Annotated in this window: 107 protein-coding genes, 1 tRNA gene and 1 pseudogene (2 of these 109 cut by a window edge); 46 read left to right on the top strand and 63 right to left on the bottom strand. The window is 57.9% G+C overall.

Annotation, left to right across the window (positions count from 1 at the left end):
* Nucleotides 1-1,624 carry the final stretch of a DUF3971 domain-containing protein gene (locus L53_RS11805; protein WP_034815579.1) on the top strand. It extends 1,757 nt beyond the left edge of the window, so only the last 1,624 of its 3,381 coding nucleotides appear in the window; the start codon falls outside the window, past its left edge; it ends in the stop codon at nt 1,622-1,624.
* On the opposite strand, the gene tyrS is transcribed toward L53_RS11805, so the two are convergent.
* Nucleotides 1,621-2,871, bottom strand: a complete 1,251-nt coding sequence (gene tyrS / locus L53_RS11800) for a tyrosine--tRNA ligase (RefSeq protein WP_034815578.1) — start codon at nt 2,869-2,871, stop codon at nt 1,621-1,623. The two genes, L53_RS11805 and tyrS, sit on opposite strands and share 4 nt — an antisense overlap.
* A 59-nt stretch (nt 2,872-2,930) precedes the next feature.
* Here tyrS and L53_RS11795 point away from each other — a divergent pair, with 59 nt between their 5' ends.
* Nucleotides 2,931-4,034: an anhydro-N-acetylmuramic acid kinase gene (locus L53_RS11795; RefSeq protein WP_233347793.1), complete on the top strand. Its 1,104-nt coding sequence runs from the start codon at nt 2,931-2,933 to the stop codon at nt 4,032-4,034.
* On the opposite strand, the gene L53_RS11790 is transcribed toward L53_RS11795, so the two are convergent.
* Nucleotides 4,031-4,708, bottom strand: a complete 678-nt coding sequence (locus tag L53_RS11790) for an alpha/beta hydrolase (RefSeq protein WP_034815576.1) — start codon at nt 4,706-4,708, stop codon at nt 4,031-4,033. The genes L53_RS11795 and L53_RS11790 overlap by 4 nt on opposite strands.
* A gap of 109 nt (nt 4,709-4,817) precedes the next feature.
* Between L53_RS11790 and L53_RS11785 the strand changes: the two genes are divergently transcribed.
* The 9 genes from L53_RS11785 (at nt 4,818) to L53_RS11745 (ending at nt 12,537) form a co-directional block, all read left to right on the top strand.
* Complete coding sequence (locus L53_RS11785; protein WP_034815572.1) at nt 4,818-5,963, top strand: cysteine desulfurase family protein; 1,146 nt, start codon at nt 4,818-4,820, stop codon at nt 5,961-5,963.
* On the top strand, nt 5,963-7,525 hold the full coding sequence (gene sufB, locus L53_RS11780; protein WP_198019804.1) for a Fe-S cluster assembly protein SufB: 1,563 nt from the start codon (nt 5,963-5,965) through the stop codon (nt 7,523-7,525). The genes L53_RS11785 and sufB overlap by 1 nt, the downstream gene beginning before the upstream one ends.
* Nucleotides 7,518-7,913, top strand: coding sequence for a nuclear transport factor 2 family protein (locus tag L53_RS11775; RefSeq protein WP_034815570.1), 396 nt, complete (start codon nt 7,518-7,520; stop codon nt 7,911-7,913). The genes sufB and L53_RS11775 overlap by 8 nt, the downstream gene beginning before the upstream one ends.
* 125 nt (nt 7,914-8,038) lie before the next feature.
* Complete coding sequence (sufC, locus tag L53_RS11770) at nt 8,039-8,800, top strand: Fe-S cluster assembly ATPase SufC (protein ID WP_034815776.1); 762 nt, start codon at nt 8,039-8,041, stop codon at nt 8,798-8,800.
* Nucleotides 8,797-10,023: a SufD family Fe-S cluster assembly protein gene (locus L53_RS11765; protein ID WP_051607886.1), complete on the top strand. Its 1,227-nt coding sequence runs from the start codon at nt 8,797-8,799 to the stop codon at nt 10,021-10,023. Before sufC ends, L53_RS11765 begins: the two co-directional genes overlap by 4 nt.
* A complete protein-coding gene (locus L53_RS11760; protein WP_034815568.1) occupies nt 10,020-11,243 on the top strand; it encodes an aminotransferase class V-fold PLP-dependent enzyme in 1,224 nt (407 codons plus the stop codon). The genes L53_RS11765 and L53_RS11760 overlap by 4 nt, the downstream gene beginning before the upstream one ends.
* Nucleotides 11,244-11,251: 8 nt before the next feature.
* The gene (locus L53_RS11755; RefSeq protein WP_198019803.1) at nt 11,252-11,635 is read left to right on the top strand and encodes an SUF system Fe-S cluster assembly protein; all 384 of its coding nucleotides are present in this window, start codon (nt 11,252-11,254) and stop codon (nt 11,633-11,635) included.
* 35 nt (nt 11,636-11,670) lie between these two features.
* Nucleotides 11,671-12,027 (top strand): iron-sulfur cluster assembly accessory protein, encoded by a 357-nt coding sequence (locus L53_RS11750; RefSeq protein WP_034815565.1) that lies wholly within the window; start codon nt 11,671-11,673, stop codon nt 12,025-12,027.
* Nucleotides 12,028-12,048: 21 nt separating this feature from the next.
* A complete protein-coding gene (locus L53_RS11745) occupies nt 12,049-12,537 on the top strand; it encodes a DNA-deoxyinosine glycosylase (protein WP_034815563.1) in 489 nt (162 codons plus the stop codon).
* A 22-nt stretch (nt 12,538-12,559) separates the two neighbouring features.
* Here the strand turns inward: L53_RS11745 and L53_RS11740 are convergent, their stop codons facing one another.
* From L53_RS11740 to purC, 7 genes are all read right to left on the bottom strand, one after another.
* Entirely contained in the window at nt 12,560-13,204 is a 645-nt protein-coding gene (locus tag L53_RS11740) for a hypothetical protein (RefSeq protein ID WP_156947910.1), read from the bottom strand.
* A gap of 59 nt (nt 13,205-13,263) precedes the next feature.
* Nucleotides 13,264-13,869, bottom strand: a complete 606-nt coding sequence (locus tag L53_RS11735; RefSeq protein WP_034815559.1) for a hypothetical protein — start codon at nt 13,867-13,869, stop codon at nt 13,264-13,266.
* 96 nt (nt 13,870-13,965) lie between these two features.
* On the bottom strand, nt 13,966-14,481 hold the full coding sequence (locus L53_RS11730; RefSeq protein WP_034815557.1) for a hypothetical protein: 516 nt from the start codon (nt 14,479-14,481) through the stop codon (nt 13,966-13,968).
* A 94-nt stretch (nt 14,482-14,575) separates the two neighbouring features.
* Nucleotides 14,576-15,382, bottom strand: coding sequence for a 1-acyl-sn-glycerol-3-phosphate acyltransferase (locus L53_RS11725; RefSeq protein WP_034815555.1), 807 nt, complete (start codon nt 15,380-15,382; stop codon nt 14,576-14,578).
* Between the two features lie 27 nt (nt 15,383-15,409).
* Nucleotides 15,410-16,012, bottom strand: a complete 603-nt coding sequence (locus tag L53_RS11720; protein WP_051607899.1) for a TetR/AcrR family transcriptional regulator — start codon at nt 16,010-16,012, stop codon at nt 15,410-15,412.
* Nucleotides 16,013-16,151: 139 nt separating this feature from the next.
* Complete coding sequence (gene purS, locus L53_RS11715; RefSeq protein ID WP_034815552.1) at nt 16,152-16,397, bottom strand: phosphoribosylformylglycinamidine synthase subunit PurS; 246 nt, start codon at nt 16,395-16,397, stop codon at nt 16,152-16,154.
* A gap of 214 nt (nt 16,398-16,611) precedes the next feature.
* The gene (gene purC / locus L53_RS11710; RefSeq protein WP_034815550.1) at nt 16,612-17,385 is read right to left on the bottom strand and encodes a phosphoribosylaminoimidazolesuccinocarboxamide synthase; all 774 of its coding nucleotides are present in this window, start codon (nt 17,383-17,385) and stop codon (nt 16,612-16,614) included.
* 169 nt (nt 17,386-17,554) lie between these two features.
* Here purC and L53_RS11705 point away from each other — a divergent pair, with 169 nt between their 5' ends.
* Nucleotides 17,555-17,881: a DUF1476 domain-containing protein gene (locus tag L53_RS11705; RefSeq protein ID WP_034815548.1), complete on the top strand. Its 327-nt coding sequence runs from the start codon at nt 17,555-17,557 to the stop codon at nt 17,879-17,881.
* On the opposite strand, the gene L53_RS16500 is transcribed toward L53_RS11705, so the two are convergent.
* From L53_RS16500 to L53_RS11690, 3 genes are all read right to left on the bottom strand, one after another.
* Nucleotides 17,865-18,881 carry a family 16 glycosylhydrolase gene (locus L53_RS16500; RefSeq protein WP_051607885.1) on the bottom strand — a complete coding sequence of 339 codons (1,017 nt, stop codon included), beginning with the start codon at nt 18,879-18,881 and terminating at the stop codon, nt 17,865-17,867. The genes L53_RS11705 and L53_RS16500 overlap by 17 nt on opposite strands.
* 52 nt (nt 18,882-18,933) lie before the next feature.
* Complete coding sequence (locus L53_RS11695) at nt 18,934-19,536, bottom strand: 5-formyltetrahydrofolate cyclo-ligase (protein ID WP_233347776.1); 603 nt, start codon at nt 19,534-19,536, stop codon at nt 18,934-18,936.
* Nucleotides 19,537-19,826: 290 nt separating this feature from the next.
* A complete protein-coding gene (locus tag L53_RS11690; RefSeq protein ID WP_051607884.1) occupies nt 19,827-20,924 on the bottom strand; it encodes an esterase-like activity of phytase family protein in 1,098 nt (365 codons plus the stop codon).
* A 106-nt stretch (nt 20,925-21,030) separates the two neighbouring features.
* On the opposite strand from L53_RS11690, the gene L53_RS11685 reads away from it, so the two are divergent.
* The 3 genes from L53_RS11685 to L53_RS11675 all read left to right on the top strand — a co-directional run bounded on the left by L53_RS11685 (nt 21,031) and on the right by L53_RS11675 (nt 22,523).
* Nucleotides 21,031-21,495 carry a helix-turn-helix domain-containing protein gene (locus L53_RS11685; RefSeq protein WP_034815543.1) on the top strand — a complete coding sequence of 155 codons (465 nt, stop codon included), beginning with the start codon at nt 21,031-21,033 and terminating at the stop codon, nt 21,493-21,495.
* A 129-nt stretch (nt 21,496-21,624) separates the two neighbouring features.
* Nucleotides 21,625-21,699: transfer RNA gene (locus tag L53_RS11680), tRNA-Gly, on the top strand.
* A 293-nt stretch (nt 21,700-21,992) separates the two neighbouring features.
* Nucleotides 21,993-22,523 carry a flavin reductase family protein gene (locus L53_RS11675; protein ID WP_051607883.1) on the top strand — a complete coding sequence of 177 codons (531 nt, stop codon included), beginning with the start codon at nt 21,993-21,995 and terminating at the stop codon, nt 22,521-22,523.
* Nucleotides 22,524-22,565: 42 nt separating this feature from the next.
* Here the strand turns inward: L53_RS11675 and L53_RS11670 are convergent, their stop codons facing one another.
* Nucleotides 22,566-23,384, bottom strand: coding sequence for an SDR family NAD(P)-dependent oxidoreductase (locus tag L53_RS11670; protein WP_034815541.1), 819 nt, complete (start codon nt 23,382-23,384; stop codon nt 22,566-22,568).
* A gap of 167 nt (nt 23,385-23,551) precedes the next feature.
* Here L53_RS11670 and rpsD point away from each other — a divergent pair, with 167 nt between their 5' ends.
* Together rpsD and L53_RS11660 are read left to right on the top strand one after the other, a co-directional pair.
* Entirely contained in the window at nt 23,552-24,169 is a 618-nt protein-coding gene (gene rpsD / locus L53_RS11665) for a 30S ribosomal protein S4 (RefSeq protein ID WP_034815539.1), read from the top strand.
* Between the two features lie 76 nt (nt 24,170-24,245).
* Nucleotides 24,246-25,073, top strand: coding sequence for a PPK2 family polyphosphate kinase (locus L53_RS11660; protein WP_034815537.1), 828 nt, complete (start codon nt 24,246-24,248; stop codon nt 25,071-25,073).
* Between the two features lie 38 nt (nt 25,074-25,111).
* On the opposite strand, the gene L53_RS16495 is transcribed toward L53_RS11660, so the two are convergent.
* From L53_RS16495 to rimO, 3 genes are all read right to left on the bottom strand, one after another.
* Nucleotides 25,112-25,762, bottom strand: coding sequence for a GIN domain-containing protein (locus L53_RS16495; protein ID WP_051607882.1), 651 nt, complete (start codon nt 25,760-25,762; stop codon nt 25,112-25,114).
* Nucleotides 25,763-25,787: 25 nt separating this feature from the next.
* On the bottom strand, nt 25,788-26,717 hold the full coding sequence (locus L53_RS11650) for a GIN domain-containing protein (RefSeq protein WP_034815535.1): 930 nt from the start codon (nt 26,715-26,717) through the stop codon (nt 25,788-25,790).
* A gap of 147 nt (nt 26,718-26,864) precedes the next feature.
* Nucleotides 26,865-28,232: a 30S ribosomal protein S12 methylthiotransferase RimO gene (gene rimO / locus L53_RS11645; protein ID WP_034815534.1), complete on the bottom strand. Its 1,368-nt coding sequence runs from the start codon at nt 28,230-28,232 to the stop codon at nt 26,865-26,867.
* A 124-nt stretch (nt 28,233-28,356) separates the two neighbouring features.
* On the opposite strand from rimO, the gene L53_RS11640 reads away from it, so the two are divergent.
* Nucleotides 28,357-28,752 carry a hypothetical protein gene (locus L53_RS11640; RefSeq protein WP_034815532.1) on the top strand — a complete coding sequence of 132 codons (396 nt, stop codon included), beginning with the start codon at nt 28,357-28,359 and terminating at the stop codon, nt 28,750-28,752.
* Nucleotides 28,753-28,895: 143 nt separating this feature from the next.
* On the top strand, nt 28,896-29,138 hold the full coding sequence (locus tag L53_RS11635) for a hypothetical protein (protein ID WP_034815530.1): 243 nt from the start codon (nt 28,896-28,898) through the stop codon (nt 29,136-29,138).
* 3 nt (nt 29,139-29,141) lie between these two features.
* On the opposite strand, the gene grxD is transcribed toward L53_RS11635, so the two are convergent.
* The 3 genes from grxD to L53_RS11620 form a co-directional block, all read right to left on the bottom strand.
* Nucleotides 29,142-29,480: a Grx4 family monothiol glutaredoxin gene (gene grxD, locus L53_RS11630; protein WP_034815529.1), complete on the bottom strand. Its 339-nt coding sequence runs from the start codon at nt 29,478-29,480 to the stop codon at nt 29,142-29,144.
* 566 nt (nt 29,481-30,046) lie between these two features.
* A complete protein-coding gene (locus tag L53_RS11625) occupies nt 30,047-31,906 on the bottom strand; it encodes a M2 family metallopeptidase (protein ID WP_034815528.1) in 1,860 nt (619 codons plus the stop codon).
* 70 nt (nt 31,907-31,976) lie between these two features.
* Nucleotides 31,977-32,213 (bottom strand): BolA/IbaG family iron-sulfur metabolism protein, encoded by a 237-nt coding sequence (locus L53_RS11620; RefSeq protein WP_034815527.1) that lies wholly within the window; start codon nt 32,211-32,213, stop codon nt 31,977-31,979.
* Between the two features lie 135 nt (nt 32,214-32,348).
* Here L53_RS11620 and L53_RS11615 point away from each other — a divergent pair, with 135 nt between their 5' ends.
* Together L53_RS11615 and L53_RS11610 are read left to right on the top strand one after the other, a co-directional pair.
* Nucleotides 32,349-33,347, top strand: a complete 999-nt coding sequence (locus L53_RS11615; protein ID WP_198019802.1) for a M28 family peptidase — start codon at nt 32,349-32,351, stop codon at nt 33,345-33,347.
* Between the two features lie 279 nt (nt 33,348-33,626).
* A complete protein-coding gene (locus L53_RS11610) occupies nt 33,627-34,244 on the top strand; it encodes a porin family protein (RefSeq protein WP_034815756.1) in 618 nt (205 codons plus the stop codon).
* Nucleotides 34,245-34,306: 62 nt separating this feature from the next.
* On the opposite strand, the gene purL is transcribed toward L53_RS11610, so the two are convergent.
* From purL to gltX, 7 genes are all read right to left on the bottom strand, one after another.
* On the bottom strand, nt 34,307-36,577 hold the full coding sequence (purL, locus tag L53_RS11605; protein ID WP_034815754.1) for a phosphoribosylformylglycinamidine synthase subunit PurL: 2,271 nt from the start codon (nt 36,575-36,577) through the stop codon (nt 34,307-34,309).
* A 48-nt stretch (nt 36,578-36,625) separates the two neighbouring features.
* The gene (locus L53_RS11600; protein WP_034815525.1) at nt 36,626-37,804 is read right to left on the bottom strand and encodes a DUF3089 domain-containing protein; all 1,179 of its coding nucleotides are present in this window, start codon (nt 37,802-37,804) and stop codon (nt 36,626-36,628) included.
* A gap of 43 nt (nt 37,805-37,847) precedes the next feature.
* Nucleotides 37,848-38,858: an adenosine deaminase gene (locus tag L53_RS11595; RefSeq protein WP_034815524.1), complete on the bottom strand. Its 1,011-nt coding sequence runs from the start codon at nt 38,856-38,858 to the stop codon at nt 37,848-37,850.
* Nucleotides 38,859-38,925: 67 nt separating this feature from the next.
* Nucleotides 38,926-40,122, bottom strand: a complete 1,197-nt coding sequence (locus L53_RS11590) for a DUF418 domain-containing protein (RefSeq protein WP_034815522.1) — start codon at nt 40,120-40,122, stop codon at nt 38,926-38,928.
* Nucleotides 40,123-40,226: 104 nt separating this feature from the next.
* The gene (gene purQ / locus L53_RS11585; RefSeq protein WP_034815521.1) at nt 40,227-40,895 is read right to left on the bottom strand and encodes a phosphoribosylformylglycinamidine synthase subunit PurQ; all 669 of its coding nucleotides are present in this window, start codon (nt 40,893-40,895) and stop codon (nt 40,227-40,229) included.
* 117 nt (nt 40,896-41,012) lie between these two features.
* A complete protein-coding gene (gene gltA / locus L53_RS11580) occupies nt 41,013-42,317 on the bottom strand; it encodes a citrate synthase (protein ID WP_034815520.1) in 1,305 nt (434 codons plus the stop codon).
* 49 nt (nt 42,318-42,366) lie between these two features.
* Nucleotides 42,367-43,836, bottom strand: a complete 1,470-nt coding sequence (gltX, locus tag L53_RS11575) for a glutamate--tRNA ligase (RefSeq protein WP_034815519.1) — start codon at nt 43,834-43,836, stop codon at nt 42,367-42,369.
* A gap of 21 nt (nt 43,837-43,857) precedes the next feature.
* Here gltX and L53_RS11570 point away from each other — a divergent pair, with 21 nt between their 5' ends.
* Nucleotides 43,858-45,978, top strand: a complete 2,121-nt coding sequence (locus L53_RS11570) for a ComEC/Rec2 family competence protein (protein ID WP_051607880.1) — start codon at nt 43,858-43,860, stop codon at nt 45,976-45,978.
* On the opposite strand, the gene lexA is transcribed toward L53_RS11570, so the two are convergent.
* From lexA to trpD, 3 genes are all read right to left on the bottom strand, one after another.
* A complete protein-coding gene (gene lexA / locus L53_RS11565; protein ID WP_034815518.1) occupies nt 45,975-46,655 on the bottom strand; it encodes a transcriptional repressor LexA in 681 nt (226 codons plus the stop codon). The genes L53_RS11570 and lexA overlap by 4 nt on opposite strands.
* A 61-nt stretch (nt 46,656-46,716) precedes the next feature.
* Complete coding sequence (trpC, locus tag L53_RS11560; protein ID WP_034815516.1) at nt 46,717-47,520, bottom strand: indole-3-glycerol phosphate synthase TrpC; 804 nt, start codon at nt 47,518-47,520, stop codon at nt 46,717-46,719.
* Nucleotides 47,517-48,560: an anthranilate phosphoribosyltransferase gene (gene trpD, locus L53_RS11555; RefSeq protein WP_034815515.1), complete on the bottom strand. Its 1,044-nt coding sequence runs from the start codon at nt 48,558-48,560 to the stop codon at nt 47,517-47,519. The genes trpC and trpD overlap by 4 nt, the downstream gene beginning before the upstream one ends.
* Before the next feature lie 202 nt (nt 48,561-48,762).
* On the opposite strand from trpD, the gene L53_RS11550 reads away from it, so the two are divergent.
* Complete coding sequence (locus L53_RS11550) at nt 48,763-49,770, top strand: class I SAM-dependent methyltransferase (RefSeq protein ID WP_034815513.1); 1,008 nt, start codon at nt 48,763-48,765, stop codon at nt 49,768-49,770.
* Between the two features lie 130 nt (nt 49,771-49,900).
* Entirely contained in the window at nt 49,901-50,377 is a 477-nt protein-coding gene (locus L53_RS11545) for a pyridoxamine 5'-phosphate oxidase family protein (RefSeq protein WP_034815510.1), read from the top strand.
* On the opposite strand, the gene L53_RS11540 is transcribed toward L53_RS11545, so the two are convergent.
* Genes L53_RS11540 through L53_RS11530 form a run of 3 tightly spaced genes read right to left on the bottom strand, consistent with a single transcriptional unit; the run spans nt 50,374 to nt 54,280 of the window.
* A complete protein-coding gene (locus L53_RS11540) occupies nt 50,374-50,958 on the bottom strand; it encodes an aminodeoxychorismate/anthranilate synthase component II (protein ID WP_034815508.1) in 585 nt (194 codons plus the stop codon). The two genes, L53_RS11545 and L53_RS11540, sit on opposite strands and share 4 nt — an antisense overlap.
* Entirely contained in the window at nt 50,955-52,382 is a 1,428-nt protein-coding gene (gene trpE / locus L53_RS11535) for an anthranilate synthase component I (protein ID WP_034815506.1), read from the bottom strand. The genes L53_RS11540 and trpE overlap by 4 nt, the downstream gene beginning before the upstream one ends.
* A complete protein-coding gene (locus L53_RS11530; protein WP_255342023.1) occupies nt 52,379-54,280 on the bottom strand; it encodes a peptidylprolyl isomerase in 1,902 nt (633 codons plus the stop codon). Before L53_RS11530 ends, trpE begins: the two co-directional genes overlap by 4 nt.
* Before the next feature lie 97 nt (nt 54,281-54,377).
* Between L53_RS11530 and tpiA the strand changes: the two genes are divergently transcribed.
* The 3 genes from tpiA to L53_RS11515 all read left to right on the top strand — a co-directional run bounded on the left by tpiA (nt 54,378) and on the right by L53_RS11515 (nt 57,367).
* Complete coding sequence (tpiA, locus tag L53_RS11525; protein ID WP_034815502.1) at nt 54,378-55,109, top strand: triose-phosphate isomerase; 732 nt, start codon at nt 54,378-54,380, stop codon at nt 55,107-55,109.
* Between the two features lie 83 nt (nt 55,110-55,192).
* Complete coding sequence (secG, locus tag L53_RS16490) at nt 55,193-55,666, top strand: preprotein translocase subunit SecG (protein ID WP_051607879.1); 474 nt, start codon at nt 55,193-55,195, stop codon at nt 55,664-55,666.
* A gap of 63 nt (nt 55,667-55,729) precedes the next feature.
* Nucleotides 55,730-57,367: a CTP synthase gene (locus tag L53_RS11515; protein WP_034815501.1), complete on the top strand. Its 1,638-nt coding sequence runs from the start codon at nt 55,730-55,732 to the stop codon at nt 57,365-57,367.
* A 205-nt stretch (nt 57,368-57,572) separates the two neighbouring features.
* Here the strand turns inward: L53_RS11515 and L53_RS11510 are convergent, their stop codons facing one another.
* The 5 genes and pseudogenes from L53_RS11510 to L53_RS17775 all read right to left on the bottom strand — a co-directional run bounded on the left by L53_RS11510 (nt 57,573) and on the right by L53_RS17775 (nt 63,211).
* A complete protein-coding gene (locus L53_RS11510; protein WP_034815500.1) occupies nt 57,573-58,229 on the bottom strand; it encodes a hypothetical protein in 657 nt (218 codons plus the stop codon).
* Nucleotides 58,230-58,419: 190 nt separating this feature from the next.
* A complete protein-coding gene (locus L53_RS11505) occupies nt 58,420-59,643 on the bottom strand; it encodes a cyclopropane-fatty-acyl-phospholipid synthase family protein (protein WP_034815499.1) in 1,224 nt (407 codons plus the stop codon).
* Nucleotides 59,640-60,461, bottom strand: coding sequence for a DUF1365 domain-containing protein (locus tag L53_RS11500; protein ID WP_051607878.1), 822 nt, complete (start codon nt 60,459-60,461; stop codon nt 59,640-59,642). The genes L53_RS11505 and L53_RS11500 overlap by 4 nt, the downstream gene beginning before the upstream one ends.
* Entirely contained in the window at nt 60,458-61,774 is a 1,317-nt protein-coding gene (locus L53_RS11495) for an NAD(P)/FAD-dependent oxidoreductase (protein ID WP_034815497.1), read from the bottom strand. Before L53_RS11495 ends, L53_RS11500 begins: the two co-directional genes overlap by 4 nt.
* Nucleotides 61,771-63,211 (bottom strand): annotated as a pseudogene (locus tag L53_RS17775) (deoxyribodipyrimidine photo-lyase). Before L53_RS17775 ends, L53_RS11495 begins: the two are co-directional and overlap by 4 nt.
* Before the next feature lie 160 nt (nt 63,212-63,371).
* Between L53_RS17775 and rfaE2 the strand changes: the two are divergent.
* Both rfaE2 and L53_RS11480 read left to right on the top strand, forming a co-directional pair.
* Nucleotides 63,372-64,838 carry a D-glycero-beta-D-manno-heptose 1-phosphate adenylyltransferase gene (gene rfaE2, locus L53_RS11485; protein WP_034815495.1) on the top strand — a complete coding sequence of 489 codons (1,467 nt, stop codon included), beginning with the start codon at nt 63,372-63,374 and terminating at the stop codon, nt 64,836-64,838.
* On the top strand, nt 64,835-65,014 hold the full coding sequence (locus tag L53_RS11480; RefSeq protein ID WP_034815493.1) for a hypothetical protein: 180 nt from the start codon (nt 64,835-64,837) through the stop codon (nt 65,012-65,014). The genes rfaE2 and L53_RS11480 overlap by 4 nt, the downstream gene beginning before the upstream one ends.
* Before the next feature lie 4 nt (nt 65,015-65,018).
* On the opposite strand, the gene hspQ is transcribed toward L53_RS11480, so the two are convergent.
* Nucleotides 65,019-65,348 (bottom strand): heat shock protein HspQ, encoded by a 330-nt coding sequence (gene hspQ, locus L53_RS11475; RefSeq protein WP_349677876.1) that lies wholly within the window; start codon nt 65,346-65,348, stop codon nt 65,019-65,021.
* 144 nt (nt 65,349-65,492) lie between these two features.
* Here hspQ and L53_RS11470 point away from each other — a divergent pair, with 144 nt between their 5' ends.
* Together L53_RS11470 and L53_RS11465 are read left to right on the top strand one after the other, a co-directional pair.
* Nucleotides 65,493-66,656 carry a Ppx/GppA phosphatase family protein gene (locus L53_RS11470; protein ID WP_339798088.1) on the top strand — a complete coding sequence of 388 codons (1,164 nt, stop codon included), beginning with the start codon at nt 65,493-65,495 and terminating at the stop codon, nt 66,654-66,656.
* Nucleotides 66,646-67,353: an RlmE family RNA methyltransferase gene (locus tag L53_RS11465; RefSeq protein ID WP_034815489.1), complete on the top strand. Its 708-nt coding sequence runs from the start codon at nt 66,646-66,648 to the stop codon at nt 67,351-67,353. Before L53_RS11470 ends, L53_RS11465 begins: the two co-directional genes overlap by 11 nt.
* A 13-nt stretch (nt 67,354-67,366) precedes the next feature.
* Here the strand turns inward: L53_RS11465 and L53_RS16485 are convergent, their stop codons facing one another.
* A complete protein-coding gene (locus tag L53_RS16485) occupies nt 67,367-67,663 on the bottom strand; it encodes a dodecin family protein (RefSeq protein ID WP_051607877.1) in 297 nt (98 codons plus the stop codon).
* A 140-nt stretch (nt 67,664-67,803) separates the two neighbouring features.
* Between L53_RS16485 and L53_RS11455 the strand changes: the two genes are divergently transcribed.
* The gene (locus L53_RS11455; RefSeq protein ID WP_034815487.1) at nt 67,804-68,214 is read left to right on the top strand and encodes a GFA family protein; all 411 of its coding nucleotides are present in this window, start codon (nt 67,804-67,806) and stop codon (nt 68,212-68,214) included.
* Nucleotides 68,211-68,627: a hypothetical protein gene (locus L53_RS16480; RefSeq protein ID WP_051607876.1), complete on the top strand. Its 417-nt coding sequence runs from the start codon at nt 68,211-68,213 to the stop codon at nt 68,625-68,627. Before L53_RS11455 ends, L53_RS16480 begins: the two co-directional genes overlap by 4 nt.
* A gap of 1 nt (nt 68,628) precedes the next feature.
* On the opposite strand, the gene L53_RS11445 is transcribed toward L53_RS16480, so the two are convergent.
* Complete coding sequence (locus tag L53_RS11445; protein WP_034815485.1) at nt 68,629-69,795, bottom strand: indoleamine 2,3-dioxygenase; 1,167 nt, start codon at nt 69,793-69,795, stop codon at nt 68,629-68,631.
* Between the two features lie 167 nt (nt 69,796-69,962).
* On the opposite strand from L53_RS11445, the gene guaB reads away from it, so the two are divergent.
* Both guaB and L53_RS11435 read left to right on the top strand, forming a co-directional pair.
* On the top strand, nt 69,963-71,417 hold the full coding sequence (guaB, locus tag L53_RS11440) for an IMP dehydrogenase (protein WP_034815483.1): 1,455 nt from the start codon (nt 69,963-69,965) through the stop codon (nt 71,415-71,417).
* A 13-nt stretch (nt 71,418-71,430) separates the two neighbouring features.
* Nucleotides 71,431-72,087, top strand: coding sequence for a hypothetical protein (locus tag L53_RS11435; protein ID WP_034815480.1), 657 nt, complete (start codon nt 71,431-71,433; stop codon nt 72,085-72,087).
* 79 nt (nt 72,088-72,166) lie between these two features.
* Here L53_RS11435 and L53_RS16475 read toward each other — a convergent pair whose 3' ends face one another.
* Nucleotides 72,167-72,775 carry an N-acetyltransferase gene (locus L53_RS16475; RefSeq protein WP_051607875.1) on the bottom strand — a complete coding sequence of 203 codons (609 nt, stop codon included), beginning with the start codon at nt 72,773-72,775 and terminating at the stop codon, nt 72,167-72,169.
* 94 nt (nt 72,776-72,869) lie between these two features.
* Here L53_RS16475 and L53_RS11425 point away from each other — a divergent pair, with 94 nt between their 5' ends.
* Both L53_RS11425 and L53_RS11420 read left to right on the top strand, forming a co-directional pair.
* A complete protein-coding gene (locus L53_RS11425; protein WP_034815478.1) occupies nt 72,870-73,772 on the top strand; it encodes an NAD(P)/FAD-dependent oxidoreductase in 903 nt (300 codons plus the stop codon).
* 72 nt (nt 73,773-73,844) lie between these two features.
* The gene (locus L53_RS11420) at nt 73,845-75,149 is read left to right on the top strand and encodes an RsmB/NOP family class I SAM-dependent RNA methyltransferase (protein WP_034815476.1); all 1,305 of its coding nucleotides are present in this window, start codon (nt 73,845-73,847) and stop codon (nt 75,147-75,149) included.
* A gap of 1 nt (nt 75,150) precedes the next feature.
* Here the strand turns inward: L53_RS11420 and L53_RS11415 are convergent, their stop codons facing one another.
* Nucleotides 75,151-76,197, bottom strand: a complete 1,047-nt coding sequence (locus tag L53_RS11415; RefSeq protein ID WP_156947906.1) for an aspartyl/asparaginyl beta-hydroxylase domain-containing protein — start codon at nt 76,195-76,197, stop codon at nt 75,151-75,153.
* Between the two features lie 98 nt (nt 76,198-76,295).
* On the opposite strand from L53_RS11415, the gene guaA reads away from it, so the two are divergent.
* The 4 genes from guaA to L53_RS11395 all read left to right on the top strand — a co-directional run bounded on the left by guaA (nt 76,296) and on the right by L53_RS11395 (nt 80,216).
* On the top strand, nt 76,296-77,858 hold the full coding sequence (gene guaA / locus L53_RS11410) for a glutamine-hydrolyzing GMP synthase (protein WP_034815473.1): 1,563 nt from the start codon (nt 76,296-76,298) through the stop codon (nt 77,856-77,858).
* 99 nt (nt 77,859-77,957) lie between these two features.
* The gene (locus tag L53_RS11405; protein WP_034815462.1) at nt 77,958-78,293 is read left to right on the top strand and encodes a helix-turn-helix transcriptional regulator; all 336 of its coding nucleotides are present in this window, start codon (nt 77,958-77,960) and stop codon (nt 78,291-78,293) included.
* Nucleotides 78,294-78,368: 75 nt separating this feature from the next.
* The gene (locus L53_RS11400; protein ID WP_156947905.1) at nt 78,369-78,779 is read left to right on the top strand and encodes a hypothetical protein; all 411 of its coding nucleotides are present in this window, start codon (nt 78,369-78,371) and stop codon (nt 78,777-78,779) included.
* Between the two features lie 45 nt (nt 78,780-78,824).
* A complete protein-coding gene (locus L53_RS11395) occupies nt 78,825-80,216 on the top strand; it encodes an alginate export family protein (RefSeq protein WP_051607873.1) in 1,392 nt (463 codons plus the stop codon).
* A 359-nt stretch (nt 80,217-80,575) separates the two neighbouring features.
* Here the strand turns inward: L53_RS11395 and L53_RS11390 are convergent, their stop codons facing one another.
* Nucleotides 80,576-81,085: an EF-hand domain-containing protein gene (locus L53_RS11390; protein ID WP_051607872.1), complete on the bottom strand. Its 510-nt coding sequence runs from the start codon at nt 81,083-81,085 to the stop codon at nt 80,576-80,578.
* A 30-nt stretch (nt 81,086-81,115) separates the two neighbouring features.
* On the bottom strand, nt 81,116-81,913 hold the full coding sequence (locus L53_RS11385) for a DUF4198 domain-containing protein (RefSeq protein ID WP_034815458.1): 798 nt from the start codon (nt 81,911-81,913) through the stop codon (nt 81,116-81,118).
* Between the two features lie 182 nt (nt 81,914-82,095).
* Here L53_RS11385 and L53_RS11380 point away from each other — a divergent pair, with 182 nt between their 5' ends.
* Nucleotides 82,096-83,559 (top strand): DUF2271 domain-containing protein, encoded by a 1,464-nt coding sequence (locus L53_RS11380; protein ID WP_034815456.1) that lies wholly within the window; start codon nt 82,096-82,098, stop codon nt 83,557-83,559.
* Between the two features lie 27 nt (nt 83,560-83,586).
* On the opposite strand, the gene L53_RS16470 is transcribed toward L53_RS11380, so the two are convergent.
* The 11 genes from L53_RS16470 to L53_RS11325 all read right to left on the bottom strand — a co-directional run bounded on the left by L53_RS16470 (nt 83,587) and on the right by L53_RS11325 (nt 96,874).
* Nucleotides 83,587-84,435 carry an energy transducer TonB gene (locus L53_RS16470; protein WP_051607871.1) on the bottom strand — a complete coding sequence of 283 codons (849 nt, stop codon included), beginning with the start codon at nt 84,433-84,435 and terminating at the stop codon, nt 83,587-83,589.
* Complete coding sequence (locus L53_RS11370; protein WP_034815454.1) at nt 84,432-84,812, bottom strand: biopolymer transporter ExbD; 381 nt, start codon at nt 84,810-84,812, stop codon at nt 84,432-84,434. The genes L53_RS16470 and L53_RS11370 overlap by 4 nt, the downstream gene beginning before the upstream one ends.
* On the bottom strand, nt 84,809-85,210 hold the full coding sequence (locus L53_RS11365; RefSeq protein ID WP_156947904.1) for a biopolymer transporter ExbD: 402 nt from the start codon (nt 85,208-85,210) through the stop codon (nt 84,809-84,811). Before L53_RS11365 ends, L53_RS11370 begins: the two co-directional genes overlap by 4 nt.
* Entirely contained in the window at nt 85,188-85,838 is a 651-nt protein-coding gene (locus L53_RS11360) for a MotA/TolQ/ExbB proton channel family protein (protein WP_034815732.1), read from the bottom strand. Before L53_RS11360 ends, L53_RS11365 begins: the two co-directional genes overlap by 23 nt.
* 122 nt (nt 85,839-85,960) lie before the next feature.
* Nucleotides 85,961-87,955 (bottom strand): TonB-dependent receptor domain-containing protein, encoded by a 1,995-nt coding sequence (locus tag L53_RS11355; protein ID WP_198019800.1) that lies wholly within the window; start codon nt 87,953-87,955, stop codon nt 85,961-85,963.
* A gap of 272 nt (nt 87,956-88,227) precedes the next feature.
* Entirely contained in the window at nt 88,228-90,537 is a 2,310-nt protein-coding gene (locus L53_RS11350) for a Tex family protein (protein WP_084333393.1), read from the bottom strand.
* A gap of 268 nt (nt 90,538-90,805) precedes the next feature.
* Nucleotides 90,806-91,897: an alanine dehydrogenase gene (gene ald, locus L53_RS11345; protein ID WP_034815452.1), complete on the bottom strand. Its 1,092-nt coding sequence runs from the start codon at nt 91,895-91,897 to the stop codon at nt 90,806-90,808.
* A gap of 44 nt (nt 91,898-91,941) precedes the next feature.
* Nucleotides 91,942-93,261 carry a putative porin gene (locus L53_RS11340; RefSeq protein WP_034815450.1) on the bottom strand — a complete coding sequence of 440 codons (1,320 nt, stop codon included), beginning with the start codon at nt 93,259-93,261 and terminating at the stop codon, nt 91,942-91,944.
* On the bottom strand, nt 93,261-94,733 hold the full coding sequence (locus L53_RS11335) for an NAD-dependent succinate-semialdehyde dehydrogenase (protein WP_198019799.1): 1,473 nt from the start codon (nt 94,731-94,733) through the stop codon (nt 93,261-93,263). The genes L53_RS11340 and L53_RS11335 overlap by 1 nt, the downstream gene beginning before the upstream one ends.
* A 1-nt stretch (nt 94,734) precedes the next feature.
* Complete coding sequence (locus L53_RS11330) at nt 94,735-96,108, bottom strand: aspartate aminotransferase family protein (protein ID WP_034815447.1); 1,374 nt, start codon at nt 96,106-96,108, stop codon at nt 94,735-94,737.
* Between the two features lie 121 nt (nt 96,109-96,229).
* Entirely contained in the window at nt 96,230-96,874 is a 645-nt protein-coding gene (locus L53_RS11325) for an FMN-binding negative transcriptional regulator (protein ID WP_034815445.1), read from the bottom strand.
* A 200-nt stretch (nt 96,875-97,074) separates the two neighbouring features.
* Between L53_RS11325 and L53_RS11320 the strand changes: the two genes are divergently transcribed.
* Nucleotides 97,075-98,223, top strand: coding sequence for a serine hydrolase (locus tag L53_RS11320; RefSeq protein ID WP_034815443.1), 1,149 nt, complete (start codon nt 97,075-97,077; stop codon nt 98,221-98,223).
* Here L53_RS11320 and L53_RS11315 read toward each other — a convergent pair.
* Entirely contained in the window at nt 98,220-99,206 is a 987-nt protein-coding gene (locus tag L53_RS11315; RefSeq protein WP_051607869.1) for a LysR substrate-binding domain-containing protein, read from the bottom strand. The genes L53_RS11320 and L53_RS11315 overlap by 4 nt on opposite strands.
* A gap of 123 nt (nt 99,207-99,329) precedes the next feature.
* Nucleotides 99,330-100,412, bottom strand: a complete 1,083-nt coding sequence (locus L53_RS11310; RefSeq protein WP_034815440.1) for a PepSY domain-containing protein — start codon at nt 100,410-100,412, stop codon at nt 99,330-99,332.
* A gap of 246 nt (nt 100,413-100,658) precedes the next feature.
* Here L53_RS11310 and L53_RS11305 point away from each other — a divergent pair, with 246 nt between their 5' ends.
* Genes L53_RS11305 through L53_RS11295 form a run of 3 tightly spaced genes read left to right on the top strand, consistent with a single transcriptional unit; the run spans nt 100,659 to nt 106,310 of the window.
* On the top strand, nt 100,659-103,913 hold the full coding sequence (locus L53_RS11305) for an amidohydrolase family protein (protein ID WP_084333391.1): 3,255 nt from the start codon (nt 100,659-100,661) through the stop codon (nt 103,911-103,913).
* Between the two features lie 37 nt (nt 103,914-103,950).
* Complete coding sequence (locus L53_RS11300; RefSeq protein WP_084333389.1) at nt 103,951-105,387, top strand: peptide MFS transporter; 1,437 nt, start codon at nt 103,951-103,953, stop codon at nt 105,385-105,387.
* The gene (locus tag L53_RS11295; RefSeq protein ID WP_034815435.1) at nt 105,387-106,310 is read left to right on the top strand and encodes a right-handed parallel beta-helix repeat-containing protein; all 924 of its coding nucleotides are present in this window, start codon (nt 105,387-105,389) and stop codon (nt 106,308-106,310) included. Before L53_RS11300 ends, L53_RS11295 begins: the two co-directional genes overlap by 1 nt.
* Nucleotides 106,311-106,516: 206 nt before the next feature.
* Here L53_RS11295 and L53_RS11290 read toward each other — a convergent pair whose 3' ends face one another.
* The 6 genes from L53_RS11290 to L53_RS11265 form a co-directional block, all read right to left on the bottom strand.
* Nucleotides 106,517-108,652, bottom strand: a complete 2,136-nt coding sequence (locus tag L53_RS11290) for a TonB-dependent receptor (protein ID WP_051607868.1) — start codon at nt 108,650-108,652, stop codon at nt 106,517-106,519.
* 192 nt (nt 108,653-108,844) lie between these two features.
* Entirely contained in the window at nt 108,845-110,095 is a 1,251-nt protein-coding gene (locus L53_RS11285) for a CaiB/BaiF CoA-transferase family protein (RefSeq protein WP_034815433.1), read from the bottom strand.
* Between the two features lies 1 nt (nt 110,096).
* Nucleotides 110,097-111,275, bottom strand: coding sequence for an acyl-CoA dehydrogenase (locus L53_RS11280; protein ID WP_034815431.1), 1,179 nt, complete (start codon nt 111,273-111,275; stop codon nt 110,097-110,099).
* Between the two features lie 32 nt (nt 111,276-111,307).
* Entirely contained in the window at nt 111,308-112,744 is a 1,437-nt protein-coding gene (locus tag L53_RS11275; RefSeq protein ID WP_051607867.1) for a P1 family peptidase, read from the bottom strand.
* Nucleotides 112,745-112,842: 98 nt separating this feature from the next.
* Nucleotides 112,843-113,703, bottom strand: a complete 861-nt coding sequence (locus tag L53_RS16465; protein WP_051607866.1) for an SUMF1/EgtB/PvdO family nonheme iron enzyme — start codon at nt 113,701-113,703, stop codon at nt 112,843-112,845.
* A 2-nt stretch (nt 113,704-113,705) separates the two neighbouring features.
* Nucleotides 113,706-114,959, bottom strand: partial view of an amidohydrolase family protein gene (locus L53_RS11265; RefSeq protein WP_084333385.1) — the 3' portion only. Its footprint extends 1,986 nt past the window's final position; only the last 1,254 of its 3,240 coding nucleotides appear in the window; the start codon falls outside the window, past its right edge; it ends in the stop codon at nt 113,706-113,708.

Below are 114,959 nucleotides of genomic sequence, written 5' to 3'. Positions count from 1 at the left end.
TCTTGGCTTTGATGAAGAGCGTTTGAGTGGCGATGCCGAGGCGACATTCGAATTGTTCCGGCCGGCACTCGACAATGTCCCGGACGAAGCGGTTCGCTACACGGCAATCGGTCGGCTGACCAATGGTGGCCTCAAGCGCGCCGCGCTCGGCCTGAATCTTGAAAACGCTACGGCCGACATCAAGGTCGACCAAGACGGTCTGACCATTACCGGCTTGGGTGATCTTGGTCCGTCACCTGTCCAGTTCAGCTGGCGCGACGGTTTCAAGGATGGTGAGGCTCCGTCGGCGCTGTCGGCACAGGCTGTCATCACGCCGGACGTGCTAAATCGGTTCGGCCTTCCGGGGAGGGCGTACTTGACTGGCGAAGTACCCACAGAAGTCCAGGCGACCGTTGAGGGTGAGGATGTGTCGGTTGCGAACGTCGTGATGGATCTGACCAATGCCCGTCTTGACCTGTCCGAAATCGGCTGGGTGAAGACTGCAGGCAAGGAGGGGAAGGTCACCGTCCTGTACGAGCGTGCCGAGGAGGGCTTTTCCTCTGACGTACTCTTTACCAGCGAAGAAGCCTATCTGGATGGAAAGTTTACACTGGGGGGAGATTCCCGGTTGGTCTCGGCGGATCTGAGACGGGCGTTTCTCGCAGACACCGCAGACGTGAACGGACAGATCTCGCGAGGACCGAATGGCAATCTGCAAGTTGCCTTGACCGGCAGCTATCTTGACCTGTCCGGAGCCGTACCTGGCATCGGCGCGCTGGGCGACGCGAATGATAGCAATGGTACGCCGCTGAGCGTTAGTGCTGACGTCGACACACTTACCCTTGGCGCTGGCCTTTATGTGCGGAACGCAGACGTTACGTGGCGGTCAACAGTGAACGGTATGCAGAAGCTCTCGGCGACCGGAAATACGGATGACGGATCAGCCTTCAATATCGATCTGGATGGCTCGTCTCCGGAGGGTACGGCGATCAAAGTGGTCAGCAGCGACGCTGGCTTTATTGCCAGCGCGTTTCTCGATCTCGACTTCATCGAAGGGGGGAGGCTGGACATAGATGGCACGCTTGCGCGTGACGGAGCGCCGTCTAGTTTCAACATTGTGGTGACGGATGGGCGATTGCACAATGCTCCGTTCCTCACTCAAATTCTCTCTCTGGCCTCTCTTCGCGGACTTGCGGATACGCTGGGAGGTGACGGTGTTCTATTCTCGCGGATCGACATTCCATTGACCGTAGCGGGGGACCGTTACGTGGTCACTGGCGGGAAAGCGCAGGGCCCGGCGCTCGGTCTGACAGTAAACGGCTATCTTGGCGCCGACAGCGAGATCAGTGTCGATGGCGTACTGGTACCAAGTTTTGGCATGAATTCAGCCCTCGGCGGTATTCCGATCATCGGGGATCTTGTGGTGGGCCGGGATGGCGAGGGTATTTTCTCGCTGACCTATAGCGTTCGTGGCAGCCTCGAAAAGGCGAACGTGTCGGTCAATCCTCTGTCCGCTCTCGCCCCGGGTGTCATCCGACGGATTTTCGAAAACCCGTCGGATACGGATATTCCGGAGGCTCAAGCTCGACCAGAAGATGAGCCTATCCCGTCCGAGCTTCCGCCGATCCCCGAAGAGGAATTCTAGATTGCTTTGACCAGCGCATGGCGCTTCTTGCCGGCGGATAATTTGATTGTCCCCTCTACAAGGTCGTCCGCTGACAGCGATGCATTCTGATCGGATACCGGAGAGTCATTCACCTTTGCTGCACCCTGCTTGATCAAGCGGCGCGCAGCACCATTCGATTCTGTGAGACCGGCTGCCGTGAATGCTGCGGCAACAAGCATACCGCCATCAAGTTCAGATGTTGCGATTTCAACGGTCGGCAGGGCGTCAGCTTGTCCGCCGGCAGCAAATACAGCGGATGCGGCGGCTTCAGACTCTTTTGCGGCAGCTTCGCCATGCAACAGCTTCGTGGCTTCGTTGGCCAGAACGACCTTCGCCGTATTGATCTCCGCGCCCTTGAGCGCTTCAAGGCGGGCAATCTCATCGAGCGGTAGCTCTGTGAACAGGCGCATGAAACGTCCGACATCGGCATCTTCTGTATTGCGCCAGAATTGCCAGTACTCGTAGGGGCTCTTGCGGTCCGCGTTCAGCCAGACTGCACCATCTGCGGTTTTGCCCATCTTGCCGCCGGACGCGGTTGTGATGAGGTGAGCCGTAATGCCAAATGCGTCGCCACTGGCGGCCTTGTGAACGAGGTCCACGCCACCAACGATATTGCCCCATTGGTCCGATCCACCAATCTGCATCCGGCAGTCCAGCCGCCGGTAGAGTTCGAGGAAGTCGTAGGATTGCATGAGGAGATAATTGAATTCGAGGAAGGTGTAGGGCTGCTCTGCCGTAAGGCGGCGCGCGACCGTATCCTGTTTCACCATTGTATTGATGGTGAAGTGCACGCCAACCTCGCGCAGCATTTCAAGGTAGCCAAGCTTGCCGAGCCAGTCGTCATTGTTGACCATGATCGCATCGGTCGGTCCATCGCCAAACGTCAGGAAGGGTTGAAACGCCTTCTTGATACCCTCCATGTTGGCCGCGATCTGTTCATCGGTCAGAAGCGGGCGGGACTTTTCCTTGTCGGTCGGGTCGCCCACCTTGGTTGTGCCGCCGCCCATCAGCACGATGGGTTTACCGCCACTTTTCTGAAGATGGCGTAGCATCATGATCTGAAGCAAGGAGCCCACATGCAGGCTGTCGGCGGTAGCATCAAAGCCGATATAGCCGGTCGGAATTCCCTTGGCGCAATAGGCGTCAACCTCGCCCGGATGGGTGACCTGTTTCAGGTAACCGCGCTCGGACAGGGTTTTCAGGAATTCCGACTTGTATTCGCTCATTTTCTCGTGTCTCCGTGAAGCTGCCGCGCGTAACATGGAAAATCGATATCTTGAACTCTGTGAGTGAAAAATCTGAACCGTATTGGGTCGCCGGTTTCATGTCGGGGACGTCTCTGGATGCGGTCGATGCAGCGCTGATCCTGACCGATGGCGAAAAGGTTCTGGAATTCGGAGCGACCGCGGAACGCAAATACGCACCTGAAGAGCGCGCCGCACTGCAGCGCGCCACCGATGCTGCACGCGAGTGGAATTGGGTAGGCCCTCAGCCGGACGGTGTCTTCAATGACGCACGTTCAGTTGTGACCCGCACCCACCTTGAGACATGGAAGCAGTTGCTCTCGACATGGGTGGGGCCTGCGCCCCGTCTTGCGGGTGTCCACGGTCAGACCGTGTTGCATCGTGCACCCAAAGGAGACGAGACCGGGGCGACACTCCAACTGATCGACGGTCCTGCCCTGCAGGCTGCGCTCGGAGTTGCGCTCGCTTACGACTTTCGGTCCGATGATGTGGCTGCAGGAGGACAGGGCGCACCACTTGCGCCTGTGTATCACGCCGCACTGCTAGAGCGCCTCGGCGACGACGCTGCATGCGTTCTCAATCTTGGCGGTGTTGCGAACATTACCGGTCGTATGGGTAATGGCTCTTTGGTGGCATTTGACACTGGCCCAGCGAACGGGCCGATCGATGAATGGGTTGAGGGGCATGGCCTGGGGACACATGATGAGGGCGGTCGCTTGGCCGGGGCTGGCCGCGTGCATGATGGCCTGCTCGTTCAGCTTCTGGATCATGATTGGTTTGACCAACCGCCGCCAAAATCTTTGGACCGATACGACTTCAACGCCAGTATGGTGCGCGGTCTATCCGTTGAGGATGGTGCGGCTACGCTGACAGAGTTTACGGCGTGCGCCGTTGTGACTGGTCTTTCCCAGCTGCCGGAATATCCAGCGCGCCTGATCGTGTGCGGTGGCGGCAGGCACAATCCCGTCCTTATGGCTGCATTGGCGCGCGCGGCGGGGTGCGAAGTGCAGTCGGCAGAGGCGGTTGGTTGGCGGGGGGATTCGATCGAAGCGGAGGCATTTGCCTTCCTGGCGGCGCGAACTGCGCGCGGATTGCCGATCAGTTGGCCATCGACCCCGATGCGGGGCGGGAAGCTGATTTTCTAGTCTTCCTCGGCTTCGAGGCGGAGCTTTTCTTCTGCGGCGGCAAGGCGCTGTAGCAGGTAATCTTCACAGAGCCCGATCAACTCGTCGCGTTTGTCCTGATAGAAGTGGTTCGCACCTTTTACCGTCGTGCGGTCGATCTGTTCGCCCTTCTGGACGCGCACCTTGGTCAGCGCACGCTCCACATCTTCAGGCGATGAGATCGAATCGGAATCGCCGGACACAATCAGGCCGGATGCCGGGCACGGCGCCAGGAAGGAAAGGTCATAATGATTGGCCGGGGGAGAGATGGCGAGGAAGCCGTCAATCTCCGGGCGGCGCATCAGCAGCTGTAGCGTGATCCATGCCCCGAAGCTGTAGCCGGCACACCAGACAAAGCGCGGGCTCTCTGCGAGGTTCTCAACATAGTCCAGAACGAAGGCAGCGTCTTCAAGTTCACCAATGCCCTGATCATATTGACCCTGGCTGCGGCCTACACCGCGCGAGTTGTAGCGCAGCACGCCGAAGCCATGACGCTCGAACATCTGATAAAGCATGATGGAGATAGGATCCTGCATCGTGCCGCCCGCTTTCGGGTGAGGATGGAGGATTAGCGCAATCGGCGCGCCGGGAAGCGGCGGCTCGGTGTAACGCGCTTCGATACGGCCCTGAGGGCCCGGAATGATGAGTTCTGCCATGTCATACTCGCTGGTCACGGGGGAAGGGCGCGGTCATAAGCCATTTGAGCTGTGAAAAGCAAATTTTTCTACACCTGCAAAAACGCGCGGAAGTTAGTATATCCCCCACATGATATATGCAGATCATAATGCAACCTCGCCTTTGAGGCCTGAAGCCCGCCAGGCCATGCTTGATGTCTGGGACATGGGCGCGACCAATCCGTCGTCCGTCCATACGTCCGGAAGGGCGGCGCGTGGCGTATTGGAGCGGGCCCGCTTGGCCATTGGGGGGGCGATCGGAAGCCGCGCGGAAGACATCATCCTGACAGGGGGCGGCACCGAAGCTGACAATCTGGCAATCCATGGCGTTGCAGTAGCGCTGGATGGAAATTGCACCTTCCTGGTTTCAGCGATTGAGCATGAGGCCGTCACCAAGGCTGCCGCGCATTCCGGGGCCAAGGTTCAGACGGCCTATGTGACCCCGGACGGAACCTTGGACCTGGACCAGCTGCAGGCTCAGGTGGCGGGTTGGGACCGCGACAAGTCCAGCACGCCTGTGCTCTGCCTGATGCTCGCCAATAATGAGACCGGCGTGATCCAGCCCGTGGCAGAAGCGGCCCGAATCGTGCGCGAGGCTGGTGGGCTTACGATTTGCGATGCAGTACAGGGGCTCGGCAAGCTCCCGGTCAATGTCGGCCTGCTGGGCGTCGATTATCTTAGCCTGTCGGCCCACAAGATTGGTGGGCCACAAGGCGCAGGTGCTCTCTGGCATCGGGCCGGGGCCCCTTTAAAGGCCGTTACGCATGGTGGCGGGCAGGAACGTGGCCTGCGGTCCGGTACAGAGAATGTGGCAGCGCAAGCCGGGTTTGGTGCAGCGGTGGAAGCCGCCGTGAGAGATTTGCCGAAATATGCTATGCTAGCTAAATATCGCGATGATATGGAAACACGTCTCGAACAGGAGGCGGGCGTGAAGATCATGGGCAAAGCCGCCGAGCGGCTGGCCGGGACATCGAATTTCGCCAAGTCTGGCTTTGCGGCGGAAACGCAGGTCATGGCGATGGATCTGGCGGGTGTGTGCATTTCTGCCGGGTCTGCGTGTTCGTCTGGCAAGGTGAAACGTTCGCTCGTATTGCTGGCGATGGGCGCATCTGACGCCCTTGCGAAATCCGCAATCCGCACCAGCTTTGGATGGAACAGTACGCCGGAAGATTTTACCGGTGTGGCAGATGCCTGGCTCGACGCAGCCCGGCGGACGGTATTGAAGGAAATGGCCTGATGGATTGCTGCGGCGGCATCGACGAACACGAAGACGACTGCACCGACGTGAAGGTGAAGGACAGCATTGACCAGAGCACAGTCGACGCCGCGAAGGCGCTCGAGTCGGAGAATTACTCCGCGGGGTTTGTCACAGACATCGAAATGGACATGGCGCCAAAAGGCCTGTCCGAAGATACGATCCGCTTCATTTCGGCCAAGAAGGAAGAGCCGGAATGGCTGCTCGAATGGCGCCTGGCGGCTTACAAGCGCTGGCTGACCATGGAAGAGCCAACTTGGGCGATGGTCAATTATCCGACCATCAATTATCAGGATTACTACTACTACGCTGCCCCCAAATCCGGCGCGAAGTATGAGTCGATTGACGACGTTCCGAAGGAAATTCTCGAAACCTACGAGAAGCTGGGCATCCCATTGCGCGAAGCTGAAGTTCTGCTCGGCGTCGAAGGCGCAGCAGAAACCGCAGCCACCGCGCGCGAAACGCCCCGCGTGGCCGTCGATGCGGTGTTTGATTCTGTTTCAGTTGCCACGACCTTCCGCAAGGAACTGGAAAAGGCCGGCGTGATCTTCATGTCGATTTCCGAGGCGGTTCACGAATATCCAAATCTTGTGAAGAAGTATCTCGGCACTGTCGTGCCCCAGTCGGACAATTTCTTTGCGACGCTGAATAGCGCCGTCTTTTCTGACGGGACATTTGTTTATGTGCCCAAGGGCGTGCGCTGCCCGATGGAGCTGTCGACCTATTTCCGCATGAACGCCGAGAATACCGGCCAGTTCGAGCGCACGCTCATCATCGCGGATGAGGGCGCCTACGTTTCTTATCTCGAAGGGTGCACCGCGCCGATGCGCGACGAGAACCAGCTTCACGCTGCCGTGGTTGAATTGGTCGCGCTGGAAGATGCTGAGATCAAATATTCAACGGTACAGAACTGGTGGCCGGGCGACGAGAACGGCAAGGGCGGTATCTACAATTTCGTGACGAAGCGCGGCGATTGCCGGGGTGATCGTTCCAAAATCAGTTGGACGCAGGTCGAGACTGGCTCTGCCGTGACTTGGAAATATCCGAGCTGCATCCTGCGCGGCGATGACAGCGTTGGCGAGTTCTACTCGATCGCCGTCACCAATGGCCGTCAGCAGGCCGATACCGGCACGAAGATGATTCATCTGGGCAAGCGTACGCGCAGCAGGATCATCTCCAAGGGCATCTCGGCCGGCAAGTCGAACAATACCTATCGCGGCCTCGTCTCGATCAACCGCAAGGCCGACAACGCGCGCAACTTCACCCAGTGCGACAGTTTGCTGATCGGGGATCGCTGCGGCGCGCACACTGTGCCCTACGTCGAGAACCGCCGGGCTGATGCCCAACTGGAGCACGAAGCGACGACGACCAAACTGTCGGACGACCAGATGTTCTATGTCCGCCAGCGTGGCATCGGGGAAGAAGAAGCGGTTGCGCTCCTGGTGAACGGTTTTGTCCGCGAAGTGCTGCAGGAATTGCCAATGGAGTTTGCGGTCGAGGCCCAGAGCCTGCTCAAGGTGAGCCTGGAGGGCAGCGTTGGCTGATCCGGACGCATTCGGAGACTGGCTCAATGCCTATGCACGGGTGCAGGAGGGCGGAGATGTCGCGCTTCTCAAGTCCCTGTTGAGTGAAGACGCAAAATTGTTCGAAACGCCGTTCAACGCTCCGATAACCGGCGTAGAGAAGATCGTTGCTGTATTCGCCGAGAATTGGTCGCGGATCGTGGACGTGTCGTTCAAGGTGGAAAAAATTGCGGATAACTGGGCCCACTGGACGGCCGGGGGACTGATTGAGGCCCTGGATGAACCGTACCGCACTGACGGTGTTCTCAAGGCCGACCTGAACGCCGCAGGTCTATGCACGTCACTGACGCTCTGGACCGAAACCCTTTCGGTCCGCGAATCTGACATGCTGTCCCAGCGTGACGCCTGAGAAACCCGAGGCCAGGTGCGGCAAAACCGAAGAATCGGACCGCCAGACCTGTTTCAAGCGGTTATACGGGCCATTTCCTGCATCCGGGGCTTTTCGCACCGGGCTAGGGAGCTTACATGCGCACCATGTTGAAGATTGAAAACCTGACCGCGACTGTCGGTGAAGACGATGACGCCAAGACGATCATCAATGGCTTGACGCTGGACGTGCCGAAAGGCGAGGTCCACGCAATCATGGGGCCGAATGGCGCCGGCAAATCGACCCTGTCCTATGTGCTGACCGGTCGCGACGGATATGAGGTGACGGGCGGAAGCGCGACGCTGAATGGCGAAGACATTCTGGATATGGATCCGGAAGAGCGGGCGGCCAAGGGCCTTTTCCTGTCTTTCCAGTATCCCGTCGAGATTCCCGGCGTCCCAGTCATGACCTTTGTGCGGGCGGCCATGAATTCACAGCGCAAGGCTCGTGGCGAAGACGAGATATCTGCGCCGGACTTCATCAAACAGTCCCGCGAAATCGGCAAGGCCTTGAAGCTGGATGCAGAAATGCTGAAGCGCTCGCTCAATGTCGGTTTCTCTGGCGGCGAGAAGAAGCGCCTGGAAATCTACCAGATGATGATGCTGGAACCGAACTTCCTGATCCTGGATGAAACGGATTCCGGGCTCGACATTGATGCGCTGAAGACGGTGGCTGACGGCGTGAATGCGATGCGCTCGCCAGATCGCGGCATGCTGGTCATCACGCACTACCAGCGCCTGCTGGACCACATCCAGCCGGACAAGGTGCACGTCCTCTCCAAAGGCCGTATCGTGGCAACCGGGGGCCCGGAACTGGCGCACCGGCTGGAAAAAGAAGGATATGAAGGCATCCTCGGGGAGGTGGCGTGACCACAGCCCTGCGGGACATGATTGCCAATCCGACGACGGCGGAGCTGGATCTGGTCGCGCGCTATGGCATGCAACCGGCAGATTCCCGCCGCGAGCGGCTGTTTGAGGCGTTTTCCAGGACGGGACTGCCGCATCGCCGGCTGGAAGCGTGGAAATGGACCGACTTCAAGGTAGCGCTGCAGGGGCTCGACCGTCCCTCCACGCCGCCCGCGCAAGATCCGATCCCGCATGCTGGCGCACTGGTCTTCCGGTTCTCGTCAAATGGCTATTTCCCGCCAGACCATATTCCGGACGGGCTGAACGTTTTCGAGAAAGACGAAGCTCAGGCCTTGGGAGCGGCCGAAGACGTGCCGCTCGGTGCGTTGGCAGCATCCCTGTCTGGCGGCAAGGCCAGACCCGCAACCCTGTTGCTGGAAGTGACCTCGAAAGAACTTCCGCGTCTCCATTTCCAGTTCAGCGGCGAAGGAGAAGCGAATTTCGCGCGTGTTGTTGTCGTGGTTCGCTCCGATATGGCGCTCACCGTATCGGAGAGCCATCTGGGCGGGGCGGGGCTGACATCCTCCGTGATCGAGTTTGGTCTCCAGAAAGGCAGCACGGTCAACCGGGCGGTCTATCAGCGCGGTACGTCAGAAGAGACGATTGCTTCAACGGCGCTCGTCCATCTCGATGCGGATTCGCACTATACACAGACCTCACTCGCCTTTGGCGCCAAGGTTGCGCGGCTCGAAACGCGCGTAACGCATCAAGAGCCAAGTGCAAAGGCGACGCTGAATGCCGCCTATCTTGTCGGAAAGGATCTGCATGCGGACTTTACCACCCATGTGCGTCACGGGGCCAACTCCTGTGTAACCCGGCAGCTGACAAAGGGCGCTGTCCTGAATGGCGGCACCGGCGTGTTCCAGGGGAAATTCTTTGTTCCCCGTACGGCAGGCCAGTACACGGACGCCGACATGCAGCACAAGGCGTTGTTGCTGGAAGACGGCGCGGTTGTCTTCGCGAAGCCCGAGCTTGAGATTTATGCGGACGATGTCGAGTGCGCGCATGGCAATACGAGCGGCGCGCTTGATGATGACCAATTGTTCTACATGCGCCAGCGCGGCTTGCCGGAGAAGACGGCCCGCGCCCTGCTGACACAAGCCTTCGTCGCCGAAGCATTTGCTGAAGCTGGCGCGCTAGAGGAAGTGCTGCGCGCGGAAGCGGAAGCCTGGCTGGCCGCTGTATGAGCCGTTCCTTCGACATCGATGCGATCCGCGCGGAATTCCCGATCCTGTCACGTGAAGTGAATGGCAAGCCGCTGGTGTATCTGGACAATGCCGCCAGTGCGCAAAAACCGAATGCGGTGATCGACAAGATCGCAAACCAGTCGCGCACGGCATATGCCAATGTGCATCGTGGTATTCACACCCTGTCGAACGAGACCACCGAGGCCTATGAGGCCGCGCGTGAGAAAGTCCGAGCATTCCTCAACGCGCCGTCGACAGAAAATATCGTATACACCAAGGGGTCGACGGAAGGCATCAACCTTGTCGCTTCTGCGCTCGGCGGCCGGATTGGGCCTGGCGACGAGATTGTCCTCTCCATCATGGAGCATCATTCCAATATCGTTCCGTGGCATTTCCTGCGGGAGCGCCATGGCGCTGTCCTGAAATGGGTGGGCCTGAACGAAGATGGTTCGCTGGACATGACAGACCTAGCGGAAGCAATTGGTCCGAAAACGCGTATGGTCGCGATTACCCATATGAGCAATGTGCTCGGCAGCGTGACGGACATGGCAGAGATTTGCCGCCTCGCGCATGAAGTTGGCGCGGAAGTGTTGGCTGATGGCAGCCAGGCTGCGGTTCATTTGCAGGTCGATGTTCAGGCGCTTGGGTGCGACTGGTATGTCATGACCGGGCACAAGCTCTATGGACCGACCGGTATCGGCGCGCTCTATGGGACAGCAGAAGCGCTGGATCGTGCGCGGCCCTATCAGGGGGGCGGCGAGATGATTGAAATCGTGTCCCGCGACCGGGTGACCTACAATACGGCGCCTCACAAATTCGAAGCCGGCACACCGCCCATCCTTGAGGCCATCGGCCTAGGGGCAGCGCTGGACTGGATGACGGCATTCGATCATGCAGATGTGAAGGCGCATGAAGATGCGCTGTACGCGCGCGCTTCTGACGGACTCAGGGGCGTAAATGGCCTGACCATTCATGGTGAGACGCCGCACAAGGGCGCCGTGCTGGCGTTTAGCCTCGAAGGGGCGCACCCTCATGATATTGCTCAAATTCTTGACCGGTACGGCATCGCTGTTCGCGCTGGCCATCATTGCGCCCAGCCCCTGATGGAGCATCTGGGTGTCAGCGCAACCGCGCGGGCGAGTTTCGCAGTTTACAACACCCTCGCCGAAGTGGACGCGTTCATTGAAGCGCTCGCCAAGGCGCGGGAAATGCTGGTATAGGTGACGGCATGGCAGACGATATGACATCTCGCGACATGGTTGATGTTTCCGCTGAGGAGACAGGGTCGAAGATTCCGCAAGATGAGCTGAATCGGATCACCGATGATCTGATCACAGCGTTCAAAACGGTGTTCGATCCGGAAATTCCAGTCGACATCTACGAACTCGGCCTGATCTACAAGGTCGACATAGATGACGACTACAAGGTCGATATCGACATGACATTGACGGCGCCGGGCTGTCCAGTTGCCGGCGATATGCCGGGCTGGATCGAAACTGCCGCGCGCACCGTTGATGGTGTGCAGGATGTGGAGGTTCGCCTTACCTTCGATCCGCCCTGGGACCCGTCGCGCATGTCGGACGAAGCCCGTCTTGCGCTAAACATGCTTTAATTGAACCGGAACGCTTTCGTTCCTATGTGATTGTCATGGCCAGAAGACCCAGACCCAAGCCCGTGAAGCTTTCCGACGCTGCTGCAATGCGCGTGAAGGAGATCATGCAGGAACGCGGCGCAGGATTCCTGCGCGTCGGCGTCAAGAATGGCGGCTGTGCGGGCATGGAATATGTCATGGACTATGCCATGGCGCCCGAGCCGCTGGACGAAGTGGTCGAGGATAATGGGGTCACCATCCTGATCGACGCCAAGGCTGTGCTGTTTTTGCTCGGCAGCGAAGTGGACTATGAAGTCACGCCGCTGCATGAGAAATTTGTTTTTCGTAACCCGAACCAGACCGATGCCTGTGGTTGTGGAGAGAGCGTGACGATCATCCCGGCGACGGCATAGCCTGCGGGGCAGGTAAGGCCGATGATTGTTCAGGGCTTTGATCCCATAGCCGATTCAGATGCGCGTATCCTGATCCTGGGCAGCATGCCAGGCATCGCCTCACTGGAAGCCAATCAGTATTACGGACACCCTAGGAACGCTTTCTGGCGGATCATGGGGGATGTCTATGGGGCTGGGTTAAAGCGGCCCTATGCCGAGCGCACGACGATCCTGAAAGAGCAGGGCGTGGCAGTCTGGGATGTCCTGAAGCTTTGCCATCGCGAAGGCAGCCTGGATTCAAACATAAAGGACGAGGTGCCAAACGACTTCGAGAGGTTCTTCGCGCATCATCCCCATATTCAGCGCGTGGTCCTTAATGGGGGAAAGGCGTCAAGCAGCTTTGAGAGATATGTCGCGCCAGTTTTCCAAGAACTAGTTGTCAGAAGCGCACCTTCTACCAGCCCGGCCTATGCGGCGATACGATACGAAGCGAAATGCGAACGCTGGAGAGATGCATTGACTGCAGTCTGAATGAAGGCCGCTCTGAAATGTACTATCGTGCTTGTAATTGAACCGGCGGTTTTTTGAGGAGTTCGCTGTTCCAACGCTCAACGTTTCCGCCGTTCGTGACAGGACAGGACGTTGCGAAATAAGTGAAGACATCATCCCTTGATGGTAGATTGATCATATAGGTTTTTGAACCCATGATCAGTGTCGCTTCAGCATCCTTCAAAACGGCATTGTATAATTTCGGTGCTGTGGAAGTGAGCGGACTAACATGAACCGTATTTGACCGACGGCGATAAATCAGCAACGTTGAAAACTGCTCACCATCGATTTCAATTTTCGCAAAGCGAGTGCGACCCTGCCCGAAACGTTTGACGTCCTTATGTATGGGATCTCCCGGATTCAGCTGAATTGATGCGTATAACCGAGACCGGCCATCCGAGAAAACCGCACATGAAAATACAATCGGCGAGTTTTCCGAGCCGGATGAGCGGATCGCCCGCGTAGTCATCGTGAAGTCAGGGGAGCGACCGGGATCTTTGCTATCATATTCAATACTAAGCGTAGATGCTGGCACCCATGAGGGTGTTGCCGAGGGTTCCGCAGTTCTTGGCTCATCAGCCATCACGGATCGTACCAACAAAACGTTCAGAAAAAGCAAGGCAAAAAGCCTGGGCAAAGACAGGGTCATGGAATCTATCTCGTCAGAAAGGAGCGTAGTAATGTGAGGCGCAGGTTACAGTTACACGCTCAGAGATTTGGACTCAGATCCATGCCCTTCAGGATTTCAAAGACCGAGACATCAAACTTGCCACCATTGGTGACCGGACAGAATTTGGCAAAGGCGACGAATACGTCGTTCTTTTCCGGCAAGGCAAGATCGCGCTTCTTGCCCTTTACCTTCAGCTGCACCTGGTCTCCGCGCACGACGGAATTGTAGATGCGCGAAGGCACTTCACGGCTAAGCGGGATCAGCTTGGTTGATTTTGCATGAAACGCGTATCGGTCCGGAAATTTCTCGTCGCGGATCTCCATTATGCCTGAGATATGATGGAAGCGTGGACTGCGATCAGCATCATCTTCATAGGTGTTTTCCGGATCGAGCTGGACGCTGAAATTCAGGGCTTTGTATCCACTCGTCGTAATCTGGCAGCTCAGCTGGATGGTCGGGTAGTCACCGCCTTCCGCCTTTATGATCCGAACCAGGCTTTTGAAGTTCGGGTCCTTGCCGGCGTCTGAACTGTCGACCCCGATCAACTGATCTTTTTCCTGGGTCCAGACCCGTGGTGCTGAGTCGGCGAGTGCAGGTGTAGCTGCCATCACCATGGCAGCTACAGTAATCAGGTATTTGAACATTGGGCTTTCCTTGAGGCGTGCTTCCCCAAGATTGGGCATGAGCCATGTTGGCTCGTCAACCCCTAACCGAACCGATACGCACTCTTTGAGAGAAACCTAGTTCGCACTCGCCGCGCGGGCGGCATTGCAGGTTTTTGCGAATGCTTTGAACGCATCATCCGGCTCTGGGTATTTCGTCTCAACTTTACCGGCATGTTCAACTGAGACACTGACAGTATCTCCCCGAATGACGGAGTTGTAGATCTTGGCAGCCGGGCTGTGCGATCCGATCTCGATTGTGCTGTTTGCCGGAGCGTATTGAACAACTGTTTCGACGCCGGGTGTGTCGCCCGCCATGATTGAAGCGGTCTCTCCTCGTCTGTATGTGGCATGCTTGTCGATTTGATCAGAAATATCGCCCGCCTCAAGCGATAGAATGGCGGACATCTGGCCGTTTGGCGCGCATACGAGCACTGCGCCAGCTTGATCGGCGGTGGTCGTCAGGATGGCGCGAGGCGCCTTTTCATTGTGTCCGTCCCAAACTTTCCATCCGGTCGCGGAGGCAGGCAGATAAGCGGTTGCAACAACGGCTACCAACAGGCCGATTGCTGTTTTCGATTTTGATTTCGTCATTTGTTCAATCCCGATATGGCCCCCGGGATAGCCTGAGCAATTATTGTTTATCAATAATTTTTGTGTGTGTAAAGCTTAAGGTGAGCGGTGAGTCTCACGGCTTTCCAAAAGCCGCCAGGTCGTCGGAGCTAGGGCTTGCTTCCATGCCCTTTGGAGGATCCGGAATGAGGATGCTCGGCTCTACCGGCGCACCAGTTGCCTCGGCCACGAGTCTTGCTGTGTGCAGCTCCACGGTCTCGGTCAGGGTCTGTAGGAATTCTGCTTTAGGCAGCTTCGGATCCAGAGGGGGCAGGAATTCAATGATCGCGGTGCCGGCAGTTTTGTCGCGTTCCTGCTGACGCCAGAACACGCCGATATTGGTTGCGACCGGAATGACCGGAACATTCATCGCCTGCGCCATGTGCCAGACCCCCGCCTTGTAGCGAAAATGGTACCCCACCGGCGCGAGGTGGCCTTCCGGGTAAATCAGCACCCGTTGGCCTTCGTCACGCGCGCGCGCCATGCCTGCCTTCAAGGAGGCCGCTTTACGATCCCCGCCGCCGCAAGTATCGATGACGATGGCACCCAGCTTTCGGAGAATTCCGCCGACCAGTGGAAATTTCTCCAGATGGTCACCTGTCACAAAGGCAAGGTTCTTCACTTCCGGATAAATGAGGTATCCGTCGCCCCAGCTTTGGTGTTTTGCCGCAAGGATAAAGGGGCCGTCCGGAAGATTGCTTCGTCCACGCACTTCCTTGCGAATTCCGGCGACGATGCGAAGGTTCAGATTCATCGCCCGTGTATAGCTGCGGATGATCATGCGGACGGGACCACGCCCCGGCAAGATCAGGAACGGCAGCGATACCAGCACGTAGAGTACGGAAAGAATGTAGTAGAAGAGTGTGAAGACGAGGCCGCGCATTGCCGGGGCTCCTTCGTTATCTGATCACTAGGAATTCAATACACACAGAACCGCGCGAGACATCGCATCCACATGCTGGGAAAATGGTCCGGGCAAGCGATTGTAGATTTTGTTTTGACCTGCCTGCATGACGACGCCAAGCGCCATGGCCGCTTTCAGCGCCGGGTCGCCCTTTGGAATATGTCCGTCCGCAATCAGGCCGGCAATTATCTTTTCAGTGATTGAGACCGGATCATCTTCGCGGCGCTTGTCATAGGGAAGGAAGCGATTGAGCGAGACGAGGTGAAACGAGAACAGCAGGAAATCTTCGTCCGCCAGCGCACAATAGGCTTCGACAGCTGCATGAACCTTTTCTTCGAGTGAGCCATCCGCCGAGAGGGCCTGCGCCATCATCGCGCCCAGGCGATTATGGGTTTCCATGAACAGGGACAGTGCAAGTTCGTCCTTGCCCTTGTAGTGGCGATAGAGTGCCCCTTCCGAAACGCCGGCCTTTTCGGCGATTTCGCGTGTCGTGGCAGCATCGATGCCTTCATGAATGAACAGTTTCAGCGCTGCGCGTTCGATCTTCGGCCGCGCATTCCGGGCGCGAGGCTTTGTCTTGGATTGATCTGTACGTGATGGTCTCGCCATCTGGCCCTCCATGTCTCTGATACCAATCTAGGCGCAGATCCATCTAGATGCAAGTGATTATTCGCTCACATGTGCGATCAGCATAACTGGATGTCGTAGTGCCTACGACCGGATGTGGCTCAGTAGTTGAACAGTCAGCCTAACTGACGAGATCGAAGCGGTAGCTTTCAATAACGGTGTTTGCCAGAAGCTTCTCGCACATTTCTCTGACGCGGGCTTCGGCCGCATCGGACGAAAGTCCATCCTCAAGGTCGAGTTCGATCACTTTGCCAATCCGGGCGGCCTCGACTTCCTTGTAGCCCATACGCGCGAGCGTATCTGCAACGGCCTTGCCCTGCGGGTCCAGAACACCATTCTTCAGCGCGACGTGGACGATGGCTTTCATGAGAGGTCTCCTGGGAAGTCTGAGTCGGGCCCCCATAGCCCGATTTCAGTCCTATTGAAACAAGCTTACCGCGTAAGCCATGCCGACAAGAACAAGGGCCGTGGCAAAGACCGGCTTTCGCCCGGTGGCACGAGGTAATTTCGCGCGATTCTTGGCTTTTGTTGCAAGGCTCATGGAGGGAAATCTCTCGTTTAGGGGCGGGCTTTCAAGTAGCCTACTTGCCGTTGGTAAAGCTCACCACATTGTCGCTCTCACCAGATTCTTTCAGGATGCCGAGGCGCCTTGCGACTTCCGCATAGGCTTCGGTCACGCCGCCAAGATCACGGCGGAACCGGTCCTTGTCGAGCTTGTCACCGGTCTCGAAATCCCAAAGCCGACAACTGTCTGGGCTGATCTCGTCAGCCAACAGGATGCGCGGCACATCACTATCGCCCTCATAGTGGCGGCCGAATTCCAGTTTGAAATCCACCAGCCGAATGCCGACCGCTGCGAACAGGCCCGACATGAAGTCGTTTACGCGCAGCGACATGGCGATCAGGTCGTCATATTCCTGAGCTGCGGCCCATCCGAAGGCGGCAATGTGTTCTTCGGTGACCAATGGATCACCTAGCGCGTCGTCCTTCAGGTAGAATTCCACCATGGGCCGGGGCAGGACCTGGCCTTCTTCGATGCCGAGACGCTTGGACAGCGTGCCAGCCGCCACGTTCCGCACGACCACTTCCAGCGGAATGATGTCGACCTTCTTGACCAACTGCTCGCGCATATTGAGGCGGCGGATGAAATGGGTAGGGATTCCGACGGCCGACAGGCGCGTCATCATGAATTCGCTGATGCGATTGTTCAGAACGCCTTTACCATCCAGAACCGCGCGTTTTTGCGCGTTGAAGGCGGTTGCATCATCCTTGAAATACTGGATGAGGGTGCCTGGCTCCGGCCCTTCATAAAGGATTTTCGCCTTGCCCTCATAGATAACGCGCTTCTTGCTCATGCGGACGGATCTCCTGACGGTACCGGATCGCTGTAACAGGAATCGTTTTCAGCCACCCCAGAAAGCGCGACTGTTACGCCAATCTGGGCAAAGAAACAATTATTGCGCACACCTTAACTCAACGACTATATGCACTGGTGAATTACCACCGTTCAGAAAGGCCTTTCTCATGAGCACATTTGACGATCGCGAACGCGCCGAGGAGGCTCGATACGCCTTTGATCAGGAAACCCAATTCAAGGTCATGGCGCGCCGAAACAAGCTGCTCGGTCTCTGGGCCGCCGATCTCATGGGTCTGACAGGTTCAGATGCTGAGGCTTATGCCAAGACGGTCGTACTGTCCGATCTTGAAGAAGCGGGCGATGACGACGTGTTCCGCAAGGTACGCGGTGACTTCGATACGGCTGGCATAGATCGCACCGATGCTCGTATTCGCGAGCAGATGGCAGAACTGCTGCCGGTTGCGCGCGAGCAGATTCTCAAGGACTCAAAGTAGCGTAGATGTGGTTTTCGGCCGTACCTGCGAGGGGTAGCCGGAAACTGTCCCCGCATGTCTGGGTGCTTTCATTGACTGGCGTGAATGACGTGCAGTTCACGATGGTGGCTTCACCGGATTTAAATTTGGGCTTTCCGTGCCATCCCTGCATCTTTGGTACGCCGGTCCAATGACTGAAATAGAGGCGTCCGGACGTGCGGGGAATGAACGCGTCATCTGGTTCGGTGGAGTAATAGGCAACCCCGTCGACATACCAGGTGATCCGATCAGGCAACCACTCGAATGCATAGAGGTGTGGCGCGGCTGACGCATCGAATGGCAAATCGAACTTGGCATTTTTTCCGTGCTTTCCATTCCGCCAGTAATTGAACTCCACTTTTGATGTGTCTTTGCCCAGAAACTCAATATCCACTTCGTCGTGAGGATCGCCTGCATAGGGTCCGGTATACGTGAAAAAGGCCGAGACCAGCCCTGACCCCTTACCGACCTGCATCACCGCCTCATAACGTCCATAACCGACGCGTTGCTTTGATCTTGCTTCGGCAATGGAAAACGGGATGTCCTTGCCCGGCTCGCGTTTGACTTGAAGTGCCAAACCTTGAGGTGTCGTGATGGCGTTTTCGGGAGCCCACCTGCCGCCATAAAAGGTGTCAATCGCATGCGTCTCAGACAACCAGAATTTGTCCTCAATGGATTCTGATCCAAATGTTGATCGGAATCCATGACCGGATTTGGCGAGCTGCTTGATTGTGGGATTGCTCTCGGTTGGCGCTGCGGGCTTGATGGCCACCGGTTCCTGGATCGCCGCGGCAGCGGGTTTTTCAACGGGATAGTAAATCTGCGCTTGTTGATATGAAGATGCGAGCGCGTCCTGGCCACCGGCTACACTCACGGCGAAACCTGTAACAAGTGCAGCAGATACGACGGCAAACATCATAACGTCCAGAACTGACACAGTCCGTCTGGCGGTGGTTACCGAAATGAGGCCGAAATGGGACATCGCTTTACCCTCCGTTTACCTTTAACGGAAAATTAGCAATACCCAAGCCGATTTAGCCGCTTTCTTGGGGGGGTGTCAGACTTTTCATGTTGCGCATCATGAATAGCGGAATTGAGCCAATTGGTGTGACGGCCCAGTCGAGCGGCTGATCATGTGGTTCGCTGGGGACGGAGTCGATCTGCTGGGCCGGGTAGGCCAATGCACAGGCAAATGCGCGGCCATGTGCCCGTAGCTTTTCAAACGCCTTGTCATAATGCCCTTTGCCATAGCCAAGCCGATTGCCCATGCCATCAAAGGCGAGCAGAGGCGTCAGAATCAACGTCGGATGAGCCAGCGGTGCATCTTCTGACGGTTCGGACAATCCAAATGGCCGGCGCTCCAGTGGTTCGCCGAAATGCCATGTGCGCCAGGTCAGTTCGCCAGTGTCCTCTATCCGGGGCAGACACAATTCCGCGCCAGCCTTTGCCAAACGCATCATCAGGGGCGCGGGATCGAGCTCTTCATTGATCGCCACATATCCAGCGACAACCGGCCCGTAGCGTTCAAGCAGCTTCATCGGAAATTTTTCAGCCACAGAGTCTGCGCCATCAGGATCGCGCGCGGCCGCTTCGGCCCGCAGGGTTCGCATCCGATGTCGCAGGTCGGTCTTGTCCATCAGAGTATCCATCGGGTTGGCTGTTCGGCGCCTGACTATGGCACACAGAAAAATAGCGCATGAGAACCACGAACGCCGCGGGGCATGTTCACTCCCGTCAACCTAGATACTAGGTGGGCGCCGGATGAGCCCGGACCACGGCCCAAGCCAGAATGCCAGCTCCCTGACGGAAATTAAGGTCGCCGGAGATCAGTCCGTCGCAAACGAAGCAGCCCTCATGCTGGTTGATGATGTAATTCGGTGACGCGCTGATTGTAAGGGGCCAGCATGCGGTCGCGTGTTGAATTGTCTCAGTGTGCTTCCCCGACAAGATCGAAGGCAAAAAGTAGCGTGCGCTGGCGATCCGAGAAATTGTCGTCAGAGACAATCCAGAGGCGGTGGACGCCGTCTGGCAGGGTTTCAACCGTGATGCCTTCGAAATTGTCGACATTCATGGGTCGGGACAGCGTAAACAGACCGCGTCGGCTTGACCCGCCAGCATCCTGATATTCGGCCTCCACGGCCAAACGGTTACCGAATACGGGATTATAGTTGCGGCGTAGACTGTAAACCACGGATCCGGCCATCGACTGATCGCCGAGCGCAATCCGGTTTGTCATGCCCACGAGCGGACTGTCAAAATCGGTATTGAGCGGTTCGAGAAGCGTAACAGCATTGCCGATCGGGACAAGCTCGACGATCGGCGACTTGCCATCAATGAGCTGTTCGTATCCTGCACGAAGTGATTTTCCGAAAGATAGCGCTTCTGCGCCGGAATTCTCGCGGATTTCCGTGCCTTCAATTTCGCTCGGCAGATCCGCGACCAGCGTGGCGCGTGCGGCGGCGCCACAAGTGCTCAGATCGAATGCCTCGATACGGTGCCGACGTTCGAAGCTGACATATGCAGCGCCATTCTTCAGGGCGAGCCCTTCGGAATCGCCCTCGGACTTGCCTTTGAGCAACTCGTTGTCCTGTCCCCGCATATACGCAATTCGACCCGTTCCGGTCAGCTCACCACCGTCACGATCAATCCAGACAAATGCGCCCATGTCGGAAACCGCCAGGAAGCCTCCGTCGGCAAGTAGCTCAATACCCGACAATCCGCCAAAGTTCTTATTGGGGGAAGTGAGCGCCCAGCCCTGCGCGAAGCGGACGCCTGGGAACAGTGAAATGTTGGCGCGTTCAGAAAGCGGCACGGATTCCGCAGCAATGGAGATCTCCGCCGGTGCTACATAAGATGTCCCGCTGCGGCAGGATAGCGCCTTCAGCGTATCCGGCGACAGTCCAGAATAGCCCCGGCCTTGGTTTGTGTCGGCCGTACCGATTGCCGGCGGACCGGCTGGAACCGCGCAGGCTACAAGCGCGGCTACGGCCAAGCCAAACAAGGGAGAGTAGATCGATTTCCGCATGATTTGTTTCGCCTTGTGGTGAGTCTCTGGGCATTTGCCTGAAAATATGAGGCAGGAATAGGGAAACCGGCTGGATTTCAAAAGCGAACTTATCCAGATATGAATTATGTCCCAGATTCCGCTCGTTCGCCGCTCGCCAGTCCCGCCAGACACCTGTAATTTGGCCAAAGCCATAGATCTGATTGGTGATCGGTGGACTTTGCTCATCCTTCGCGCAGCACTTTATGGTGTGCGGCGCTTCGATGACTTCCAGTCTGAGCTAGGATGCCCAAGAACCGTGTTGTCGGGGCGGTTGAAGAAACTGGTGGATGCCGGCCTGCTGGCCAAAAAGCCTTACAAGGCTCCTGGCAAGCGCGCCCGACCGGAATATGTCCTGTCCGCCACGGGCCTTTCGCTACGGCCGATCTTGATCGGCCTGACGCAATGGGGCGACGCGTGCCTCGGACAGGGCGAGGCGCCTCCGATCAGCTTTACAAAGGCGGGAACCAAGAGCGCCATTCGAGCGGCATTTGTCGATGTGGAAGGCCGGGAAGTGCGCCCCGACCAGATACGTCCGGTGTTGCGGGGATAGGTTTGCTCAGGTCTCCGCGCGACAGTTTGGAAATTGTGCAGTTTCGCAGAATTTCCGTCTTGCAAAGCCGGGGCTGATGCGCTTTATCACGCCTCTCGGCGGCAACGCCGTGAATACCCTAATAAGGATGCGGGCGTAGCTCAGGGGTAGAGCACAACCTTGCCAAGGTTGGGGTCGAGAGTTCGAATCTCTTCGCCCGCTCCAATTTTTCTCAAGACAGCCTGAGTTCAAGCGCGCCTCTTTGGGCGCAGCTTGTTGTTGGCGTTGTTGGTGTACCAAGCAAGCCTCGCCGGGCGTCGGGGCCTTACCTGCCTCCTCTTCTTCAGTCCGGGTTACGACGAATATTTTGTGCGTCTCGTGTAAAGAGTTTGGCTGCGGCTTGGTCTTCAACCATATCTTGCCGGTCGTATGCTGCGTCTTTGGTGCAATCAATGCGCCGCAACCTCTTGTCGGCGCCCATCAACGCCATACTACTGATGTGACCGAAAGTAATGACCATGACAGATGACTTGCAGCCCCTCACTGACCGCGCGCTTCTAAAGCAGCGTTTCCTGGAAGGGATGAGCCTGGTTGCAGCGACCGTGAATGTCATCACGACAGATGGCGCCGCAGGTCGGGCAGGCACGACAGCGACCGCAATGTCGTCGGTCAGCGCCGATACGCCCAAACCGACCCTGCTTGTCTGTATCAATGAATCCTCCTCACTGACGCCCGTGCTGCTGGGCAATGGCACGTTCTGTGTGAACGTCTTGAAGGATAATCAGGCGGATGTGGCCGATGTTTTTGCCAGCCGCATGACCCACAAGTTCAAGGATAAGTTTGATGGGGCAGACTGGACGCCAGGCAGGTCTGGTCAGCCTGTCATCTCAGGAGCGCTCGTGGCATTCGAGTGCAAACTGGTGTCGCACAATCAGGTCGGTACGCATCATGTCTGCATCGGTGAAGTTGTTGACGCTGTGCTCGGCGACAATGGCAACTCTCTGATCTATGCGAGCCGCGAATACCGCACCACAGTCAAGCCGGACTAAGCTTTTGGCGACAGTTTCGCGGCTGCGCATCAGTACAGACCGCTAGCGCGCCGTCATGGCGCCATCGACCACGTGTTCCTGCCCACTGATATAACTGGACGCATCCGAGGCAAGGAACAGGACCAATTCGGCGACTTCCTCTGGCCGTCCGGCTCGGCCCATTGGACTTGATTGGGTCGCAATTGCCTCAACGTCCATCTGGTTGGCGCCCGAATGCGCCGTAAGCGCGGCGATCCGTTCTTCATCCATGGCTTCGGTCATGCGGGTGATGGATTTCTGCCAGATCGGTGTGTCGATGATGCCTGGATGCACCGAGTTGACCCGGATGCCCGTGCCCATCTGGGCGCACTCGACCGCCGCTGCCTTTGAAAAGAGTCGAACGGCCCCTTTCGATGTGCAATAGGCGCTCGCCCCGGCTGCGCCGCGCAGGCCGGCCACCGATGAAATGTTGACTATCGAACCACCTTTGGACCCCATGTACCGCATCGCTGCACGCGTTCCGAGAAATACGCTGTCGACGTTCACGCTCATCTGTTTGCGCCAATCATCCAGCGTGAAGTCCGTGATCGCGCCTGCGATGGCGATGCCGGCATTGTTGATCAGCACAGATGGTGTCCCGAATGCGTTCTCGGTTTGGCTGAAGATTGCCTCCCACATGCTTTCATCGGTCACGTCCTGATGTGCGGTGACGATGCGCCCTCCGGCATCTGTGACGAGGCGCTCAGTGACCCTCAGACCTTCGTCATCAATGTCGGTCGCCATGATGGCGGCACCTTCCCGAGCAAGCACAAGTGCGCATGCGCGACCGATGCCGCTACCTGCACCCGTTATAATTGCGATTTTGCCGTCGATCTGGCCCATGGTTTCCTCTCGCTTTTTGCATTGTATGTAGCAGTGGAATGGCTTGACCTGCCAATGGTTTTGAGGTTTACCCCGCGTCTCTAAACGGGATGGTGCAGGGCCGCCGTTGAAATCGTGGGTGCGAATGAGCGCCGCCCACCGACCTGCGTCGACAATGAGGTACTACCATGTCACGTCGCCACAGCGCGAAGTACAAGATCGACCGTCGCGTCGGTGAAAATATCTGGGGCCGTCCGAAGTCCCCCGTCAACAAGCGTAATTACAAGCCTGGTCAGCACGGCCAGAACCGCCGCAACAAGGTCTCTGACTTTGGTCTGCAGCTGATGGCGAAGCAGAAGCTGAAAGGCTACTACGGCGACATCACGGAAAAGCAGTTCCTTCGCATCTACGAAGAAGCGAACCGCATGAAGGGCAACACGTCCGAGAACCTGATCGGCCTGCTGGAGTCGCGTCTCGATTCTATCGTCTACCGCGCGAAATTCGTGCCGACGATCTTCGCAGCCCGCCAGTTCGTGAACCACGGCCACGTCATGATTAATGGCCGCCGCTGTAACATCGGCTCCGCGCGCGTGAAGCCAGGTGACGTCGTTCAGATCCGTGAGAAGTCCCGCAACATGGCGCTCGTTCTGGAAGCTCTCGGCAGCGCCGAGCGCGACATCCCGGAATATGTGGACGTTGACCCGAAAGCCATGAGCGCGACCTATGTGCGCGTTCCTGAACTGTCTGACGTGCCGTATCCGGTCCAGATGGAACCAGCCCAGGTGGTCGAATTCTACTCCTCGTAAGAGGACTGAATTCCTTGAACATTCTAGAAGGCCGCGCCAGACTGGTGCGGCCTTTCTTATTGGAGTTACAGACCGAATGAACATCCCTGACATTGCGCATGTCCGCCAGCACCTGATTGCCAAGCCCGGCGAGCCTTTCTCTCTGGCGGCGCGGCCGACACGGGATCCGGATATCTTCGACGACAAGGAAGACGCCAAGACGAGCCTGAAAAAGGACGCGGCCGTCATCAATGAACTGAAGGACATGCTCTACGCCCACAAGAAGCAGTCCGTGCTTGTCGTGCTGCAGGGCATGGATACGGCAGGCAAGTCGGGCACCATTCGCAATGTCTTCGCCGACACCACGCCGCTCGGGATGGAAGTGAAAGCGTTCAAGGCACCGAGTAAGAACGAACTGGCCCGCGACTATCTCTGGCGCGTTCACAACGCCGTGCCCAAAAAGGGCAATGTCGGCATTTTTGATCGTTCGCACTATGAAGATGTGCTGGTCGTAAAAGTGCGCGGCTTCGCCAGCCCGGAAGACGTGGAACGGCGGTACGAGCAAATCAATGCGTTCGAAAAACACATGACGGAGAACGGCGTCGTCATCGTCAAATGCATGCTGAATGTCGGGTATGAGGAACAAGGTGTCCGGCTCGCAGAGCGCCTTGTCGAGCCTCACAAACTTTGGAAATTCAATCCGGCGGATCTGGATGATCGCAAGGACTGGGCAAAATTCATGTCTGCCTATGAGACCGCCGTAGAGCGATGCTCGACATCGCATGCGCCTTGGTATGTTGTGCCCGCAGACAGCCGGACTCGTCGAAATGCCATGATCGCCCGTCTCGTACGTGGCGCGCTGGAAGATTTGAACCTTGAATGGCCAAATCCTGGATTTAATCCGGAAGACTTCGACATCGGGTAGGATCGGAGGGACTTGTTTCCCTCCGATACTCAACTCGATCAGCCGCCATGGAACGCGGTAGATCCGCCGCTCATGGACTTGTTGGCCGAGCGCGACTCGGGATTGCCGTAGATATCGACGCTGCCACCGCTGGACGTCTTGCTCGATGCGGCGTCGCTGGCATATGCCTTGACTGATCCGCCGCTGCTGGCCTTGGCCTGCACAGTTTCACAGGTGAGCCCTTTTGCGTTGGCACTGCCGCCAGACGAAGCTTTTACCTCAAGGCGTGTGCATGCGCCGTGGACGGAAACCGCTGCGCCGCTGGAAACGTCTATCTCCATAGGGCCGGACTCCAATCCTTCCGCGAGCAGGGACGAGCCAGAGCTGGCTTCGATCTCGTTGAGCTCCGGGCCGGTCACCGTGAACTTGACGCGCACCTTGTTACCCCACCCCTTTGTGGATTTGCGGGACAGATACAGGCGGTCTCCATCGAGGCGCACTTTGACATCTTCCGGACCACCCCGTTCAAAGTCAGCGGTGATCGAATGCTGAGGTGCACGCACAAATTTGACGGAGACACCGGCGGAGATATCAAGTTCGTCAAATCCGGAAAGATTGTACACTTGGGTTGTGTCGGCGGACGCGCTGTAGAGTGACGCGGACAGAGCAAACGCAGCAATGCTGGATGCGATGATAACTGATTTTCTCATGGTCTGATTCCTATGATGCTCGGTGTCAGGATTTGATGGAAATGTCGCCGCCGCTCGACTCGGTGATATCGACCTGGGTCGGTGCGCCGTGAACGTTGATGTCGGCGCCACTGGACGCTTTGGCTTCCAGCGCCTCAGTCACGCTGACGGACACGTCCGCGCTACTGGATGCTTCGATCTCGGCGGACTTGCACAACAGATCCTTGGCTTCAACGTCGGCGGATGACGATGCATCCACCGTAATCTCGTCGCATGTGCCGGTGAGCACAACATCGGTGCTGGATGAGGCATCGACATCGATATCTGCTGTGCTTTCCAAAACCAGTTTAACGTCAGAGCTGGAGGAAGCGTCGATTCTGGCTCGACTATTGGTGACCGCATGGGCGATCACATCCGCGCTTGATGTTGCCTCGATCGATATTGCCCCGACAATGAAGTCGGATGCGTCGATACTGGAGGAAGACGATGCGTCCATGTCCGCTGAAGCGGCGCGACCGGAAACGATCAGTTTAGCGCTCGAAGAAGCGTCCAGTTCGATCTCTCCAGCGTCGATGCCGGAGGCTTCGAGAATAGAGGATTGCGCGACGTCCAGTTCGGAAATGCTCGGCGACGTCACACGTACCGTGTAGGACGGCATGCGCTTTCCGTTCACCTTCACGCGCAAGTCGCCTTCGACGAGATCCACGTGAAGATTGGCCCGCAAGGATTTCAGGAACCCGAGGCTTTCACGGCTGATTTGCAGCTCTCCATCATCAGTTTCGATTCTGATATCTGAAAAGTCGCCTTCGGCCTGTTCAACGACGACCGTGGTCTCAGCGCCGGTTTCGTAGAGCACCTTGATACCGCCATTCACATCAATGCTGGAGAATGAGTCGACCGAAAAGGCCTGTGTTTCGGCGAGTGCTGGAAAGGCGGCCAGAGAAAGTGCAGACAGGGAGAGAAATGTGCGTTTCATGAATGTCCTCCAATATGTTGAGAGGACTATGATGTATCGAATAACGATAAGTCAATATATTGTTTTTCAATAATATTGAAATTTAGGCGCGAGGGAGGACTGATCGTCCGCAGCGGCTACACAACACGACACACCCTTAAAGTCTGCTTATGTCTGTCCGCCCGCAACTTCTCCGAAGAGGTCGTAGTTGTCCGCCGCCGTGATTGACGCCGAAACGATATCGCCCGGCTTTAACTGGCTGGCATTTTCGAGGTATACGACGGCGTCGACTTCCGGCGCATCAGCCTTGGTGCGGCCTATCATTTCGCCCGGCGAGTCAGATGGTCCGTCAATGATGATGTCCTGAACCGTTCCGACTTGTGCAGCGGCGCGATCAGCAGACACCTTGGCCTGGACTTCCATAAAGCGGTGCCAGCGCTCTTCCTTCAGTGCGTCAGGCACATGACCGGGCAGGTCGCGGCTATCTGCATGGGCGACGTTTTCATACTTGAAGCACCCTGCGCGATCGATCTTCGCTTCGCGGATGAAGTCCAGCAAGATCTCGAAATCCTCTTCGGTCTCGCCCGGAAACCCAACGATGAAGGTCGAGCGGATGGCCAGATCAGGCACATCCCGGCGCCATTGCAGGATGCGTTCAAGCACGCGGTCCTGCTTGGCGGGCCGTTTCATGGCCTTCAGCACCGGCGCAGACGCATGCTGGAACGGAATATCGAGATAAGGCGTGATCAGGCCTTCGGCCATCAGCGGAATGACTTGGTCCACATGGGGATAGGGATAGACATAATGCATCCGCGTCCACACGCCGAGGCTGCCCAGGCCCTTGGCGAGATCGAGGAACCGGGTCTGGTACTCGGTGCCGCGCCAGACCTCCGGCTTGTAGCGTGTATCGAGCCCGTAGGCAGATGTGTCCTGGCTGATGACCAGCAGTTCCTTTACGCCGGCCCGGACCAATTGCTCCGCCTCGGTTAGGACATGATGAATGGGACGGGACGCGAGATCGCCGCGAAGTTTCGGGATAATGCAGAAACTGCACCGATTGTTGCAGCCCTCCGAAATCTTCAAATAAGCGTAATGGCGCGGTGTCAGGCGCAGGCCACTTTCAGGTACCAAGTCGGTGTGAGGATTGTGCGGCGGGGTCAGGTGCGTGTGGACCGCGTCCATCACGGCCTCATACTGGTGAGGCCCGGTGATCGCGAGCACTTTGGGATGCGCTTTCTCGATCACGTCCGGTTCTGCACCAAGACAGCCCGTAACGATGACCTTGCCATTCGCTTCAATCGCTTCGCCGATCGCCTCAAGGCTCTCATCACGTGCAGAATCGAGAAATCCGCACGTGTTCACCAGAACCAGGTCTGCGCCGGAATAGTCCGGGGCGATCTGGTAGCCTTCTGCGCGCAGGCGCGTGATGATCCGCTCAGAATCGACCAAAGCCTTCGGACAGCCGAGAGAGACAATGCCGACCTTTGGGGCTTTGGCAGGCCGGATCGGAGCAGGGGCAAGGGATGTTGTGGTCATGGGCGGTCAGCTACAGGAAAGCACCCTGTCTGCCTAGAAGGGAATGTTTCTCACAAAGGCTTGATTGGCAGTTGTTCCAGCCATCGAATAGCTGCGCGGTGATCGGACTAGAAGGACGTCTCTCATGCCAACCAACACCCAACGTGCCCTATTTGCCTTGCGTATCTCCATCGCAGTTTTCTGCTCAGTATGGGCCATTGAGAAATTCGTGAAGCCGGAAACTACGGCTGCCATCTGGTCCAAGTTCTACCTCGTAGACAGGCTGCCAACGGAAGTTGCCTATATAATTGGTGCGATCCAGCTGCTGGCCGTGGTCCTGTTCGCGCTTGGTCTGTTCAAACTGTGGACCTATGGCTTCTTCCTTACCATTCATGCTTTGGGAACACTTTCCACATGGCAAATCCTGATCACGCCTTACCAAGGTAGCAATCATTTGTTTGTCGCAGCCATTCCCTTGCTGGGGGCGCTGTTGGCACTCTTCCTTATGCGCCGCGACGATACCTGGCTTTCTCTGGGATAGGAGGTTCGTTGGCCGGAATGACTGCCCGGTGGCCGCGGTTACCAAATCCTTTCGTGCATTGGCGCAAATTTCCGGCGAATGTTTGACGCCCGGAAATGCAGGTCGCGTAATCTCGGAACCGGTAGTTAAGGGAGGGGAGACCCATGACGCACCTGATGATTCTTACCGCAGCCTGGGGGGCGGCCATGCTGGGCATCTATCTGGTCATATATACGCTGATTAAGTGGCGTCGAGCCGCGCGGGCCTGCCATCCGATGCCGTTCAGGCGTCGTAAGAGCTATTTGAGCGGGCTAGCCTTCAGCGTCATGTTTGTTGCGTCACCAGCGCTGGTGCATGCTGACGGACACATGATCCAGGCCAGCATCACAGGATTCTTTCAGGCCTGAGCCTCAGGCGTCTTCCAGCTCGACACCCTTGTCCTTCATGAAGTCGCGCAGTTCGCCGCTTTCAAACATCTCTTTGACGATGTCACAGCCGCCAACGAATTCGCCCTTTACATAGAGCTGTGGAATGGTCGGCCATTCCGAATAGGCCTTGATGCCTTCCCGCACGGCCTGATCTTCCAGAACGTTCGTCGAGACATAGTCCACGCCAAGATAGTCCAGAACCTGCACCACAACTGATGAGAACCCGCACTGCGGGAACGTCGGTGTACCTTTCATGAAAAGTACGACGTCATTGGCTTTGACGGCTTTGTCGATGGCGTCAAGGGTGGCTTGGTCGGTCATGGGGAAGTCTCCGGTGTTTCAGTAGATGTGAGTGGGGAGCTTGCTCAGGTCAAGGGACTGAATCCGGTTCGCGGTGCCAATAGGCGCGTTCCAGAGTGCAGGGTTCCCATGGTGCCTCTTGTGAAAAGGATCCGCCATTAAACCGGGTGTGTTCGCCCATGAATCCTCCTCCGAACGTCCAAATGTCCCGGCGTGCCTGACCGGCGTTCGGCGTGAGAAATTCAAGCCCCAAATTCGTTGTTCTGCCCGGGCAGTAGTCCTCGAACTTACGGCGCCAAATAGCTTCTCTGATGTCATCAAGTTCAGTGTCTGACAGGCTGGTCCTCAATTCCAATCGCGCCCGCCCGCTGGCGCAAGTGACGGTGTAGAGACAGGCGTATTCTACACCTTCACGACGTTCATGAAGATGCGAGTCTATCATCCGATCCAGCTTGTCTACGCTTAGGTTTCGCCAGAGCAGGTATCTGTTCAACGGATTGCTGGCAGCAAGGCCACCGATGACAAAAAAGACAGCGGCCACCCACAGGACTATTCGTCTGGGTGACCGCGTCAATTGGGAACGGTGTTTACCAGCCACAGCTCTCGGTGGCGTTCTGGTCTTTCATATAGAGCATCAGCGGATCGAAATACTCGATGATCGCGCTGCCATCCATTTCGCGAGTGCCGGTGAATTCTTCCAGCGTGTCCGGCCAAGGCTGTGACGCGCCAGCTTCCAGCATGGCATTGAAGCGTTTGCCCACTTCCTTGTTGTCATAGATCGAGCAGCGATGCAGCGGTCCTTCCCAGCCAGCCTGCTCACAAGCGGCCTTGTGGAACTGGAACTGCAGGATGTAGCTCAGGAAGTAGCGCAAATAGGGCGTGTTGCCCGGAATATGGTACTTCGCGCCGGGATCGAAGGCGTTTGCCGGGCGCGGGGCCGGTGGTACGAGGCCCTGATTTTTCAGGCGGAGATCCCACCATGACGTGTTGTAGGCCTCTGGCGCAGTTTCACCAGACAGGACATCCCAGCGCCAGCCATCAACGGTCAGCGCAAACGGCAGGAAGGCGATCTTGTCGAGCGCGGTCTGCATCAGAAGTGCCGTGTCGGCATCAGCGCCCGGCTTTTCCTCAGCGGTGATCAGATTGATCTGTTCGAGGTATTCCGGTGTGATCGACAGGCCGACAAAGTCGCCGATGGCCTCATGGAAGCCATCATGTGCGCCGGTTTTGTACAGATAGTCCTGGTCCTTGTAGGCGCGCTGGTAGAAATTGTGACCCAGTTCGTGATGCACCGTATAGAAGTCTTCCGAGTTCACTTCGGTACACATCTTGATGCGTACATCTTCCTCATCGTCCAGATCCCAGGCTGAGGCGTGGCAAACGACTTCGCGGCCCTCTGGGCGCACGATCATGGAACGCTCCCAGAAAGTTTCCGGCAGCGGCTCGAGGCCGAGGGAGGTGAAGAAGGTTTCGCCTGTCTCGACCATTTTGATGGCGTCATAGCCCTTTTCGTTGAGGCGTTCGGTCAGGTCGTAGCTTGGTCCCGGCACATCAGGCTTCACGACGTCATAGATGGATGACCATTGCTGGGCCCACATATTACCCAGCAGGTCAGCGCGGATCGGGCCGGTGCGCGGCTGCACATCGTCGCCGTATTCTTCATTCAGTTTGGCGCGGGTGAAGCAGTGCAGCTCTTCATAAAGCGGCTCCACCTGCGTCCACAGACGTTGCACTTCAGCTTCCATCTCTTCCGGTGCCATGTCGTAGCCGGACAGCCACATCTGATCGAGGCTTTCGAAGCCAAGCTCATTTGCGCCTTCATTGGCGATCTCGACCATGCGGGCATAATCGTCCTTCATCGGCACGGAGATCGTGCGCCAGCCTTCCCAGACAGCTTTGAGCTCTTCCGGGTCGCGGCTGGTTTCAATGATCGTCGACAATTGGTCGAGGTTCAGTGCCTCGCCCTTATAGGTGAATTTTCCGGTGCCATAGGTGGCGTCGAGATTGGTCGTGATCTGCGACAACTCCTCGGCGGCGCCCGGCGTCGACGGGGCAGGGATCGTGATGCCGGTACGCAACATGGTCATCTTGCGCGCCAAATCAGCTGGAAGGACGCTGACATCGAATTGTTTGGACTCATTCGCCAGTGAAACGGCGAGGATGGTCGATGCCGCACCAGCTTCGGCTGCGAGCGCATTGGTTTCGGGCGTGATGTCCGTGGCCTGGTTCCAATAGGCTTGCGCGGCAATACGGCTCTGCGCGGCGAGTTCAGCTTCGGCGCGCTCCAGGAAAGCGCGGGCCTCGGCGATTTCCACGGAATGATCGACTTCAGCGACCACTTCAGGCGCGGTGTCGAGAGTTGTTTCATCTGAAGCTTCAGGCGCGGCGCAGGCCGCAATCATGAAGCTCAGCGCGATGGCGCTGGTGGTTAAGGTCAGGCGTTTCATGGGGTCGTTTCCTCATCCTTGGTTGCGGATGAAACAATAACGAACCGACCGTATCGTCAATGCGTCAGATTCAGGAATCCGGTGCCCGCGTTTTCAGGGCCAGCGCATGAAGTTCGCCCCCCATCGTGCCTTTCAGGGCAGAATAGACCAATTGATGCTGTTTCACGCGGGGAATGCCTGCGAACTGGCTGCTGACGATTTCGGCCTGCCAGTGATTGTCGTCGCCCGCCAGGTCGGTCAGCGTTATCTCGGCTTCCGGGAAAGCGTCGGTGAGGTATCCGAGCAGCGTCTCGCGTGACATGGCCATGGGCAGTTCCTTCCAGTTGCGTGGCAGAACTGGCGTTTAGCACCTGCGACGTCAAGCATCCGGCTGAACCGATTGTGACATCAGGAGGGCAACTCTAAAGTGGTAATAACAGAAATCATGATTGGATTCGCCCCCATGACCAGAATGCGCGCCTTCATTCTCGCCGAAGTTCTTTTCATTGTGATGATTGTCGCGGGCGTCTTCTTCTACATGAACCGCGATGACGACGTGGCGGACCGTCTCACGGAGTATCGCGCGATGTATGTAGATGGCCCAGCCATGCTGAACCTGACGGAAACGCTTTCCTCGGATGCACTGGAAGGCCGCGCTGCGGGATCATCGGGCAATGCCGCAGCACGGGGATTCATCCTGAAGCGGTTCGAGACGATGGAGCTGCGCAGGTTCCACGGGACATACGAGTACGCCTTTCCAGTCCTGCCGGGGCCAATGGACGGGTTATCGGAACCGGCAGACGGTGTGAATATTGTTGGCTGGATCGCCGGGGAGACGCCGGGGCGGGGCCCCATGCTCGTGGTTACGGCCCATTACGACCATCTCGGCATCGTTGACGGAGAAATATATAATGGCGCTGATGACAACGCCTCTGGTGTGGCCGCGCTTGTCGGTGTCGCAGAGTATTTCGAGCGACATCCTCCCACACATGACATCGTCTTTGCCGCGCTGGACGCCGAAGAAATCGGCTATCAGGGCGCAAAGGCTCTGGTCGAATCTGGGCTGATTGATCTTGGGCGGGTCGCATTGAACATGAATTTCGACATGGTTGGGCGATCCGACGCGGGAGAACTCTATGTCGCTGGCACCACGCCTTACCCGCAGCTGAAGCCCATGATTGATGATTTGGCCACCCAAGTGCCGGTAACCCTGCTCACAGGACATGACTCGCCTGAACTCGGACAGGATGACTGGACCAACCAGTCCGATCATGCCGTCTTTCACAAGATCGACATTCCATTCCTGTATTTCGGGGTCGAAGACCACCCCGGATATCACCACCCCTCGGATGATTATGGCAATTTGACACATGATTTCTTTGTGCGGGCGGGCGACACGCTTGTTATGGCGGTGAAGGCGGCGGATGCCTGGCTCATCCCGACCGAGCGTCAGGAAAACTAATCCTTTCAAGGAGGAAAGGGCGTGAGAACGTCGGCACCGCGGGTTGGTTCCAAACCCACTGTGTGTCACCGATTTGCAGTGCTGCACGAAAGTCTCTGAGAACCGTATTTCAATAAATAAAACAACGGTAAGGGTGGTTAATCCGCATTAAGAACATGTGACTTTCCGGCAACTGCTGAGGGTTGCGGATTTGTCATGGGAACAGACACAGTTCAGACACGGTTTTCTTGTGGTCTCGCCGATCTGGCGGGAGCTGAACACGTCTTTAAAGGAGACCACATGTTTAAGTATTTTCTGATCGCATCTGCAGCCACGGGTCTGGCTGTGTCCGCTCAGGCGCAGTCCTATGAGAGCGACACGGGCTTCTATCTTGATGGCGGGTACCAGTACCTGGAAATCGAACCCGATGGTGCAGAGCAGGGTGTTGACACGAACGGCATCGCCGCGCGTCTCGGCTACAAGTTCAACAATGTCTTCAGCCTTGAAGGTGAACTGGCCTCGGGCATCGATGATGGCGAATTCGACTACAATGTTGACGAAGACGAGTTCAATCTCGACGACAACAATGATGGCGATTTCAACGATCTGATCGGCGCTTCCGGCGACATCGGCCTGAACTATCTGGTTGGTCTGTATGGCCGCGCAGATGTGCCGCTTACGGAGCGCCTGAGCGCTTTCGGTCGCGCCGGTTATGCATATATCGATCTTGATGCGTCGCTGGCCACGCCGGGCGGCACACCGATCACGGTTGAGGATTCTGAGGAAGGCCCGGCCATCGGCGCAGGTCTGACCTATGACCTGACCGAAAACTGGGAGCTTCGCGGCGACTACACCTACTATTCGTTCGAAGATACCGACACGAATGGCGTGATGCTGGGTGTTGGTTACAAGTTCTAATCGAACTGTAGCGGCCCACACCGAGCGCCCCTTCCGCAGAATGCGGGAGGGGCGTTTTTCGGTCAGTCGACGGAATTCATATAGGTGGGGAGCCATCCCTCATGCGCCTCGCGGAGGCGGGAGAGAGGGAGGTAATGCTCGGATGTGGCTCCCACGATTTTGAACGCGATGCCGTCACCGGTGAACACGCCGACTTGCGTGACTGGAATTCCAGACTGGGCCAGTTCGGTGCGCAATGCTTCTTCATGGGCCGGGGACACAGCCACGACATAGCGGTCATGGTCTTCGCCGAACAGGTAAGCTGTAGTGTTGTCGGCGGGGGCGAAGATTTCCGTGCCAAGGCCCGAAGCAAGTCCCATCTCCGTTACAGCGCAAGCCAACCCGCCTTCACTCGTGTCATGCACGGCGCGGACTACGTCCGACCCGACCAGTTTACGAACAGCGGAGGCGATGCTCACTGTGCGGTCGAGGTGCATGACCGGCGGCGTGCCAAGATCGTTCCCTTTCAAGGAAAGGATCTGGCGGGCGTAGAGGCTGGCACCGAGCTCGCTCCCATCCGACCCGATCATGAAGGCGAGATCGCCATCCTGCGCGCCCTTCAGCGTCGCGACCTTGGATAGGTCCTCGATCAGTCCGACACCGCCCACAACGGGCGTTGGCGGAATGGCAACGCCATCTGTCTCGTTATAGAGCGACACGTTGCCGGACACGACCGGGAAGTTGAGCTCGCGGCAGGCTTCCGCCATACCTTCGATGGCTTTCACGATGTATCCCATCGTGGCCGGCTTTTCCGGATTGCCGAAATTGAGATTGTCCGTGATCGCAATTGGCATTGCGCCGACGGCAGACAGGTTGCGATAGGCCTCGGCCACGGCGGCCTTGCCGCCCTCATACGGGTCTGCGGCCACATAATGCGGGTTGCAGTCGGAACAGATGGCGAGCGCCTTGTTTGTGCCGTGGATGCGCACAATCGCTGCGTCGCCTTGGCTCTGTGAGGAATCGACCGTATCGCCCATCACATGGCGGTCATACTGTTCCCAGATCCAGCGCTTGGAGGCCATGTCGGGGGAGGACATGAGCTTCAGCAGAACCTCGCCATAATCTTCAGGCTCGGGATATTTCGAAATGTCCAGCGGCGCGCGCTTTGGCGGCTCAGTCCAAGGGCGGTCATAGTTCGGGGCATCATCGGCCAGCGGGGCAACCGGGATGTCACACACCGTTTCGCCGAACTGTTTCAGCACAAGATGGCCATTGTCAGTCGTCTCGCCGATCACTTCTGCCGACAAGTCGTATTTGTCGAACACCGCTTTCGCGACATCGATCTTGTCGGGATAGAGCACCATGAGCATGCGCTCCTGGCTCTCGGACAGCATGATCTCGTAGGCTGTCATGCCTTCTTCGCGCTGGGGCACCTTGTCGAGGTCCATGACCACGCCGATGCCTTCGCCATTCTCGCCGCCGCTGGCGGCCATCTCGACCGAGGAGGAGGTCAGGCCAGCAGCGCCCATGTCCTGGATTGCCTGAATGGCGTCTGTCGCCATCAGTTCGAGACAGGCCTCGATCAGTAGCTTTTCGGTGAACGGGTCGCCGACCTGCACGGTCGGGCGTTTCTCTTCGTCGCCCTCAGAGAATTCGGCAGACGCCATGGTCGCGCCATGGATGCCGTCGCGCCCGGTCTTCGAGCCGACATAGAAGATCGGGTTTCCAGGCGTCGCGCCGCGCGCATAGAAAATTTTGTCCTGGTCGGCGAGGCCCACGGCCATCGCATTGACGAGGATGTTGCCATTATAGCCTTCGTCGAACTGGGTCTCGCCCGCCACGGTCGGCACGCCGACGCAGTTGCCGTATCCACCAATGCCGGCCACGACCCCGGCAACAAGGCTACGGGTCTTGGGATGGTCCGGGGAGCCGAAGCGCAATGCATTGACCAGCGCGATCGGGCGCGCGCCCATGGTGAAGACATCGCGCAGGATGCCGCCGACGCCGGTGGCCGCGCCCTGATAGGGCTCAATGTAAGACGGGTGGTTGTGGCTCTCCATCTTGAAGATCGCCGCCTGTCCGTCGCCTATGTCGATCACGCCCGCATTCTCGCCGGGGCCTTGGATAACGCGGGCATTCTTGGTCGGGAATTTCGAGAGATGACGACGCGAGGATTTATACGAGCAATGCTCTGACCACATCACCGAATAGATGCCGAGTTCGACGAGGTTCGGCTTGCGCCCGAGCCGCGTGACGAGGCGCTCCCATTCGTCGGCCTTGATGCCATGTTCCAGGCCGGCAGTGTCATCCTGCTCGGCGGTGAGGTGGGCGAGGATCGCAGTTTTGTCAGTCATGACCGGCGCTTTAGCGGCAATTGCCACGAGTCGCCAGCCTCATTGTGCTCACTCTGCGTTTTGGGCGTCCAGCCAGGCCTGTCCTTCCATTTTGGCGAGGTCCACCAGGTTGCCCATTGCGAGATTCATGTCGACAAGATGCAGGCCCCAATCGGGGACCACTTTGCCGTTGAAAACAAGATCGCCCGGAATGTCATCGGCGCGCGGATCTGCCGGATCAGCATGTATGCCAATTGCCAGCCAGTCATGGGTATTGTTGGCGAGACACTCGGCTGAAAGCAGGCCGGGGAGTGCCACGAAAGGTGTGTCGACCGCGACGCCGTAATCATTGGGAGTAAGTTTCCCAAGGCTCTGGCGGGGCATGTAAGCTTTCAAATCACCGTTGCCACCGCCGAGCGCCGCCGGATTCGTACAGACCGCGCGTTTGCCGTCCTGAATCTTGCCGAAGAATGAGTCCTCGGGCGGCGGCGAAGATTCGCGGAAACTTGCAAAGCTGACAAGGCATCCGGTTTGGGACGGGGAGGAACATACCGGCAGACCAGAGGCGAGTCCGGTCGAAGGATCGATAGCCGTTTCATACCCAATGGCGTGGACTGCGATGAGCTTTTCCTCAGCAGGAGAGCCGACGATGTCATTCTCCAGCATCTGGTAGATCATGCTGGCACCTTGGGAGTGGCCGATCAGGACGACACCGCGTCCATTGTTCTCGTTGCCCAGGTAGGTGTTCCAGCTGCCGATCACATCAGCGTAGCGCATCGCGTCGTCCGCCCCTGTTTGACCGCTGGTCATCTGCTTTTGCAGTTCCAGCAATGTGGTCTGTCGGTAGATCGGGGCAAAGAGCCGACACGTTTCGCCGTATCGGGCGAACTGATTGGCAACAACGTTCAACTCTTCAGGCCCGGCAATCATGTCGCTGTTTGGCGTCACGTCGAAAGAGACTGTTGGGTAGATGTAGAAGCAGTCGAAGGCGGGCTCAGCCGCCGGGGTATAGGGCAATCGGGTCGTGGTGCCGTCCGCCAGTATTTCGGTGGCTGTCAGGTCGATGGAGCAGGCATCGTCACTCTTGTCCGGATGACAAAGCCAGTTCGCTGTATCGGAATAGTCATTCACCGCGAAGGCAGGCGGCTCGATAGGCGGGTCGGCCGGGGCGTCAGTCACTGAGCCGGCATCGTTTCCGCAGGCGGAAATCGCAAGCGCGGCCGAACCGAGAATGAATTTCTTGAGCATTGCGAATTCTCCTGAGTGTTGGAAAGGATTCGTTGAGCGTGCGTCAGTGACCCAGCACCCGGTCGATTTCTGACAGGTGGCGGCTCTTGTCGGCGTCGCTCAGGAACGAGCCGGTGAAGCTATTGCGGGCCAGCTGGACGATCTGATCGGCCGACAGGTCCAGCGCCTCGGTGATGGCCTCGTAATTCTGGCCGATATAGCCGCCGAAATAGGCCGGATCGTCAGAGTTCACGCACACCAGCAAGCCTTCTTCCAGCTGGCGTTTCACCGGGCTCTTGCGCAGGTCGTCGAGCACGCAGAGCGATAGGTTTGACAGGGGGCAATTGGTGAGCGGCGTCTGGGTGTCGCGCAATACGGCGATCAGAGCGGGATCTTCCATCGCGCGGTTACCATGATCAATCCGGTCGGCACCTATGTCCAGAAGGGCCTCTCGCACATATTCCGGAGGGCCTTCCTCGCCGGCATGCAGGCAGAGTTTGAAGCCAAGCTCGCGGCAACGCGCAAACAGTTTCTGGAACTTTGACGGCGGATGCCCGACCTCGGAACTGTCGAGGCCCACGCCGACAAAATGGTCGTGCCAGGGTACGGATTCTTCCAGCAGGGCAAACCCATCCTCTTCGCTGAGATGGCGCAGGAAGCTCATGATGAGTTCGGATGTGATGCCCAGCTCTTCCTCGCCGCGCTTCAGCGCCGAGATTATACCATCAGCGACAGTTCCAAACGCCACGCCGCGCTCTGTATGCGCCTGCGGATCGAAGAACATCTCGACATGGACGACATTGTCTTCCTTGGCGCGCTTCAGATACGCGAAAGTCATGTCATGGAAGTCCTGCTCGGTGCGCAGCACATTCATGCCCTGATAATAAAGGTCTAGGAATTCCTGAAGATTGTTGAAGTCATAGGCCGCCTTGGCCTCTTCCAGCGTTTTGAACGGAATATCGATCTGATTGCGCTCGGCCAGCGCCATCATCATCTCCGGTTCGAAACTGCCCTCGATGTGCAGGTGAAGCTCAGCCTTGGGCAAGCGCGCGATGAGATCTTTATGGGCGGTCATGGAAGCCTCCTGTCGGGTCAGTCCCATAGAACCGGATCGGACGCGAAGGGCAACCGGTCGAACGCGGCTAACGTGCGCCGAGATAGGTCCAGTTGCGCAGGATGGTCTCCATGGGGCCGCGCTGGAACTTCACCCGCCAGAGGCTGACAAAGGCGACGCTGAAGAGTGCGGTGAGGAAGGCAACGCCAATGGTCTGTGCCGCGGTCAGGCTCGCGAAGTAACCAAAGCCATACGCGGTGAACAGCAACGAGAAGATCAGGCCCTGCATCAGGTAGGCGGTGAGCGAGGACGTGCCGCCCCGTGCGAAGAAAACCGTGACGGGCCCCGGTGTACCTTCGGCCCATTTCGCGATCACGCCGAGATATCCAAAAGTCGAGAACGGACTGCCGATCGTGACCAGGACAAGGCCGAGCAGCATTCTCGGATCGGTCATGCCGTGGCTGTCGACCAGCAACCAGCCGCCTCCGCTGCTGAGCAGCAAACCGACAGGCAGTGCGAAACGGCGCGCAGGTTTCCAGATAGGGGCCGAGGCACGGGCGATGATGCCGCTGCGTACGGCCGCCAGGCCGAACAGGAAGAAGGCGAACGCACCAAATCCCTGGAACATGATCATGAAAGGGAAGCCTGAGAGATATTCAGACACGCGATAGGCCGCTGTTTCGGCAAAACCGGCCGACCCGAAGATTTCGAGCGCCTTGGCGTCTGCCACGGCGAACTCTTCCGTCACCGCCACCATTTCCTCTGGTGCAAAGGTGACCCCTAGATACATCATGAGCGCGATCGCTGAGACGAGCAGGATCTGGATTGCGTAGATGATGCAGCCCCAGACGATCAGCGTCTTCTGGGACGCATTGCGGAACAGGAACAGGATCGAGCCGAGCACCGCATAGATCACGAGAATGTCGCCGATGAAGAAGCAGGCAATGTTCAGCGCGCCAAAGGCCAGCAAGCCCACGATGCGACGCCAGTACCGCCCTGCGAACCCGACCCCGCGCCGTTCAGCGGACTGCATCTGATAGGCGAAGCCGACCCCGAACATGAAGGAGAACAGTGAGTAGGACTTCATCAGAAACAGGGCGTTGACGCCGAACCAGGCCGCGTCATCGATGCCGCTCACCGTTGCACCATCGGCATGATAGCTGCTCATCATGGGCCAGGACAGGACGCCGACATTGACCAGCGCGATGCCGAACAGTGCCCATGCGCGCGCAAGGTCAGGAAAGATTTCGCGGCCAGCAGCCTGGCTTTCTTCAAGATATGTCATGGTGTTGCCCGCAGCCCCAAAATTATTGATTATCGATATATTCAAGCGCCTGTCGCGTCAAGAATAATCTTGTGTGGGCGCGGGCCATTAAGGAGGCCCGGAGGTCAAGCCGCGCTGAGCAGGCTTTCGAATACGCCGAGACCGTCGGTGCCGCCTTCATGCCCGCCAATGGCGCGCTCTGGATGCGGCATCATGCCGAGGATGCGGCCATTTTCGCTGAGAATGCCGGCGATGTCCCGCGCAGAGCCGTTCGGGTTCTGGCCGCTGGCATAGCGGAAGGCCACGCGGCCTTCGCCTTCCAGCGTATTGAGCGTGGTGTCGTCAGCAAAATAATTGCCGTCATGGTGGGCGACGGGGATCACTACGTCCGATGTGTCGGAATAGGCGCTTGTATAGGCCGTGTTTGTCGACTCGATCTTCAGGGCCTGAGGGCGGCAGACAAAGTGGAGCGACGCATTGCGCATAAGCGCGCCGGGCAGGAGACCCGTTTCGCAGAGGATCTGGAAGCCGTTGCAGACGCCGAGCACATAGCCGCCGCGCGCGGCATGGTCGTGCAATTGCGAGATCACGGGTGAATTGCCTGCCATCGCGCCGCAACGCAGGTAGTCGCCATAGGAGAAGCCACCGGGAACCATGACGAGGTCAGTGCCCTCCGGGATCGTGCCATCCTTGTGCCAGACCATGGCCGGCGCCTGGCCTGTTACCTTGGCGAGGGCGTCATGCGCATCGCGGTCGCAGTTCGATCCGGGGAAGACAATCACAGCGGTTTTCATGCGCAGGCCTTTAGCAGGGAGTCGGGTGAAAAGGGAACAGGCATTTGCGGTATTGCCTGTCCCGAAACCAAAAAAGCCCCGGACGCTGCCGGGGCTTTCTGAATCGTGGATGGCGGATTAACGCTGATCCATTGGTACATAATCGCGCTGGGCAGCGCCGGTATAGATCTGGCGCGGGCGACCAATGCGCTGTGTCGGGTCGACCAGCATCTCGTTGAGCTGGGCAATCCAGCCAACCGTACGGGCCAGCGAGAACAGGACGGTGAACATCTGCTTCGGGAATCCGATCGCGTCGAGAATGATGCCGGAATAGAAGTCGACATTCGGGTAGAGTTTCTTCTCGGCGAAGTACTCATCTTCCAGGGCAATCCGTTCTAGCTCCATGGCGACTTTCAGAATCGGCTGATCCTTCAGACCCAGCAGGTCGAGCACTTCGTGCGCGGACTCACGCATCACGGTCGCGCGGGGATCGTAGTTCTTGTAGACGCGGTGCCCGAAGCCCATCAGGCGGAACGGGTCAGATTTGTCTTTGGCCTTTTCAATGAATTCCGGAATGCGGTCCACTGTGCCGATTTCGTGCAGCATGTTGAGGCAGGCTTCGTTTGCGCCGCCATGGCTCGGGCCCCAGAGACAGGCCACGCCAGCGGCCACAGCCGCGAATGGGTGCGCGCCCGACGAGCCTGCAAGACGCACGGTCGAGGTCGAGGCATTCTGCTCGTGATCGGCGTGCAGGATGAAGAAGCGGTCCATTGCTTTCGCAATCTTCGGATCGACCTTGTAGTCTTCAGCGGAGACCGAGAAGCACATGCTGAGGAAGTTCTCCGCATAAGACAGCTCGTTGCGCGGATCGACGAATTTCTGGCCCATATTGTACTTCAGGATGCGAGCGCAGAGCGTTGGCATCTTCGCGATCAGGCGGATCGAGGCGAGGCGACGCTCTTCCGGATCTTCGCTGTCCATGGCGCCAGGATAAAATGACGCCATCGCGCCAACCGTTCCGGTCAGCATGGCCATTGGGTGGCTGTCACGACGGAACCCTTCGAAGAAGCGGTCCATCTGGGTGTGCAGCAATGTGTGCTGCTTGATTTCGTCATTGAAGCTGTCGAGTTCGGCCTTGGAAGGCAGTTCGCCGTTCAGGATCAGGTGGCAAACTTCCGGGAAAGTCGCCTGCGCAGCCAGCTGGCCAATCGGATAGCCGCGGTGCAACAGGATGCCTTCTTCGCCGTCGATGAAGGTGATCTGGCTTTCACAGCTCGCCGTGGAGGTGAAGCCCGGGTCAAAGGTGAACTGGCCGGATTGCGCGTAGAATTTGCGTACATCCATGACGTTCGGCCCATGCGTACCGGACAGGACGGGCATGTCATACGATTTGCCGTCAATTTCGATCTTCGCTGTACCAGCGTCTTTGGTCTTGTTTTCCATCAGCTTTAGCCCTTCCAAATCATGTTTTTGTCCAGCGCGGCGTGGGAGTTTAATCCCTTGCCTTCGCCGTTTGATCTTCAATACGTCCCAGCGCCTCATCCTGTCCGAGCCATTCAAGGACCGGTGCAATGTCTGGCGCGGGCAAGCCGCCTGTCAGCGCAGCCCGTAGCGGTTGACCCACCTGTCCCATGGAGAGGTCGTGGTCAGCGCAATAGGAACTTATGACGTGCGATATAGTTTCTGCTGTCCATTGGCGCAATTGCTGCAGTTCGTCGCGCAGACCGGCGAGCCGGTCAAGTCCTTCTTCTGACAGGGACTTTCGCGCCTTCTTGTTCATTTGGATCGGACGGATGTCCCGTAGGAACGCGAACGCCTCAGCCAGTTCGGGGAGCGTCGTGCCGCGATCCTTCAGGCCGGCCATCGCAGCGCGGATGCGAACGGTCTCGGCGTCGCTCACTGGGGCATTGGATTCAAGATAGGGCAACAGAAGATCGAAAAGGCGCGCGTCATCGGTCGCACGAATGAAATGGGAGTTGATCTGGCCCAGCTTTTCGAGGTCCAGCCGCGCGGGTGCCTTGTTGATACCTTCGATATCGAACAGCGCCGTCGCTTCGGCTTCGGTGAAGATTTCCTGATCACCATGGCTCCAGCCAAGGCGGAGCAGGTAGGCTTTCATGGCTTCCGGCAGATAACCCATCTCGCGATAGGCCAGCGTCGAAAGGGCGCCGTGGCGCTTGGACAGTTTCGCCCCGTCCGGTCCATGGATCAGGGAGACGTGAGCGAATTTGGGGATATCCCAGCCCATCGCCTCATAGATCGGGATCTGGCGGAAAGCATTCCTCAGATGGTCATCGCCCCGGATCACATGGGTCACGCCCATATCGTGGTCATCCACCACCACGGCCAGCATGTAGGTCGGGGTGCCGTCGGCGCGCAGCAGGATCATGTCGTCCAACTCGCTCGCTTGAATGGTCACGCGGCCCTGAACGCCATCCTCCAGCATCCGGTCGCCGCCATCCGGTGCGCGCAGCCGCACGGTATAGGGCGCATCCCTGGAAGGCGCCGGCGCGCCATCGCGCCACGGAGAGCGATAGGGGGCGAGCAATGCATTGGCCTCGGCCAGCAGCGCAGCTTTCGCATCATCTGAAATACCGTCTGCCTTGGCAGCCTGGCGTTTTTCCTCACCGAGGTCGCGGCGCGCTTGCAGTTCTTCGGGCGTCGCATAGCAACGGAAGGCGGTGCCGCGCGCGATCATGTCGAGGGCAACTTCCGTGTGGCGAGCGGCTTGGTCAAACTGCATGACCGCTGGCGCGTCCGGCGTCAGGCCAAGCCAGTCCATGCCTTCCAGAATGGCGGCCGTGGCCTCGTCAGATGAACGGGCGCGGTCGGTATCCTCGATCCGCAGAAGAAACTTCCCGTTGTGCCGTTTCGCGAAGAGGTAGTTGAAAAGTGCCGTCCTTGCCCCTCCAATGTGCAGCATGCCAGTGGGAGAGGGGGCAAAACGCGTGATGACGCTCATGGGACAGGCGGGCTCCGATTGATGGACGCGGGTGAGGCTCTTGCGCCGCAGAAACACAACTCCCCTGCCAAAGGCAAGGGGCGCGCCGCGCAGGATGCAGCGCAGCCACGTCAGATATGGTCAATTGCGACCGTCGATGCACTGCCCCTGTTGCTCGCCTTTGCCATGGCAAGCGGCGCTGCGGCGTATTTTCTGGCTCCCGCTGAACCAGACTTTGAACCGGTATTGCTGGCGCCGCTTGCCATGGCGATCCTGATCGCGCTGGGGCGACGATTCCTGTTGCCATCCCTGCTTCAACTTTGCGTGTGGCTTGCCTTCGGCGCGGCGCTTGGGATGAGTTCAGCCTCGTTGCGGGCGCGGCTGGTCGCAGCACCCGTAATTGTTGCAGAGACCGGGCCGGTCATGGTCGAAGGCTGGCTGTCGGAAATCGAGACAGGCGCCAAGGGACCGCGTTTGCGCATTGATGTGCATGCCATCGCCGGGCTCACGCCGGAAACGACACCCAAGACCGTGCGCCTGACGCATCGCTCCCGGCTGGAGGTTTCGTCCGGACGCTTTGTACGATGCTGGGGTGTGCTGAGGCCGCCGCCTGCCCCGAGCATGGAGGGGGAATATGATTTCCGGCGGCAGGCATGGTTTGAGCAACTTGGCGGCGTTGGCTATGTGCAGGGCCGCTGCCGGGGTGGCACGCTTGGCGCGCCGGATGGAATACTGCCCGATATCCGGATGAAGGTCGCAGCCTTCCGCAGGCAATTGGCGGCACATGTGAACATTGCCGCGGGTGATCGGGCGGGTGGCTTCGCGGCTGCGCTCGTTTCGGGCGACCGCAGCTATATGCGCGTGGAGGATCAGGTCGCCCTGCGTAATTCCGGCCTGGCGCACCTTCTGGCAATCTCCGGTCTCCATATGGCGATTGTGGGCGGGCTGGTTTTCTACCTCATGCGGCGGTTGCTCGCCTGTATCGAGCCATTGGCGCTGCGCGTGGCGGTGCAGAAACCTGCAGCGATCATCGCACTCGGTGCGAGTTTGGCCTATCTGGTCCTTTCCGGCGCGGGCGTTTCCACCCAGCGGGCGTTTATCATGTTGGCGGTCGTGTTCGGCGCGGTTCTGTTCGACCGGGCAGCACTCAGCCTGCGTTCCTTTGCAATTGCGATGATCCTGGTAATCCTATTGCAGCCGGAAAGCGTCATGACGCCCGGCTTCCAGATGTCGTTCGCAGCGTCAGGTGCCCTGATCGCCACCTACGAGGCCTGGACAGCGCGCCGATCCGCTTCCGACCAGGTGCTGGGCAGCTTCAGCTATAGCTGGGCCTCGCTCGCGGTCACGTCTCTCGTCGCCGGCACGGCAACAGCCCCCTACGCACTCTACCATTTTGACCGGCTCGCGGGGCTGGGCCTGCTGGCCAATCTTGCAGCCATGCCGGTGATTACGTTCGTGAGCGCCCCCGCCGCAGCGGCCGCGTTGATCCTCACGCCATTTGGATATGGAGATCTGGGCCTGCGTGTCTTTGGCTACTCGCTGGAGGCCATTCTCTGGATCGCCCAGACGTGTACCGATCAGGCACCAAGCGGGTTATCTCCCGGCAAGCAGATGCCGGGTGTCTCACTCGTCCTGTTCAGTGCGGCGTTGGGACTGGCCGTGATTGCAAGGGGCGTATGGCGCTGGCTGTTTGTGGTTGCCCTCAGCGGGCCGGCAATCTGGCTGTGGATCTCGGCTCCGGCCATGGCGCTGCATTGGTCGGCCTCGGGTGACGTGTTCGTGCGGCTGGCTGGTGGAGAGGTTCACAAGATCAGCTATATTGATGGGGATGGTTTGTCGCCGATGCGGTTCAGCACGTTGGAGCCGTCAGGACTGTGTACAGACTGGCCGTGCATTCTGGATACCGAGATCGGCCGGGTAGCGCTGCCGCGCCCCGATGCCGACGCCACAGCCTGTCATCCTCGCGCCGATGCCGCGTATGAACTTGTCCCACACGCCCTGACGGATACGGGCGAACGATCCGTCAATTGCGCTGAGCCTGTCTTGTGGTCTGACGTAGTCCGGACAGGTGCGATCACCCTCAACACGAAAGGTGCGTCATCGAAAAAGGCCGCGCCTTGTAAAGCGCGGCCCTGGAAACCTTGCAGTGTGGAAACCGATTAGTCGTAGCGACGGATCAGAGCGACGAGGCGGCCCTGTACCTGCACCCTGTCTGGTCCGAAAATACGTGTTTCGAACGCCGGATTGGCGGCTTCAAGCGCCACGGAGGCGCCTTTGCGGCGAAGGCGCTTCAGTGTGGCTTCCTCACCGTCGACCAGCGCGACGACGATGTCGCCGGTATTGGCTGTATCCGTACGACGGCAGACCACGATGTCACCCTCAAGGATACCCGCGTCGATCATTGAGTCGCCCTGAACTTCCAAGGCGAAGTGTTCTTCTCCATCGGTCAGGCCATCTGGCGCGTTGACGTGACCATTGTCCTGCTGGATCGCAGAAATCGGCAGACCGGCGGCAATGCGGCCGATCAGCGGCACGGTATGTGCGCTCTGTGTCGGGGCAGGCTGACCGGAGGATACGAGCGCCGGCTTGAACTCCTTGCGGCCGCGAGGGGCACCGGGCGAAACCGACTCCGGTAGTTTCAGCACTTCAAGAGCGCGGGCCCGATGCGCAAGACGCCGGATGAACCCGCGCTCTTCAAGCGCTGTGATAAGACGGTGGATGCCGGATTTGGACGCCAGGTTCAGCGCATCCTTCATCTCGTCAAAGGATGGCGAAACGCCGGTTTCCTGAATGCGCTCATTGATGAAGAGCAGCAATTCCTTTTGTTTACTAGTCAGCACGGGTGACTCCCTTCGGGCGAATCTATGTTCACTTATGTTCTACATGTGTTCATGCTTCGGGTCAATTCGTGCCACCTACCCTCATTTGTGTAACGCTTTTGTGGCGGTTTATGCCCATTTTCATAAGGCTTTCCCCGATAAGAAAGCGCCGGGCGCCTGTTTCGCGCAATCTTTTGATATGTTCGGGCGATGAGACGCCACTTTCGGAAATCAGCACCTTCTCAGCCGGGACCAGCGGCGCGAGGCGCTCGGTTGTGGCCAGATCGGTGACCATGCGCTTCAAGTCCCGATTGTTGATGCCAATGAGCGGAGACGGCAGGTCGAGTGCACGTGCCAACTCTTCCTCATTGTGGGTCTCGAGCAGGACATCCATGCCGAGGTCGAGTGCCGTATCCGTCATCTCGCTGGCCTGAGCGTCGCTGAGGCAGGCCATGATGACCAAGACGCAATCGGCGCCATGCACGCGGGATTCGATCACCTGATAGGGATCGATCATGAAATCCTTGCGCAGCATGGGTAGGCCCACAGCGGAGCGAATTTGAGCGAAATCCTCCAGATTGCCGCCAAAGCTCGGCCCGTCCGTCAGGACGGAGAGACAGGCCGCGCCACCGGATTCATATTCGCGGGCAATCTGGACAGGATCCGCGCCCGGCAGGATGTCCCCGGCGGACGGGCTCTTGCGCTTCAGCTCGCAGATCAGCGCGTTCTCGTCGAGGCCGGCAATCATGGACATGGATTGAGCGAAGCCGCGCGGCGGGCTGGCCTCGGGCAGGCGTGACTCCAGCGCGGCCAGCGGGGTCTCGCGCTTGGCGGCGGCGACTTCATCGACCTTGTAGGCGATGATGCGATCAAGGGCGGTGCTCATTCCGGGTCCTGCCCGTTGGAGAGGGCGGCCAGTGCTCGCAGGGTTTGCCGGGCCTTGCCGCTATCGATGGCCTCGGCGGCCATGACGGCACCCTGTCTGAGCGTGTCAGCCTTTCCATAAACATGAAGGCCGGCGGCCGCGTTGAGCAGCACGACATCGCGGAACGGGCCTTCCTGGCCCTCCAGCAATTCGGTGATGGCGAGCGCATTGTCTTCCACGCCTCCACCTTCGAGGGTCGAAAGCGGGCTGGTTTCCAGCCCGGCATCGGCAGGCGTCAGTTCAAATTCGTGCAGGTCATCGCCCGCGACTTCACAGACTTTCGTCGTGCCGGCGATGGAGATCTCGTCAATGCCGTCCAGGCCGTGCACGACCCAGGCGCGCTTGGTGCCGAGACGCGACAGGGTCTCGGCCATCGGGCGCACCCATTCGGGCGCGAATACGCCCAACACCTGGTATTCGGCGCCAGCCGGATTGCTGAGCGGGCCAAGCAGGTTGAAGATGGTGCGGATGCCAAGTTTTGCGCGCACCGGCGCGACATGGCGCATGGCGCTGTGATGGCTGCGCGCGAACATGAAGGCGACGCCGCAGCCATTCAGGCATTCAAGAAAGGTCTCTTCGTCCATGTCGAGATTGACGCCGAGCGCTTCGAGGACGTCGGCTGAGCCGGTCTTGGGCGGCACCGAACGATTGCCATGCTTGGCGACGCGTCCGCCTGCCGCCGCGATGACAATCGCGCTGGCTGTGGACGTGTTCAGGCTTTTCCATGGCAGGCCGCCTGTTCCGCATGTATCGAGGACAGGTCCTTGCACATGCACCTTCCGGGCATGTCGGCGCATGATGCGCGCCCCGGCCGCGAGCTCATCGGCTGTCTCGCCACGCACGGTCAGGCCCATGAGAAACGCGCCGATCTCTTCGGGGGCCGCTTCGCCGGACAAGAGCTTGTCGAAAGCCCCCTCAAGCGTAGCGACGTCCAACGGCTGGCGGCGGGCAAGGGCCAGCAGGGCGGTGGTGAGACTGTCTGATGGCATAAGGAAGGTCATCCGGGTCTGGTTCGCGCCTGCATAGGGCGTGTGAGGGCGTCAGATCAAGTCTGACGACGCCGCAGGGCGAGGTTTCGGTACCTCCGCCACAAAGGCTTCAAGCAGGATACACGAACACGTGATCGCGTTTTCAGGAAGATTGGGTTAGGTTCGCCGAACAGGGGAAATTCAAGAGAAAACAAACCTGATTGAGGAGGACATTATGAAACCCAATTTGTTGCTCGCGGGCGTAGCCGGCATGGCCTTGCTGGCCGCCTGTCAGACCGCACCAGCAGACGATATGTCAGACAACCTGACCGCCGAAGAGACAATCGAAGTCGAAACCGTGATGGACGCGGAAGAAGACGTGGAAGTGGAGGCTGCGGTCGAAGCGGAAATGGCCGAAGCGGCCGAGACGGTAGATGATGCCATGAACGTCTCCAACTCCGTGGCGCTCGCCGCCGCGCTGGCCATGCAGCCGGAAGAGGTGCAGGCCCGCTACGATGCGCGCAATCCGGGCGCAACGCTGGAATTTTTCGGCATCGAGCCGGGCATGACGGTTGTCGAGGCCCTGCCGGGCGGTGGCTGGTATTCCAAGATCCTGCTTCCTTATCTCGGTCCTGAGGGCAAACTGATCGGCGCGCACTATCCGGACGAGATGTGGATTCGCATCCTTCCAGGCGCCGACGAGGAACGCGTCGCGGGCATCCTGGCCCAGCTTGAAGGCTGGACTGAGACCGCAGAAGGCTGGGCCGGCGAGAATGGCGCGAAAGTCTATGACTACAAGCTGACAACCCTGCCGGACGACAAGGCAGAGAAGGCCGATGCTGCATTGTTCATTCGGGCATTGCACAATCTCTACCGGACTGAAGCAGAGCTTGGCACGTTCACAGCTACCATTGCCGAGACCTATCGTATTCTGAAGCCGGGCGGCGTGGTCGGAGTGGTCCAGCACCGCGCGTCGGAAGACACGCCGGACGAGTGGGCCGATGGAAATGCAGGATATCTGAAGACCAGCATCGTGGTCGATGCTTTCGAGGCTGCCGGGTTCGAACTGGAAGAATCGAGTGAGGTCAATTCCAACCCCGCCGACGATGCCGGTCCGGGCGACATCGTGTGGCGCCTGTCACCGAGCCTTGCCACGACCGAGGAAGGCAGCGCTGAGCGCGAGGCGATGGCTGCCATCGGCGAGTCAGACCGCATGACGCTGCGCTTCCGCAAGCCGAAATAGGCAGCCGGATCATCCGTATCGGGAGAGGGCCCTGCGGGGCCCTTTTTCTTTGGGGCACACAAGTCCCTTCCGGAACCGGCAGCGTGCAAAGGCGTTGAGATGGAAACACTCAAAAAGGAACTTCTCTCCCATGACCCAACTCGCCGACAAGGACCTCACCGAAACTTTCTGGGACCGTCTTGAAGACTGTCGTACAGGCATGCTCGTGATCGATGGCCGGGCTGTGCCCATGTCCCACTATGTTGATGAGAACAAGCGCGAGCTGTGGTTCATCACCGCCAAGGGTACGTTCATGGCCGAACATGCCAACGGAACGAACGCGCACTATGTTCTGTGCAATGACAAGGAAGGGCTTTATGCCAGCCTGTCCGGTCGCCTCACGCCAGAAATCAACAAGGAGAAGCTTGATGAATATTGGAGCTTCATCGCGGCCAGCTGGTACGAAGACGGCAAACAGGATCCTGACGTCCTACTGCTGAAACTGTCGCTTGATGCCGGTGAAGTCTGGACGTCAAAAGGGGGTGCGAAGTTCTTCTACGAAATTGCCAAAGCCAATCTCACCGACGACAAGCCGGACATTGGCGAGCATTTCGAAATCAGCTTCTAAAGCTTGTCGAGCCAGTTCTTGAGCAACGCGTGGCCGTGTTCGGTCAGGATGCTTTCCGGGTGGAATTGCACGCCGTAGAGCGGCCGTGTCTTGTGGTGCAGGGCCATGACTTCGCCGTCCTCGGTAAAGGCGTCAGCTACCAGCACTTCCGGCAGGTCTTCAGGCTTCACCGCGAGTGAATGGTATCGCACCACTTGATAGGTTTCGGGCAAACCTTCGAAAAGGTCGCCGCCGGTCTGGCGGATTTCTGACAGCTTGCCATGCCGGATTTCCCTGGCGGTGATGACCTCGCCGCCAAAGGCTTGCCCGATGGACTGATGGCCGAGGCAGACGCCGAGGATCGGCAGGTCTTCAGGTGCCTTCTGGATGAGCGCCACGCAGATCCCTGCTTCATTTGGAGAGCAGGGGCCGGGCGACAGCAACACGCCGTCCGCACCGGTGGCGAGGGCTTCCTCGACCGTCATTTCATCATTGCGGACCACGCGCGTTTCCGCGCCCAGCTCTTCCAGGTAGTGGACGAGATTCCAGGTGAAGCTGTCATAATTGTCGATGACGAGGATCTGCTTCTTTGGCGCGCTCATTGGTCATGCTCATATGCGGCGGCCAGTTCGGCAGCGCGGCGAAGTGCGCCTGCCTTGTGGACGGTTTCATCATATTCGTATTGCGGCACGGAATCGAGCACGACGCCGCCGCCAGCCTGGATGTGCAATTGGCCATCCTTCAGCACCGCGGTGCGCAGCGCGATACAGGTGTCGAGATCGCCATTCCAGCCGAAATAGCCGACTGCGCCGCCATAGATGCCGCGGCGATGGCTTTCCATCTCGTTGATGATCTGCATGGCACGGATCTTCGGCGCGCCCGAGACGGTGCCCGCGGGGAAGCCTGCGAAGAGCGCATCCACGCTGTCGAGCCCCTCGCGCAGGTCGCCTTCGACATGGCTGACGATGTGCATGACGTGGCTGTAGCGCTCGACGATGAACTGCTCGGTGACCGTCACGCTGCCATAGGCGGCGACGCGGCCGACATCGTTGCGGCCAAGGTCCAGCAACATGAGGTGCTCGGCGATCTCTTTCGGATCGTTGAGCAAGCCCTCGGCGCGGCGGGCGTCTTCCTCATCATCCCCGCTGCGCGGCCGTGTGCCGGCGATCGGGCGGATGGCGACGCGGCCATCGCGGACGCGAACGAGAATTTCCGGGCTGGAGCCGACCAGGCTGACCGCGCCGAGATTCATGTGGAACATGAAGGCCGACGGGTTCAGGCGGCGAAGCGCGCGATAATAGCTGATCGATTGGCGCGGGAAGGGTGTGGAGAAACGCTGGCTCGGTACGACCTGGAAGATGTCCCCGGCGCGGATATAGTCCTTGCACGCTTCGACAATCTCGAAATAGCGCGCCTTGGACGTATTGGACTGAAGCTCCACTGGTGCGGGCGCCTGATCCTTGGGTGGCATCTGGGGCAGGCGTTCCAGCCGTGCCTCGACATCGTCGAGCAGGGCGTTGATCTCGGATTCGTTGTCGGCTTCGACGCGGCCGATCAGCAGGATTTCCTGATAGATGTGATCGAACACGATGACCACGCGCGGGATGACCAGCAGGGCTTCCGGCACGTTCAGCATGTCCGGCTTTGTAATCTCCACCGGCTCGACATATTGGATCATGTCATAGCCGACATAGCCAAAGGCCCCTGAGGCCATAGGTGGCAGGTCTTCGTCGGCGCTGGCGCGGGCATCGCGGGCAAAGGCTTTCAGGGCCGCAACAGGCTCGGCATCAAGCGTCTTGGCGTCCGAGAAGTCAGCATCGCTAGCCGTCTCGGCTTTGCCATTGAGAATGCGAAACCAGCGGTCAGGTTCAAGCCCGATGAAGGAATATCGCCCGAGGCGTTCGCCACCTGCAATCGACTCGAACAGGAAGCTGCCGGGCGTTTCCGCGCCCAGCTTCAGCATGGCGGCAACCGGGGTTTCTATGTCCCCGATTCGCCGACGGACAATCAGTCTGGCATTGCTCATTGGTCTGACGTGATAGTGGCCTTGTAGGCTCTGAGCGTGCCCTGATTGGTGCGTAGCTTCATGGTGGCCGCAATCTCGGCTTCCATCGCCTGATCAAGATCGGTCTGCAGAGAGGTCAGCAGGCTGGAATTGGCCAATGGGGCCAGTTCCGACATGTCCGCCTCGCTCGGTGGTGTGATGTCGGTGATCTGCATCACCATGACTGCATCACCCGTCCGGCTCGGGAAGGTGAAGACATCGCCTTCCTTGCCGCTGAAGACGGAAGTGACTGCCGCATTTGGCAGGCCGGAATCGGCAGCCGTGCGCCGTGTGATCGGCGCGAGGGGTGTTTCGACCACTTCGTTGGCAGCGCGCGCTTCAGCTTCCAGTGTGCTCTCACCAGATTTGATCCGGTCGGTCAGATCATCCAGCGCGGCCTGTACGCCGTTGGCTTCACGCTGGCGAACAAGACCGGTGCGCACATCCTCACGCAATTCCTCAAATTCCGGCGTGTAGCTTTCAAGCACTTTGCGGGGGGATGTGAGATAGGTGGCTTCGCCAATATCGATGCGGTTGCTGTTTTCACCGACCGGGATTTCGAACGCCTGCTGGAAAGCTTCTCCGGCGCTGATCAAGCCCATGAGTGCCACGCCTTCACGGGTGCGGCCAGACTGGTCAACGGGCGCGAATGTGATGAGCGGCACGCCGACTTCCTCGGCGATCTGACCGATCGGGTAGCCAGCGCCAATTGCGCGATCCAGCGCTTCCATTTTCTCAAACAGGAGGACGGCTGCGCGTTCGCGGGAGAGTTGGTCGCGGATCTCGCCTTCAACCTGTTCCAGGGGAAAGACTGCGCCGGGCTGGACCGAGACGAGCCGCGCCACGAGCCATTGGTCGCCGCGCTCAGCCGGGCCAAACAGGGCGCCGCTTTGCTTGCCGGCCCCGAACATGGCTTCTGCGAGCAGAGGATCGGACACGCTTTCACGGCGGCCGGTCCGGGTTTCGCGCGAGGCGACGCCTTCTACGCTTGCCGGGTCTGCGCCTGCGGCGAGCAGGCCAAAGGCCGTGCGGGCCGCTTCGCGGCTGGAGAACATGAGCTCGACATAGGTGCGGGTGTCAGGCTCTGAGTACCGCTCCGACTTGCTGGCTTCATAGACGGTGGCCACTTCCTGATCAGTCACGGTGACCTCTGACAGGAAGTCTTCGGCAGACATGCGCAGCACATCAATCATCCGACGCTCAGGCTGTTTGAGCGCTTCGAGATTTTCATCATAATAGGCGCGAATGTCTTCTTCGGTGGGCGCGTCAGGCTCAGGCAGGCTGCTGGTGTCGAGAATGAACCAGCCGACATTGCGGGCCTCGCCAATATAGCGTGCTTGCAATCCGGAAAGCGTTTTCGGCGGATAGATCGCGGCACCGGCTGCGTCGCGCAGCGCTTTCATCGTGAGATCGTCAGACAATTGCTGTTCATAATCCGCCTGGCTGATGCGGCTGCGATAGAGGACATCGCGATAGGTATCGAGGTCGAGCGCGCCGGTCAGCGGGTTCTTGAAGGCGTCGATGTTCTTCAGTTCTTCCACAACGGCATCGGTGGAGGGATGGACGCCGATGGAGTCGGCATAGCCGAGCAAGGTGAGCTTGGCGGCTTCGAGCTGGAAGACCTGGTCAATGACGCCCTGTTCCAGCAATTCCGGCTTGGTAACAGGCTCTTCGGAGTCCGCATTGATGTTCCGGATGACGCTCTCGACGCGGCGGTCGAAGGTGGTGGCATCAAAGCCCCGGCTGCCTGCGGCGGCCATGTTGGAGCCGATTCCGCCCCGCAGCTGGGCGAACATCTGGTCAACACCCCAGAATGCCATCCCCGCAATGATGATCATGACAATAATCTTCCCGACGAAGGAATTCATCAGGCTTTTCATCAAGGCTAGCATATCGGCAGCGTCTTTCTGGCAGGTTGAGCGGTGGTCCAGTGCTTGCTAGGCGACCCCGTTAGGTCTTTCAAGATAGGGATAGCTTATGACCAGAACACTTATCGCCGGGAATTGGAAGATGAACGGCCTCAAGTCCAGCCTTGGGGAAATCCGAGATGCGGCTGCAGGCGTGGGGCAGGGCAAGGCCGGGGTCGAGGCGCTGTTGTGCGTACCGGCGACCCTTTTGACCCTTGCGGCAGAGGCTGCACATGGCTCAGCGCTGCGGGTCGGTGGCGAGACCTGCCATGCGGCTGAAAGCGGCGCGCATACTGGTGATGTGTCTGCAGAAATGCTGGCGGACGCGGGCGCTACCCATGTGATTGTCGGCCATTCAGAGCGCCGGACAGACCATGCCGAGAGCAATGAAACAGCCGCCCTGCGCGCGGGTATGACGCCGATCATTTGCATTGGCGAAAGCCTCGACCAGCGCAAGGCGGGTGAGACGCTGGAGTTCGTGGCCAGCCAGATCGCCGGCTCGATTCCGGACGGGGCCGCGGCTGAACAGATTGTGATTGCATATGAGCCAATCTGGGCCATCGGTACGGGCGAAGTCGCCACGCCAGATCAGATTGATGAAGTTCATACCGCGATCCGCACGCGCCTTGCAGAACGATTCGGCGCTGACGCCGCAGACCTCATTCCGCTGCTTTATGGCGGCAGCATGAAGCCAGGAAATGCGGCTGAAATCCTTGCGGTCAAGGATGTGAATGGCGGTCTAATTGGGGGGGCAAGCTTGAAGGCGGCGGATTTCCTCGCCATTTACGGTCAAGCAAAGTAATCAAAGACTGAACCCGAAGGCTTGGCGTCTGTCCCCAATGGGGATATGCGGGCCGCTTGAATTTTACTGGAAACGCACCAGCCATGCAGAACGTCATCCTTGTAGTCCACATCCTCGCCTGTCTTATCGTGACAGGACTGGTCCTGATCCAGAAATCCGAAGGCGGCGGCCTCGGTATTGGTGGTGGCGGCGGGGGCGGCGCGGGATCGCTCATGTCCGGACGTGGCGCTGCAGGCGCACTGGTGCGTTCCACCATCATGTTTGCCGGTATTTTCTTCGTGACCAGCCTGGCGCTGACCACACTGGCCAACCGCAACACGGATACACGCACCAATGTCGAGCGCGCACTTGGCGCTGACGAAGATGGCGCAACCGGCCCGGTTGACCTGCTGGATCCAACCGCGCCGCTGCTGGAGGGCCAGGACGGCCTGTCCACGCCAGCGCCGGAAGCGGCTGAGCCGGGTGTCCTGATCGATCCTACGGCAGACATGCCACCCGCCGATATCGAGGCTGATCCTGTGCCGGAAACCGAGCCGGAAACAGGTAATCCCCAGTAATTGCGCCGCGCAGGTGTTTTCCCTGCGTCCCATTTGTCCGAATCACGGCATCAGGGTGATCCCATGATCCGCTATATTTTCATTACAGGCGGCGTGGTGTCCTCCCTTGGCAAGGGTATCGCTTCCGCCGCACTCGGTGCGTTGCTTCAGGCGCGTGGCTACAAGGTCCGTCTGCGCAAGCTCGATCCGTATCTCAATGTCGATCCCGGCACGATGAGCCCCCGCCAACATGGCGAGGTCTATGTCACCGATGACGGCGCAGAGACCGATCTGGACCTTGGCCATTATGAGCGCTTCACCGGCGTCTCGGCACGCCAGTCCGACAATATCACGACGGGGCGGATCTATAGCCGCATCATCGAGAAGGAACGGCGCGGGGATTATCTCGGCGCGACAATTCAGGTGATTCCGCACGTCACAAACGAGATCAAGGATTTCGTCCTGTCCGATCCGGGCGAGGATGTGGAATTCGTGCTCTGCGAAATCGGCGGCACGGTCGGCGATATTGAGGGCCTGCCATTTTTCGAGGCGATCCGTCAGCTCGGCCAGGAGCTCGGGCCAGAGCGCGCATGCTTCATCCATCTGACACTGCTGCCCTATATTCCGGCGGCGGGCGAGATGAAGACCAAGCCGACCCAGCACTCGGTGAAGGAGCTGCGCTCGATCGGTATTCAGCCTGACGTGCTGCTCTGCCGGTGTGACCGGCCGATTCCGGAGACCGAAAAGGGCAAGATTGCCAGCTTCTGTAATGTGCGCCTCTCCAGCGTGATCGAAGCGCGCGATGTGGGCCACATCTATGATGTGCCGGGCGCTTATCATGCCGAGGGGCTCGACAAGGAAGTCCTGTCGCATTTCCGCATCGAAGATGCCCCGGAGCCGGACCTGTCCGGCTGGAGCGAGATTGCGCACACGACGCATCATCCGGACGGCAATGTCTGTATCGGCCTCGTCGGAAAATACACCGATGTGCCGGACGCCTACAAATCCGTTGCCGAGGCGCTGACGCATGGCGGCCTTGCCAACAAGGTGAAGGTCGACATCCGCCTGATCAATTCCGAAGAATTCGATGATGAGCATCGGCCGCTGGACATTTTGGAAGGCGTGCACGGCATTATCCTGCCGGGCGGCTTCGGCGAGCGCGGCGCACATGGGAAGATGCGCGCGGCAAGGTTTGCCCGCGAGCGCAATGTGCCGTGCTTCGGTATTTGCTATGGCATGCAGATGTCGGTGATCGAGGCGGCCCGCAACATGGCCGGCATCGAGGACGCGAACACGACCGAGAATGACCCGGACACGTCTGCGCCGCTGGTCGGCCTGATGGAAGAGTGGACCAAGGGCAACGAAAAGGTCCAGCGCGACGCCAATACCGACAAGGGCGGCACGATGCGCCTCGGCGCGTATCCGGCCCGCCTGACGCCGGGCAGCAAGGTCGCCGAAATCTATGGCACGCTCGATATCTCCGAACGCCACCGTCACCGCTATGAGGTGAATGCCGGTTACATCAAGGCGCTGGAAAAGGCCGGCGGGCTATTCTCCGGCCTGTCGCCAGACGGCAAGCTGCCGGAGATTTTCGAGCTTCCGGAGCACCCCTGGTTCATCGGCGTGCAGTATCACCCAGAGCTGAAGTCCCGTCCGTTCGAGCCGCACCCGCTGTTTGCAAGCTTCATCGGCGCGGCGGTCAAGCAGAGCCGGCTGGTTTAGGATCCTTCCGTCAAGATCCGTCACCCTCGACCGCGAAGCGGTCTGAGGGCCCATCTCTGGTTTTGCCGCATGCACTAGCGGCCCGGTTCCGAGATGGGCACCCAGATGAGCTGCGCTCATCGGGTGTGACGCGGAGGGGGCGACCAGCACTTTTATCCGGCGCGGAAGATTCCGTCCGGGTGCGTGTCTCCAAAAACAATCCGCCTCAGGACGAATTGAAGTGGGGTTGCACGGCGTGCGTTTCAGCCTCGATCAGTTGGGCTGTCTCGCATTGCAGGCGCGTCAGGGGCCCGTGCCGGAAGAGGCGCTTGCCGGTTTTGGCGATCAGTTGTCTGGCTTCGCCAAGGCTGCGGCGGATCTTTTCGATATAGAGATCGCGATGATCCATCGCATAGTCGAGGGCCATCAGCCGGCGGACGAGGCGTTTGGCGGGCAGGATGTCGCTCGGGAGTTTATCGTATTCATGGATGTCTGGGACGTCGTCCGCATCAAGGAAGCGGATGCGTGGGCCTGTCTTGAATGTCGGCCTGGGCGGCTTTGCATCCGGGTGTTGAGCGCGGGTTTCGAACAGACGGAAAGCTGGCTGGGATGCGCGGGCGATGTGCGGCTTTGCCGGGCGCGAGCGTGGCGGCGATGAACCCGTTGACACATGAACTGGCGCAGGCAACGCACCCAGTTCGGCAGCGCAGAGATAGAGACAGCGGCGCAGCGCCGGTTCGGCCTGGGCAAGGAAGCGCGACAGGTTGGAAAGCGTCAGGCCAAGCCGCTCGCGTAATTGGATCACGCCGAGGCTGATGACATTCAGCATCAGCCAGACGGCGGAGCGGATTTCCTGTGGAGGTGAATAGCGCATGTCGGACATGGGCTGAGGATGCGGGTGGCCGACGACTGGCGGATTGGGATTTGAGAGGGATTTGTTTTTGTTGAGGGTATTTCGGCTAAGTGCGGGATAATATAGTCCGTATCCCCGGCGGAGGCCGGGGTCTCAAGCGGGCGCGGCGCGGAGCCAGCCGAGGGAGACTCCGACATGCGCCGGAGAGACGGAACTTGTTCTAGGTCTTCGAGACCTGGAACTGGCCGACATTGATGCGGCCGTCAGTGAAGCCGGCGTCGCAATAGGACAGGTAGAAATTCCACATCCGGCGGAAGGGCTCATCAAAGTCCAGCTTGGCGATCGTGTCCCAGTTGGCATTGAAATCGCGCGCCCATTCGCGGCAGGTGCGGGCATAGTCCTGACCGAAATAGGTGACGCCGTCATGGCGCAGGCCCGCCGTGTGGAACTGTTCCTTCAGAGCAGTCTCGCTGGGCAGCATGCCGCCCGGAAATATGTGGCGCTGGATGAAGTCGACGCGCTTGCGGTAGCGCGGGAACAGCTCGTCATCGATGGTGATGATCTGGAGCGCGGCGCGGCCGCCCTGTTTCAGGCTTTCGAAGATTTTTGCGAAATAGCTCGGCCAGTAGGATTCCCCGACGGCTTCGAACATCTCGATGGAGGCGACCCCGTCATATTGGCCCTGATGGTCGCGATAGTCTTCGAGACGGATTTCGACGCGTTCATTCAGGCCTTGTTTCTGCATGCGCTGCATGGCGAAATCACGCTGGGATGGCGAGATGGTCAGGCAGGTCACTTTGGCACCGCGCTGCTTGGCAGCATATTCGGCGAAGCCGCCCCAGCCGCAGCCGATCTCGAGGATTTTCGAAGAGGGCCCGGCATTGATCCGGTCACAGATGTTCCGGTACTTGTTGTGCTGGCCCTGTTCGAGGCTCATGTTCGGGCTGTCGAAGATGGCTGAGGAATAGGTCATCGAAGGGTCGAGCCAGAGACTGTAGAAATCATTGCCCAGATCATAATGGGCCATGATGTTCTTCTTCGCACCTTCGCGGGAATTGCGGTTGAAGATGTGGCGGACCATGTTAACCCAGCGCACCACTGCGCCGCCCACGGCAAGTTTGCCGATATTGTCGAAATTGGCAGAGAAGAAGCGCAGCACTTCGGTCAGGTCAGGCGTTGACCATTCGCCATCCATATAAGCCTCGGCAAAGCCGACATCGCCGCCAGCCATGGCGCGTTTCACGAAATTATACTCGTGGACAATGATGGTGGCATGAGGACCGGTATCGTCATGCCTGTATTCGAGCACGCGGTCGCCGGGCAAGACAAAGGACACGCTGCCATTCTGGGTATTGAGCAGCGCGAAGGCGGCCAGACGAAAGCTTGTCGGAACGCCTTTCAGGTTCCGAATGGTCTGGGTGCTGGCTTTGATGACCTCGGTCATGCGGCATCCTTCCGCGTATCAGCATTACGTATTTGTTGGGATAACGCAATTGTTGTGCCGGTTTCCGGAGGGGCGGGCTTTGGGCGATAGGCGGCACCGCGTATCCACACTTTGAGGGCCTGCCAGTGGATTCCGAGGGTCACGCCGAGCGTGGAGAGCGGATTGGTGACTGCGAGTTTCAGCAGGTTTGCGCTGGTGGCAGGCATCCGCCGGGCGGTGATGTTTGCCATATGAAGGCGCTTTTCATGTCTCAGGCTTTCCACGACCACTCCCAATTTGTGTTCCGGCGAACGCAGGGTGAAGCGGTAGGTTCCGGTGACGTCGAAGAAGGGGGATACGTGAAAAGACTTTGGCGCACTGTGCGCGTTGCGGCCCGAATTGACGGCGGCGACGTAGCAATGAGTCTCGCCGAATGTGTTGTTCACTTCATAGATGATCCCGCGCAGGTCGCCGTCCGGGCCATAGCCGTACCAGAGCGAGAGGGGCGCAAATTTGTAGAACAGGTGGCGCGGGAAGGTGACGAGGCGGATGGCGCCGCCGTCCAGTGTAATGCCTGCCTTGGCAAGTTCGGATTCGGCCCAGGGACGTAGCGGCGCGTCTTTCTGCTTGGGGCCGTGGTCTTCGGTGCGGAAGGCGAACAGGCCGGGCGCGTTGACGCTAAACAGGGCTGAGCTGGCCGCGGCCTCGTCCAACCGGTCGATGTCGAGATCAATCAGGACGAGGTCATACGCAAAGCGTCGCTCGAATGGCTGGTAGCGCACATGGACAGTCTGGCCTTTCCAGAGGCTCAGTGCGGGCTGGGGATGCGCATTGGTCAAACAGACACCTCGGCAGCGACTTCCACGGGGCGAAGTTTGCGTGCTGGCTGTACAATGTCCACACCTTCGGCCGTCCACGGCACGGATCCGCCAAGGGAAAGGGCGGCTGAGAGGCCGGATTTCAGGCCGTCCTCATGAAAGCCGCGGCCCATCCATGCGCCGGCGATCCAGAGACCGTTCTGACCCTGAATACGCTTCAGGCTGCGCACGGCTGCTTCGGCGGCGGCATCGAACTGCGGATGGTCGAAATCATATTCGAGAAAGGTCAGCTCGTCGCGAGGGGGCGTGTCGGGGTTGAGTGTGATGAAGAGCGGACGCTCATCGGGCAGGCCCTGCAGCCGGTTCATCCAATAGGTGAGGCAGATGTCGCCGCTTTCCTGTTTCAGCACGTTCCAGCTGGCCCAGGCGGCCTTGCGCGATGGCATCAGCGCCGGGTCGCGGTGGAGATAGATGCGGTTTGGCCGATAGCGAACCGAGCGGAGCAGGAAGGCCTGATCGTCGAAATGTTCCTCGGTCAGGCGCAGGGCCTGGTCGGAATGGGTGGCGAGAATGACATCATCGAATATTTCGCGACGGCCATCGGTCGTCACGACCGCGATATGGTCACCAAAGGGAAAAATGCGCTCGACGCCCGAGTTGAGGCGAACCCGGTCGCCGAGCGCGTCCGCAACTGTGCGGACATAGTTTTCACTGCCACCGGTGACGGTACGCCATTTCGGGCGCTCTTTGTGCATGAGGCGGTGATTGTCGAAGAACTGGAAGAAGCTCATGGCGGGGTAGTCGAGCATCTTGTCTTCGCAGGTGGACCAGATGGCGGCCCCCATGGGCAAGATATAGTTCGTACGGAAATCTGCATCGAACTCATGGCGGTCGAGCCAAGCGCCCAGAGTTGTATCCGTAATCGTGCCATCGGCGAGTTCGGCGCGCGCAATGTCGTTGAAGCGGAGGATGGTGCGCCAGAAGCGATGGAATTTCGGGCTCAGGAGATTGCGACGCTGAGCAAAGATGCCTTTCAGTGTAGACGCCCACTCCCAGCCTTTCGGATCAGAGACCGCAAAGCTCATGTCGGACGCTTGTGTTTCAACACCAAGTGCGTCGAAGAAGCCGATAAGGTTCGGATAGTTCAATGCGTTGTAAACGATGAAGCCGAGATCGACTTTCGTTTCGTGACCGTCATAGTCGAACGCATGCGTGCATGCGTGCCCCCCGGCCCGGCCAGATTGTTCGTAAAGTGTTACGTGTGCGGAATTGCGCAGCGCCCATGCAGCACCGAGGCCGGATATTCCAGATCCAATAATGGCGATGCGTTTCATGCGGCGTCTCGCTTTTCTTTCAGTGTATCATATGCGTCGAGTGCGCGCTGGCGAGCGCCGGAATGGTCGACTATGGGTTTCGGATAGGTCTTGCCGAGCTTGATGCCAGCCTCGCTCAGGATCTCTTCGCTGGCTTCCCAAGGGGCGTGCAGGTACTTGTCTGGCAGGTCCTTCAGTTCCGGGCAGAAGCGCCGCACATAGGCGCCGGTCTCGTCGAACTTGCTGCCCTGGCTGATCGGGTTGAATACCCGGAAATAGGGCGCCGCATCGGCGCCGGAGCCTGCAGTCCATTGCCAGCTGGCGGCATTGTTGGCCGGGTCAGCATCAACCAGCGTGTCCCAGAACCATGCTTCGCCATCCTGCCAGGGCAGGAGAAGGTGCTTGGTCAGGAACGATGCAACGATCATCCGCACCCGGTTGTGCATCCAACCTGTCTGCCAGAGCTGGCGCATGCCGGCGTCAACCATAGGGTAGCCGGTCTGGCCTTTGGTCCAGGCGTCAAAGGCTTTCTTGTCTTTTCGCCATGGCATGAACTCAAACGAGTCGTTGTAGTTTTCGGAGGCGAGCGCCGGATTGTAGAACAGGAGTGTATGTGAAAATTCCCGCCAGCCAATTTCCGACAGGAAGGTGTGGCCATCCTTTTCAGGGATCGTACCAGCTTCCATGCCGGCATGAACTGCGCGCCATATCTGGAGCGGGCCGATCTCGCCGAAACGGAGATGCGGGGAGAGACTCGACGTGGACATGTCCAGGTCCGGCCGGTTGCGATCTTCCTTGTAGCCATTGATTGGCCCATCAAGGAAGTCGGTCAGGCGGGCAATCGCGCCGTCCTCGCCGGGGGTCCAGTCGTCAAAACCTGTGGACCAGTCGGGGCTCGAAGGGTGGAGGCCCCAATCGTCGAGGGATTCGCTTTCGGGTTTGGGGCCACTCAGCTTTTTGTGGCGACCATACGTGTCGCGGGCGTGGAAGTTGTTGCGGGCGGCGCGCCAATAAGGGGTGAACACCTTGTAGTAACCACCCCTGCCACGGCTCGTTCAGCAGCCGAGCATTGTAGCTTGAGACATCAAGGCCTCGCTGGGTGAGGTCTTCCTTGATCGCGGCATCCAGATCGCGTTCGGGCTGGTCATAGCGGCGATTCCAGAAAATGGCTGCCGCGCCGGTCTCTTCGATAACGGTATCCAGCATATCGGCGGATTGTCCGGAGCGAAGGGTCAGCTGGGCGCCCGCCTGTTTGATATCAGCGGCAAGCGCGCGCAGGGATTTGTCCAGCCACCATTTCGAGGCGCCGCCGAGGGGCCGCAGGCCTTTGGTCTGCTCGTCCAGTATGTAGAGCAAGACGAGGGGCCTGCCGGACGAGACGGCGGCATGCAGGGCCGGATTGTCGGTAAGGCGCAGGTCTTCGCGGAACCAGATGATGGCAGGCGCAGATTGTGACACAAGACCTCCGGGCAGGGTTGAACAGTTTACAAAGCCTCTACGCGCGAGTTCGCGGAATGGATCATGCGGGGCTGAGCCTTGGTCTTCCGCGCCTGCAATTGGGGCGGTATACCCTTTCGATGTTCAAAAGAATCATACACCCCAGCGGAGTGTAACCGAAATGTCAGGCACACATCTTCCGGGTCTCATCCACGCCGCTGCGGGCAAGCGTGTCGTCTGTGTTGGCGATGTCATGCTGGACCGGTTTATCTATGGCGGCGTCACCCGCATATCCCCCGAAGCGCCTGTGCCGATCATGCGGCGCACCCGCGAAGCGGCGATGCCGGGCGGTGCGGGCAATGTGGCACGAAACCTTGCTTCGCTCGGCTTGTCGGTCTCGCTTATCGGGGTTGTCGGCGATGATGGCGAAGGCCGGGAACTGGCCGCGCTGCTGGGAGACATTGAGGGCGTTGATGCCGATTTGATCGCGATGCGCGACCGGTCAACCACGCTGAAGACGCGCTTTGTCGCCGGGGGACAGCAATTGCTGCGCGTGGACGCGGAAGATACCAGCCCCATCGGGCCGAGCCCGGAAGCGGAGCTGATTGCCTCCATTGCTGACGAGGCGAATGAAGCCAGCGTGATCATCCTGTCCGATTATGCCAAAGGCGCGGTGACGGATGGCGTTATTGCGGCCGCGCTGGCGGCGGGCGACCAATACGGCATTCCGGTGATCGCCGATCCGAAAGGCCGCGATTTTACACGCTATGGCGCGGTGGACTTGCTCAAGCCGAATGCCAGCGAGTTGGCCGCAGCCATGGGGCTGAGGGTTGAAACGGATCAGGATGTCGATGAGGCCCTGACGGCTGCGCAGACTTTGCTGATGGCCAAATCCATTGTCGTGACGCGGGCCGCAAAGGGCATGTCCTATGCCATCGAGGGCGAGCGAGCCGTGCATCTGAGCGGGCAGGCGCGCGAAGTATATGACGTGTCTGGCGCGGGCGATACGAGCATTGCAGCGCTGGCGCTAGGGCTCGCCGGAGGCGGCACGGTAGCCGATGCGGTGAGTCTGGCCATTGCGGCGTCCGGCATTGCGGTCGGCAAGGCGGGCACGGCCACGGTTTCTGCGGAGGAAATGATCACTGCGCTACAAATGGGCCTGCGCAATGGCGGCGTCAGCTATCTGACGCTCGACGCAGCGAGGGCGCAGGTCGCTTCCTGGCGCGATTCCGGGCTGACCGTCGGCTTCACCAATGGCTGTTTCGACATCCTTCATCCGGGGCATTTACGGGTTCTGGAAGAGGCCAAGTCGCGCTGTGGCCGTCTGGTGGTTGGCCTGAACTCGGATGCGTCCGTATCGCGCCTGAAAGGACCGACGCGGCCGGTCAATGACGCTGACTCCCGCGCGCGGGTCCTGTCGGGCCTGATGGCCGTGGATGCGGTCGTTGTTTTCGAGGAAGACACGCCGGGCGCGCTGATCGAGGCGCTGCAGCCGGACTTGCTGGTCAAGGGCGGGGATTACTCCATCGATACGATCGTCGGCGCTGACACGGTGCAGGCACGGGGCGGGACGGTTCATATCGTGCCCCTGGTAGATGGACAGTCGACCACTGCGGCGATTGCACGGGCACAGTCCAAGACAGAATGAGCCCGGCTGCGCACACAGCTGCCCAATTGTTCAAACAATATGGCGAAGACGCGGAAGTGATTGCCACGCTGCGTGCTGCTGAAGTGGCGGCGCAGGGCGATGTCGAAGCATTGGCGCATTGGGACGAGGTGATCGCCTGCCTGACGGGTGAAGCTCCTGAAGGGCTGCCGAACTAGCGCGTCAGTTGGCGACGCCCTTTTTGAGCTCATAGCGCCCGCGTCCGGTTTCGTTGAACCATTCCTGAATGTCCGGATGGCTGAGCGGTGTGTCGGAATCGTCAATCACGAGGTTCTGTTCCGAGACATAGGCGACGTAATGCGTGCGCTCATTCTCGGCGAACAAGTGATAGAAGGGCTGGTCTTTTGACGGGCGCACTTCTTCCGGAATGGATTCATACCATTCATCGGTGTTGGCGAAGACGGGGTCGACATCGAAAATGATGCCGCGAAAGGGGAAGTGGCGGTGGCGCACAACCTGGCCGATCTGGAACTTTGCGAGCAGGGGGGTGATGTCATTGTAGCGCTGGTCACGGTCGAGGGGTTTGTCGAGCAGCAGTGCGTCATCGGCAACCTTACGGCGACCGATTCCCACGCTGCCTAACAGCCTTCCCAAGAGCGATGCGCGTCTGGTCATTTCCCACTCCTGTGATACACCATGCATCAACTGAAAAACTTGGGCCACACTATGGCTGAAAAAAAATCAGCGGTACGGCGCGGAAAACGCGGCCGACCGCGCCCAGCCAGGGCCTCGGACCTCTATGCGGCCGTGGACCTTGGAACCAATAACTGCCGTCTTCTGGTGGCCACTCCACACGGAAAAACTTTCCGTGTGGTTGATTCGCACTCCCAAATTGCCCGTTTGGGCGAAGGATTGCACGAAACCGGACGGCTGTCGGAAGCTTCGATAGAGCGCGCCATGGATGCGCTGAATGCGATCCGCGGGAAGCTCAAGACGCATGGAGTCGGCAAGGTTCGCTGCATCGCGACCGAGGCTTGCCGAAAGGCAGAGAATGGTCCGGATTTCATCCAGAGGGTGCACGACGAGACCGGCCTGACCTTCAAGATCATTGGCGCGAAGGAAGAGGCGCGCCTTGCCAGTATCGGGTGTCATGACCTGATTGGCGATGATGCGCCGTCGGTACTGGTGGTGGATATTGGCGGCGGGTCGACGGAATTGTCGTGGCTGAATGCCGAACTGGCGCGGGCCAATGGCCTGAACGGCCTGATCCAGCGTGCCCCTATCCAGAACTGGACCAGCCTGCCGCTGGGCGTCGTGACCCTGACCGAAGCCTTTGCTCATCTGCCGGACGCAGAAGCCTATCAGGCAATGCTGGATCATGCCGGAGAAGTTATTGAAGCCTGGCAAGGCACACAGGCGATCCGATCGGCGATGGGGCTGAGAGGGGCGCACCTGATCGGTACGTCCGGGACAGTGACCTGCCTGGCGGGCGTACATCTGAAACTCGACCGCTATCGCCGTGACAAGGTGGACGGGACGTGGATGAGCCGGACCTCGGGCGAAAAAGTGCTGAACATGCTGCGCGAAGCCGGACCGGACGGGCGGGCGGCCTTGCCGACGATTGGTGAAGAGCGCGCAGGACTGATGCTGGCGGGCTGTGCTATTCTGGACGCGCTTTGGCGGGCCTATCCGGCGGGGCGTTTGCGGGTTGGCGACCGTGGCCTGAGGGAGGGCCTGCTGCTCAGCATGATGTATGGCCAGAAGCCCGCGCGTCGTCGTCGCAGAGGCGGGCGCAAACGGCGCGAAGGCGGCAACACGCCTCAAACCCATTCGGCAGCGGAGGCCGGCAATGACGGATGATGGAAAGCGCCGCTGGAAAGGTCCCGGCAAGGAAAGCAAGAACACGTCCGGTCGCCAGATGACCGAGCGCAAGGTCACGGCGCATCGTGCGAAAAATGAAAGTTCCAAACGCTGGATCGAACGCCAGCTACAGGATCCCTATGTGCGCAAGGCCAAGGAAGAGGGCTATCGGGCCCGCGCGGCCTACAAACTGCTTGAGATAAATGAAAAGCTGGACCTGCTGCGCAAGGGTCAGCGCGTTGTTGACCTGGGCTGTGCGCCCGGCGGCTGGATGCAGGTCGCGCTGAAGAAGGGCGCGCTGGAAGTGGCGGGTATCGACCTCTTGCCGGTCGAGCCGATTGAAGGCGCGCATATCATTGAAGGCGATGTGAATGAGCCGGAAGATGTTGCGGCCTTGCTGGAAGGGCTGAGTGGACCGGTTGACCTTGTCCTGTCCGACATGGCGGCGAACACGACGGGGCACAAGCAGACCGATCATTTGCGGACCGTCGCTTTGGTCGAGATGGCGGTCGCGTTCGCCATTGAACATCTCGCGCCGGGCGGCACATTCTGTTCGAAAGTGTTTCAGGGTGGCGCGACGAAGGATGTGCTGGACACGTTGAAGGCGCATTTCAAGACGGTGCGCCACATCAAACCGCCATCAAGCCGGGCCGGAAGTCCCGAAATTTTCGTGGTGGCAAAGGGATTCAAGGGTTAATTCAAGGGCGCTATCAGAGCCGCCAATCAATTGTATTCCGTACGCGGCGGTTGGGGCGTCTGGAGAGAACGGAATTCAAATAGGCGTCATTTTCGGATTTCTTGGGCTTGGATTCATAGCCCAATTCGACCGACACTTCGTAATGGGTGACTTGTCCCTTGCTGATGAAGCCACGGGCGGTCGAGACTTCGAACCAGTCTGGTTCCCCAAAGAGATCGCGCGCTTGAACCAGGGCCCGATCAATCGCGTCGTCCACCGAAATCGGTGACAGGCCGACGATGCGGCGAAGAGGAGGGTGGGCGCTTGCCATAAGTTAATAGGTTGCTTCTGCGTATTGTGGGTTCTCTTGCAAGTACTATGCAAGACCAGAGTATTTGTTCCAAAAAAACCTTATATTGCTTTAGATTTGTGTCCGCTCCACTATCCGGCAGCGAGTCAGGGAGAAAGTTAATGGCCATCAAAGGTGGATGTTATTGCGGCGCGATCCGGTATGAGGCGGGAGGCGATGCGATCATGAAGGCAAGTTGCCATTGTCGGGAATGCCAATACTTCACGGGTGGGCAGGCCAATACGATCATGGCGATGCCAACTGCGGAGTTCCGTTACACGCTCGGCAAGCCAAAAGGATATCGCCGGGGAGATCTGGAACGTGGAGCGCTACGCGAATTTTGCTCCGATTGCGGAACGCATATCGCAACGCGATCCCCCTCACTGCCGCAGGCGGTGATCCTGAAAGTCGGCACACTGGATGATCCCTCCGTGTTCGGTGCGGCCCAAATGGCCATGCAGATTGCGGATGCGCAAAGCTTCCATCATGTTCCAGACGATATCGCCAGATTTGAAAGGTTTCCGGGCCAATGATCAGGATAATTTCCATCATACTCGCAGGTGCAGTAGTGTCGGGCTGTGCCTATCTGCAGGACGTCTATTCCAGCGACGGCGTGTATGGGTCGGGGGCGGACCCTTATGAAAAGATCCAGTTCGCGGGAGAAAAGGCCACAGGGGCCGAACGTGCCGCGTGTGAATCCGCAGGCGGTCGCGTTGCGCGTGACGGCATGCGGGGGTGGGAACAGTGCATTCAGCCCTTCGAAGACGCCGGAAAGGCGTGTGCGGATAATGCCGATTGCATTGGCCAGTGCCGTCTCAGCCTCGGCGACGATATGCCAGAAGCCGGCAAGCCTGTTACGGGCAAGTGCCAAGCGACTGACAACCCCTTCGGATGCTATGCCACCGTCGAAAATGGACGCGCGACACCGGCGCTCTGCGTAGACTAGATTACACGGGAAGAAGGTGCGCCTGCGCTTCGTCGCGGTGCTTCTTGAGATATTTCATGAAAGGTGTGCCGCCGGTGCCCACATCCGGATCATTGCCGGCGCCGCCCTTTGATTGCTTGTTGATATAGCTGGCCGCATATTCCAGATGGCGCGTGCGGAACCGTGCGAGTTTCATCACACTCTCATTGTAGAGTTCGGTCAGGGCCTTGTTGCCTGCGCCCTCGATGAAGGCGCGCAGCGAACTGTTCGCGCGCAAATCCTCGATGAAGCGGCGATGAGTGGGCGGACGATAGGCATGCAACTCGTCAAGGAATGTGCGCAATGGGTCTGCCGCGTGTCCGACGCTGAGCAGCGCATCCATGGCCGGCACAATGGAGGATTGAGAGCCGGTCTGCCCGCGGAAGGCCTGCGGCGCGCCAAGGGTTTCAGCAACGCCTTCATAGACAAGGCCATCGCCAAGGGCGGGATTGTCCTTCCAGCCATGAATCCAGGGGCGGACGCGGTGGAAATAGACATAGGGGTCACACTGGTCCGGCATGCGGTCGAAGATGGCATTGATATCGTCCCATGCCGTGGACATCGCTCTGAGGCTTAATTCGATGCGGGCTTGGTCGGCTGCCTGCAAATGGCCGATCAGCTGGGTCGCCTCTTCAAGCAATTCGCCCGCCCGCGCCTCGATCGCGACATGGACAAGAATGAACCAGGCTTCGTCGAGGCCGCCGTCGAAATGCTGGATTGTATAGATATTGGAAAGATCAATCGGGCCAGCCGGGTCGAACCGGCCCCAGTTTTCCAACGTATAGCTGGAATAGGGCAACAGGGGCGGCTGGCCGATGGCTTTTCCGATCTGCCAGATCGGCACGGCAAGACAGGCGGGCAGGGATTTCGGTGCCTCCGGTTCGCCCCAGACATAGGACTGGACCATGAAGCTGTAATGCAGCATGGCGATACGCTGTTCGGCGTCAGTCGCGGTGGCGAGAAAGTCGGTCAGGTCGAGTTGGGGCAGGGATTCAAGATGGGCGCGGACGCGACCTGTCGGCAGAATGCGCGGCAAGGCCAGCGCGACATCGCGAACCGGATGAAGAAATTCCGGCAGGGTCACATTGGCTGGATCGAAAGATGACAGGAAACCCCGGTCGCGGCTGAGGCCATAATCTGCAAGCTTCATGATGTGCTTCCTCCCAAAAGCATTTTATTTCATTTGAAACTAACTCTGCTTTCGCGGGATTGGCCAGACCATATTCTGCGAAAAGCTCGCACATTGCAGGGATTTTCAGGAGGGGACTTCACAAAGGCTCGCGACTCCCTTATTGGGCCAAAAAGGGAGCTCCCCACATGAAAATCCGGCAAGCCATTACCTTCGACGACGTGCTGCTCCAGCCCGGGGCCAGCGAGGTCATGCCCGCTGACGTCAACGTCTCCACCTTCCTGACCAAAGCCATTCCGCTGAACATTCCGCTGATCTCGGCGGCGATGGACACGGTGACCGAGGCACGCCTGGCGATTGCCATGGCGCAGTCCGGCGGTATCGGCGTGATCCACCGCAATCTCTCAATCGAACAGCAGGCCGGTGAAGTGGCCATGGTGAAGAAATATGAGAGCGGCGTGGTGATGAATCCCGTCACGATCTCGCCGAGTGCGAGCCTTGGTGATCTGGTCGAGCTTAAACAGCGCACGGGCTTTTCCGGCGTGCCGGTCGTGGACAAGAGCGGCAAGGTGGTCGGCATCATCACCAATCGCGATACGCGCTTTGCCGATGACGTCTCGGAATCGGTGGCAAACCTGATGACGAAAGAGGTCGTGACCGTGAAAATGGACACGCCGAACGAGGAAGCCCGGCGCCTGTTGCACAAGCATCGGATCGAGCGGCTGGTCATCGTGGATGACGATAATCGCTGCGTCGGCCTGCTGACCGTGAAGGACATGGACAAGGCAGCCGTGAACCCCAATGCCGCCAAGGACGCCGCCGGTCGCTTGCGCGTCGCGGCGGCCTCGACCGTAGGCGATGCCGGGTTCGAGCGCACCGAAGCTCTGATCGCGGCGGGCGTGGATTGTGTCATCATTGACACCGCGCATGGCCATTCGATCTCTGTCGCGCAGGCGGTTGAGCGGGCGAAGAAGATATCCAATTCCGTCCAGATCATTGCTGGGAACGTGGCGACGGCCGAGGCGACCAAGGCGCTGATCGATGCGGGCGCGGACGCGGTGAAGGTCGGCATCGGACCGGGCTCCATCTGTACGACGCGGATTGTCGCTGGTGTGGGCGTGCCGCAGCTGACCGCCATCGAGGCGTGCGCAGAAGCCGCCCAGTCAAGCGGCGTTCCGGTGATCGCCGATGGCGGCATCAAATTCTCTGGTGACTTTGCCAAGGCGCTGGCCGCCGGGGCATCGACCGCCATGATGGGCTCCATGTTCGCGGGCACGGAAGAGGCGCCGGGCGAGGTGTTCCTGTATCAGGGCCGTTCGTACAAGGCCTATCGCGGCATGGGAAGCCTCGGCGCGATGGCGCGCGGCTCGGCCGACCGCTATTTCCAGAAGGACGCCGCACAGGAGAAGCTGGTGCCGGAAGGCATTGAAGGCCAGGTGCCGTTCAAGGGCCCGCTCGGCCCGATCATCCACCAGATGGTGGGTGGCTTGCGTGCCGCCATGGGGTATGTCGGTGCCAAGACGATCACCGAGCTGCACGAGAAAGCCGAATTCGTCCAGATCACCGGCGCAGGCCTTCAGGAAAGCCACGTGCACGACGTGCAGATGACACGGGAAAGCCCGAATTATTCGCTGACGCGGTAGGAAGGTGGGGCGATTGGAAAAGGCCAAGCGACTACTGTCGGAACACCCACTCATAGTAGCGGGTACTTCGTTGTTGGCAGTTTTAGGCCTAATTGTTGCGATCATCCAAATCTTTCTTGCGCATGATGCAAACAAGTTCGTGAAGAGAGATAATGCGAACCGGAATTTGACTACGCAAGTTCAGAGCTTGGGGCGCGAGAACGATGAGCTCTCTGATGAAGTGAAGAATCTCCAGAATCAGATATCGATACTAAGGCAAGAGTATCAGGTAGAAGCAGACGACTACGTTAGAAAGATTAGCGAGTCTGAAGCCCAGAAGATGCTTTTTCATTCGAGGCTGACCGAATATAGTCAGTTCCTAGATGCTTTGTTGCTGGATGAGTATTCAGCGCCGGAAGTTTCTGGAAATATACAATTGCAGAATGATGATCACAGGCAACTCACCCCGTATTTAGAGGTCGGGTTAATGCTTGTGGATCGCGAATTCTTAGTGACTGTAAACGAGGACACTATACCAGCATCAGTTGGGGAAGTCGGAGTTTTTCTGACTAGTCGGTATCTATGTGAACTTGCAGTCGTGAATGACGATACGACATTCCCGCAACCTAGTCGTACGCAAGTGCCTGCTATTCGAGTCGAGTTGGATTGGAAATGTTGGAGGCGTCAATAAGCCTTCCGCCGCATCGCGACCTAGGGCGGGCTTGATGCGAGTCGGGCCTCGTCCTTCGACTTCGCTCAGGATGAGACCCTCATTGAACCAATGGGTCCCGCCACATAGCTTCCATCTGCGGTGAGCCTTCTCCGACCTCGAACAGTTTCATGCGTTCGAAGCCGTGGCTCATATAGAAGCCGGAATTGGCGGGGTTCGAGTTTTCCAGATAGCAGGGCAGGCCCGCGCGGTCGGCGGCGTCCAGCATGGGGCGCAATATCGTCTTGCCGAGGCCTTTGCCACGCGCAGCCTTCCGTGTGCCGATTGTGAAGAGGTAGAGGTGGCGTTCGGTCGGATGATATTGCTGCATGATCTCGCCGGCCGTCAGCGCCCGTTTCACGGTGCCTTTTGATCCTTTGCTGAGAAGTGAAAGGACCAGCCGGAAGGTCTGGAGTGATGTCAGGCCATGCCGCGTTTCGGACAAGGCCCACATCGTGGCGGCATCATCGCCAATCTGGTGGCAGATACCCTCAGGAAGATACATGTCTCGCGCCAGTTGTCGGAAGGTCGCCCGGATGGCGGCGTCGGTGCCGAATATCCAGCGATTGATGGGATCTTCGGAAAACGCGTCAGCCGTGATGTCGCCGATCTGTTGCCAGTCAGCCGGGCTTGCAGTCGTCACCTGCGGTGGCAGGTCCAGTTTGAGCATCGATTACCTCTCCAGCCACGCTATCCAGCCACTATTTACGGGACTTGGCCAGACCGCGCCCTAGCTTGAACTGTAATTGATACAGGGAATCAGCATGACGGACAGGATCGCAATCATCGGGGCAGGACTGGCTGGGCTCGCCGTCGGACGGGCATTGACGGAGACGGGTATGACACCGGTCATATTCGAGAAGAGCCGCGGACTGGGCGGTCGTCTGGCGACGCGTCGCACGGATTTCGGGCCGATCGACCATGGTGCACCTGGGGTTCCGGCCTGCGTGCCGGGTGGCGGCGAGGTTTGGCGCAGCGCGCCGGACGAGATGCGCCAGACAGGGCTGCCCGGCATGAGCGCACTCGCCCGTGCAATATCTGGCGGACTGGATATTCGCAAATCAGTGGAAGTTCAGCCGCTGATCCGCGCGGAACATGGCTGGAGGCTGAGCGACCAGCAGGGCGTGGGTCTGGGTGTCTTCGACCGGGTGATCGTGACGGCTCCGCCCATACAGGCTGCAACGCTCACTGCGGCGGATGCCACGCTGTCAGCGCAGATCACCAAAGCAGACGTGTCGCCGCTCTGGACGCTGTTGATGGCCTTCGCAGACCCGACCGGGCTGGAGCAGGAGGCTCTCACGCTGGACGGTGCGCTTGCAAAAGCGATCCCCATGCTGGCGAAGCCCGGCCAGACGGGCCTAGAACGCTGGACAGTGCATGCGAGCGCGGATTGGAGCGCGGAGAATCTGGAACTGGAAAAGGATGACGCAGCGGCGCGGTTGCTGGAAGCCGTCCGGGAGCAGGTGGATTTGCCTGGCGAACCTGACTACCTGGCCGCCCATCGCTGGCGGTATGCACGCGTGCGCACGCCGCTCGGGATGCCTTTTGCCGCGAGTGCCGATGGACGGCTGATCGCCGGCGGAGATTGGGCGCTCGGACGGCTCGCGAGTGATGCGGTCGAGAGCGGCCGCGCCATGGCGGCGCATGTGATTCAGACCGCCGGTTAAGCTATTGCCGGTTTCCCTTGCCCATTTTGCGGGGTAACAGGGCGGTTTGCAGAGACTTGAGGGGCAAATCCCATGCGCAATGGCGGACGCATCGCAGCGGCAATAGACGTGCTGAACGACGTGCTGACCCGGCACCAGCCGGTGAAATCGGCTGCGCGGGACTGGGGCAAGCGCGCGCGTTATGCCGGTTCGAAAGACCGGGCATGGGTCAGCGGCCTCGTGCTGGACGCGCTGCGCAAGCGCAATTCGATTGCGCATGCGATGGGCGATGACAGTCCGCGCGGCCTGATCCTCGGCGCGTTGGCACATGCCTGGAGCTGGAATATCAAGGAAATCGACTCGGCCATGGATGAAGACCATGCGCCCTCCAAGCTGACCCTGCAGGAGCGCGAACGCCTCGTCATGGCCCCGGACCCGGTCGCGCCGCCGCATGTACAAGGCGACTATCCCGAATGGATGGCGCCCATGATGGCGCGTGTGTTCGGCGAGGAAGCCGCTGTCGAGGCACAGGCAATGGCCGTGCGCGCCGATGTGGACCTTCGCGTCAACACGCTGAAAGTGGATGCCGAGAAAGCGTCCCAGCCGCTGCGCAGCGCGAAAGCCGAAGCATCGCCGCTATTGCTCAACGCGTTCAATATTCCCGCCCGCGACCCGAGCGAGCGCGAAGCCTCTCTGGAGAGCATTCCGGCCTATTCCAAGGGCTGGGTCGAAGTGCAGGATGCGGGCAGCCAGATCGCGTCTGCAGCGGCGAATGCCCAGCCGGGCGAGCAAGTCATGGATTATTGCGCAGGGGGTGGCGGCAAGACGCTGGCCATGGCCGCGCAGATGCAGGGCAAAGGCCAGATATTTGCCTATGACATTGACGGGCGGCGCCTGTCGGCGCTGATCCCGCGCCTCAAACGTTCCGGCGCACACAATGTGCAACTGGTGCATCCGAGCGAGCCGACTCAGCTGGAAGACCTATCCGACCAGATGGACCTCGTTTTCGTGGACGCGCCCTGCACGGGGACCGGCACATGGCGTCGGCGTCCGGACGCCAAGTGGCGGCTGAAAGAACGCCAGCTGGAAAAGCGCATGGGCGAGCAGGACGAGATTCTCGCCGCCGCCAGCGCCTATGTGAAACCGGGCGGGCGTCTGCTCTATGCGACTTGCTCCTTCCTTATGGAAGAAGACGAGGACCGCGTGGCGAAGTTCCTGGCGGCGCATCCGGAATTTTCCGAGGAAGATGCGGCCGAGTCCGCGATCGCCTCCGGCCTGCTCACCGAAGAGGGCGCGGCCCTGGTGCGCAAATATCGCGGCCCCACCGGCAGTGTGCGCCTGACGCCGCGCCGGGCCGGCACGGATGGCTTCTTCTTTGCGGTCTTGCGGCGGGCCTAGGTCAGCTCTCGCTGAAACTGTCGATCGCCCCCAGCAGGGTGGCAACTTCGCGCCGTTCCTGGTCGCTCAGTTCGGGTCGCCAGACATCGAACAGGAGTACGATGCGGGTCTCGTCCGCTTCGTTCTTCGCTTCATGTTCGATCGTGTCATCGAAGATCACGATCTTGCCTTCCTGCCAGTGATGCGTCTCACTGCCGACGCGTAGCCAGGCCGGGCCGGGCACGATCAGCGGCAGGTGACAGATCAGCCGCGTGTTCACCATGCCATTGTGCGGCGGGATGTGTGCGCCGGGCTTCAGGACCGAAAACAAGACGGATGGGCACTTGCCGTCTGCAAAATCAAGCGGGACGCGTTCAAGCGCGGCCGTGGTGATCGGGCAACGGGCGCAGTTGGCTTCGATCTTCTGCCCGTCTTTCCAGAGATAGAAGGCGCTCCAGTCTGTATTGTCGAGCAGGTGATGGTCCTGTCCGCCAAGATGGCCTGCACCGCGCTCGATATAGGGACGGAAGCTCGCCTGGTCCTCGGCGAGGACGGTGCGGAGTTCGGCCTGTATGTCAGGGGTTCTGTCTTCCATATCCTGTACCCAGTCGAACTGAGCCGTGTCGTAGAACTGGATCTGGGGCAGGCCGGGGAAATAATAGCGGCGCGGTTCCTGGAGATAGACGGGCTGGCGTCCAAGCAGGATGTCGAGGGACTGGTTGAATCGGGCCGAGCGCTCGGAAGGCGGGATCAGACCGTCCAGCCGGGCGGCATAGTCCGAGGCATAAACGGCGAGCCGGGTCTGGGCGCGCTGCAGGCCGGCCTGAACCGTAGCGGGAAGGTTCGGCATCTGGCCGGCGAGGGCGAGTGCGGCGCGATACCCGTCACTGGCGGCCTGGATATTGCCGCCCGAATGGCTGACATCGCCGAGCAAGAGCAGGCTGCCAAGATCGTTCGGGGATTGTGCCAGCACGGTGTGCAGCGTGTCGGCGGCCCCGTTCCAGTCTCCGGCGCGGGCCCGGTCGAGGGCAGCCTGTTTCAATTGGCTGAGTGAAGTCGTGTCAGTCATGACCTGATCGTCGTCCAGTTTCGGGCGCAGCGTCAATAGTGACGCGGGAACCGCCCGTAGCCTGTGGACGAATCCCTCAAGCTCGGCTATCGGGCGCCATGACTGAGCAGAGACACGAACGCGCCCTCATCGTCGATTTCGGCAGCCAGGTGACGCAACTGATCGCACGACGCCTGCGCGAGAGCGGCGTCTATTGTGAAATCCATCCTTTCAACAAGGTCGATGCGGCGTTTCTCGGTGAGTATGACCCGCAGGCCGTGATCCTGTCGGGCGGACCTTCCAGCGTGACATGGGACGACAGCCCGCGCGCCGATGATGCGATCTTCGACCTCGGCGTGCCGGTGCTCGGCATCTGCTATGGCCAACAGGTCATGATGCAGCAACTGGGTGGCAAGGTCGAAAGCGGCACGAGCCGTGAATTCGGCCGGGCTTTCATCGAGAAGGTCGTCGATGACCCGATCCTGTCAGACCTGTTCCATTCAGGTGATAGCGAGCAAGTCTGGATGAGCCATGGCGACCATGTCGCCGATATGGCGCCGGGCTTTGGCGTGATCGCGAAATCACCGGGCGCGCCCTATGCCATCATTTCGGACCCCGAGCGCAAATTCTATGGTACGCAATTCCATCCGGAAGTTGTTCATACAGTGCATGGGCGCGAATTGCTGCGCAATTTCACGCATGGCGTGGCGGGCCTGAAGGGCGACTGGACAATGGCGGCCTACCGGGCCGAAGCCATTGAGAAAATCCGCGAGCAGGTCGGCAAGGGCCGGGTCATCTGTGGCCTGTCGGGCGGGGTGGATTCCTCGGTCGCCGCTGTGTTGATCCATGAAGCCATCGGCGACCAGCTGACCTGTGTTTACGTCGATCACGGACTGATGCGCCAGGGCGAAAGCGAGCAGGTGGTGAGCCTGTTCCGCGAACATTACAACATCCCGCTCGTGCATGTGGATGCATCGGACCTGTTCCTCGGCAAGCTGGAAGGCGTGTCCGACCCTGAACGCAAGCGCAAGATCATCGGCGGCCTGTTCATCGATGTGTTCGATGAGGAAGCCAAGAAGATCGGCGGCGCGGATTTCCTCGCGCAGGGTACGCTCTATCCGGACGTGATCGAGAGCGTCTCGGCCATTGGCGGGCCAAGCGTGACGATCAAGAGCCACCACAATGTTGGCGGCCTGCCGGAACGCATGAACATGAAACTGGTCGAGCCGCTCCGCGAGTTGTTCAAGGATGAAGTGCGCGCGCTGGGCCGTGAGCTTGGCCTGCCGGAGAGCTTTATCGGGCGGCACCCATTCCCCGGACCGGGCCTTGCGATCCGCATTCCCGGCGAGATCACGCGCGAGAAGGCCGACACGCTGCGCAAGGCGGACGCGATCTATATCGACGAGATCCGCAAGGCGGGACTGTACGACGAAATCTGGCAGGCCTTCAGCGTTTTGCTGCCGGTCAATACGGTTGGCGTGATGGGGGACGAGCGTACCTATGAGGCCGTGCTGGCCCTGCGCGCGGTCACATCAACAGATGGTATGACGGCGGACTATTATCCGTATGAGCATGATTTCCTCGGCCGCGTCGCGACCCGCATCATCAATGAGGTGAAGGGGGTCAACCGTGTCGTCTATGACGTGACCAGCAAGCCGCCCGGCACGATCGAGTGGGAATAGTGACTTTGCCCTGGGTGACGGTTATTCTCGGCTTGTTGTCCTGAGAGTCCATTTCTCGCCGCTCTGTACACGCGGCCCAAACGCGGTAGAATCGCCCGTATGACTGATCTGACCGACACGCTGAAACAGCTCTCCGCGCTTGGGCAGGAGACCCGGCTGCTGACGTTCCGGGCCCTCATGGAGGCGGGGCCGGAAGGTTTGCAGGCAGGCGCCATTGCCGAACATCTGGACGTCGCGCCTAACAAGCTGTCGGGACATCTCAACATATTGGTGAATTCCGGGCTGGTCAGCGTCGCGCGTGACGGGCGCCGGATGATCTATACGGCCAGGATTGATGGCGTGAACCAGTTGCTCTCGGTGCTTGTCGACAATTGCTGTCACGGTCATCCGGAAGTGTGTGATCCGCTCGCCAGGAAATCGAAGATAAATTGTTAAATCAATATTCGGCAGAATATTGAAATAAAGTCTGTATCGCGCTAAGGTCTTCCCAAAGTCGCACGGGAGGATGATATGCGAACTGGACTGAGGACGTACGCGATAATCGCTTTGACCGGTATGGGACTGGCGGCCTGCGCGGGCGCGCTGGACTCGGTCCGGGCGCCGGCCGAAACTTCTGCCACAACCGGTGACCTGGAGCTGCGCGCAAGCGGCTCTGGAAACTGGGATATCGACTGTGTCGCGGTCACCGGACGGGGTGAGGCGGATGCCAGCGTGAAGGGGCGGGGCTCAAACAGTACGGACATGTTGTTTGTGCGCGATGTCTCAACCGCCGCCTGCACCTATCAGACCGGGGCTTCGCCGGTCACCTTGAAATTGATGGAGGAAGGCCTGACATGCCCGTTCGGCGCGTTTGAAAGCGGGATTTGCCAGACAATTCTTACAGCTGAGACCAGCGGAACACTTCAATTATCGGTCAAATAATGTTTTAGAACCGCAACGTGACACGGGCGCGAAGCGGGAGAGAATATGCGACGAATTTTGTGGGCCTTCGCGCTGATGGCGCACATATGCTCTGTTGCCGAGGCGGAGGAGGCTTTTCGGCTCAGGGATGCCGTAGACACTCCGGCCTGGCTGACGCTCAAGGGTGAGACCCGCGTCCGCTATGAGACGCTGCAGGGGCAGTTTCGGGCCGGCGGTGAGGGCGGCGAACAATTGCTCCTGTTCCGCAGCCTATTGCTGGCTGAAGCAGACACCGGGCCGATCTCTTTCGGGGTCGAGATACAGGACAGCCGGACCTATCTGGCCGATACCGGCACGCCGCTTTCCAGCAGCATCGCCAATCCGCTGGACCTTCTCCAGCTCTATGCCCGTATCGACGAGTTGCCGGGCGTCTTCGGGGAGGGCTCGTCCAGCAAGTTGACCCTTGGGCGGCAGACGGTCTCCATCGGCTCGAAACGCCAGATCGAGCGCGTTGATTTTGCCAATGTCATCAAGAGCTATACCGGTGCGTATTTCGTCTCCACGGCTGAGCGCGGGGACGAACTCCATCTGGTCTATGTCGTGCCGACCGCGCGCTATCCGGATGCGCGGCCTGCGCTGGATGACAATGAACTGTCAGGGGATGAGGAACAGTGGGAGCGGCGCATCTGGGGCGTGCATTATCGCCGCGCGGATATCTTGCCGGCTTTGGCGCCGGGCCTCTGGGGCGAAGTGTTCGCCTACGGACTGGAAGAGCGGGATTCCGGCGACTTCCCGACGCCTGACAGGTCCTATTTCGCGCCGGGCTTTCGTCTGTACCGGAAGCCTGTTCCCGGACAGTGGGACATTGACCTAGAAGGCGCCCTTAGACGCGGCAGCCGCTACGCCTCAAACGATCCAATGGACACGCAAAGCCTTCAGGTGGAGGCCTCCATGCTGTTTGCCGCGGTCGGGTATACATTCGATACGCCATGGCAGCCACGCTTTGCGTTGGAATACTATCATGCCAGCGGCGACGAGGACCCGTTTGACCTCAATTACCACCAGCATGAGCGCCTGTTCGGGTCCCGGCGGACCGATCTCAATAATACCAGCATTCACGGGCCTCTGACTCCCGCCAATCTGAATGCGCCGGGCTTTCGGGTGGAAGTGAAACCGAATGCCCGATGGGACGCCCGATTCTACTATCATGCGGCGCATCTGGCGTCGAAGACTGACAGCTGGGTCATTGCCAAGCTGCGGGATCCGTCCGGCCAATCCGGCGATTTCATCGGACACACGCTGGACGGGCGGGCACGCTACTGGGTGCTGCCGGATAGTCTCCGCCTGGAACTCGGTGCCTCCGCCCTGATCTATGGCGAATTTGCCAAAGACGTGCCGGGTGGTCCAGATGGGGACGGGACACTGTTCGGATACGCACAACTTACCTTTACCTTCTAGGGAGCCATCCTGGACAGATTTGAACGCTATCTCGTCCTCCGGGAAGCGCTCCCATCGGGTCAGCATGCATGTAAATGTCTTCGGTATTTTTTTATTCGAGGACTTCAAGCTCGCGGGGATGTTTGCGTCTGGCGGGTACCGAGTGTGCAGAAGTTGGTCGCAATACATTCCTCGGTGTGGATTTGTGTCAATTTCAACGGCGGATCGACCCGGTTACGATTCAGACGATGGCGAAGTCAAGCGATTGCGGGTCTCGAAATCGGAAATCGTCAGGATGCCGTCCAATGGAAGGGGGCAGGCGCCTCCTTCCATTGGACTCCAGTGAGAGGATTGGTTGTTTTTGTTCAGCACTGTCTGGACTAGTAATTATCTTTGTTGTCCAGATCGTCGACCGATCCGTCCTTGTTCGTGTCGAGGGTCGAGAACATCCGCTTGCCGGACGCATGAAATTCGTCGAGGGAAAGATTCCCATCCTCGTCCTTGTCAAGCACGGTAAACCGGAAATCTGCCTGGTCGATTTGGCGTTTGCGCTGAGCCTCAAGTTGCTCGAGCAAGCGGGTTTCATATTCGGAAACATATTCTTCAGACTGGACATTTCCGTCTCCGTTGGCATCGCGTCTGAGATAGCCGTTCGCGCGCTCTGACATGAATTCGGCTTCGGTGACTTGCCCATCTCCATCGCGGTCATACTTTTGGAAGAATGCATCCTTGCTATGTCCGTCAGCTGAGCGACGTGGGGTTTCGGACTCAGGCGTGACTGTGGCCGCGCTTGCGGTCTCGGCTTCAGCCGACGCTTTGGTGTCATGGGTGGCACACGCGGCGAGAGGCGCGAGCGCCAGGGTCAACAAGACCGAGTAAATGGATTTCATGTTTGGGTTTCCGTTCTGGTGTAAGGGTTTTTACCGAGCAACTTCGAAAGTCAGGGAGGTTGTGTAGCTGCGTTCGTCAGTCTCCGCGCCTTCTGGCGCGTCCACCGCGTGACGGGTCATGAGGAGGTATTTGCCTGGCTTGTCGAAAGACAGGCTCACGGTTCCGGAGTCATCTGCATCTACATGGCGTTCGTATTTCGGCGTTTCATAAGTTCCGCCCTGCCGTTTGATTTCCACAGATTGGCCAGCAAGCGGCTGGCCATCGAAGAGGAGCTTGAATTCAAATCCCTCTCCTAGATAAATCTCGTTCGGGTGGGTGACGGGCGTGATAAGCAAGCGGCCGATTGGCAAGTTGACCGCCTCCCACGTGGAAGCTCCTTTCGTTACATAGACGTCAGCAACCGTTTCGGTCTGACTGGTGATGACCTCGGTTGCATTTTGAGGAACTTCCGCATCGGGTCCGAAAACCGCCTGCCATTCACCATCAACAAGGGCCTTCTTGCTTTTTCGACCCAAGCGGACACCGGTGGTAAATCGATAGGTTCCCTCGGTGTCCAGATCACTTTCCAGAACAACCAACTGGCGCAATTGGGTTAGGGTCTTGAAGTCTTCCCGCGCGCCATCCGGAAGAATGACATGATAGTCCTCCGAAAGAACGGCGATCTCTGGCATGAAGGGGTCTTCACTAAAGGATGCCTGCACAGTGACGTGATCGCCTTCCGTCGTGACGAATGCATTGGGATACATAAAAGATGTATGAGCGTAAGCGGCTGCGCAAAGCGTGGTAGCCGTCAAGATTCCGGCTGCGCCAAATTTCAGAATTGTCATAAAGACCCCTCAGTCACATTATTGAGAATAATTATCACTTGCATGTACTGAGAATGCGATTTAGTTGCAAGTAGAGATTTTTGATTTTTGCGGCGGCCGTCGTGCTCAGCGCCTTTTAAGTGCAGACAGCGCGTCTGCACGCTCAATCCACGGAGATTTTGATGCGAAAGACCTTGTCAGGCATGGCTTTGACATCCGTTCTGCTGGCCATGTTACCCGGTGTCGCGACGGCGGATATATTCAAACGACATCATGATCATGTTCTCGGAACGTCCCTGGATATTGTTGTGAATGCCCCCTCAGAGATAGATGCCGACAAGGCAGAGGAGGCGATTCTCAAGGAGATCGAACGTTTGCGCGGCGTATTCAGCACGTATGACAACTCCAGCGAGATATCGCGTCTAAATCGCTCCAGCGACACGACAGTGACTGACGACATGGTTCGTGTACTGGAGCGCTGTGAAGCCTATCGGATGCAAACGTCGAATGCGCTGAGCTGTCGTATTGGCAGCTTGATCGATACATGGGCCGTCGCCGCACGTGAGCACAAATTGCCAAACCGTCCCGCCATGCGAATAACTGCTGGAGAGATACGGCGCGCCAGTGTTGAAATTGATGCGGGGAAGGGAACCGTCAACCGACCGGATGAGGTGATTTTCGCTACCGATTCTTTGGCAAAGGGGTATATTCTGGACACGGCAGTCGAGGCGGCCATTGCCGCGTCCCCAGAGGTCTCAGGACTGTTGATAAACATTGGGGGTGACATACGGACCTGGGGCGCAGGCCCTCAAGACGGACAATGGGTCGTCGCGATCACCCGCGGCTCTGAGCTTGGAGAAGGCGGATCAGCGTTAGAAGGCCGTGTGCAGATAAATGAAGGGGCAGTCGCAACAAGCGGTTCGGGACCTCGTGATCGTTTGGTTGGGGGGCAGCCCTATAGCCATGTCATATCCCCCGCAGATGGCTGGCCAGTCTTTCACGCTCTCACAGCGACGGTCTATGCGTCAGATGCCATCACCGCAGACGCACTTGCAACGGCACTCCTGGTGATGGACCTCAAGAGAGGATTGAATCTCATGGAGAGTCTGCCGGGCGTAGAAGCGGAGATCGTGACGGAGGATGAAAGACATCATCAGACTTCAGGTTGGGCTGACCTGAAATCCGAAGAAAAGAAGAACAAGAAAATGGGGGCAAGCTGGCCGACGGGCTATGAGTTTTCCATTGAGTTCGAGATTCCCGATCAAGATATTGCAGACTATGAGCGCCCCTATGTGGCGGTATGGATTGCAGACAAAGACAGAAATTTGGTGCGGATCCTCATGCTCGCCGGTCAACAAGCGCGTTGGATGGAGGAGAACTATTACTGGCACCGCCGATTTGGCCGAAAGGCCGGGAGCCTTGTCGATGCGATCTCAGGTCCAACCCGGCGCCCCGGACAATACAAACTTGTATGGGATGGCCGGACAGATGATGGCCACACAGTTGGTCCAGGCGAGTACATCTTGCATCTTGAAGCTGCTCGCGAACATGGCGAGCATCAGCATGAGAGCGTTACTTTCACCCTTTCTGCTGATGCGTTCAATCATGAGATTGAGCCTGGGATTGAGCTTGGACACGTTTCGGTTCGGTTTGGCTCGACGGACTGATTTTCAAGTTGTTCCCTCGGAATATCCTCAAGACCCCTCAATCTCGACGGTAAAGCTGTGGCTGATGCCAGTTGGTGGAGCGGGAAATGGCGATGCTTTCTTCACAAAGATCAAGGCCTGACGATCAAACCTGGATGAGCCAGAGCTTTGGGAGACTTCAATGTGTTTGATCGTACCACGAGGGGAAACCGTGAATCGAATATGAGCGGATCCGGGACCGGACGCGCGTGGTCTACGCAGTTGGGACAAGTGTCTCATCACCTTTCCCGAATAGTTTGAATATTCCGAATTTCCTGCTGCTGCGGACTTGGCGCTTGTTGCAGACTCGCTGCTCGGTTCCTTGGCGGGTGCACTACTTGCGTTGGCAGACGCTTTGGCTCTTGGATGTGGGTTGTTGCCAACAGGTTTGTGTCCGGAAGGGTTGGTGGGTGTTTCAGCGAAGACCGCAGACGAACCTGTCATGGCCGGGTCTGCCTGAGCCGCAGGTTCAAGTTTACGATCCACAACAATAGGCTCGTCAACTTTTTCTTCAGGCAGAAGCGGATCAGAATCTGTGACGGAAGTTTCGGGTGTGGGCTCGTTTGGGTCGACCTTCTCGACTCTTGCGGTCTCCTTTGGTGACTGAGATGATGGCGGGGAGAGGGTGGCGGTTTGCTGTTCTGATTGGGCCGGGGCTGGCTCAGTTTCGCCCGCAGGGAGGGCGTCGGGCTGTAAAGTAGTCACCGACGAGGCCATTGTTCCAAACTGCACGCCGAAGCTGTTTCCTGCCACCAATGCCGGCGGAGCGTGAGGGACTGTATATGCCAGCACACTCAAGTGGGCTGTTGCTGCTGCTGACAGCGCAATCGAGAATTTGAGTACATTCGTTTTCGTCATTCTGTGGTGTCCTCAGTCACAATAGTGATATTGGTCCTGCCGCTCGCTCGAAGCTCTTTCACCAGCCCAAGAAGCTGCACAGCTGGCAGTTCACGGTCGGGAAGAAGGCGCAGGGAAGACGTATCTGCTGCCAGGTTATCGAGAAGGCTCTCTAGGCGGATCGGAACGCCTCCCCGGCGTAGTTGACCGGTCTTGTCGATCGACACCGCGTCTGGAGGGACGCAGCATTCGAGATCTTGGGTCTGAACAAATCTTACAGATGGATCAGGTGGGGAGGCGAGCGTTCCTGCAATCATGAAGAAGATCAGTATCAGGAATACGATGTTGATCAGTGAGATCACGGGATCGCGGCGGGTTTGCAGTTTGCTACGCTTCATGTCGGTTCCACCACGAGCACCTCAATCCAGGGCGCACGTTTCAGTTCAGCGAGGACATCAATCAGTGTTTGCGTGGTAACATCGTCTGTTAACTTGACCGCCACTGTCGGTACGCTTTCATCATTTTCATGTATTTCGAGCCTGTAAGCGAGATGACTCAGCGGGATCGCCTTTCCGTCCAGCAGAAGGGTATCAGTCCCAATGGTTAGTATAAGGATGGGGTTGTCGGAGGTCTTACCGGCGGCTGCAGTGGTTGAGGCTATCTCGACCTCGGAAAACTTTGAGAAACTAGAAGCCAGCATAAAGAAAAGCAGCAGCAGAAAGATCACGTCGATAAGGGACGTGATCGACGCGCGACGGCGTGCACGGGTGCGCTTAAGTGCCATATCCAGCAGCAACTATTTCTCTGGCTGACGTCTCGCGCGTCTCCGGTGTAACGAGGACTGTGAATGCATGCTCGGCGAAAGCGCGTTCGCGGTCAGTCTGAGCTTCAAACCAAGACAGCGCAATGGATGTAGGCATGGCGACGGAGAGGCCTGCGGCGGTGGTCAGCAGGGCGACCCAGATACCGCCAGCAAGGGCTGCCGGATCTACCTGTGATCCCGCAGATTGCAGGGCCTGGAACGCCTCAATCATCCCCAGCACCGTTCCGAGAAGCCCTAGCAGGGGGGCCAATTGAGCAATTGTATCAAGGACGCGAAAGCCACCTTCATAGGGTTGCAACGCGAGGTCGGCTTCGGCTTCTAGTCGGGCAACAAGGCCTTCTCGCCCGCGTAGCGGCAAAGCGGACAGAAGAATGTTCGCCAGCCAATGTTTCGATGCGCGGAGCTGATCTGATGCACCTTGCTCATCGCCAGCGTCCAGAGCGCGGATGGCAGATTTTAGCGGCTTCAGGCGTCCGATCTGATCCGACCGAAATTGCCAGTATTTGAAGCCTGTCAGGGCGAGCGTGAAAATGGATGCAAGCAGAAGGATGGTAAGGATGGGACCGCCGACATCATATAAGTTTTGAATCATTGCGAGCATGCGCGTTTCCAATCAGATTTCGCTTTGAAACTCAGTTCGCTGCGGGAATGTTTGGCGAATTGTTACGAGCACCATGCAGCTGTTGGCAGCCGCGCATGGTGCTCGCATCGGTGGGGTACTGTCTAAAAGGCTTTCGACACCGTGAACTTGATGTTCCGCCCAGCCGCCGGACGCGTAGAAAGGAGCGGCGTGTAATTATGATCGAACAGGTTTTCAAACCCGAAGCGGAAGGATGTGTCCTTCAGGACACCTTCCTGCGGAGTGATCGTTGCACGCAAATTGACAGTGGCAAAGCCCGGGGTCGTCGTGCCATCGCGGTCTGCTTCATCTGCCAGCACGAACTCGCTGGACAGATCGGCCAATCTCGAGAAGCGCTTGCCGAGCGTGAGGCGCAGCGTGTTGGCTGGAGCATTCGTCCAATCCGCAACGGTGCTGTCTGTGCGGGTCTGTTCTGCATCAACGATATTGGCGTTGAGGTCAGCATAGTAGCCGTCGCGGCGGGCGTACGATCCTTCAAGCTCCAGCCCCTGGATTTCGATCGAGTCCACACCTGAGTATGACGTGTTATCTTCCTGATCCGTGTGATAATAATTGGCCTTCATGGAAAGCGTATCATCCTGTCCAAGGACACCGATAAGGTCGTAGGATGCGCCGAACTCATAAGTCTTCCCGATCTCTGGCTGGCTCATATAGATCTCGTTCTCGAGGTCATCGAGAATGGGGAGGCTTTCCGTGTAAGCATAGCTTCCGAAGAGGGCGATGCCATTGTCAAACTGATAACGGAGCGATGCCCCGCCCATGAGCGCGTCATTGTCATAGCTCGCAGCGCTGCCATCATCGAGGGTCCCCTCGACTTCTGAGCTTTCAAACCGAAGGGCTGGTGCGAATGTCCATCCATCCAGAAAGTCGATCTGGTCGACTACGAACAGGGCGATGCGATTGTCTTCACCGCCTGGGGCCGAATTTGCATCAAGACGTTCTTTCTGGATGAACTCGATGCCCGTGCGCAAATCATGCACCAGAGCGCCTGTTTCAATATAGGCTGTGTTCTTCACGGTGAACTTCGTTGTCTCGTAGCGATGGTCGGCATCGACCGTGGCGAAGCATCCGAACGGGCCACTGCCGACAATACATTCCTGATCAATTTCCTGATTGGCGTAGGAATACACCGCATCAAGGTTCACCAAATCATTCGTGATGGGATTGAAATTGTAGGCAAGCGATATCGTTTCGGACTTGGTGTCTCGATCCACATTTCCAAATGCGCCGCCGGTCGTACCGAAGGAGTCGTATGGTTTGTCCCGTTCGGTTGTCTCAGAATTGGTGTAGCTGGCGCGCATGCTGTGGTCCCCGACCGTATAGCGGGCCTTCAGCAGATAGGAGGGCAGTTCAAATTCGCTGTTCTCAATGACATTGTCATTCCCATCTTCCTGATTGTGTTGCTCGCGCCAGGAATAGTTCGCAAGGAGCTCAAGGTTTTCCGTGGGTTGGACTGCGAGCGTGCTGGAGGAGTTGAATCCGTCCATATTGGTTGCGCCGCCGAGGGTTTGACGGAAGGCGAGCCCCGTTTCGCCGCCCGTGAGGTCTGACGCATCGATCGTCTCAAGGCGCACAACCCCACCGATAATACCAGATCCGTACTCAAAGCTTCCGACAGTCCCGCGGATCACTTCGACGCTCTTGTAGAGATACGGATCGGTATAGAGCTGGGTGCCAATACGATAAAGTTCTTCCGAGCCCACGCTCGCGCCATCGACCTGAATTGCTACTTTCTGGTCAGTTCCGTAAGTGCCGTTGGCGCCAAAGCCACGAATATTGATCCCGGATCCGGTCGGGGTGGAGCCGTTTACGAGGGAGACGCCAGGAACGGAGTCAATCAATTCCGCAACGGTGCCAGCTTGGCGGTCTTCTATTTCTTCCTGATCGACGACCGTGACTGGTGTGGCGGTGTCGGTCTGGACTTCCCTTTTACTCTCGCCGAGCGTCAGCGTGCCGAGGAACTCCTCACTGTCAGTGTTCGCGTCTTCCTGAGCGGAGGCTGGTGCCTGAAGCATAATGATCGATACGATCGCTGTGGCCCCGAACAGGGCGGTTTTACGGTTTACGATGTGGTTCATGGACCCCTCCAGATAATACGTTAATGCAACTCAGTCGCAATGTGGGGTCGGGATAGCGCGCGGTAATCTGTTTTGCAAATGAAAATTATTCGCAAAATGAGTCTTTTAGATCGTCACCTGCCAATTCGGGGTGTCGGCCTATCTGCCTGGAGGCAGATATTCACTCATATGCCGGCCATCTGGCGGCAACTCTGCCAGTCAATGAGGGATTGGGGCTGACATGTTGCGAATTGGAGTGGAGGGCTAACTTTCGAATACGTTATGCAAGTGGGCTAGCGCTTGAGAGATTTCAGCACGTCGAATGGACTGCTCGGGGGTGCTTCAGCTGTCGGCTCGGGCGCTTTTCGAGGTTGCGCCTTGGGCGCCGGTTTGGCACGCGTGCCCGCTTGCGAGTCGGCGGACGACTTCATGCTCAGGCTGATCCGCTTCTGCTCTATATCCACTTCCAGCACGCGAACGCGCACAATGTCGCCAGCTTTGACCACGTCGCGCGGTGACTCCACGAAGCGGTCTGCCAGTTGAGATATGTGAACGAGGCCATCCTGATGAACGCCAATATCTACAAAGGCGCCAAAGGCGGTGACGTTTGTCACGACGCCTTCCAGATTCATACCGGGATTGAGGTCGCCGATTTCGTTGACGCCTTCCTTGAAGCTCGCCGTCTGGAAGTCAGGTCTTGGATCGCGGCCTGGCTTTTCCAGTTCGGCGATAATGTCCCGGATTGTAGGAACGCCAAATGTCGCATCAGCGAAGTCAGCTGGGTTGAGTTGTGACAGGACTGCCTTGTTGCCGATCAGGGACTTCACTGATTGTTTCGTTGCCTTGGCGATGCGTTCGACAATTGGGTAGGACTCCGGGTGTACGGCGGATCCATCCAGCGGGTCCTTGCCTCCAATGATGCGCAGGAATCCAGCCGATTGCTCGAAACTCTTTGCGCCCATGCGTGGGACTTTCTTCAACTGTTTGCGTGTCAAGAACGGTCCATTCTGGTCGCGGAAAGCGACGATATTGCTGGCCAGCGTCGTATTAAGTCCGGAGACATGCGTGAGGAGGGGAGCGGAGGCTGTGTTGACGTCTACGCCAACCGCATTCACGCAGTCTTCCACAACCGCGTCGAGCGAGCGGGCGAGTGCACCCTGATCGACATCATGCTGGTACTGGCCGACGCCAATCGCTTTCGGTTCGATTTTGACCAGTTCGGCCAGCGGGTCCTGAAGGCGCCGTGCAATGGAAATTGCCCCACGCAAGCTGACATCCAGATTCGGAAACTCGTCAGCAGCTAGCTGTGAGGCCGAATAGACGGAGGCGCCAGCTTCCGAAACCATGATGCTGGCCAGTTTCAGCTCCGGTGCTGCCTCACCCAACTCAGCAACCAGAGCGTCCGTTTCCCGGCCGGCTGTGCCATTGCCAACGCCAACAAGATCCACGCCGTGCTTGGAGGCAAGTCGCGTTATGATGGTCAGTGCACCCGCGCGATCATTGCGCGGCGCATGAGGATAAATGGTGGCGGTATCGAGCAATTTGCCAGTCGCATCGACTACGGCAATCTTGCACCCGGTTCGGATGCCGGGATCAATGCCCATGACCGTTTTCTTTCCGGCCGGCGCGGCGAGAAGCAAATCCTTGAGATTGTTGGAGAATACTTGGATCGCTTCTGCCTCGGCACGCTCCTTCAAACGGGCCAGCGAGTCAGAGGCACCGGATTTGGCAAGCTTGGTCGACCACGCCTTTTCGGCGGTTTCCCGCATCCAGCGATCACCGATGCTACCCGATGCGTTAATGCCAAATTCCTGGCAGATTCGAGCGATTGCCTGACGCGGCGTATCAGCCTTGCGTGTCTGGATTCCGACCCCGACTTTCAGTACGCCTTCTTTCTCTCCGCGCAACATTGCGAGAGCGCGGTGGGACGGCATTTTCTCGAGCGGTTCAGCGAAGTCCGCATAATCCCGAAATTTGTCTGCCTGTTTGCCTTTGACCAGCCGTGAACTCAATTCACCCGCCTCCCAGACCTTTTCCCGGACGTGGCGGACGATGGATGGAGTTTCGACCATTCGTTCGATCAGAATGTCTCGGGCACCTTCGAGAGCTGCCGATACCGTTTCCACATCCTTGGTACTATCAACATAGGCAACAGCCAGTTTTTCAGGATCACCTGCACACTTCAGGAGTGTTTCGGCCAAAGGCTCGAGCCCCTGTTCACGTGCAATTGTCGCCCGCGTTCGACGTCTCGGCTTGTATGGTCGGTACAGGTCTTCCAACTCAACCTTGGTTTCAGCATTCCAGATCGCACGCTCAAGCGGGCGCGTGAGTTTTTGCTGCTCACCAATGGACGACAGGATTGTTTCACGCCTTGCTTGTAGCTCTGTCAGATAGGTGTAGCGCTCTGCCAATTGCCGCAATTGAGTGTCGTCCAGGCCGCCCGTACGTTCCTTCCGATAGCGAGCGATGAAAGGTATGGTCGCGCCCTCTTCAATGAGCGCAATCGTCGCCGCAACCTGCGCTTCGCGAACGCTGAGATCGCGGGCAATTATTTGAGCGATGGAAAAGGAAGCGGCGGATTCAGACAGCTTGACTGCAGGCATGAACACTTGGGCCTTCGTAATTAAGACAGTTCCAGAAAAAGAGGTGGTAAGCCGAAGCGATACCGCTGCCTTGCATCTTGGAGATCAAGGTTAACCAAATGTTGCGAAGAGCGGAATGGGATGTCATTCGCGCCATCTTTCGCAGCGCTCAAGTCTTGCTCTATAATTTGCCAAACCCGGCCTTGTTCAGGCCGGGTTCGTATGGGGGGCAAGTTCCGCGACGATGGTCGCCATAAGTGCCGTAAATCTCAAGATATCCGGCTTGACGTCATATGAGGCCAGCCATCGCCGCGACAATTTCGGGATGGACAATGTCACCATGGGCTACATTGATGCCGGCATGCAGATGTGGATCGGTCTTCACGGCTTGTTCGGTGCCCAAATCGGCCAGCGCCATCGCATAGGGCAGGGTGGCGTTTGACAGGGCGATTGTGGATGTTCGGGCAACTGCTGCTGGCATATTGGTAACGCAATAGTGGCAGACACCGTCAACATTGTAGACGGGTTCGTCATGTGTGGTCGGACGGCTGGTTTCGAAACAGCCGCCTTGATCAATGGCGATATCCACAACCACTGATCCGGGCTTCATCATCGAGATTTGATCGGCTGAAACGACCTTTGGCGCAGCCGACCCGGGAAGCAGGACAGCCCCGACCACCAAATCAGCGGTCAGAAGTGAAGCTTCGATCGCAGCCGACGTGGAGTAAAGACAGCGGGCGCGACCCGCGAAGAATGCGTCCAGTTCCCGAAGACGATCAAGTGAGCGATCGAGGATGGTGACATTTGCTCCCAGCCCGACGGCCATTTCCGCCGCATTCCGTCCTGCGACGCCACCTCCGATGATGAGTACCTTGCCTGGAGCGACGCCGGTAACGCCACCCAATAGTGTTCCCGAGCCACCTTGAGCTATTTCAAGATACTTGGCGCCAGCCTGAACTGACAAGCGTCCGGCCACTTCACTCATTGGGGTAAGCAAAGGCAGGCGTCCAAACCGGTCGGTTACTGTTTCATAGGCAATGCAGGTAGCGCCCGACTTCAAAAGTCCGCGGGTCTGTTCAGGGTCTGGTGCCAGATGAAGATAGGTGAACAGCGTGTGTCGTGGTTGCAGGCGCGCGATCTCAACTGGTTGAGGTTCTTTCACCTTGATGATCATATCGGAAGAGTCGAACAATTCGTCCGCGTTCGTAGAAATTGTGCAGCCTGCAGATTCATACAATTCGTCAGAAAATCCGACCATTTCGCCCGCGCCGGTTTCGACGAATACGGAGTGACCCGACCGTACGAGTTCCTGGGCGCCTTGTGGCGTCAGGCCCACGCGGTATTCACGGTTCTTGAGTTCTTTTGGGGTGCCAATACGCAAGTCAACAATCCTTTGAAGTGTGGGTCCGATATTTGGAGAGGGGTCTAGAAGTTCGCGACCAGATTTATACGAAGTCGCTGTTGCCAGTCGTCGGTGGCAAACGGGATGAGGATTTCATCCTTGAGCCGGTATGCATACAGGCTCGTATTCATCTGGAGGTGCTCGCTGAGTGCGTAGGAGAACGAGTATGCATGCTGAAGATAGTTGCTGGCATATGGTATGTTATCTTGCGCAAAGGCCGCGAGTACCGAGTCGGCTTCTGCGACATGATAGCCATATCCGAAACTATAGGTTCCTGGCGCGCTCGCCTGTCCAAGCGATGCGGAGACTGAATAGCCTGTATCATAATCGTCCGCACCGAGATTGCGAACATATTCAGCCTTGATATCCAGTGGCCAGCGATCTCCAAAGCCGGAAAAGGACGCTTCCGTCATGATATTGAGAAGATCAAAATCGGACAGATAAGCGCCTGAACCATCAAGCAAGTTGGTGCGTGTATCACCGGAGTTTGCTGTGCCAACCGCCTCGATTTCATAGTCGTAATATCCGGCTGCAAATCCGAACTCCCACGCTTCGCTGGCTTTTTGATCGAGGGTGAGCTGAAATCCTGATGCTGTGCTGTCTTGGGCGGCGGTCGAACGCTCAATCGGGAAAAACAGCGCGCTACCCCCGATACGAGTCGAACCATTGTCGAGAGCCGCGTAGCTGGCTGCCAGGCCTTGCGGGTTCACATCGCCATCCCAGACGAGATCCGAGCGCCGGAATGGGTTCGCAAATTTTCCACCCAGAACGGACAATTTGCCGAACGTCTTGATGCCGTAAAGTTGGTCCAGGCTTACCTGAAGATCGTCATTGAAGTTGGAGAGCGAAACGTCGGCTGAATTTGGATCGTCAGGATCTCCAGTGACGAGCCTGGCACCAAGTTCGAGAGTAGGTGACGCGGCATATGTGGCCGCGATACGCCCACGCACGACGCCGCGCGCATCATCGCGTTCGTCGCCATCAGACGAGTTATGCTCATATCTGAGGCGGATATCGCCACTTATGTTGAGATTCCCAGTCTGGGCCGCAGGACGCGTATCTGCGACCGTGGCTTCTGCCACGACAACGCGGGACGTGTCCCGGTCGCTTGTTTCAAGCTTGGCTGGCACATTTGTCGCGTCTTTCAGCATCCGCTCAAGGCGCGCCAGTCGTTCGTCCTGTATGCGTAGTTTTTCCTGCAGCTCGGCGATGAGAGCTGCTGGATTATCCGTTGCGGCGTCCTGGGCCAGTGCGGCCATTGGCACCGTCGCAGAAGCGATAGCTATGATAGCGCTGGCTTTCAGGAGGTGAAATTTTGTCGAAACCGTATTCGGGTAGAACATCAGATTCCCCCCATCGCGATATACTTCACATTCAGATAGTCATCGAGGCCGTAGCGAGACCCCTCGCGCCCGATGCCGGATTCCTTGACGCCTCCGAAAGGTGTTGCCTCTCCTGAGATCGCAATATCGTTCAATCCAACCATGCCGACTTCCAATTGCTCAGCGACACGCCAGGCGCGCGAAAGGTTTCGGGTCCAGAAATATGCGGCGAGCCCATAAGGCGTATCATTGGCCAATGCGATGGCGTCTTCGTCGTTTTCGAAAACGAGAACCGGCGCAACTGGGCCAAAAATCTCAGTGTGCGCGATGTCCATATCCGTTGTGACATCGCGCAGGATGGTAGGCGGCATGAAATTTCCGACGTCTGAGGAGTGACGAGACGTGGACACTGTCGCGCCCTTTTCGACAGCGTCTGCTATCAGGGCCTGAACCTTGTCCTTAGCGGCGGTGTTGATCATTGGCCCCATGTCAGAAGATGGATCGAGTCCGTCCCCAACATTCATGGCCTCTGCCGCTGCCACGAATTTATCAAGGAATGCGTCCTTGATGGACGTGTGTAGTAAAATGCGATTGGCGCAGATGCATGTTTGTCCAGCATTGCGAAACTTCGCGACCAGTGCGCCTGCCACGGCTGCATCGATATCTGCATCATCGAACACGATAAGGGGTGCGTTCCCACCCAGTTCGAGTGACATACGTTTTACGCTGTCCGCGCTCTGCTGCATCAGCAGTTTTCCAACGCGCGTAGATCCGGTGAAGGAGATTTTGCGAACGAGTGGATGGCTGGTCAGTGCCTGGGCAACAGGCGCTGGATCTTTCGATGTGATGACCTGGAACACGCCGGCTGGGAAACCGGCATCCTCTGCCAGGCATTCCAGTGCCAGCGCCGACAAGGGCGTTTCATCGGATGGCTTCAGGATGATCACGCACCCGGCGGCCAGTGCAGGCGCAGCTTTGCGGGTTATCATGCCGCTCGGAAAGTTCCAGGGCGTAATGGCGCCGACGATCCCCACGGGTTGCTTGATGACGAGCTGTCGTCGAGAGGACGCGCTGGTCGGTATTACATCACCGTAAGCGCGTTTGGCTTCTTCAGCGAACCATTCAATATAGCTGGCATTGAACGTCACTTCCCGGCGGGCTTCTGCCAAAGGCTTGCCCTGTTCGAGTGTCAGTATTTCGCCAAGTTCTTTTTCTGATGCGAGAATAAGGTCATGCCACCGCCGCAGTATCGCTCCGCGTTCTCCCGCCGTCAGCCCGGCCCATGCAACCTGTGCATCATTTGCCAGCGCAATCGCCATTTCAGTTTCCGGCGCGCCCAGATCCGGCACTTTTGCCACAATGGATCCGTCTGCGGGATTGGTCACGGTAAATGATTTTGCCACAGACGATGCGGCTATGCGCTCCTTCAACCGGTGCAGCAGAGCATTCGACGTCGCTACGGAGTCCGCAGTCGAGACTTGCATGACGGACATGTCATGCGACTCCCAAGCGGGCAGCCGTTTCCGAAAGGCCGGCAGACGCGATGTCGATCAGTTCGTCTATTTCAGCATGCGTGATGGTAAGCGGAGGGCAGATCACCATTGCCTGTCCGACGGCACGCATAATCAGGCCGTTATCGAGGCATATGTCACGACAGATATTCGCCGCATTGTCTTCAGCCGTGAAGTGTTCGCGTGCTTCCCGTGACTTGATGAGCTGAAGACCGGCAATCAGGCCAGCTCCGCGTACTTCACCAATGATTGCATGTTCATTGAACAGCTGCTGGAGCCGTGCGTGCAGATAGGGGCCGACATCATTCTTTACGCGATCCACCAAGCCTTCGCGTTCGATAATGTTGATATTGGCATGCGCAACCGCGCAAGCGACGGGGTGCCCGGAATAGGTGTAGCCATGAGAGATGGGACCACCTTCATTGATGGTCTCAAATATCTCATCGCTGAAAGCCACCGCAGAAATCGGCAGATAGCCGGATGACATGCCTTTGGCCATCGGCATGATGTCAGGCTGGACACCATAGTGCTGGCATCCAAACCACTCCCCCAGACGTCCAAAACCACAGATGACTTCGTCTGATACCAGAAGGATATCATGCTTGCGGCAGATCTTCTGAATCTCGGGCCAGTAATTGGGAGGTGGATCAATGACGCCACCAGCGCCCTGAATTGGTTCGCCGATGAATGCGGCTATATTGTCTGCTCCAACTTCGAGAATTTTTTCTTCCAATGCATGCGCTGCCCGGAGACCGAACTCCTCGGGGCTCATATTCCCTCCGTGAGCGTACCAGTGGGGCTCCATGATATGCTCGAAGCCAGGAAGCATGGATGATCCCATATCATGCATGTGCTTCATGCCGCCGAGGCTGGTCGCGGCAAGCGTGCTGCCATGATATCCGAGATGACGCCCAATGAATTTGTGCTTCTTCGGCTTGCCCCGGACATGCCAGTAGTGGCGTGCCAGGCGGATTACGGTGTCATTCGCCTCGGATCCGGAATTGGCGAAAAAGAAATGGTTGAGGTTCCCCGGTGCGATCTCTGACAGTTTTTGCGCAAGTTCGATCTGGCTGGGCGTCGAGCTTTGAAAGAACGAGTTGTAGAATGGCAATTGTTCCATCTGCGCGGTCGCAACATCAACCAGTTCCTGGCGACCATACCCGACATTCACACACCAAAGGCCAGCCATCCCATCTAGGATCTTGTTATTGTCGCTGTCATAAACATAACAGCCGTCTGCGCTCGTTATGACGCGTACGCCACGTTCTGCGAGTGTCTTTGGATCGCAGAACGGGTGTATGTGGTGAGAGGCGTCCATGGCCTGCCACTGGGCTGTATTCCGATGCGCGATCGCCATTGTGCGTCCCTTTCAATTGTTTGAACCCATGTTGGGCTCAGGCGGCGGAAGGGAGAAGATGACTAAACCGATTGGAGTGGTGCGGTTTCAGCACCGATGGTGCATGACCAATGCGATGTGCCTATTTTGGCCAAAGACTGCGCATGCGCCGCGCGATTTCCTGATCCTGAACGTTGCTGTGAGTTTCGAGGGCGTCGACAACCCGCTTCTGATCCGCAAGCGGATGGGTCTGACTCAACTTTGTCACCGCATCGATGTTCGAAATGGTGATCCGGAAGGAGCGGATACGGGGAACCAGGCTGTCGACTTTGCCATTGGGTGCGTGCTCCATACGCCACGCGGATTGGGACGCCGCTTCGCTTTGGGCAATCGTGATCCGCATGATCTCCAGTTGAGCCTCGGCATCATCAATCGGATGAAGCGTCCCTCGTACTTGCGCAGCAATGTAGTTCCAGGTCGGAACTGTTGGCTGGTCCTTGTACCAGCTTGCCGAGATATATGCGTTCGGGCCATGAAAGGTCGCAAGCGCTTTTTGGCCGGCGGCCAGGGTGGTGGCGTGTGGATTGTTCCGTGCCATGTGCCCGACCAGCTCAGTGTGACCAGTTGATGTTGTCACCACGTACATGGGGACCGAGGTCGCATAGGGCAGGTCGCCGCAGCTGGTGATTATCTGGCCAAAGGGGTAGGCGGCTATGATCGAGAGCGGGTCAGACGCCCGATAAGGTTTCGGCACATACATGTGCCACGTCTCATTTGCATCGGTCATACTATATCCCTTGTATTTTCTGGGGTTAGTCTTCGCGTCGACAGACGGAAATGTGAGGCGCGAAATGTATAACAGCCGGTGCAGCAGGGGCACCAGAATACCTTTGCTTGGCACCTGAGTCTGCCGGTATCGAAATGTATTGTCACCACAAAGCGCGCGCCACCTCCTGATTGTCGCTGCGCTAACCTAGGAGACTATTCGTGACAGCATTCTCTCAGCGCGAACCGCAGTTCGGTGACATCGTGACGGCTTATGCTGGCAAATTGATGCCAGATGTTCAGATGCATACGTTCAGCCATACACACGAGATTTTCCCCACTCGCACCATCAAGGCTGGTGACACGGTGTCTGCCTTGCCATATGCGGCGACGCCGCTGAGCGATATGCCTATTCAGGCGAATGGTAAATCCTACGATCTGTTCGACTACGTATCCCAGAACCGCCTCGTCGGACTGTTGGCGATCAAAGATGGGCATATCGTTCACGAATACTATGATCAGGGCATCGGGCCGGATACGCGATGGATGTCGATGTCCATGGCCAAGTCGGTATCAACAACGCTGGTTGGTGCGGCGATCAAGGATGGCTTCATCAACAGCGTTGATGACCAACTCGTGAAGTACCTGCCTGAATTGTCCGGTAGTGGCTACGATGGGGTCTCCATCAAGCATTTGCTGCAGATGACGTCAGGTGTGAAGTGGGACGATACTCACACGGTGGCGGAGTCTGAGCGCCGCACCATGCTGGATCTCCAGGTTGGGCAAAAACCGGGTGAAATCATGAAATTCATGGCCTCTTTGCCCCGCATTGCCGAGCCGGGAACGGTCTGGAACTATAGCACGGGCGAGACCCATGTTGTGGGTGCGCTGGTCAAAGCGGCAACCGGGAAGTGGCTGTCTGACTATTGTTCCGAAACCATGTGGTCGCGTCTTGGCATGCAGGCGGACGCCGCATGGTGGCTGGAGTCGCCGGATGGGCTTGAGGTTGCCGGCAGTGGCATTTGTGCGAATTTGCATGATTATGCCCGATTGGGACTCTTCGCGTTGAATGGCGGGGTGATCGACGGGGAATCGGTCGTACCGGAAGGTTGGTTCACGGAAGCTACTGAGCCACGTATGGCGGGATCCGACCCATTGAACTATGGGTATATGTGGTGGCCCGTGCCTGACCGCGACGGTAATTTTAAGGAAGGCGCATTCAGCGCACGGGGAATCTTCGGGCAATATATCTACGTCAATCCCAGTCGTGGAATTGTGCTTACCGTCCTGAGTTGCCGGTCGAAGCCAAAATTCTCGGAAGCGATTCTGGATAATGATTTCTTCAATGCCGCTGTGGATGCGCTGAGCTAGCTGCCTGGCTTGAACTGAGGCGTGTCCTTGGCGATCGTGTTGGTCAGCCATTGACGGAATTTTCGCAAGCTTGGTTCGTTCCAGCGATCGTGACGGGCGATCAGCACATAGTCGCCCCGCCTTGCTGGAAAAGCCGGATTATCCTTGCCGATCCAGACCAGGTCGCCTCTTGCAAGGTGCTTTTCGGCGAGCAAGGGGTTGGTCAGGGCAATGCCCCGTCCGTGGCGGGACGCGTCACTCGTCAAGTTCCCCTGCCACAGGCGAGGACCTTTGAGCCCATCGGCACAATCGACGCCAAGAGAGTTTAGCCAGATTTCCCAGGTTTCGGTTGTGTTTTCATGAAGCAATTGATGGTTGAGCAGATCTTCGGGCGTGTTGATTTCTGGGGCGTTCTCGAGATAGTCCGGACTTGCTACCGGGATGATCGGAGATTGTGCGATCACCTGGCTTCTCAGGTGGGACGGAAGCTCATCAAGGTCTTCGTAGGAGGCCCAGTAGCGAATATCAGCCGTGGCCTCGTGGGAGAGAAAGTCCGGCGCACTGACAGACGGCTTGAGCTCGATTTCCACACCTTGGTTTGCGCGCTCAAGCGATGCCAAACGGCGCGACAGCCATTGCTGTGCAAATCCGGGCGTACTCCATATCAGAAGCTGGTGATGGATGCCTTGATTGAGCAGGTCCAGTGTGGCGTGCGCCACCATATCAAGGGCTTGAGCAATTGAGCGATGATAATCCTTGCCAGCTTCGGTCAGGATCAGGCCCGTCGGAACGCGTTCCACGAGGGTTATTCCGACCCATTCCTCAAGAGCCCGCAAGTGTCGGCTTAGAACTGCGTGGTCCCGGTCCAGCCATTTTGCCGCTTTTCGAACGCCGCCGAGCCGGGCGATGGCGTCGAACGCCCGCAATCCTTCGAATGGTGGAAGCGCTTTTCTGAGTGGGGGCTGTTGCCCGGTCTTGATCAGGTCGTCCTTACGGTCGGCCATTCTGGTTTCCCTATCATGGTATGTTTGTCGCGGGATTGACCTTCCGGCGGGTTCGTAAGTCAAGCTTTGCGCTGATTCCAGTGGGACCATGTGTTCGTCGCGCCTGATTTCATAGCGTGTCACTTATTCACCACCGGGTGACGATCTCGTTGCGCCTTGCCCGCGACGACGGGCTAACCAAAGTTGTACGCCCAAAGCGATCATGAACAACAACCAGATGCCGGCGGCGGCATTTATGAGTCGCCCGAACAGTCCACCTATCTGTCCGGTGTGGAGTGGGTAAAGAGATTCAATTACACGCTCTTCCGGAGCGCTGTTGGCAGCATCATGGTCCAGCAGAACCGTGCCGTCCAATCCGACGAATACGCGGGTTGCGCCGTAGAGACGCGGCATCTCTCCGGGTGCCTTCAAGCGAAATTTGTACCATTGCCGGTTCTCAGTGGGCAAATTGATTGCGGTGAGAGAGGACCCCGGATACTCGCCAAGTGCAACATCCATCGCGGTGCCCAAGTCCACGATGTGCGTGGGGACGAATTTTTGACTTTCAGGGGTTTGCTGTTCGACGTTCAGTCCATTTGCCAGCAGGTCAGACTGTGTGAGGGCAGTGCCCGCCAGGATGATGCAGAGCGCAGGAATTGCCCCCCAGAATCCCACGCGCCAATGCCAGCCAGACAATGCCGCAGCTGCCGGGACGGAGGAGGCTTGTGTAAATGCTTTGAGGCGCTTGCGCTGAGACCATCCAGCCATCAGCCCAAGGCTGATATTTGATATCAGAAGGAGACCGGAGATTGTGAGGAAGAGGTATCCCGTTGAGCCCAACATCAGCGATTTGTGAAATTGCGTCAGGGTTTCGAAGATAGCGCCGTCTGAAAACCGATTCGCGTCGGACCGATCACGGATGCGTGCACCGCTACCGTCAATTCGCACTGTGCGGCTTTCACCATTGCGGTCCAGATAAACATCATATTGACCATCCCGACCTCCGGATATCCAGATTGACGAGATTTCGTCGCCTTCCGATTGAAGCGTCTCGATTGTTTTGGCCAGGGCGGCAGTTTCGGTTTGAACGCTCTTCTGCCCGAGGAAGAACTCATCGATATCGGCTCGGAAACTAATCGCCAGGCCAGATGCGGCCTGGAGTGCCCACAAAGCGAGGAAGCTGAGGCTGACATATTTGTGGATGGACCGGACTCTCGGAAAACGCATGAAACCTCCAGTACCAAAGAGCGAAAAATTGCCAGTCTCATGTATCGCAAAGAATTCAGAGCGCGTGACAGATGCGAAGTGCGCGACCAGTGGTGCGCTTGGCGCACCTCTTCATGCGTCGTAGGCCCCTTCGCCGATGCGGTCGCGACATGGTCAAGTCGAAGCTGCAGGAAAGCCTACCCGCCGGACCGGCGAACGCGCATTCTACGGGCTTGAGCGCTGCAACACAGAGGGGAGAAGGCATTCATGAGAGTGACGACTATAGCTGCCGGACTGTTGGGCCTGGCTTTGTCAACTGGATGTACATCCAACGCGCAGGAATGGGATATTACCCAAACTGGGCAGCCCAATCAGGAGGTCGAACTCTCCCTGACAGAAGGAACCTGGATAAGTGTTGCTGTCAGTCCGGTTGGCGACACGATTGTGTTCGACGTGTTGGGAGACATTTACTCAATGCCAGCAGCGGGCGGTGCCGCTGAATTGGTGCATGGCGGGCCTGCCATTCAGCATTCGCCGGTATTCAGTCCGGATGGTGCACGCATTGCGTACATCAGTGATGTCGACGGGTCCGATAATATCTGGACGTCGGACCCAGACGGCAGCAATCTCGTTCAGGTCTCGTCCGAGAGCACGCTTGCATTGGTCGATCCATCCTGGAGTGTGGATGGCCGAACCATTGTTGCGGCCCGCATGTTCGATACGGCGAACCGGCTCCATTCCTCTGAATTGGTAACCTATCCTGCTAGTGGGGGTGATGCAGAACAGATCGTCCCGATGCCAGAGAATGGCGAAAACGTGCATGATGCCGTCTATTCACCTGATGGTCAGTTCCTGTACTTCGTCGAGAAAATGACCCCGCCGCATGCGTCCACTGTATATGTGGATGCCAACCACAAGAATTTTGCCATTCGCCGGAAAAGTCTCGAAACCGGCGAGATCAAAACCATCGTGGGAGGTTTTGGGGGCGCCATGACTCCGTCCATGTCGCCCGACGGCAGTAAAATGGCCTTTGTCCGCCGGGTCAAAGATCAAACAATGCTGTTCACGTACGATTTTGTGACACGCGCCCAAATACCGGTGTTTGATGGATTGGACCGGGATGGGCAGGCTGATTTTCTGGGGCAGGGCACATATTACCCCCGATTTTCCTGGTTTCCCGACGGCAAGGCAATCGCGATATGGGCAGGCGGAAAAATCATGCGCGTTGACATCGATAGCGGGCGCGCGAATGAGATTCCATTCTCGCTGACGGCTAGGCATCGATTGATCGAGCCTGCTCGATTCACACAAGACCTTGCTCCGGATACGTTACGTGTGAAGGCGATTTCACGACTGGCCCTGTCGCCCGACGAGCAGATGCTTGCGTTCAGTGCGCTTGGACGCATATGGCGACAGGATGTTTCCGGCAATCCGCCGGAGCACTTGTCGGCGACGGAAGCTTCACAATCGGAGCCAGCCTTCTCCCCCGATGGACGAACCATCGCGTTCATCGAATGGGATGACGTATTGGGCGGGACCCTGAAGGTGAAATCCGACAATGGAAAAGTGTCCACACTGTTCAAGTCTACCGGTATTGTGCGTGAACCTTCGTTTTCGCCCGATGGATCGTTGATCATGTTCCAGATTGCATCGGGCGACGATTGTCTCGGCGGTCACATGGCGGACCCTGGAATTTACCGGATTCCTGCCGAGGGGGGCGAAGCAATTCCGTTGGGCATCGTCGGTGGCAATCCGAGATTCTCTCCCGATGGAGAGCGTGTGTACTTCACGACAGAGGCCTATATTGACGAGACGCTCGTCACGACACTCGAAAGCGTATCGATCCATGGGGGTGACCATGAAGTGCACCTGCGAACGCAGGATTCAGACACGAGTGAGTTGAAGCTTAGCCCGGACCTGAACTGGCTCGCTTATCGGCACTATCAAACATATTACGTTGCACCCTTTGACCCGGCCGCAGAGGGCGGAGTGTTCGATGCTGATAGCGGCACGCGACTGACAGATGCGGGAGGGTATGAGCTCATCTGGGCTCGAGACTCAGATAGCGTATTCTGGGCGTTTGGTCCTGATGTTTACCGAGCCTCCGTGAATGCGGATGGCGCCGACCCCACTCTGTTCGCGCGGGTAGAATTGCGCGTTCCAGTGGATCGCCCCAGCGGCAAGACCGCTTTCGTGGGCGGCCGGATTATCACCCTGGATCAGGGAGGGGTCATCGAGCACGGCACACTTGTTGTGGACGGAAACCGAATTGTTGCAGTTGGACCTACCGGTGAAATCGGTGTTCCCAGCGATGCTCATGTGATTGACGCGACCGGAAAAACCTTGATGCCAGGCCTTGTGGACATGCATGGGCATCTGGATGGATGTTATTATGCGTCGGCAGGGCTGTTGCCGCAGCAGCAAGCATCTCGCTATGCGGCGCTCTCTTTCGGAATTACCACGAACTACGATCCCTATACATCGGAGCTTCCGACCTACGGGGTTACCGAGATGACCCAAGCTGGTGCAATGGTAGGCCCCCGCACCATTGCGGTCGGGAGCGTTATTTTCGGTCGAAAGCGTAAATATGACCCGGTCTATGTGCCAATTGAGACCTATGCGGATGCCGAAGCGGTGATGGACCGCAAGAATGCATTGGGTGGTACGATCATCAAAAGCTACCGACAGATCCAGCGCAAGCAACGTCAAATGCTGGTGAAGGCTGGGCGTGAAAACGGCATCATGGTGGACGTCGAGGGAGAGAGCCACTTTTTCAATGGCATCACGGCCATTCTGGACGGGAATCTGAACCTCCAGCACAATGTCCCGGTTGAGACGCTCTATGATGATTTCATCCAGTTGATGGCGAAATCGGATGTGGCGCATACGCCGACCCTGATCGTTCTCTTCGGGGAGTTGATGGGAGAAAACTATCTCTATAATTCGTCTCGGCTTTGGGAAGACCCGCGGGTCGATGCCTATGTTCAGACGACGACGAGTTCTTACAGCCCATTGGCAGTCCCGGTCGGGGCGCCACCTTATGTTCGCGGCATGACAAACATACAGGCAGCGGACGAGATTTGGGACTTGGGGTTCCGCGCGGCTGCGCGTTCCATGAAGGCGTTGAACGATGCCGGTGGCCGTGTGAATGCCGGATCGCACGGCCAGGTCTACGGGCTCGCCATGCATTGGGAACTTCAATTGCTTTCAGAGGGCGGGATGAGCAATCTTGATGTTCTCAAGGCTGCTACGATCAACGGCGCCACGACGTTGGGACTTGAGGAGCAAATCGGTTCAATCAAGGCCGGAAAGCTCGCCGACATTATCGTTCTTGATGAAAATCCGCTGACGGATATCCGGAATACCGAAACGGTCTCGCGAACAATGGTGAATGGTCGTCTCTATGATTCTGTGACCATGAACGAAATTGGAAATCATGATCGTCCACGGCGACCGTTCTACTGGGAAGTCAATGATGTGCCCAAACATATAAACTGGAAGCCGGCCTGGGGCGAGCACTGAGCGCTTTGTCACAGTTATCCAATGAAAGACCATTTTGATGAGTGATCTACCAAAAACCTCCGGAGCCTCGGATGTGGCGGACGTGAATGCCAAAGGCGCAGACGATGCGGTGTTCTTCGGTCACCCCAGGGGGCTCGCCTATATCGTGTTCACTGAGGCGTGGGAGCGGTTTTCCTTCTATGGCATGCAGGCATTGTTGATCCTGTACATGGCGACATACCTGTTCCTGCCGGAGAATTCCGGGAATGTTGCGGCATTTGAGCCCTTTCGCAACGTGTTTGAGGCGATATTCGGCCCACTGAGCATACAGGCATTGGCATCACAGGTTTTCGGAGCTTATGTCGGGCTCGTCTATTTCGCACCTGTTCTTGGTGGACTCATTGGAGACCGGCTTCTGGGCCGGACAAAGGCCGTGCTGGCTGGTGCCCTCCTCATGGCGATTGGCCATTTCTTGATGGCGTTTGAGGCAAGTTTTCTACTGGCATTGGCGAGCCTGATACTGGGGTCGGGGCTCCTGAAGGGAAATCTCGCGGCTCAAGTTGGCGGTCTTTACAAGAAGTCCGATCAGAGAAGGGATTCGGGCTATTCCATCTATGTATTCAGTATAAATGTCGGTGCCTTTATCGCACCCTTGATATGCGGGACGCTGGGCGAGGTATATGGATGGCATTATGGTTTCGGCGCCGCCGGAATAGGCATGATGATTGGCCTTGCCGTTTACCTGTCCGGCCGAAACTATCTGCCGTTGGATACGGTTGTGGAGAGTAAGGATCGTCCGAAGCTGGAAAAGGGCGACGGCGTTGTTATTCTGGCAATCCTTGTGATGCTGGGCCTGACTTCCCTGTACTGGACGGCGCAATCGCAAGTCTGGAATGCCTATCCATTATGGTTGAGATCAGATGTGGATCGTACCATCCTCGGAATGGAGGTCCCCGTCACATGGTTCCAGTCCCTCGACTCGTTGGCGGTCCTCCTGCTTGCGCCTCTGGTGCTGTGGTATTGGCGCCACCAGTCTCGCCGGAATGCGGAGCCTGGTGATCTGATCAAGCTTGCCCTGGGCTGCGCGGTGTTCGCGATTGCGTTTGCACTGCTCGGGTTGGGGGGCGTGCTATCTGCCGGGAATTCGGTGGCCCTGATCTGGCCCGTCATCTTCCATTTTGTCTGCGCCATTGGGTTCTTGTATGTTGGACCGATTGCGCTGGCTCTGACATCTCGCGCTGCGCCGGAGTCGGTGAACTCCATGATGGTGGGGTCCTATTATCTGGCGATATTTGTCGGGGGACTGTTCAGTGGCTGGCTCGCGCGTTTTTACGAATTGATGTCCGCCTCCGAATTCTGGCTGATGCACGCTGCGATCGTGGGTTCGGCGGCAATACTCCTAGTTGTGTTGAGGCCTTTCCTCAGTCGATTGATGCGCCTTGAAAATGATCTGTCCGTCAGTGCTGACGCACCTTTCCAGCAGGAGACACTCTAATGCTCACTCGCCTTCTGAAGACCGTTTCGTTTCCCGCTCTGTTTGCAGTGGTCGCCTGCACGGCGACTGGCCAGTTGAAGGGTGACGAAACCACCGTTGTCCAAATCTGTCCCCAGGAGGATGCTGGCGGTGGTTGCGATTATTTCGGATTGGATGGGTTACAGAAAGCCATTGATCAATCCAGCGCAGATCGTCGAATTCTGATCAAGGCCGGAACATATACACCGACATCCTACCGGGATGTTCCGTTTCAGGATCTCCATATACGCGGAGCGGTGGTCGTTCGGAATCGGAATCTGAACATTCAGGCAGAGCCAGGAACCAAACTCGTTGGGAGTGCAGATTTTCCCTTGAGCGCGATCGTGATTGAGGACTCAACTGTTCATTTCTCAGGCCTGACCATTTCTGGATTCCACTATGCAGTCGCTGAAGATGATATATATGATGGGCATGGTATTTTCACCATCAACAGTGATGTGAGCTTGGACGGGGTTGTAATCGAAGGCGTCGCCAAGATGGCGCTGACGGGGCGCAAAGCAGGTCGGATTGTTGCGCGCAATCTGACTATCAACAAGTCTCATCTGGGCGTCTGGCTTGAGGAAACTGCAGCGATAGACCTGATGGACAGTGAAATTATCGCCAGCGAATCTGCAGCGGTCGCTGCTTATGGCGCGTCGTCTGCGAGCGTAGAGAGCAGCTTGATCAAGGGCAATCAGGATGATGGCCTCTATACTGAGGACACGGCCAGGATCATAAGCCGCCAGACCACCTTGCAGGACAATTCACCATTCGGCGCCCGCGCGTCTGGCGATAGTGTTATTATCATCTGTGGCGGCGAAGTATCCGGCAATACTGAAGACTACGGAGAAGAAGATGCGGGTCGCGTATACCGCGATGAGGTTGATATGTGTTCGCCGGGCTGAGGCCCACAAACGACTCCTCTACACATCTGTCCTCCATAAATGAGTGCCGGCATTCCGCCGGCGCACATTTTTTCGTACCTTGGTCGTATTCCTTTATGCGCAATCAAAAAGGCCCGACCTCCATAAGAGATCGGGCCAGTTCCGGGGTGGAGGTGGGATGATCCGGCACCTGACAGCGTTTCCAGATCATCCCTTTGCCATTGCCTCTAGAAATTATATGCAGCGCTGACGCCGACAACACGGGGACGTGTGCGGTTTGCGTTGGCCCAGCCCTGGTAGGGGTCAATGGATTTGTTCTCGTCGGTGAGATTCGTTGCGAAGATCTCCAGATCGAAGTTGCCGACGACGACACCTGCGCGCGCGTTTAGCAGGTTCAGGGCGTCTGAACTCTGCGGAAGCGCGGAGGCCACGAAGCTTGACCGGTCGATATAGGTGACTTTGTCCCTATGGTTGAAATCGACCCTGACGAATGCCGGATTGTCAGGCGTCAGGTCGAAGTCATAATTGACGCCCAGTGTATAGCTCAATTCCGGAGTGTAGTCGGTTGGATCACCAACCTGGTTCACCTGGTCGGTATCCGCTGTTTCCACGATCTCGCTGTCGAGATATGAGGCGTTGGCCGAAAGGGTGAGACCGGACATGGGTTGATATGCAAGGCCGGCCTCGATGCCTTTAACTTCCACCTTGCCGATATTGCTGGATTCTCCGAGGAACGCTCCATTCACCTCGGTCAATCGACGGCGAACCATGTCCTTGTACTCGGTGAAGAAGGCCGCAACATCATACTGGAAGTTGCGAGTATTTCCTTTCGTACCGATTTCATATGTAAGAATGTTTTCTGGCTCGTACGGATCGAATGGCGCGGAGTTGAAACCGCCGCTTCTGAATCCCGATCCAGCACTCGCATAGATCGTCGCGTCTTCATCATACTGGTAGGTCATGTAGGCACGTGGGTCCAACGACTGGAATGTATCTGCCAGTTCCGTGCCCGTGCCGGGTGCATATTCAATCAGGCTGGTCTGCTCATCGTGGAAATAGCGCATGCCGGCGCCGAGGGTCAGCTTTTCCGTTACATCGAATGAGCCGTCCGCAAACAGAGAGTATGATTCGGACGACGAAGCGGAATAGTAGAACAGATCGTCATACAGAACGCCGCCACCTTGATACAGGTCGCCACCAGGTGCGTATGCGTACTCATAGTCCGCAGTCAGGGAGCGTTCTCCGTCGCTATAGTAGGCGCCGACCGTCCAGGCGTAGTGGTCTGATGCATCCGAAAGTCGAACTTCCTGAGAAAACTGTTCAGCTTCTACAAAGCGATCATCATTCCCTTCAACAAATCCGTACGAGTAATTTCCTTCGCGCGCGATATAGGAGAACGGGTACTGGTGGTCATGGTCGATCTGCGTAGTTGAGGAGGTCAGTTCCGCAAAGCCGAAATCATAGGACAGTTCCAGATTGTAGATGTTGAAGTCGAACTTCTTCGGAATCATCACCTTGCTGCGGTCAGGACCCACATCGACCGTACGATCTGCTTCTTCATACCCCATGCCGAGTTCGGTCTCTGCGCGCTGGATCTGGACCATCGCCTTGGCCGAGAAGTTTTCCGTAGGCACCCAGAGAATTTTCCCGCGCGCGTTCAGGAGTTCGGTGCCATTGCCGTCCTCGATGCCTGCCTCGGGTTGGTCGATCCAGCCACCGCCATTTTCGACCCCTACCGCCAGACGGACAGCGAGTTTGTCTTCGATGATCGGTGTGTTGATGATGAATTCGCCCTTCTGGCCCATTTCACCTTCAGAGACCGTGTAGAGTTCACCTTTGACCTTGCCTTCGACTTTGTCGAGCACAGGATCGGCGGTGATGTAGCGAATGACACCACCCGCGGCACCTTGACCATAGAGTGTGCCTTGAGGCCCCTTCAGGACTTCCACACGTTCAAGGTCCAATGCCACAGGGCTGAGTTGGTCATAGCCGCTCAGTGAGAGAGGTGCCTCGTCCATGTACATGCCGACGAGGGCGCCAGATCCGGACTGGTTCGCCAGCCCACGGATGAAGATTGTGTAGCTACCCGGACCATCTTCCCGCATGGTCAATCCGGGCACGCTGAAGGACAAGTCCTGCACGCTTGCAACACCGAGTTTTTCCAGTTCATCCCCTGAGATGGACTCGATGGCCATGGGGACGTCGATCAGGCGCTGTTCCCGCTTTTGGGCAGTAACCATAATGGCGGACTGCACCAGTTCTGTATCATCGGCCGGAGCGTCAGCTGTTTGAGCATGCGCGCTCGCGGCATGCATCAGCGCAATAATCGCGCTCCCCGATGTCCAAAGATATTTAAGTTTCATGTGTTCTCCCGCTCGCTTTTGCTACATTGCATCCGAGTAAGACGGACAAACGAAAATTTGTGCAGATGCTAAAAGTGAATTGCATGGTGCGGATTACGCACCCCTCATGTCGGGGATGTGATAGAGCGAGGTCAAGAATGCTCTGAGGCGTTGCAAGACCGAGAGCGCTTCAGGCGAATATTGCTTCGTCTATCAACGCGGTGTCGTGTTCGACGGTCGGGCACCCACCTGTCCTTCGGCACGCAGTCTTTCGACTGTGTCCGGAGAATAACCAAGCACAGTGGTCAACACGTTGAGCGTGTCATGACCCAGTCCAGGTGCAGCAGATCTGTATGTGACGGGTGTGTGGCTGAGTCGGATTGGGCAGGCGATTCCGGGCACGGGCCCGAGGGTAGGGTGGGGGGTGGTGATGCGTAAGCCCCGCGCCCCAACTTGAGCATTTTCAAACACATCAGACATTCTGTTAACAGGTCCTGCTGGGACTTTGCTGTTCTGTAGCAGGTTCATCCAGTATTTGGTTGACTGCGTTCCCAACTTTTCGGTCAACAGCGAGGTCAACGAAGTCCGGTTGGCCACGCGCGCGCCATTGGTTGCGAACCGGTCGTCACGGGGCAATTCGGGACAGCCAATTCGTTCGCAAAGGTCAATGAATTGTAGATCGTTTCCGACTGCCAGGATAATGTGCCCATCACGGGTACTGAAGACATCGTATGGTACAATACTTGGGTGAGCATTGCCCATGCGTTCCGGATTTTCTCCTGTTGAGAGAAATCCCTGTGACTGATTGGCCATTGCGGCGACGAGGCAATCAAGCAGCGAGATGTCGATAATCTGGCCTTGGCCAGTCCGCTCCCGATGCAGAAGTGCCGCCTGAATGGCATTGGCTGCATAAAGACCAGTCACTATATCGACCAATGCGACACCGACTTTCAGCGGCCCGCCTCCCGGCTCACCATCTGGAACACCCGTGACGCTCATCAGGCCGCCCATTGCTTGGATCAACAGGTCATATCCTGGTTGGTCAGCATAAGGGCCCGTCTGGCCAAAGCCTGTTATGGAGCAATAGATGAGACGGGGGTTGAGAAGCCTGAGCGAGGCGGCATCCAATCCATATTTTTTAAGCGTACCTGTCTTGAAGTTCTCGACGAGCACGTCGCTTGAAACCGACAGCTCGCGAATCACGCTCTGACCAGCCTCCGTCGAAATGTCGACACAGACCGACTTCTTGTTGCGATTGGCGCTTAAAAAATATGAGGCTTCACGGGTATCGCCATCCTCACCGAATTGAAAAGGAGGCCCCCAGCTTCGTGTGTCATCTCCACGCACTGGATGCTCGATTTTGATGACTTCAGCCCCCAGGTCTCCCAGAAGTTGGGTTGCCCAAGGCCCGGCAAGAACTCTGCTCAGATCCAGAACTCGCAAACCGTCAAGTGCGTTCGCCATATCAACTGAACGCCGCAATTCCGGTTTGTGCCCGCCCAAGGATCAATGCGTGAATGTCGTGGGTGCCTTCGTACGTGTTGACCGCTTCGAGGTTGCACATGTGGCGCATCACGTGGAATTCATCCGATACGCCGTTGCCACCATGCATGTCGCGGGCTGCCCGCGCGATATCAAGGGCTTTTCCGGTACTGTTTCGTTTGATCAAGGAAATCATCTCGGGCGTGGCAGAGTTGGTTTCGAACAGTCGCCCGACCTTCAGGCATGCTTGGAGTCCTATCGAGATTTCCGTTTGCATATCGGCCAGTTTCTTTTGAATGAGCTGGTTCGCCGCAAGTGGTCGCCCGAACTGGTTCCGATCCATTGTATAGGAGCGCGAAGACATCCAGCAGCTACGCGCGGCGCCAAGTGCTCCCCAAGCAATTCCGAACCGGGCCTTGTTGAGACATCCGAATGGACCAGACAAACCTTGTGCATTCGGGAGCAAATGGTCATGCGGCACGAACACGTCGTCCATGACGATTTCGCCCGTGATTGATGCGCGCAGGGCGAGCTTTCCCTGGATCTCCGGAGTGGAAAGGCCCTCCATACCACGCTCGAGCACAAAACCGCGGATCGTGCCATCCAGCTTCGCCCATACGACGAGCACGTCAGCAATAGGGCTGTTCGTGATCCACATCTTCGCACCGTTCAGGCGATACCCGCCCTCTACAGCAACAGCGCGAGTTGACATATTACCAGGGTCGGAACCATGGTCTGGCTCTGTGAGCCCGAAACACCCGACCAATTCGCCCGACACAAGCCCCGGCAACCAGCGCTGGCGTTGTTCTTCTGTCCCGTAAGCGTGAATGGGATGTATCACCAAAGACGACTGTACGCTGAGAGCAGACCGATAGCCGGAGTCTACGGCCTCTACTTCGTGAGAGACCAATCCGTAGGCGACGTGACTGACTCCGGCTCCACCATACTCTTCAGGCAATGTTGGACCGAGCAGGCCCAGAGACCCCATATCTCTCAGGATTTCTCGGTCGAATTGTGCGTTGCGATTGGCCTCGACAATACCCGGCAGGAGGCGCTTCTCAGCGAAGTCGTGCGCGGTTCGTTGCACCGAGCGTTCATCCTCGGTCAGATCGGAGTCGAGCGAAAGGGCGTCGGCCCAGTCAAAGGCAGAATACTTGGTCATCTGAATTCCTGATAGATAGAATGAAATTTGGCCTACTCGTGTTCGACACGGTGTCCGATCTGTTGCCATCGTCCCGGGTTCACGATCACGGTGTCGCCGGTGAATTTGACGCTGAATGGGTAGCGGCCGCGGTCTACAGTGAAAACATCCTGCATTGCAGCTAGCAGTCTTCGTGGTCCGGCTTTGGTAATCTGAAACACGTCGCGCTCTCCGCTAGCCTCCGCCACCAGGTTTCCGTCTTCCAAACGTACTGTGAGCGATGCGAAATCGCTGAATTTGTATGTGCCGACATATTCCCGGAGTGTCGAAGATGGAATGACCAGGTCGGGGTCAGCCTTGGGCTGAGTGACCTGTTGGGGTGGAACAGCAGCCAGAATGGCATCCCACATAAGTTCAGATGCAGCCACACCAATTTCCATGCTGGGCAGGTTCATGCCCGGCCCAGCTTCAACTTCATTGGTTGAAACAGCGTACAGGACATCGCCATCGAATTCACTTGCAAAGGGTTGAATGCCACGCGCCATGGATGTGTGAACTTGAACAGCGAGGCGTTGAAGCTCCGCAGGGGACATCGCGCGATTGGTGACCACGACACTGATCGTCGTGTTCTTCCTCTCAAATTCCTGAGTGTCCTTATCGCCATTCCAGTCCGGTTGCAGACTGGCAGGTGCGGCTCCCATGAGGTCGGAAGCTTTCAGGGTTTCGGGCCAGTTTGTCCCTTTGTGGCAGGCGACGACATTGCCATCCCGGTCGGTAACGGCACCCAATGCGTTGACGACGGTGAAGACGGCAATCTTTACGTCGCCGATCTGCCGAAAGGCGCTGCCTTGTCCGGATCGTGCGTTGCACCCGAATATCCCGCCATTCATTGCCGAACGCCCTGCGCCAAAAGCGCCGTTCGGAAACACCCCCGGCTTTGCAGCGCGCAAGGCAAGTTGCGCGAGGCGTTTGTCCGGATAGATTTCGTTTAAGCGGCGCCCTCCAAAATCATAAATGATTGATCCAACAACAAGGCCGACATTGTTCCAATGGCCGCCCCGATAGCCATCATCCAATAGTGCGGTGTTTACTGCCGTGGCGGCCTCCAAGCCGTACCAAGAGCCACCGGACAGAACGATCGCATCCAGTTCAGGCTGCGTATAGCCAAGTTTGAGATACTCTGCATTCACAGTGCCCGGACCACCTCCGCGCGCATCCACGGCGGCGTTTACCTTCTTGCCAAATTTCAGAACGGTCAGGCCCGTCGGCCCATCTTCATACTGCCCAGTACCGATCTCCAGCATAGGCCAATCAAACTTCAGGGCACTTTCTCCCTCGAAGCCATCATTGATCAAGGGTGGAAGCTCGTTTTGGTCGTCAGGTTCTGCGGAAGCGTTTAGCGCACTCGTGGCGCAGGCCGCCAAGGTGAGAACGGAGATTGCAGCACCAATCGCGCGCAGGCCACGGAAATTGTCTCTCTTGATGCGCATGGTGATCCTCGATTGCTGGCTTTGAAAACAGATTACTTATGAAACTGAATGGCGGACAGATGCGATTTGGGAAGAGTGTGGTGCGAAAACCGCACCTGCTAGCTCGCTTGTTCAACATCCTGTGCAACGCGAAATCCGACTGTGAAATAGCCTTGCGATTTTGGACCTGGTAGTCGGTAGCGCGGGGACAGGTAGTCGCCAGCATCACCATAAGAGCCGCCGCGTATTACGTGTTTTCCGGGCGTTGTGCATGTCGTGCGCGCAGAGCCATCCAGCGGCGCACCGTCATAGGTTTCCTGATGGCAGTCTGCTTGCCACTCCCACACATTGCCACGCATGTCGTGGATGCCGAACCGGTCGGCCGGGAAGCTGGCGACGGGCGCGGTTTCCATCCATTGATCGCGTCCTTCCACGACGCCACCACAGCAATCGACCAGGCCAATATTGGCTTCGTCATGGCTGACATGCCCATCTTCACCTTCGACGCCGCCGGTTGAAGCCACGTATTCCCATTCGGCCTCCGAAGGCAGCCGGAAGGCCTCACCCGTCTTTTCGCTCAGCCAAGCTGTGAAAGCTTGCGTGTCGTCCCAACTGACGCAGACCACGGGGTGATCGTCGTCTTGCGCAAATCCGGGGTGTTCCCAATTCCTATCAGGCGCAATGTGCCAGGACTGGTTGTCTGTATAGATATTGCAGATGCCTTCCGACACGTAGCCGGAATCCTCAACGAATGATCGAAAGTCGCCAACGGTCACTTCGGTGACAGAGAAAGCAAACGGACTCTCAATGCTGACTTCATGACGTGGGCCGTCGATCTCTCCATACCCATAATCAACCGTTTCGCCCATGAAGAAGCTGGCTGCTTGAACTGTTGCCATGTCCGGTCTGACGCTTATTTCGGTATTATTGGAGCATGCCATAAGTGCGAGACTTGCTACGATCAGCGCTGAATATTTCATGTCTAGTCTCCTGACCATGTCCATTTCCAGTCGATTCCGTTTGTGGGTTGAGTCTCCCAGTAGAATTCCTTCCGGGGGCGGTCATAGTTGCCGATCTCATTCATTGTGTGCGCATCATAAAGGCGCCCATTGACCATCGTGTAGCGGACGCTGTTCGCATTGCGGATGTCGACGGTAGGATCCTTGTCCAGGATGATGATGTCGGCCAGTTTACCAGCTTTGATGGAGCCGAGCTGATGATCAAGTCCATAGGTCTTCGCGCCGTTTAATGTTGCAGCACGCAATATATCCAGCGGGGCCATGCCGCTTTCAGCAAACAGCAACATTTCCCAATGCATGGCGATGCCCGATGCTTGCCCGTGCGAACCGACATTTACAGTAGCGCCAGCTTCGGCAAGTTTGGTGAGTGATCTTCCGACGGACCGGAAGCCGATATCATAGATTTCATCGGAAACGTGAATCGAATGCATGCAGCGTACGTGCAACGGGGCGCCACCTGGGCCTGCAATCGGATTATAGGCATTGTTCACATCCGGAATGAAAGTCCTGACCTTGTCCTCCTTCCAGGGATCTTCATTCTCATAGATGAAATTCTCGCCAAACAACTCCCCGAAAGTCACGATCAAGGTGGGGGTCATTGACACATCAGAAGCGGCAATGAGCTTTTGGAGGTCCTCGTAATAGGTAGCCACGGGCAGGTTGTGCTCAAGATTTGTGTGCCCGTCGATAATCATACCAATATTGGTATAGAACTGACCGGCACCTTCCCCATCGACCATATATCCGTATTCACGGGCAGCCTGAAGCAAGCGCTGACGCTGCGCCCGTGTGGATAATTTGTAGCTTTTGAGGATTGATGGACCAAGCGCGGTGCGTCGCTTGAGGACGTTGCGTGCATCCTCAAGCGAAGCAAGCGGATGATAAACTCCGTCCGTACGGCCTTCGAGGCCATGTACAACCTGGCCGGACTTCAACCAGCGCGGACCTACGAGGTCACCCGTGAGCGTCATTTCACCACTCTCATATGACATGAGGTCGTTGGAGTAGGGATCGAAATTCGTAGTAACGCCATAAGCAAGTGCTGCAAGCCGGGTAGGGTGCTGTTGCGGCATGGTGCCAGAGCGGAAACAGCATTCAATATGGCCGTGGGCATCAAACAGGCCCGGCATCAGTGTCTTGCCCTTGATGTCTATCCGGGTCGCGTTCCGGGGTATCTTGACCTTGCTACGCGGGCCAACGACCGTAATGCGATTGCC

Origin of the sequence: Hyphomonas sp. L-53-1-40 (assembly GCF_000682775.1) — a bacterium.
Classification (GTDB): domain Bacteria; phylum Pseudomonadota; class Alphaproteobacteria; order Caulobacterales; family Hyphomonadaceae; genus Hyphomonas.
This window is presented reverse-complemented; position numbering and strand designations above follow the sequence as displayed.

Bases quoted from the DNA above. Each gene is read 5' to 3' on its own strand.
- L53_RS11290 (WP_051607868.1), bottom strand. From the start codon at position 108,652: ATGAAACTTAAATATCTTTGGACATCGGGGAGCGCGATTATTGCGCTG.
- guaA (WP_034815473.1), top strand. From the start codon at position 76,296: ATGACTGAGCAGAGACACGAACGCGCCCTCATCGTCGATTTCGGCAGC.
- L53_RS11570 (WP_051607880.1), top strand. From the start codon at position 43,858: ATGGACGCGGGTGAGGCTCTTGCGCCGCAGAAACACAACTCCCCTGCC.
- L53_RS11455 (WP_034815487.1), top strand. From the start codon at position 67,804: ATGGCCATCAAAGGTGGATGTTATTGCGGCGCGATCCGGTATGAGGCG.
- L53_RS11380 (WP_034815456.1), top strand. From the start codon at position 82,096: ATGGCTTTGACATCCGTTCTGCTGGCCATGTTACCCGGTGTCGCGACG.
- L53_RS11590 (WP_034815522.1), bottom strand. From the start codon at position 40,122: ATGACATATCTTGAAGAAAGCCAGGCTGCTGGCCGCGAAATCTTTCCT.
- L53_RS11660 (WP_034815537.1), top strand. From the start codon at position 24,246: ATGAACATCCCTGACATTGCGCATGTCCGCCAGCACCTGATTGCCAAG.
- L53_RS11425 (WP_034815478.1), top strand. From the start codon at position 72,870: ATGACGGACAGGATCGCAATCATCGGGGCAGGACTGGCTGGGCTCGCC.
- L53_RS11325 (WP_034815445.1), bottom strand. From the start codon at position 96,874: ATGACCGATGCAAATGAGACGTGGCACATGTATGTGCCGAAACCTTAT.
- tyrS (WP_034815578.1), bottom strand. From the start codon at position 2,871: ATGAGCGAATACAAGTCGGAATTCCTGAAAACCCTGTCCGAGCGCGGT.
- L53_RS11595 (WP_034815524.1), bottom strand. From the start codon at position 38,858: ATGACCGCCCATAAAGATCTCATCGCGCGCTTGCCCAAGGCTGAGCTT.
- purC (WP_034815550.1), bottom strand. From the start codon at position 17,385: ATGAGCAAGAAGCGCGTTATCTATGAGGGCAAGGCGAAAATCCTTTAT.
- L53_RS11445 (WP_034815485.1), bottom strand. From the start codon at position 69,795: ATGAAGCTTGCAGATTATGGCCTCAGCCGCGACCGGGGTTTCCTGTCA.
- rpsD (WP_034815539.1), top strand. From the start codon at position 23,552: ATGTCACGTCGCCACAGCGCGAAGTACAAGATCGACCGTCGCGTCGGT.
- L53_RS11415 (WP_156947906.1), bottom strand. From the start codon at position 76,197: ATGACTGACACGACTTCACTCAGCCAATTGAAACAGGCTGCCCTCGAC.
- L53_RS11705 (WP_034815548.1), top strand. From the start codon at position 17,555: ATGAGCACATTTGACGATCGCGAACGCGCCGAGGAGGCTCGATACGCC.
- L53_RS11725 (WP_034815555.1), bottom strand. From the start codon at position 15,382: ATGCGCGGCCTCGTCTTCACACTCTTCTACTACATTCTTTCCGTACTC.
- L53_RS11360 (WP_034815732.1), bottom strand. From the start codon at position 85,838: ATGCTCGCAATGATTCAAAACTTATATGATGTCGGCGGTCCCATCCTT.
- L53_RS11310 (WP_034815440.1), bottom strand. From the start codon at position 100,412: ATGCGTTTTCCGAGAGTCCGGTCCATCCACAAATATGTCAGCCTCAGC.
- L53_RS11530 (WP_255342023.1), bottom strand. From the start codon at position 54,280: ATGAAAAGCCTGATGAATTCCTTCGTCGGGAAGATTATTGTCATGATC.
- L53_RS11315 (WP_051607869.1), bottom strand. From the start codon at position 99,206: ATGGCCGACCGTAAGGACGACCTGATCAAGACCGGGCAACAGCCCCCA.
- L53_RS11720 (WP_051607899.1), bottom strand. From the start codon at position 16,012: ATGGCGAGACCATCACGTACAGATCAATCCAAGACAAAGCCTCGCGCC.
- guaB (WP_034815483.1), top strand. From the start codon at position 69,963: ATGAAAATCCGGCAAGCCATTACCTTCGACGACGTGCTGCTCCAGCCC.
- L53_RS11545 (WP_034815510.1), top strand. From the start codon at position 49,901: ATGACCCAACTCGCCGACAAGGACCTCACCGAAACTTTCTGGGACCGT.
- L53_RS11790 (WP_034815576.1), bottom strand. From the start codon at position 4,708: ATGGCAGAACTCATCATTCCGGGCCCTCAGGGCCGTATCGAAGCGCGT.
- L53_RS11295 (WP_034815435.1), top strand. From the start codon at position 105,387: ATGCTCACTCGCCTTCTGAAGACCGTTTCGTTTCCCGCTCTGTTTGCA.
- L53_RS11625 (WP_034815528.1), bottom strand. From the start codon at position 31,906: ATGAAACGCCTGACCTTAACCACCAGCGCCATCGCGCTGAGCTTCATG.
- gltX (WP_034815519.1), bottom strand. From the start codon at position 43,836: ATGAGCGTCATCACGCGTTTTGCCCCCTCTCCCACTGGCATGCTGCAC.
- L53_RS11350 (WP_084333393.1), bottom strand. From the start codon at position 90,537: ATGCCTGCAGTCAAGCTGTCTGAATCCGCCGCTTCCTTTTCCATCGCT.
- L53_RS11305 (WP_084333391.1), top strand. From the start codon at position 100,659: ATGAGAGTGACGACTATAGCTGCCGGACTGTTGGGCCTGGCTTTGTCA.
- L53_RS16475 (WP_051607875.1), bottom strand. From the start codon at position 72,775: ATGCTCAAACTGGACCTGCCACCGCAGGTGACGACTGCAAGCCCGGCT.
- tpiA (WP_034815502.1), top strand. From the start codon at position 54,378: ATGACCAGAACACTTATCGCCGGGAATTGGAAGATGAACGGCCTCAAG.
- L53_RS11275 (WP_051607867.1), bottom strand. From the start codon at position 112,744: ATGCGCATCAAGAGAGACAATTTCCGTGGCCTGCGCGCGATTGGTGCT.
- L53_RS16465 (WP_051607866.1), bottom strand. From the start codon at position 113,703: ATGAAATATTCAGCGCTGATCGTAGCAAGTCTCGCACTTATGGCATGC.
- L53_RS11670 (WP_034815541.1), bottom strand. From the start codon at position 23,384: ATGGGCCAGATCGACGGCAAAATCGCAATTATAACGGGTGCAGGTAGC.
- L53_RS16495 (WP_051607882.1), bottom strand. From the start codon at position 25,762: ATGAGAAAATCAGTTATCATCGCATCCAGCATTGCTGCGTTTGCTCTG.
- L53_RS11600 (WP_034815525.1), bottom strand. From the start codon at position 37,804: ATGCTCAAGAAATTCATTCTCGGTTCGGCCGCGCTTGCGATTTCCGCC.
- rimO (WP_034815534.1), bottom strand. From the start codon at position 28,232: ATGACCACAACATCCCTTGCCCCTGCTCCGATCCGGCCTGCCAAAGCC.
- L53_RS11515 (WP_034815501.1), top strand. From the start codon at position 55,730: ATGATCCGCTATATTTTCATTACAGGCGGCGTGGTGTCCTCCCTTGGC.
- L53_RS11620 (WP_034815527.1), bottom strand. From the start codon at position 32,213: ATGGCCATGTCACGCGAGACGCTGCTCGGATACCTCACCGACGCTTTC.
- gltA (WP_034815520.1), bottom strand. From the start codon at position 42,317: ATGGAAAACAAGACCAAAGACGCTGGTACAGCGAAGATCGAAATTGAC.
- L53_RS11335 (WP_198019799.1), bottom strand. From the start codon at position 94,733: ATGTCCGTCATGCAAGTCTCGACTGCGGACTCCGTAGCGACGTCGAAT.
- L53_RS11550 (WP_034815513.1), top strand. From the start codon at position 48,763: ATGAAACCCAATTTGTTGCTCGCGGGCGTAGCCGGCATGGCCTTGCTG.
- L53_RS11385 (WP_034815458.1), bottom strand. From the start codon at position 81,913: ATGACAATTCTGAAATTTGGCGCAGCCGGAATCTTGACGGCTACCACG.
- L53_RS11740 (WP_156947910.1), bottom strand. From the start codon at position 13,204: ATGACCCTGTCTTTGCCCAGGCTTTTTGCCTTGCTTTTTCTGAACGTT.
- L53_RS11465 (WP_034815489.1), top strand. From the start codon at position 66,646: ATGACGGATGATGGAAAGCGCCGCTGGAAAGGTCCCGGCAAGGAAAGC.
- L53_RS11470 (WP_339798088.1), top strand. From the start codon at position 65,493: ATGCATCAACTGAAAAACTTGGGCCACACTATGGCTGAAAAAAAATCA.
- L53_RS16480 (WP_051607876.1), top strand. From the start codon at position 68,211: ATGATCAGGATAATTTCCATCATACTCGCAGGTGCAGTAGTGTCGGGC.
- rfaE2 (WP_034815495.1), top strand. From the start codon at position 63,372: ATGTCAGGCACACATCTTCCGGGTCTCATCCACGCCGCTGCGGGCAAG.
- L53_RS11370 (WP_034815454.1), bottom strand. From the start codon at position 84,812: ATGAAGCGTAGCAAACTGCAAACCCGCCGCGATCCCGTGATCTCACTG.
- L53_RS11405 (WP_034815462.1), top strand. From the start codon at position 77,958: ATGACTGATCTGACCGACACGCTGAAACAGCTCTCCGCGCTTGGGCAG.
- L53_RS11400 (WP_156947905.1), top strand. From the start codon at position 78,369: ATGCGAACTGGACTGAGGACGTACGCGATAATCGCTTTGACCGGTATG.
- L53_RS11420 (WP_034815476.1), top strand. From the start codon at position 73,845: ATGCGCAATGGCGGACGCATCGCAGCGGCAATAGACGTGCTGAACGAC.
- L53_RS11750 (WP_034815565.1), top strand. From the start codon at position 11,671: ATGGCCAGAAGACCCAGACCCAAGCCCGTGAAGCTTTCCGACGCTGCT.
- L53_RS11510 (WP_034815500.1), bottom strand. From the start codon at position 58,229: ATGTCCGACATGCGCTATTCACCTCCACAGGAAATCCGCTCCGCCGTC.
- L53_RS11675 (WP_051607883.1), top strand. From the start codon at position 21,993: ATGACAGATGACTTGCAGCCCCTCACTGACCGCGCGCTTCTAAAGCAG.
- L53_RS11395 (WP_051607873.1), top strand. From the start codon at position 78,825: ATGCGACGAATTTTGTGGGCCTTCGCGCTGATGGCGCACATATGCTCT.
- L53_RS11650 (WP_034815535.1), bottom strand. From the start codon at position 26,717: ATGAAACGCACATTTCTCTCCCTGTCTGCACTTTCTCTGGCCGCCTTT.
- L53_RS11635 (WP_034815530.1), top strand. From the start codon at position 28,896: ATGACGCACCTGATGATTCTTACCGCAGCCTGGGGGGCGGCCATGCTG.
- sufB (WP_198019804.1), top strand. From the start codon at position 5,963: ATGGATTGCTGCGGCGGCATCGACGAACACGAAGACGACTGCACCGAC.
- L53_RS11730 (WP_034815557.1), bottom strand. From the start codon at position 14,481: ATGACGAAATCAAAATCGAAAACAGCAATCGGCCTGTTGGTAGCCGTT.
- L53_RS11785 (WP_034815572.1), top strand. From the start codon at position 4,818: ATGATATATGCAGATCATAATGCAACCTCGCCTTTGAGGCCTGAAGCC.
- L53_RS11495 (WP_034815497.1), bottom strand. From the start codon at position 61,774: ATGAAACGCATCGCCATTATTGGATCTGGAATATCCGGCCTCGGTGCT.
- L53_RS11760 (WP_034815568.1), top strand. From the start codon at position 10,020: ATGAGCCGTTCCTTCGACATCGATGCGATCCGCGCGGAATTCCCGATC.
- L53_RS11690 (WP_051607884.1), bottom strand. From the start codon at position 20,924: ATGCGGAAATCGATCTACTCTCCCTTGTTTGGCTTGGCCGTAGCCGCG.
- L53_RS11340 (WP_034815450.1), bottom strand. From the start codon at position 93,261: ATGTTCTACCCGAATACGGTTTCGACAAAATTTCACCTCCTGAAAGCC.
- trpD (WP_034815515.1), bottom strand. From the start codon at position 48,560: ATGACCTTCCTTATGCCATCAGACAGTCTCACCACCGCCCTGCTGGCC.
- purQ (WP_034815521.1), bottom strand. From the start codon at position 40,895: ATGAAAACCGCTGTGATTGTCTTCCCCGGATCGAACTGCGACCGCGAT.
- L53_RS11285 (WP_034815433.1), bottom strand. From the start codon at position 110,095: ATGGCGAACGCACTTGACGGTTTGCGAGTTCTGGATCTGAGCAGAGTT.
- L53_RS16500 (WP_051607885.1), bottom strand. From the start codon at position 18,881: ATGTCCCATTTCGGCCTCATTTCGGTAACCACCGCCAGACGGACTGTG.
- trpE (WP_034815506.1), bottom strand. From the start codon at position 52,382: ATGAGCAATGCCAGACTGATTGTCCGTCGGCGAATCGGGGACATAGAA.
- L53_RS11505 (WP_034815499.1), bottom strand. From the start codon at position 59,643: ATGACCGAGGTCATCAAAGCCAGCACCCAGACCATTCGGAACCTGAAA.
- L53_RS16485 (WP_051607877.1), bottom strand. From the start codon at position 67,663: ATGGCAAGCGCCCACCCTCCTCTTCGCCGCATCGTCGGCCTGTCACCG.
- L53_RS11330 (WP_034815447.1), bottom strand. From the start codon at position 96,108: ATGGCGATCGCGCATCGGAATACAGCCCAGTGGCAGGCCATGGACGCC.
- L53_RS11390 (WP_051607872.1), bottom strand. From the start codon at position 81,085: ATGAAATCCATTTACTCGGTCTTGTTGACCCTGGCGCTCGCGCCTCTC.
- grxD (WP_034815529.1), bottom strand. From the start codon at position 29,480: ATGACCGACCAAGCCACCCTTGACGCCATCGACAAAGCCGTCAAAGCC.
- L53_RS11695 (WP_233347776.1), bottom strand. From the start codon at position 19,536: ATGGACAAGACCGACCTGCGACATCGGATGCGAACCCTGCGGGCCGAA.
- L53_RS11640 (WP_034815532.1), top strand. From the start codon at position 28,357: ATGCCAACCAACACCCAACGTGCCCTATTTGCCTTGCGTATCTCCATC.
- purS (WP_034815552.1), bottom strand. From the start codon at position 16,397: ATGAAAGCCATCGTCCACGTCGCGCTGAAGAATGGTGTTCTGGACCCG.
- sufC (WP_034815776.1), top strand. From the start codon at position 8,039: ATGTTGAAGATTGAAAACCTGACCGCGACTGTCGGTGAAGACGATGAC.
- L53_RS16470 (WP_051607871.1), bottom strand. From the start codon at position 84,435: ATGACGAAAACGAATGTACTCAAATTCTCGATTGCGCTGTCAGCAGCA.
- L53_RS11610 (WP_034815756.1), top strand. From the start codon at position 33,627: ATGTTTAAGTATTTTCTGATCGCATCTGCAGCCACGGGTCTGGCTGTG.
- L53_RS11300 (WP_084333389.1), top strand. From the start codon at position 103,951: ATGAGTGATCTACCAAAAACCTCCGGAGCCTCGGATGTGGCGGACGTG.
- L53_RS11685 (WP_034815543.1), top strand. From the start codon at position 21,031: ATGTCCCAGATTCCGCTCGTTCGCCGCTCGCCAGTCCCGCCAGACACC.
- purL (WP_034815754.1), bottom strand. From the start codon at position 36,577: ATGACTGACAAAACTGCGATCCTCGCCCACCTCACCGCCGAGCAGGAT.
- L53_RS11615 (WP_198019802.1), top strand. From the start codon at position 32,349: ATGACCAGAATGCGCGCCTTCATTCTCGCCGAAGTTCTTTTCATTGTG.
- L53_RS11280 (WP_034815431.1), bottom strand. From the start codon at position 111,275: ATGACCAAGTATTCTGCCTTTGACTGGGCCGACGCCCTTTCGCTCGAC.
- secG (WP_051607879.1), top strand. From the start codon at position 55,193: ATGCAGAACGTCATCCTTGTAGTCCACATCCTCGCCTGTCTTATCGTG.
- L53_RS11755 (WP_198019803.1), top strand. From the start codon at position 11,252: ATGGCAGACGATATGACATCTCGCGACATGGTTGATGTTTCCGCTGAG.
- L53_RS11745 (WP_034815563.1), top strand. From the start codon at position 12,049: ATGATTGTTCAGGGCTTTGATCCCATAGCCGATTCAGATGCGCGTATC.
- trpC (WP_034815516.1), bottom strand. From the start codon at position 47,520: ATGAGCACCGCCCTTGATCGCATCATCGCCTACAAGGTCGATGAAGTC.
- L53_RS11480 (WP_034815493.1), top strand. From the start codon at position 64,835: ATGAGCCCGGCTGCGCACACAGCTGCCCAATTGTTCAAACAATATGGC.
- L53_RS11355 (WP_198019800.1), bottom strand. From the start codon at position 87,955: ATGAACCACATCGTAAACCGTAAAACCGCCCTGTTCGGGGCCACAGCG.
- L53_RS11735 (WP_034815559.1), bottom strand. From the start codon at position 13,869: ATGTTCAAATACCTGATTACTGTAGCTGCCATGGTGATGGCAGCTACA.
- L53_RS11540 (WP_034815508.1), bottom strand. From the start codon at position 50,958: ATGAGCGCGCCAAAGAAGCAGATCCTCGTCATCGACAATTATGACAGC.